Origin of the sequence: Robiginitalea sediminis, assembly GCF_002198115.1 — a bacterium.
In the GTDB taxonomy this organism is placed as follows: Bacteria; Bacteroidota; Bacteroidia; order Flavobacteriales; family Flavobacteriaceae; genus Robiginitalea; species Robiginitalea sediminis.
In genome coordinates, this window is sequence record NZ_NGNR01000001.1 from 731055 (window position 1) to 812267 (window position 81213).

Genomic DNA, 81213 nt, shown 5'->3' on the forward strand with positions numbered 1-81213 from the left:
TATTTCGGCCTTGTATTACTGTTTGTCATTAACCGCTCCAAGGTGAGTTCCCTTATCGGGAAATGGCTTACCCCGGTTATCCTGGCGGTACTCCTCCTGCTAATCGGGAGTATCACCCTGTACCACGGCGGTGCCCTGGGGCCTTCTACTTTCGAGAATTCGGTAAGTGCCGGAATCCTGGAAGGATACCAAACCTTCGATGCCATTGGCGCCGTGGTCATAGGTGGGGTTATCCTTATTTCCCTTAATCTGGAGGCCCCTGGCCTGGACTTTAAGGAGCGATTCCGAACCATTGCGGGGGCCGGCTTCCTGGCTGCCCTGGCCCTGATGCTCCTCTATGCTGGTTTGATCTATTCAGGAGCGCTCATGTTTGGGGAGGCCGAGGCAGGGATAACCCGGACCGGGTTGCTTCGGGCACTTTCCGTCCGGGCCCTAGGCCCTGGGGGGCAGGTTTTCCTGAGCATCCTGATCGGGCTTGCCTGTTTTACCACGGCAGTAGGGATAGTGACCGGGGCTTCGGACTTTATCAAGGATCGTTTCGGCGGTTCCCAAAAGGCCTATCTCGTGACGGCCATCCTGGGTTGCCTGGCCGGGGTGGTGATGGGCCAACTGCCGGTTGGCCTGATTATAGCGGTAGCCTTGCCCGTACTCATGCTGGTGTATCCCCTGACCATCGTGCTGATCTTTATGAATGTGATTCCACCGACGTGGGCCCCGGCTTTTGCCATGCGGGTGGTCTGCGGGGTTACCTTGCTTTTCAGCCTGCCGGACTTCCTGGGAAGCCTGGGCCTTTGGGAGGGAGGAAACCTCCCCCCGGCCCTATCGGCAATCCCCCTGGCGGGGTACCAGATGGGGTGGCTCCTGCCCGCGCTTGTGGCTTTTGGCCTGACGCATCTCTGGTTCGCGGTACGACCTAAAGCCAGCATGGAGCAAGGAACCTGACAAAAGGCATTTTTTGACAGGCGCAGAAAACGTATGTTTGGAGTGAAATTCAAATCCCATGGCTGAATACTACAACTACATCAAATCCCTGCACCTGATTTTTGTGATCACCTGGTTTGCAGGGCTCTTTTATATGCCCCGCCTTTTTATCTACCACATCGAGTCCAAGGACAAGCCCAAAGCGGCGGCCGATGCCCTGGCCTCCCAGTTCCGCATCATGGAACGGCGGCTGTGGAATATCATCACCTGGCCCTCTGCCGTGCTCTGTACCCTGACTGCCCTTATGCTGCTGCATATCATGCCGGATTGGCTGTACCAGCCATGGATGTGGGTCAAACTCGGGTTTGTGGTGCTCCTTATAGTCTACCACCTGGTCATGCACCTGATGTATCTGGAATTCCAGCGGGAGGCTTACAAATACACGTCCCAGTATATGCGCATCTGGAATGAAGGGGCAACTATGATTCTGTTTGCGGTAGTCTTCCTGGCCATCCTCAAGAATGCTATCGATTGGATCTACGGCCTGGTGGGGATGGTGGTCCTCGCGGCACTGATCATGCTAGGCATTAAGGTCTACAAGATGGTCCGCGAACGGGAAGAAGCCGATTCCTGACCCGCTTTTCATTCTAATTAAATTTTGCCCTTTTGGTAATCGGCACGCACCAAGGGTTTGGTGCGATTATTGCTATCTTTAGAAGGTAAACGCAGTCCCCTTGTTCAAGAAGATGTCATTGCGGTCGAGGATCTTTATCTCCATGATCCTCCTGGTGCTGATCGCTTCGGTGCTGATTGCCGGGGTTACTGTGTACCAATACCGGGAGCAGTCCCGGGACTATCACGACAACCGCCTGGAACGGAAGGAGGAGCAGATCCGCCAGGCCATTACCTTTACCCTTCAGCGCACCACGTATCCGGTAACCACCGAAAACCTGGCGCTCATTTTCAAGGACGAGATCTACCGGATTGCCATCATTGAAAATGCCAATTTCAACCTGTACGACCTGGATGGGCAGCTGCTCAAGAGCTCCCGGCCCAAGTTCGACAACGATTCGGTGTCACTCTGCCTGGAGCCCCATGTCCTCAATGCCCTGCGCGGCAGTATAGATAAGCGCTACGTAGAGGCCAGCGCCGCGGCGGGGGACCATTACCAGGCCTCGTATACCTACATCCTGGATGGGAAATTCAAGCCTATAGGCATCCTCCACCTGCCGTATTTCGAGGAGAATTCCTTTTACGATATGGAATTGCAGGAGTTCCTTTTCCGCCTGGGGGGCGTTTATCTGCTCATGCTCCTCAGCGCCATTGCCCTGGCCTACTTTATCTCCAAGTATATCACCCGGTCTTTAAAAACCATTTCGGAAAAACTCACCCAGACGCGTCTGGCCCGGACCAATGAAAAAATCTTTTTGGAGGACCCCAGCCAGGAAATCGCCGGGCTGATTGCGGCTTATAACGGGATGATAGATGAATTGGAGCTGAGCGCGGCCAAACTGGCCCGGGGCGAGCGGGAACAAGCCTGGCGCGAAATGGCCAAGCAGGTGGCCCATGAGATCAAAAACCCGTTAACCCCCATGCGGCTGAGCGTACAGAGTTTCGAGCGGAAATTCGACCCGGAGGACCCGGAGGTCCGTGCCAAGGTTACCGAGTTTGCCAAAACCCTCATCCAGCAGGTAGACACCCTGAGCAGTATTGCTTCGGCCTTCTCCAACTTTGCCAAGATGCCCGCCCAGCAGAATGAAACGCTCAATGTGCCCGAAATCGTAAAGCTGGCTCTGGACATTTTTAACGAGCCCTACATCCATTTCATGACCGATACCGAGGAACTCGTCGCCAAAATGGACCGTACCCAGCTCATCCGGGTGGTGACCAACCTGGTGAAGAATGCCATCCAGGCGGTTCCCGATGTGGAACACCCCCGCATCCTGGTTTCCGTAGCAGGGGAGCCCCAATGGGTAAAGATCATGGTGGCAGACAATGGGGTAGGCATTGCGGATGCCAACCGAGACAAGATTTTTGAGCCGAAATTCACGACCAAATCCAGCGGGATGGGCCTGGGCCTGGGCATGGTGAAAACCATAGTGGAGACCTACGGGGGTTCCATTACCTTTACCTCCCAGCAGGGCAAGGGGACGGTCTTTACTGTTCGCCTGCCGCGAATCCAAACCAAAGCATAACCGATGAAACTCAAAAACGTAAAAGTCAAGCTGAAAGGGGCCGTGGCCCAGGTGTTAATTGACCGCCCCAAGAAATTAAATGCCCTTAACCGGGAGACCATTTCGGAATTGCACCAGGTTTTTGCGGACCTGGACGCGGATTCGGAAGTGCGCGCCATTGTCCTCCGCGGCAGCGGCCCGAAGGCCTTTGTGGCAGGGGCCGACATCGCTGAATTTGCCTCGTTTTCCACCAAGGAAGGCAAGAAGCTCGCAGCCGTTGGCCAGGAGGAACTCTTCGACTTTGTGGAACAGCTCAGTACGCCAGTCATTGCCGCCATCAATGGGTACGCCTTGGGCGGCGGCCTGGAACTCGCCATGGCCTGCCACATCCGGGTGGCCAGCCATAATGCCCGCCTGGGCCTGCCTGAGGTATCCCTGGGCCTTATCCCTGGCTACGGGGGGACCCAGCGCCTGCCCCAGCTCATCGGGAAGGGGCGCGCCATGGAACTGATTTTTACAGCGGGGATGATCGAGGCGGAGCGCGCCCAGGAGTACGGTCTGGTCAACCATGTAACAGCCCTTGAGGACCTCGATGCCTATTGCCTGAAGATGGCGGAGCGCATTGCGAAAAACGCCCCAACCGCCATCGCGCATGCAATAAAAGCCATAAATGCGGGTTTAAGGAGTAGCGACGCCGGGTATAAGGCCGAAATTGAACATTTTGGCAAGTGCTTCGGGACAGACGACTTCAAGGAGGGCACCCAGGCTTTCCTGGAGAAGCGGAAGCCCGATTTTCCGGGTCGCTGACTTCAAAGGATCCATTATGAAACACGTGCTCCGGTTTTGCGGTGCTTTCTTCCTGGCGCTCGCCGTTCATGGGCAGGAGATGCCCGTGGACTATCAGTTCGGCGAAAAATATAACGATCGGTATAGGTATTCCAACCTCATGACCTTCTCAGAAGCGGGTTCCGGAAATATCCTTTTGGTGCGGGCGTATTACACCGGGCTTATCCTTAAGCCAAAAGGCTATTTTATAGAACGCTACAACAGCGATCTTGAACTGATAGATGAATACAATTACAAGTTCCGGGATGGGGAGTTTGTGGATGGGTTCACGGCAAACGGCCAACTATATCTTTTGTTCCTGGAGTATGATCCCGAACGGCTGAGCTACACCTATTCGGTCCATGGTAGCCCCATTGGAGGATTTGAGTTCAGCAGGCGGGAATTGGTGACCATCCCATCGGTCTATGTTGAGAACCCCCTGGATAAGAATTACTACAACCGGAATTTTAACTCGGGCTTTTCCACCACGGTCCTCTTCGACCGCGACAAACGGGCGTTCGCCATCAGCCTCCATTACAAGAAGGGCAAAGACAACCGCCACCGTATCCTGGTCTACAATTATAACCTCAGCCCCATTCTCGACACGGACTTCTCCGCGGAGATAGAGGAGAAGAACTACGCCTTTGAGGGGTTGCAGATGTCACCGGATTTTTCGGCAGCCTACCTCATCGGGAAGGCCTATTTCAAAAAGCGGCGGTTCAAGGCCGAGGAGCGCCGGTTTCAGTACGAACTTGTGAAGCTCTCTTCTGCGGGAGCCCTATCGGCCAGCTACGATGAGCCGGGCAAATTTGCCGAGGCTCTCAAGCCCATCTGGAAGGGAGATAAACTGGTATGCGCCGGGTTTTATGCAGACCGTAAGGACAACCGCTACAACGGGCTGCAGTATTTTGAGGTGGACCCTGAGACCCTCGAGGCAGGTCCCATCCGATACAACCCGTTTTCAGAGCAGTTTATGTTCGACAAATTCGGGACCGAGGAAGAGAAAGTGGTCAAGAACCTCATCTTTAAGGATGTGCGCTTTGACGCTTCGGGTGCCCTGCTTTTCAATGCGGAAGAGTATTTCGTGACCCGCAGTATTGAAATGAACGCCAGTGGGGGCCGTGTGCAGATCGAGCGCTTCCACCACAATGATATCGTGAGTGTAAAACTCGACCCTCAGGGGGGGCTGGTCTGGGCCCGGAATATCAACAAAACCGAGGTGACCCAGAACGATGGGGCGTACGCTTCCTACAGCGCGTATACCAAAAATGGCAATACATACTTCTTCATCAGTACGGCATCGGACAACCCCCAACTGCTCAACAATGAGCGCCTGATTTTCCGCCAGGGTCTGGGCCGGAACCGCAATGTCTTCCTGATTCGCCTGGACCCCGCGGGCAAGCTCAGTTACGAGAAAATTATAGACCAGGAAGAGGCCCGGCTGCCCCTGATGGTCTCCAAGCCCCTGGTTCTGGAGTCGGACGACACCCTCTACTTCTACGCCAAAAGGGGAACTAAGAAGCAGCTGGTCTCGGTGCATATCCAGGGATAGTCACTTCAAAAATAGGATAATATCCATATATTTGGATAAATTCCTATTTTCAATGTCCAAATCCAACCCAAGGCACCTGAAAGGAAGGGGGGCGCAAAGCCAGGTCCCGAACCGCTTTGAGGCCCATACCCACGAATGGCTTCCCGAATTCCTGGAACACTGCAGCAGGGAAGAAGAGGACCTGCAACCGACTACCCAGGTGACCCGCGTCTTTCCCAAAACCATTGTAAACAAGGTGGAGAGCCCGGATGTGCGCATGCCCTACAGCATGAACCCATACCAGGGCTGCGAACATGGCTGCGTTTACTGCTATGCCCGGAATACCCACGAATACTGGGGCTACGGGGCGGGGCTCGATTTCGAATCGAAAATCCTCGTAAAGGAACGGGCCCCGGAGCTCCTGGAGGCCTTTCTGAGGAAACCCAAATGGAAGGCCGTGCCCATTGTGCTATCCGGCAATACAGACTGCTACCAGCCTCTGGAGCGCAAATTCCGGCTTACCCGGGCCTGCCTTGAAGTGTTTCTGCGCTACCGGCACCCCGTTGGGATCATTACCAAAAATGCCCTGGTACTCCGCGACCTGGACCTGCTCCGGGAACTCCACCGCCATAACCTGGTTGCGGTGCACATTTCCCTGACCACCCTGCAGGAACCGCTGCGGGGCATGTTGGAACCGCGAACGGCCAGCGCGGCCAAAAGGTTAAAGACCATCGAGGCCCTTTCTGCAGAAGGCATCCCGGTAAGCGCCATGCTGGCCCCCATCATCCCGGGGTTAAACAGCCATGAACTCCTGGACCTCGCCAGGGCTGCTTCGGAGCGGGGGGCACGCTCCTTTGCCTACACCGTAGTACGGCTCAACGGGGCCATTGGTCCCTTGTTTGCCCAGTGGCTGGAACGCACCATGCCGGACCGGGCTGCCAGAATCCTGTCGCAGGTTAGGGCCTGCCACGGCGGTAACCTTCACTACAGTCGCTTTGGGGTGCGGATAAAGGGTGAGGGTCCGGTATCCGAACAAATCCGGCAGATGGCTGCGCTGGCCAGACAAAGGTTCTTTAAGGACAGAGCAATGCCCGAGTTAAACACTACCCAGCACGCCGCCTGGAAGACGGGCCAGTACGCCTTGTTTTAGAACAGTTTAGCCGAGTTCCCAGCCTTTACGGTAGGACCCTTGTACCCATTCGTTCCCAAGGTCGAAGTTGGTGACGCGCATATTTGCGCCGTCCCACATGATCTTTTTCCGGCCCGGGTATTCGAAGTACGGCCGTCCGTTGCGCTCGTTTATTCGCTGCACCTTGTGCTGGTATGCCCGAATGGCCAGGTTCCCCATAAGCACGGACTCGGTGAGTTTCCCGGCACGGGAGAAGGGTGAAGAGGGGGTGCCATTGCCCATACAGGCGTCTACCCAATTCTTCTGGTGGCCACCCGTACCGCCTTCAATCCGGGGCAGGGTAGGCTCAGGCGGGTTCATCAGCCCCATGAGTTCGGAGGGCAGCAACCGCGCATTGCGGGAGTAGGTATCGGCAACCAGGATGCCCCGGGTGCCATAAAAGATGCTTCCCCCGCCATTGTCCCCAATGGTTTCGCCGTCCTTGAGTTCATCCGGGAGGTCTGGTTTAAGCCCCCCGTCGTACCAGTTCAGCTCAATCTCGCCATGGGCAGGCGTGTCGAACTTCAACCTTACGATAGAGGAGGAGGGGCAGGAGGCGCTGTAGTCTGCTTCTACAAAATCTCCCACCCAGTTGGTGGTACAGCTGGCCTCGGCTTCGGTGGGGTACCCCAGGTCCAGGACGCTAAAGGGGGTTTCCATGATGTGGCAGCCCATATCGCCCAGGGCGCCGGTGCCAAAATCCCACCATCCGCGCCATTTAAAGGGGAGGTAGGCATCGTTGTAATCGCGCATGGCGGCCGGGCCCAGCCATAGGTCCCAGTCCACCTCCGGCGGCACCGGGTGCTTTTCGGTTGGCAGGGGGATGCCCTGTGGCCAGACCGGGCGGTTGGTCCAGCAATCTACCTTGTACACTTCACCCAGCAGGCCGGCATCGACCCATTCGCGGGCCTGACGGCTCCCGTCGCTGGAAGCCCCCTGGTTGCCCATCTGGGTCACAATGCCCATTTCTTCTGCTACGCGGGTCATAAGGCGCGCTTCCCTGATGTTGTGGGTAAGCGGCTTTTCCACGTAGGCGTGTTTTTTCTCCCGCATAAACGGGAGGGAGATGGCTGCGTGGGTGTGGTCCGGGGTGGCCACCATAATGGCATCGATATCCTTCAGATGGTTTTGAAAGACCTTGCGGAAATCCTTGTATCGCTTTACATCCGGGTAGGCCTTGTAGGTGTCCGCAGCCCGTCGGTCGTCTACATCGCAGAACGCTACGTACTTCACCTTCCCGGTGTCGTCCAGGCCGCGCATAACACCGGCGCCCCTTCCGCCCACACCAAAGGCGGCAATATAGAGGGTGTCGCTGGGGGCCACGTGTTTTTTGCCCAGTACGTAGGAAGGTACAATGGAGAAGGCTGCCGATGCGGCTGCCGTGCGTTGCATAAAGGTTCTTCTTTGCATGGATTTCCGGGTTTGGTTCGCCCAGGAAGATACGAATTCCCGGGAAGTAACGACAGGCCCGAAATGAGGGAAAACAACCGGATCGGGTCAGGCCCGTCCGTTCCATTCCGCATAGAAATGCTCCAGGTACTGCAGCATAAAAGCATGGCGTTCCCGGGCCAGTTCTTTCCCGGTTTGGGTATGCATCCGGTCCTTGAGGAGCAAGAGTTTCTCGTAGAAATGGTTCAGGGTGGGCCCCTCCGATTTTTTGTAGGCTTCTTTGGTCAGGTCCGTCTGGGGCGGGATATCCGGGTCGTGTAATGGACGGTTGCGAAAGCCGCCATAGTTAAAAGCCCGGGCAATCCCGATAGCCCCGATGGCATCCAGGCGGTCTGCATCCCGGACCACAAAGAGTTCGTCGGACTCGAAGGAGGGAGGTCCTTCCAGGCTGTTCTTAAAGGAAATGTGCCGGATAATGTCCACCACGTGTTGCCGTACCCGCCCGGGTACCGGCAGGGTTTTCAGAAAGGCCTCGGCCCTGGCCGGGCCAACGCTTTCGTCCCCGTTATGGAATTTGGCATCCGCAATATCGTGGAGCAGCGCTGCCAGGCTTACCACCAGCAGATCGACCTTTTCGTCCCGTGCAATCCGCAGGGTATTGTTAAACACCCGCTGGGTGTGGAACCAGTCGTGCCCCCCTTCGGCTCCTACGAATTGTTCTTTTACAAAAGCAATGGTCTTCTCTACAATCTCGCTATCGGTCATTCGGGGTAGTTTACGGCTTGTGTGATGGTTTTCTCCATGTCTGCCAGGGCAGCTTCGTCCATGTCGCGTACCCGGATGGGAGCGTGCACCAGGTATTTTACATGTACCCCAAGCCCGTTAGGAAAGGACCCGTACCGGAAGAGTTTCCAGGAATTGTTAATGGTCACAGGTACCACCCATGCCGAGGGGGCATGCTCCATGAGGACCTGCAGCCCATAGGTTTTAAAGGGCTTTGGCTGGCCGGTTTTGGACCGGGTGCCTTCCGGGAAAATGACGGCGCTGCGGCCATGGCGTTCAATATATGCCCCCAGGGCGCTTAGGGCTGCGTAGGCCTGTTTCCGGTCGCGCCTGTCGATAAGGGCAGAGCCCCCGTGCCGCAGGTTGTACGATACACTGGGGATCCCTTTCCCCAATTCCTTTTTACTGACGAATTTCGGGTGGTATTTCCGGAAATACCAGATAATAGGCGGAATATCGTACATACTCTGGTGGTTGGTCACCAGGATCAGCGGCCCGTGTTCCGGCAGGGGGGTGGTGTAGCGGATGGAGTATCGCGTCCCCAGCAGGTGGGTACATCTCATAATGCAGAGGTTTAGCAGACTCACACTCCTTTTATGGGCTTCATACCCCAGCAGGTTCAGGCATATCCATTGCACGGCATGGAATACCACCAGGACCAGCCCGAAACACAGGAGGTAGAGTGCCGTAAGCGGATATGCGAGCAGGCGTGCCATAGTGCAAAAATAAAAAACCGCTGCATCCAGCGGTTTTTTTAAAGGAAATGAAAACAGGAAACGGTTAACAGAACTCGTCGTAGGCCTGGATGAGGTTTTCGGCAATCATCTCGGCCGGCCGGCCTTCAATATGGTGGCGTTCAATCATGTGGACCAGTTCCCCGTCCTTAAACAGCCCCATGCTGGGGGAAGAAGGAGGGAAGGGGACCATGAGGTTGCGCGCCGCATCTACGGCTTCCCGGTCTACGCCGGCAAATACCGTGATAAGGCGATCCGGGGTTTTCCCGTTCCGCAGGCTCAGTTTGGCTGCCGGCCTCGCATTGGCTGCCGCACACCCGCAAACCGAGTTGACCACCACCAGGATGGTGCCGGGTTGATTTATGGCTGCTTCTACAGCTTCTGCCGTGAAGAGTTCCTCGAATCCGGCCATCGCCAGATCTTCACGCATAGGTTTTACCAATTCCGCAGGATACATAGCACTTCTTTTAATGGTTTGCGCAAAGGTATAAAAAGCGAAGGATACCACCATAGCCTGAGGCAGGACCCACCCCGCCCACAGATCGGGCCCAAAGCAGTATCTTTGGCAAAAATTTCAGGATGCTGAAGTGGTTCGGGGCCTTTCTTGGGTATATGTTTCTGCGCTTGCCGGGGGCTATTCTAGGGTTTTTGCTGGGGAGCCTGGCCGATGGGATGAACACCGGCAGCAAGACTGTGTTCCGGGATTTTTCGCGTCCCCATGTGTCCCCTGCCGATTTCGAGCTCAACCTGCTTTCGCTTTGTTCCATCGTTATTAAGGCAGACGGCAACGTAAGCCAGCAGGAGCTGGACTACGTCCGCCGGTATTTTTTAAGCACCTATGGAAAGGAGAAGGCCAATGCCATCTTCCGGACCTTTAACGAGGTAATCAAAAAACGCGAGATTTCCGCCCGGCGGATTTGCGCCTATCTCAATGAACGAACGCGCTATGAGGTACGGCTGCAGCTGGTGCATTTCCTGTTCGGGATTGCCGGGGCCGATGGTTCCGTGGGCAAGGCAGAGGTGGAAAAAATCCGCGAGATAGCCGGATACCTCCGCCTGGGGGCTTCCGATTTTGAGAGTATCAAGGCGATGTTTGTCCGTTCTGCGGATACGGCCTATACCATTTTGGAAATCCCGCGCAGCGCATCGGACGAAGAGGTGAAGAAGGCGTATCGCACCATGGCTAAAAAGTACCACCCGGACCGTGTGAATACGGAAGATGAGGCTATCAGGAAGGGTGCCGAGGAAAAATTCAAAGAGGTGCAAAAGGCCTACGAAACCATTCAAAGGGAACGGGGGCTTTAGTTTTTTACAAACGGATCGATCTATGGAGAATTTCGGGTTTTATGGCGAATTGGGACTGCTGCATGTCCTGGACCCCCAGGGCTACGACCACGTCCTCTTCCTTATTGCCCTGGCATTGCCTTTCGGGTGGGGGCAGTGGAAACGGGTATTCTGGCTGGCAACCCTCTTTACGGCAGCGCATTGCCTCTCCCTTGGGCTGGCCGCTTTTGAGGTAGTCCAGGTAGATTCAGGTATTGTGGAGTTCCTGATCCCGGTGACCATTTTCCTTACCGCCTTGTTCAACCTCTTTCTTACCGCCCCTTCGGCACAGCAGGATGCAGCGTTCCGGACACACCTGGTTTCCACGGGCCTTTTCGGGCTGATCCACGGCCTGGGGTTTTCCAATTACTTCAGGATGCTTATGTCCGGGGAAACGGAGAAAGCCGGCCCCCTTTTCGGATTTGCCATGGGGATTGAAGCAGCCCAGTTACTTGTGCTGGTGGTTGTTTTAACCTTATCCTACCTGGTACTGGACCGGTTGGGGGTTTCCCGAAAAGGGTTTATCCGGATAGGCAGCGCTGGGATTATGGCTGTTTCCCTTATGCTGATTTTCAGGGCCTGGCCCTTCTGATTTTCACTAAAAATTAACCGTCTACAGGTTGTAGGGCGTCCCGAAAGCCGGTATATTCGTGCTTGGACGGTTCGGAAAGGGAACCGGGATCAACGAATACCAAGTGAAGCAACGGAAACAGGAAAAATACGATAAGGCCTATCTGAGGATGGCCCACGAATGGGGCAAACTATCCTATTGCAAGCGCAAACAGGTCGGGGCCATTATCGTTAAGGACCGGATGATCATCTCAGACGGGTATAACGGAACCCCAACGGGCTTTGAGAATTATTGCGAGGACGATGCAGGGTACACCAAGTGGTATGTCCTCCACGCAGAGGCCAATGCCATTTCCAAGGTGGCTTCCAGCACCCAGTCCTGCCAGGGAGCCACGCTCTATATCACGCTTTCCCCCTGCCGGGAATGCAGTAAACTCATCCACCAGTCCGGCATCCGGCGGGTGGTGTACCAAAAGGCGTACAAGGACGGGTCCGGGCTGGAGTTCCTGGCGCGTGCCGGGGTGGAGCTCACCCATATGCCGGTAATCGATTCTTCCGTAGCCATAAGCGAAGACTAACTTGAAGAGAAGCTATTATATAGGTCCGGCCATCGTGGCCCTTGCCCTTGCCCTCGGAATTTTCATTGGGGGCAAGCTGCACTTTAACGATACCCCGGAGCGGCTCTTCACCACCAATTCCAAAAAGGACAAGCTCAACCGCCTTATCGACTACATCGACTACGAATATGTAGACGAAGTGGATACAGACAGCATTGTGGATATTACCGTCAATAATATCCTGGACAAACTGGACCCCCATTCGGTCTATATCCCGAAGTCTGAAATGAAGCGGGTCTCCGAGAACATGAAAGGGGATTTTGTGGGCATCGGAATCAATTTCTATAAATATCGCGACACGATTACCGTTACCCGGACCATCCGCGGCGGGCCAAGCGCCAGGGCAGGGCTTATGCCCGGGGACAAAATCCTGATGGCAGACAACGATACCCTCCACAGCAAGCAACTGGCCGATTCCGATATCGTATCCCGCCTGAAAGGGCAGGAAGGATCTTCCGTAACCCTCACCGTTTACAGACGTACCGAAGACCGCACCTTCAAAGTGGATCTGCGGCGCGACCATGTTCCCATCCGAAGCATAGACGCCTATTACATGCTTACCCCGGACATGGGCTATGTACGGATGAACCGTTTTGCGGAGTCTACGCACGATGAATTCCGGGAAGCCCTCAGGGATTTACTGGCCCGCGGGGCCGAAAAACTCACCCTGGACCTCAGGGACAACCCCGGGGGGTACCTGAATGTTGCGGAACATATAGCCGATGCATTCCTGCCCAAAGGAAAACTCATCCTCTTTACCCGGAATAAAAAGGGCCAGGTAGACTCTACCTATGCCACGGCCCGGGGCCGCTTTGAGAACCGCCCGGTCTATGTCCTCATTAACGAGCGTTCCGCATCGGCCTCCGAGATCATCGCCGGGGCCCTGCAGGACAACGATATCGGGACCATAGTGGGCCGCCGTTCCTTCGGAAAAGGCCTGGTGCAACGGGAAATGGACCTCGGAGATGGGTCGGCCGTCCGGCTCACCGTTTCCCGATATTACACTCCCACGGGCAGGTCCATCCAGCGCAATTACAGCAATGGGAGCGAGGACTATTACGAACAGTATACGAGGCGGTTCCACTCCGGGGAACTCAGCTCGGTAGACAGTATCCGGGTAGCCGATTCCCTGAAATTCAAAACCCCGGGGGGTAAAACCGTTTATGGGGGAGGGGGTATTATCCCGGATGTTTTTGTGCCCATAGGCAGCAACGAAGAGGAGGCCATTTCGGCCCTGGACAACAGGGGGTATTTCTCGAGTTTTGTTTTCAATTATCTGGAGGAGGACCGCACCCTCTTTGAAGGGTACGATGCGGCCCGCTTTTACCGGGAGTACCAGGTGGATGATATTCTGTTCGACCGCCTGGTGGGGTTCCTTACGCGGTTTAACCTGAATATGAACTACTACGATTACGAGGAGCGCCTGAAAGCGTACATCAAGGCGGGAATCGCCGAACAACTCTTCTCACCTGACCTGAAGGCGCAGATTCTGGCGCCTTACGACAACATGCTCATTAAAGTACTGGAGTTGGATGAGCCCCAGGTAACTGAAGACCCCGGACTTTAGTCGTCCTCTATTTTCTTCTGAATTTTTCGTGAAGTCTGAAAAATGATCAGTAGCACCAGGGCACAAAGGGCGGCCATGATGCCGATCAGCGCAATCATACTATCTCCCTGGAATGGGTTTTGCAGGTCCAGCATGGTGGCGTTATAGGCCATAAGCCCAAGGCATGCGAGGACGAGGATGGTAAGGAGGATTTTGTTCATGGCAAATGCGTTTGGTCTACCCGGCAAACAACCCCTGAATATTCGATGCGAACAGCTTAACGGCGATGGCCATAAGGACTATCCCGAATACTTTGCGGATGATGCTAAGCCCGCTGGGGCCCAGGAACCGCTCAATGCGGGTGGAGGTTTTAAGTACGATGTAGACAATGATAATATTGATGACAATGGCAATGGCAATATTGACCACCTGGTATTCGGCACGCAGCGAAAGCAGGGCGGTGAGGGTGCCTGCCCCGGCAATAAGGGGGAAGGCCAGGGGTACGATGGATGCCGAATGGGGCTCGTCGTCCTTGTAGAGGGTAATCCCCAGGATCATTTCAATGGCCAGGAAGAAGAGCACAAAGGAACCGGCCACGGCAAAGGAATTTACATCAATCCCAATTAGTTTAAGGATTTTATCCCCTAGGAAAAGGAAGGCAAGCATGATCCCGGCGGCCACGATGGAGGCCTTTTCCGATTGGATGTGGCCCACCTTGCTCCGAAGCGAAATCACAACAGGGATACCCCCCACGATGTCGATAACGGCAAAGAGGATCATGGTTGCGGAGGCAATCTCGCGGAAATTCAGTTCCATAATTCAGGAATTTCTGCCGCAAAGGTATGGCATCTACAGGATACGCAGGAGGCGGCCGGGCATAAAATCCGCTGCAATGCGATATCTTTGGACCCAAGAACCGCACCTATGTTCGAACTCGGGAAGACAGTTGTTTCGGAGGAAATCCTCGAGGAGGCTTTTGTATGTGATTTGAATGCCTGTAAGGGGGCATGCTGCGTAGACGGGAATGCCGGGGCACCCCTTGAGGCTTCCGAGACCGAAATCCTCGATACCCATTTCCAGGATATTAAACCCTTTTTGCGCCCGGAAGGGGTACAGGCTATTCAGGAGCAGGGCACCTTTATAAAAGGCTCGGACGGCGATTGGGAAACCCCCCTGGTAAACGGGAAGGAGTGCGCCTACACGATCTTCGAGGATGGCAAAGCCCTCTGCGGTATCGAGGCGGCTTACAATGCCGGAGCCATCGGTTGGAAAAAGCCGGTTTCCTGCCATCTCTACCCGGTTCGCGTCAGGCATTACACCTCCCTGACCGCCGTAAACTATCACCGCTGGCATATCTGCAGCCCTGCCTGCAGCCTGGGGGAAACCCTCAAAGTACCTGTGTACCGGTTTGTGCGCGAGGCCCTGATCCGGAAATTCGGGGAGGAGTGGTACCAGGAACTGGAAGAGGCGGCCAAGGCCTATCTCAAACCGTAGGAATCTGCAAACGCACCTGCGTGCCGGCCGGGTTGCCCTCTTCATCGAAAAGGTCTTCCATGGTCATCTGGTAGGTGTTCTGGTAGTCCTTTGAGAAGTTGGCCATCCGCTCTTTGGTGATTTCAAGGCCCAGGGATTTGCGCTTGAGCACGCGTCGTTCCTTTAGGGTGTGGGCCGCGTCCCTGCCAATCCCATTATCCGTGATGGTAATCTCGATATAGCCCGGGGCAGCTTGTCCTACATTCAGTCGGAGGATTTTGGCCCCCTCTTTTGAGGACAATCCATGCCAGAGTGCATTTTCAAGAAAAGGCTGGAGGATAAGCGAAGGGATGCGCACCAGTTCTGTGTTTATTTCAGGATCTACGTTTATCGAAAAGTCAATTTCATTATTGAAACGGATATTCTCGATATTCAGGTACAGTTCCACGGTTTCGAGTTCTTCGCTCAGGGGGATCTCCCGCATGGCAGAGGCTTCCAGGATTTTGCGCACCAGTTTGGAAAATTTATTCAGGTAGTGGACCGCATTCTTCTGTTCGTTGTTGATGATGTACAACTTAATGGAGTTTAGCGAATTGAACAGGAAATGCGGGTTCATCTGACTGCGGAGCATGCTTTGCTCGAGGGTAAGGACCTTTTTCTCGCTGTTGAGCTGGTACTGCCGGTAAAGGATATACAGGATCAGGATGAAGAGGGTCAGAAGCAGCGCGCCTACGAGCAGGGTAGTGCGGTTGCGGCGCAATTCCATTTTGATGATTTCATTCTCCGCCGAGATCAGTTCCACCTGGCTCTGCCTGCGTTCCTCTTGGGAGCGGGAAATGGATTCGAAGACGTACCGGCGGTTGAGGTCGTTGGAGATCATCCTCCGGGCACTTTGCGCCTTCTTGTAATATTCCAGGGCCTGCTGGTAGTTGCCTTCTGCCTCGTAGATATCGTGCAGAAAGGTATTCCCCTGGTGGATGTTGCTCTGTAGCCCTCTTTCCTCCGAAATCCTAAGCCCTTCAATAAGATTTGCCCTTGCGCCTGAAAAATCTTTGAGCCTGCTTTGGGCCCACCCCATCTGGATATAGACAGATGATAAAACTTCGGGGTCGTTTAATTTAAGGGCTTTGGGGAGGGCCTCCGTAAGGAGAACCATTGCCTCCCACTCCCGCTCCTCATGGGCAAGGACATGGGCCATGCCGTATTTGTTAACCACCTCGATCCGGTCCGACCCAACAACCTCATTGACTTCCAGAGATTTCTCATAGTGGTTCGTGGCATCTACCAGCAGCCCCAGTGCCTCGTAGCATTCGGCAAGGTTCTGGTGGTTGATGGCCTGACCTTCGAGGTTGCCGAGCTCGGTATCAAGATGAAGGGATTGTTCGAAATGGGTAATGGCCAGCTCGTATTGCTCCAGAAGGCGGTAGATGTTCCCAATCCCGTTGATGGCGATATTGATCTGGGTTTGCAGGACCCTGTCGGGTTCGGGAAAAGATTCGGCAAGGTTCTGGGCCGTTTGAAAGTTGTCCAGGGCAGCTTTTATTTCCTCGGAGCTCAAGAATAAGACTCCGAGTTGATTGTGGATCAGTACCTGTAATAACCGGTTTTCTGATGCCTTAGCCTGCTGAAGGGCTTTGTTGTAATATCCCTCCGCCTGCTCGGCCTCGGAGGTTTCCCGTAAGCGCGCGCCATACTTCAGGTATGCATAGGCCAGCCCTTCCCGGTAGGCCTTCAGTTCGCATTGGCGGATAAAATAGGACAGCAGGAGGGTATCCCCGGAATAGGGTTCCAGGGCTTCCTCAATTTTCCGGATATCTGTGGGTGCCTGGGCTACCAGGTCCCGCGCCACATCCTTGAAGGAATCCGCAATGGTGACCTGGGCCTCTAATACCAACGGACTGCACCATAGTGCCAGTACGAAAAAGGAGAAGAATACGCGGGCCATTAAGGAAAAGGGGCTTACATCAGGTCCAGAAAATCCGATTTCTTCTGACGGGAAACCGGAATCTTGTGATTCGATTTCAGGATGACATACCCGTCCGTTTTCAGGAATTCCCTGATTTTATTCAGGTTGATAATATACGAATTATGAATCCTGAAGAAGGTGTCCGAGGGCAGGATTTCACCCACTTCCTTTAATTTTTTGGTAAGGACAATCTTTTGGCCGTCGGCCAGGTACACCGTGCTGTAATTCCCGTCCGATTCGGCATAGAGGATATCATCATTATCCAGGAACATCAGTTTTCCGTCTGTATTGAGGGTAATCCTGCGGTTGGCGGATTTGGCATTCCTGCTTAGCAGGAGCCGCTCCAGCTTATCGGCGGTTATCTGCCGGGCCGCGTGTTTGCGGATTTTGGCGATGGTCTCGTTCAGGTCGTCCGAGTCTATGGGCTTTAGCAGGTAATCGATAGCCTCGTTCTTCAGGGCCTTGATGGCGTACTGGTTGTACGCCGTGGTAATAACCACAGCGATTTCCTTGTTTTGCATTTTCTGGATAAACTGGAACCCGTCCATGGCGGGCATTTCGATATCCAGGAAAACGCAGTCCGGTTGGTTTTTATCCAGATAGCCAAGCGCTTCAAAGGGGTCGGTGAACATGGCAACCACCGAGATCTCATTGGAGAAGTGGGTCAGTTCCCATTTCAGGCTTTGCAGCGCTTTCTCTTCATCGTCGACAATTACAGCCTCTAACATCGGGATATACAATGTAATACATCAAAGAAAATAAAAATATACGGGACCATACCGTTTACATGCCGAAGTTGTGCGCGTAGCCCGATTTCCGTTATGGATGGTATGGATTGGCCTAAAGCTGGCTTGGGATATACAGGGAGCAGAGGGGGCTTGCGCAACGCCTGAAAACCGTAAAGTGCTGAAATTAAACCAAGTGTATTCGTTTTCCTGGAAAAAAAGCGTTATGCCGATTATACAGGATTTCATGCCGATTATACAATTTGGCCTTGACCCCTACTACAGCGGGCATACTTTGGCTATGGATTTTATCCGTACCCAGTTATGAAACGATGTGTGTTTTATTTTCTCGCCTTACTCGTTGCCTTATGGGTAGCTATGGCTACCGGGGCTTTTGTGCCGGCGGGGACAGAAGGGTACAGGGCTACTCCGGAGGCGGCTCTCAACACCAATGGCGACCAGGAGTTGATTGCCCTTGAGGCCGTCGTCCAAAAGGAAAAGAATCGTCACTAATGCAGCGCAGGCGTAAACAATATCTCAGAGCGGGGCTTTTGCTTTCGGCAGTATTCGTACTGGTGGTGGCGGTTTCCTATACGCTGCCCGGAAGTCCTGCCTATTCCGGTGGTGCAGAAAAGGGCACGTACCGGGTTACCTCGGAGGTCGCAGGAGAAACCACCAGTATAGAAGGCTATGTCTTTTTTGAGATCAGCGAACCCGAGATAGGAGGCTACTCCTCTCCGGTTTTCAAGCTGCATTTTATCAGCCCGGAGGACAGCGACGGTCGGGGCATCGGTTTTATGATACCTTTAGGAGCAGACCGGACACCCATTGGGGTGGAAGAATACCGCGTAGCCAGTGCAGACAAGAGTTTTCTGAAGCCTTCCGAATCGGTTTATGGCTATGCAGACCTGGCGGGGTCCGAAGGGTCCCTTTTCCTTACGGAATCCGGTGGGATCTCCATCCGGCACGTTTCTGAACTGGAAGTAGCCGGGGATATGGATTTAATGTTAAAAGATCACAGTGGTCAGCAGATGCGTCTGGAAGGAAGCTTCCATGCCCGTTTGCTGCAATCGAGTTCAGGCCGCTTTCAGGCGACCTTTTGAAATAGTGTCAAACGTAAAGTACGGCCTCAAGCGTTTGTTATGAGAGTAACAGCTACGTTGGGCGTATTGTTATCCTGGCATTGCCCGGGCCAGTTTCTGGCCAGGGGTAAAGGTTCGATTTTAGGTTTCGGGGGAACTACCTAGATTGACATCCGGGAGACACATCCAATAGACTACGCCTAGGGGCCGTACGGTTTGACATTTTACAACCAGCAAACAGACCGAACAGTAGGTATTTCCATACTGTTCGGTTTTTTGTTTAATGTCTTCCAGGGAGCCAAAAATTCCGTTGTTTTTTTCAGCATCCGCATCGTCCGTACTGCGGCCCGTTAGCTTAGATTTCAACAGTTTGTGTTAAAAACTTTGAAGCGTGCGTGCCTGAACAGCCTTTATAAATTGAAGTTGTTTTTCAATCTTTGTTAGTCCCTGATCGCAGGAAATTTTTCACGTTACTTTAATACTTAAAATCACCAGAACTATGTCCGTTGCTGAAGAACCTATTTTGAAAGAAAACAAGGATCGATTCGTCCTTTTCCCAATTGAACGTCACGATATCTGGGATTGGTACAAGAAACAGGAAGCTTGTTTTTGGACAGCAGAGGAGATTGACCTTCAGCAGGACCTTACCGACTGGAACAATAAGCTCAACGACGACGAGCGCTATTTTATCAAACACATCCTGGCCTTTTTTGCCGCATCGGATGGTATCGTGAACGAAAACCTGGCCGAGAACTTCGTCAGCGAAGTGCAATACACCGAGGCAAAGTTCTTTTACGGGTTCCAGATTATGATGGAGAACATCCACTCGGAGACCTACTCTCTGTTAATCGATACCTATGTGAAGGACGAAAAGGAGAAAAATACCCTTTTTAAGGCCATTGAGAACTTCGAAGCCATCAAAAAGAAGGCAGATTGGGCCCTCAAGTGGGTGGAATCGCCCAGCTTTGCAGACCGCCTTATCGCTTTTGCGGCGGTGGAGGGTATCTTCTTTTCCGGGGCCTTTTGCTCCATCTTCTGGCTTAAGAAACGCGGCCTGATGCCCGGCCTTACTTTTTCCAATGAACTCATATCCCGCGATGAGGGGATGCATTGCGACTTTGCCGTCCACCTGCATAACCACCACCTGGTAAACAAGGTGCCCAAGGACCGCATTACCAAGATCCTCACCAATGCCCTCGATATTGAGCGCGAGTTTATCACAGAGTCCCTGCCCGTTAGCCTCATCGGCATGAACGCAAAGCTCATGACCCAATACCTGGAGTTCGTGACCGACCGCCTGCTGGTGGAACTGGGGTGCGAGAAGGTATACAACGCCACCAATCCCTTCGACTTCATGGATATGATCAACCTTCAGGGCAAGACCAACTTCTTCGAGAAGCGGGTGTCGGAATACCAGAAGGCCGGGGTAATGAATAAAGACCAACACTCCAGCGGGGAAAAAATCAGCTTCGACGCCGATTTCTGATCCGTTCGCAACCAACCCTCCTTTGCGCTCCGGGGCAGGCCCCTTCCGGGGTGCTTTTCAAAGGGAAGGTTCTACCACAACCAACGTATAATTCAATAGCAGCTAAAACATGTTCGTACTAAAAAGAGATGGGAGAAAGGAACCGGTAATGTTCGACAAGATCACCGCCCGTGTCCGTAAATTGTGTTACGGGTTAAACGACCTGGTCGATCCGGTAAAGGTGGCCATGCGCGTCATTGAGGGCCTGTACGATGGCGTTACCACTTCCGAATTGGACAACCTGGCGGCCGAAATTGCGGCTACCCTTACCACCAGCCACCCGGATTACGCCAAACTCGCCGCGCGGATTTCGGTTTCCAACCTGCACAAGAATACCAAGAAGTCCTTCTCTGAGACCATGAAGGACCTCTACGAGTATGTGAACCCGCGTACCGGGAAAAAGGCACCCCTCCTTTCCGATGAGGTTTGGAAGGTAGTGGAAGCCAATGCCGACGAGCTGGATTCCATGATCATCTACAACCGCGACTTTGGCTACGACTACTTCGGGTTCAAAACCCTCGAGCGCTCATACCTGCTGAAGATTAACGGGAATATCGCCGAGCGCCCCCAGCACATGCTGATGCGGGTAGCCGTAGGGATCCACCTGGACGATTTGGCATCGGTCCGGGAGACCTACGAACTCATGTCTAAAAAATACTTCACCCACGCCACCCCTACCCTGTTTAATTCCGGTACCCCGAAGCCCCAGATGTCTTCCTGCTTCCTGCTGACTATGCAAGAGGACAGTATAGACGGCATATACGATACCTTGAAGCAAACGGCCAAAATCTCCCAATCCGCAGGGGGTATTGGGCTGTCTGTCCACAATGTAAGGGCTACGGGATCCTATATAGCGGGCACTAATGGTACTTCCAACGGACTGGTGCCCATGCTGCGGGTTTTCAATGATACGGCCCGATATGTAGACCAGGGCGGAGGGAAGCGGAAAGGAAGTTTCGCGATTTACCTGGAACCCTGGCATGCCGACATCTTCGAATTCCTGGACTTGAAAAAGAACCACGGGAAGGAAGAAATGCGGGCGCGCGACCTGTTCTACGCCATGTGGATTCCGGACCTGTTTATGAAACGGGTGGAGGCCGATGAGATGTGGACCCTGATGTGCCCCAACGAGTGCCCGGGGCTCTATGACAACCACAGCGAGGCCTTCGAATCCCTCTACCTGAAATACGAAGAGGAGGGGAAAGGACGGAAGACCATCAAGGCCCGCGAACTCTGGGAGAAAATCCTTGAATCTCAGATCGAAACCGGGACGCCCTATATGCTCTACAAGGATGCAGCGAACCGGAAGAGCAACCAGAAGAACCTGGGGACCATCCGCTCCTCCAACCTCTGTACCGAAATCCTGGAATACACCTCCAAGGATGAGATTGCCGTTTGCAACCTCGCTTCCATCGCGCTGCCCATGTTTGTGAAAAACGGTACCTTCGACCACAAGGAGCTCTTTAAGGTAACCAAACGCGTGACCCGGAACCTCAACCGGGTGATAGACCGGAACTTCTACCCGGTAAAAGAGGCGGAAAACTCCAATATGCGGCACCGTCCGGTAGGTCTTGGGGTACAAGGCCTGGCCGACACTTTTATCATGCTCAGGCTTCCCTTTACCTCGGACGAGGCCAAGCAACTGAACCAGGAGATTTTCGAAACCCTTTATTTTGCCGCGGCCACCGCATCCATGGAGCTGGCCAAAGAAGAGGGCGCCTACTCATCTTTCAAAGGAAGCCCTATTTCAGAAGGGCTGTTCCAGCACAACCTTTGGGGCATTAAGGATGAAGAACTCTCCGGACGCTGGGACTGGGATAAACTCAGGAAGAGCATTAAGAAACACGGGGTACGCAACAGTTTGTTGGTAGCCCCGATGCCCACGGCCTCTACCTCCCAGATCCTTGGGAACAATGAGTGCTTCGAGCCCTATACCTCCAACATCTATACCCGCCGGGTCCTGTCCGGTGAGTTTATCGTCGTGAACAAGCATCTGCTGGAAGACCTGGTGCGCCTCGGGCTTTGGAACGAGGAGATGAAGCAGGAGCTGATGCGGGCAAACGGCTCTATCCAGAATATAGATGCCATTCCCGAAGATATTAAGGAACTGTATCGGACCGTATGGGAGCTCAGCATGAAAGACATCATCGATATGAGCCGCCACCGGGGGTATTTCATAGACCAGAGCCAGTCCCTGAACCTGTTTATGGAGAATGCCAATTACGCCAAGTTGACTTCCATGCATTTCTATGCCTGGAAAAGTGGCCTGAAGACAGGAATGTATTACCTGAGGACGAAATCTGCGGTAGATGCCATTAAGTTTACCCTGGACAATTCCAAGAAAAAGGAGCAGCCGGAAGCAGAAGTCGCCCAGAGTGCCGAAGTAGCTGCTGTGACTGCTGCCAGCTCTGCCCAGAACCTGAAGGTGGAGACGACCCCTGTACAGCAGGATGTGAACGTAGAACCCATGTCCCCGGAGGAGATGAAGCAACTCATTGCCCAGGCCAAGGCGGCGTCCGGCAAGCCGGATGATGACTGCCTGATGTGCGGCTCTTAAGTTTGGCCGTAACCCGGCCTTTACCCTCGTTGAGAGGATAGTGTTTATTTTCAATAGTGTTACCCCGGTACTTGCCTCAGGCGTGCCGGGGTAAATTTTTTTGGGATGGGAGTTGTAAAAACGGCAAAAACAAACTTTCCGGCTGAGCAGAGGGTGCCGGAAGCAGTTTGTTAGGATAAGGGCCTCAGTCTTTCAGAAAAGGCTGCGCAAGGGTGCGCATCACCACAAAAAGGACGAGGTAACAAGCCAAAATAATAAAATGGTTTTCCATTGCTCGAAGCCACTTTTCTTATATACGTGTGGCACCGGGCTTTTGGATTACCGAATCAGGAAGAAAATTCCTTCACAGCGTCATGTGGTGCGCTATTCCTCCTGGGGAAATGGGGGTAACAGACGAGAGCGATACCGGCGGTATAAGAGGTAGACGGCGAGGTTGGCCGCTGCGTATAGCAGCAAAACAAATAAGTAGGATTCCATGAGGTTTTAAGATTTGGGGCATAAAACAACGATGAAATGTATGTTTTATCCGCCCAATAACCTACTGATTTGCCGGCTTTTCGATGAAATGCTAAGGGTCAACCGCGCGGTAGGCCGCAATGACGGCTTGTTCCCCCGCTTTGTCGGGCTTGGAATTCCCGTGCTCCATCCCCAGGATTCCTCCGAACCCTTTGGCCTTGATCATACGGAACACGTTCTTATAGTTGATCTCCCCGGTGGTGGGTTCTTTCCGGCCCGGGTTGTCCCCGATCTGGAAATAGGCAATTTCATCCCAGAAGGCCTCAATATTCGGGATTAGGTTACCCTCCTGGATCTGCTGGTGGTAAATGTCGAAAAGGATTTTGCAGGATGGGGAGTCCACCGCTTTGCAAAGGGCGTAAGCCTGGTCGGAACGCGTCAGGAAGAGCCCGGGGTGGTCCCTGAAATTCAGGGGTTCCAGGACCATTACCAGGCCATGGGGTTCCAGGATAGCGGCGGCCTGTTTCAGGGCTTCGGTAACATGTGCTGTCTGCCGGCCTATTGACTGTCTCAGGTCCTGGTGGCCCGGTACCACTGTCATCCATTTGGAACCAACGCGTTGGGCCACGGCTACAGAGGCCCGGATCTCATCGAGGAAGCTTTCAAGTACTGACGGGTCGCCGGAAGCGAGGCCAGGCTCGTTCCAGGAGATGGTGTGGGCAACAAAAACACCCATTTCCAGACCGCGCTCTTGCATGACAGCGGCCATGGCTTCTTGTAATTCCACGGGTCTCCCGCCCATCCCGTTGTCTTCGAAGGCCTGGAAGCCCTGGTCCGCCATAAAGCGGAGCTGGTCCAAAGGGTCATCCCCTGCCAGGTGCCGGAACATCCCCAAGTGAGGGGCGAACTTCATCCCGAAAGGGGGTTGCTGTACTGCTGCATGGCCAAAGGACCAGGTGCCCGAGGCGGCAAAGGCAGCCGCCAGCCCTGAATTCCTGACAAAGGTCCTGCGTTTCAAGCCATTGGGGATTTAGATGGACCAGGCTTTTCCGCCTGTTAGTTCTTCAACGCTGGCACAAGGAACATACTGTCCCGGTACCGGAAGGTAGGCCAGTACTTCTTCCCCTATGGTCTCGGAGGTTTTATACGCCCAGATTACGGCACCCCTCAGGTTGTTGGCAAACATGCTCCGGGCAACGCCTTCGTCGAGGATTGCAGCCTCCCCGGCCTCTGCGGCCTGGAAATAAGCAGCCATAGCCTGGTTGGCCGCCTCTTCCTCCTCCGGGGATTTCTTGGCCAGGGCAGCGGCCAGGACGGGCTCCAGGTCTTCAGGCCCGAGGTCTGCCACGGCTTCTTTGCCGGAATCGGTCAGTGCCTTGTTCAAGAAGGACGTAAAGGCCATGCTCATAAGGGCCTGTTCTTCTTTTGAAGACACTTCGTTCATGTACAAATCCAGGAAACTGTGCACCTGAACGTCCGATGCCGAAGGGGTATCCGTCCGCGGAATAATCAGGTCTACCAGGGTCATTAGCGCGCCTCCCTGCTCCTCAGAAAAGAATACGGGGGTCCATTGGGGAGCCCCTTCTTGCTGGCAACTCTGTAACAGGCTCAGTATGGAAGGGGTGGCAACGGTAAGGCCCATGGCCCACCCCATTTGCTTTAATACTTTTCTACGCTCCATTATATGTTTCCTTTTTTAAGTTCTTCTATTGCGTGGTTGGCCGCCCTTGCGGTAAAGGCCATATAGGTGAGGGATGGGTTAACGCACGAGGCGGACGTCATAAAGGCCCCATCGGTTACGTACACATTCTTCACGGCGTGGATCTGGTTATAGCCATTCAACACCGAGGTTTTGGGGTCGCGGCCCATACGGGCAGTCCCCATTTCGTGGATGCCGAGGCCCGGGGCACTGTTCCCATCGAAGGGGGTAACATCCCGCAAGCCGGCTTTTTCGAGCATTTCTGCAGCCTGGTTCATCATATCCTTCCGCATGTTGAGCTCGTTTTCCTTGTACTCGGCATCGAAGGTGACTGTAGGTAGCCCCCATTTGTCCTTATTGTCGTAATCCAGGGTCATGCGGTTGTCCTCGTAGGGGAGCATTTCCCCGAAACCACCCATGCCAAAGGTCCATCCACCGGGTTTCAGGATGGCTTCCTTCAGGTCCTTTCCGTGGGAGAGCTCCGAAATCGATTCTTCCCAGTTACCGCGGCTGGCACCGCCCTGATATCCGTAGCCCCTTACAAATTCGCTGACATTGGTGCTGCCGCCGAGGTTCCGGAACCTGGGCAGGTAGATGCCATTGGGTTTGCGCCCTTTATAATACATGTCCTGGAACCCGTCAAATTTCCCGGAGGCCCCCACATTGAGGTGGTGGTCCATGATGTTGCGCCCCAGTTGGTCCGAGTCATTGCCCATACCTTCCGGAAAGCGATCCGATTTGGATTGCATCAGGATGGAAGTAGATGCGATGGCCGAGGCGCAGAGGAAAATAACCTTGGCCCTGAATTCATAGGCCTCGCCTGTAATCCGGTCTATGACCTTTACCCCGGTAGCTTTCTGGGTATCCGGGTCGTACGTGACCTCATGGACGATGCTGTCCGGGCGAAGGGTCAGGTTCCCGGTGCGCTCGGCAGCGGGGAGGGTAGAGGAGTTGCTGCTGAAGTATCCGCCAAAAGGGCATCCCCGGATACAGCGGTTGCGGTACTGGCAGCGGGTTCGTCCTTCAAATGGTTTGTCGCTGTTGATGTGTGCTACCCGGCCTGCCGTCATGATACGGTCTCCCTGGTAGGCTTCCATCAGTTGTTCCCGGATATGCTGCTCCAGACAATTGAGTTCCATCATGGGCTCGAAAATCCCGTCGGGGAGTTGAGGGAGGCCCAATGTTTCTCCGGTTACCCCTATATAGGACTCTACCTTGTCGTACCAGGGGGCAATGTCCTTGTATCTTACGGGCCAGTCTACGCCGAAACCGTCCATTTTGTTGGCTTCAAAATCGATATCGCTCCAGCGGTAGCTGTGGCGCCCCCACATGATGGACCGTCCTCCCACGTGGTAGCCGCGCATCCAGTCGAAGCGCTTGGTTTCGTTATAGGGGTGTTCCAGGTCGTCTACAAACCAGAAATTGTGTTGCGCGCGAACGGTATATCCCGTCCGTGCCTGCTTGTGCTGCTTGGCTGCTTCTTCCCGGGGCAATTCGCCATTGTGGGGAAAATCCCAGTCATCCAGGTTGGCAGTGGGGTAATCCTCAATATGCTTGACCATCCGGCCCCGTTCCAGCACGAGGGTTTTCAGGCCGCCTTCGCACAGCTCCTTCGCCGCCCATCCGCCGCTAATGCCACTCCCTACGACAATAGCATCGTAGGTATCCTGTTCTTCATTGTAGTAGAACTTACTCATCTAGTGAATTGTTTAGTTTCTAAAAGTATTAAATATTAAATTAATTTTCTACATTTAAACGGCTCCAAACCTACTGTTTTCGTACGGTTTCCGAAGGTTTCCCGCGGATAATGCAATGATACCTAAGCGCTTAACCAAAGACAGAATAAAGCGGGGAAAACCCTTGCCCGAATTATTTAAATGTAAAATAAACACCTGATCGTGAAAAGAAGAACCTTTATTCACCAGAGCGCTCGTGCCGGAGCTGCTTTTTCCATTCTTGGGATCGCGGCCTGCAAAGACAAATCCACAAAAACCCAGGAAGCTGAAGCACCGGCAGCGGCAATAGCTCCGTTTTTTAAGCTTTCACTGGCCCAATGGTCCATACACCGGATGATTTTTCAGGAAGGAACCGACCCGTACACCTTTGCAGAAAAGGCTAAGGGATGGGGGTTTGAAGGCCTGGAATACGTGAGCCAGTTGTATCGCTCTACCCTGGAACCGGCCGGGTACAGCCCGGAGGCCATGCAGGAATTTGTAGACAAGTGCAACAGCGAAGCACAAAAACACGGGATGACCAACCTGCTTATCATGATAGACGGGCAGGGCGACCTGGCCACTTCCGATGCCGAAGCCCGCAAGGCGGCCGTTGAGAACCACCATAAATGGGTAGACGCTGCTGCTGCGATGGGGTGCCACTCCATCCGGGTAAACCTGGCCGGAAGTACCGAACCTGAGGCCTGGATTCCGAACTCCATAGATGGCCTCACCCAGCTCGCCACCTATGCCGCGGATAAGAACATCAACATCCTGGTAGAAAACCACGGAGGCCTGTCCTCCAATGGGAAGCTGCTGGCCGAGGTCATGGCCGGGGTTGGGATGGACAACTGCGGGACCCTTCCGGACTTTGGCAATTTCTGTATCCGCCGCAACGACCCGGCAGATTACGGATCCGGGTGTGCGGAAATGTACGACATCTATCAGGGCGTTACCGAACTGATGCCCTATGCCAAGGCGGTAAGCGCCAAAGCCCACGACTTCGATGCGGCGGGTAATGAAACCCAGATCGACTATCAGAAGATGATGCAGATCGTGAAAGATGCCGGGTATACCGGCTATGTCGGCGTGGAATATGAAGGAAACGACCTGGGCGAGGAAGCGGGTATCCTGGCAACGCGCGACCTGCTCCTTAGCGTGGCCGGAAAGATGACCTAAGTTTTGGGGGAAATGAAGGCTTTTTTCCAACAGTTGTTTGATTATAACTTCTATTGCAACAAACAGCTTATAGCGGTATGCGGGTCGCTGGATGTGATCCCGGAGCGTACGGCATCGCTGTTTTCGCATATGCTCAATGCCCACCATATCTGGAATGCCCGCATCCTGGGCCAGGAGGCCCAATTCGGTGTCTGGGAACTGCAGGCGTTTGAGCGCTGGGAAGACCTGCATTACGAAAACCAGCGCACCACCTTCGAAATCATTACCAATGCAGACCAGCTGGAGGCGCGTATTTCCTATGAGAATATTGAGGGGCGCACCTATGCCAACAGCCTTAAGGACATCCTTTTCCAGGTCATCAACCACTCTACCCACCACCGGGCCCAAATCGCTGCCGACCTCAGAGCAAACGGGGCCGAACCCCCGGCGTCAGATTATATTTTTTACAAAAGATCCTGAAGCCCGATGACCGGTAAGACCAGAATACAGCTTTCGGTAATGATGTTCCTGGAATTTTTTGTCTGGGGCAGCTGGTTTGTCACCATGGGCACCTATATGGGATCTGCCCTCGGCTCCGGGGGGGATGAAATAGGAACAGCCTATATGACCCAGGCCTGGGGGGCCATTATTGCACCTTTTGTAGTGGGCCTCATTGCAGACCGGTATTTTGCCGCCCAGCGGCTGCTGGGACTGATTCACCTGGGCGGTGCAGCCCTGTTGTATTTTATAGGAACCTCCCAAAATTTCCAAGCCTTTTACCCATTATTGTTGGTTTATATGATCCTGTATATGCCAACCCTGGCCCTGGCAAACAGCGTCGCCTTTAACCAGATGGAGGACCCTTCCCGCCAGTTCGCCCGCGTCCGCCTCTGGGGGACCATCGGCTGGATAGCTGCCGGGATGCTTATCGGGTATGTACTCCAATGGGAGTCCCGGGAATTGCTGAGTTATACCTTTATCCTGGCCGGGGGTTCTTCCCTCCTGCTGGGGGTATTCAGTTTTACACTTCCCAACACCCCACCGGGGTCAAAAGGGGAACGCATTACTCTGGCCAAAGTGGTGGGCCTCGATGCCCTGCGCCTGCTAAAGGGGAGGAATTACCTGGTTTTCCTGCTATCGAGCGTGCTGATTTGTATTCCCCTGGCCTTCTACTACAGTTTTGCCAACCCCTTCCTCAATGAGGTGGGTATGGAAAATGCTGCGGGCAACATGACTTTTGGGCAGATTTCCGAGGTCTTGTTTATGTTACTGCTTCCCATTTTCCTCAACGGATTTGGCCTGAAGTGGACCCTGGTTGCCGGGATGCTGGCCTGGGGCCTGCGCTATACCCTTTTTGCCTATGGCGATGCCGGGTCGGGAATATGGATGCTTTTTACGGGGATTGTCCTCCACGGAATCTGTTACGATTTCTTCTTTGTCTCCGGGCAGATTTACACCGACGTTAAGGCGGGGGAAAAGATTCGCAGTGCAGCACAAGGCCTGATCACGCTTGCTACCTATGGGGTAGGGATGCTGATTGGCTATAAGGTCTCCGGGCTTATCGTAGATGCCTATGTTACCGAAGGGGGGCACGCCTGGAAGGAGATTTGGTTGTACCCGGCCGGGTTCTCCTATCTGGTGCTGTTGCTGTTCATCGGTTTCTTCCGCAACGAGAAAGTAAACTATCAGACTTAATTTATATCTTAACCCTTCAACTAAACAAACATCCACTATGAAAGACATCAACAAAAACAGGCTCTTCCTGGCCAGTTGCGTAGCTCTGGTCGTAACGGCCATGACCTTTGCCTTACGGGCAGGGATTATGGAGGAGCTCAATGTAGATTTCGGGTTTAACGACACCCAATTGGGCTGGATGAACTCCATGGCCTTTTACGGGTTTCCCGTGGCTATGATCATCGGCGGGCTGATCTACCCGAAAGTTGGACCCAAGCCTATCTTATGGGTGGCCTTTATCTGCCACCTCCTCGGGTTGGTCCTTACCATTATAGCCAAGAGCTTTGTACCCCTGCTGGTGTCCACTTTCTTTGTCGGGCTGGCCAACGGGGCAGTGGAAGCCGCCTGCAACCCGCTCATTGCGGATATGTATACGAAGGACCGGACGACCATGCTCAACCGGTTTCACGTGTGGTTCCCAGGGGGGATCGTGATCGGGGCCCTGCTGGGGCAGTTCCTGGGTAACCTGGGTTGGTCCTGGCAGTTGCAGATTGCCATCATGATAATCCCCACCCTGATTTACGGGTACCTGATCCTGGGGCAGAAATTCCCGAAGGCCGAAAACATCGAATCCGATCTCGGCATGAATATCAAATCGATGTTCAGCCCCCTTTTCATCTTTATGCTTATCTGTATGGGGCTTACAGCCACCACCGAACTCGGTACCGGGCAATTTATTGAGCGCCTGCTGGGCGAGGCCGGGGCACCCCCGCTGATCATCCTCGCTATTGTGACCGGCCTGATGGCTGTGGGGCGCTACTTTGCAGGGCCCATCATCCACAAGCTCAACCCTATCGGAGTACTGCTCATTTCCTCCATTATTGCCACCCTGGCCCTTTTCCTGTTGTCGCAGGCAACCGGCGGAATGGTATATGTTGCGGCCATCCTCTTCTCCCTTGGGGTGATGTATTTCTGGCCAACCATGGTGGGCTTTGTGAGCGAGTATACCCATAAGACAGGGGCTCTCGGGATGTCCATCATAGGAGGTTTCGGGATGCTCATAACCGGGGTGTCCCTCCCGATGATCGGGCGCATGTTGGATACAGAACGTGCCGATGCCCTGGAATCCGGGGTTAGCGAACAGGCAGCGGACCTTGTGGCCGGCCAGGCTACCCTGGGCAATATCATGTGGTTGCCGGTGATCCTTATCGTCCTCTTCGGCATCCTCTTTGCCATGCGAAACAAGCTTGAAGAAAAACGTATTACACACGATTAACACCATTAAAACAGATAGAGATCCATGCCGCAAAAAATCAGATTAGGAATATTAGGAGGCGGGGGCGATTCCCTTATCGGTGTCCTGCACCGGGTGGCCGCCCACATGTATGACAGTTATGAAATCGTAGGGGCCGTATTTAATCCAAACCTGGATGACAGCCTGGCTTTTGCCAGAGAACTGGGCATTGCCACAGATCGGATTTACCCGGACCTGGACGCCCTTATCGCAGGGGAGATGAAACTCCCAGAAGCAGAGCGGATGCAGGTGTGTTCCATCCAAACCCCCAACTTCCTCCATTTCCCCATGGCTAAGGCCCTGCTGGAAAATGGGTTCCACGTGATCTGCGAGAAACCGATGACGACCACCTACGAGGAGGCTAAAACGCTGCAAGCGCTGCATAAGTCTTCCGGGAAGGTATTTGCCGTGACGCATACCTATACGGGCTACCCGATGGTTCGCCAGATGCGGGAGATGATCAAAGCCGGGTTCCTCGGTAAAATCCATAAGGTAGATGCCCGGTATTACCAGGGTTGGATCAACCCCATCATCCACGACAAGGAAAAGCGCAGTTCCGTATGGAGGCTCGACCCGAAAAAGGCGGGCATCAGCTCCTGTATGGGCGATATCGGGGTCCACGCCTTCAATATGGTGGAATTTACCACGGGCCTGAAGGTGAAATCCCTGTTATGCGACTTTAATTACCTCTATGAAGACAACGTTATGGATGTGGATGGAACCGTCCTGATCCGTATGGACAAGCATGTTAAAGGGGTGATCCGGGCCAGCCAGGTCGCTACAGGGGAAGAGAATGGCCTGGCCATTACCATTTACGGGGAAAAGGCCGGTTTCCGTTGGGAACAGGAACGCCCCAACTTCCTTTATGTATTGAGCGATACCGAACCGCTGCAGGTCTATAAGCCCGGGCATGCCTACAATTCCGAGCTCTCTCTGGACGGGACGAAACTCCCCCCAGGGCACCCGGAAGGGATTTTCGACGCCATGGGTAATATCTATCGCGGAGCCGCAAGGGCCATCCGGGGGGAGAAATTCAACGACGGGGAGTTCCCAACCATGCTGGATGGGGTTCGGGGCCTTAACTTTATCGAGGCTACCGTGGCTTCCCACAAGGCTGGGAATACCTGGGTAGACCTGGATTGATCTACCTGGAAGAAAGAGAAAAACCCGGCCTGAGGCCGGGTTTTTTGGTTTCGGGAACTGCTGATTTTAAATAAGGTAAGCCCTATGATCATGGGGATTTAGCTGGCGAACGGTAAATACCGTAATGGGAGCGGGTTTTTGCGACAGCCTGATGGGATCCTGCAGGGAAGGGATTTATCTTGCTGGTGGGGGGGTGGCGCAGCCCCCCGGGGGGAGGCATCCCTGAAAAAAACTTTCATAGGCAAATGCAGCCCCAACTCCAACTCAGTCTTTCGCCTCGTACACCTTGTCGAAGACCTCGCAAACTACAATCATACTGTCCCGCGGGACGCGCCCAAAAGGTTCCAGCTCCCGGGTATAGTATTCCCAGTGTGCTTTTTTCCAGTAGTCCAGGCTGCCGTCGCCTTCCCCTTCCAGTTTGGCGTAAGACGAAGAGATGCTGAAAAAGGGTTTCAGCCGAACGGCTACCGTCCGGACGATGCATTTGGCCTCTCCTTCCCAATTGGTAAGCACCGTGAAGTCGCCGATCCTGGGCAAGGGCTCGTTGCGGCACTGAAGCCCGAGAAGGGAGGGGGAGGTTGCACGTTTCTTGCCGGCCAGAACCAGGTCCAGGCAGGTATTGGCAATTTCCGGGGTATCTCCGAAGTGTTCCACCCTGGGCTCAGGCACAAAGGCGTATTCCAGGTGGTGGTCCAGGTAGTCCCCCCAAAGGCGTTTTGCGGATTTGTTCTTCATAGTCTGCTTTGGGATTAACGAAAAGCCCCGGCTTTAAATTGTGCGGCCGCGTGGTTTGCGGCCCGGGCGGTAAAGGCCATATAGGTCAGGGAGGGGTTTACGCAGCTGGCCGAGGTCATAAATGCCCCGTCGGTCACATAAACATTTGGGGCGTCGTGGACCTGGTTGTTTGCATTAACCACCGAGGTTTTAGGGTCACGGCCCATGCAGGCGCCGCCCATTTCGTGTATCCCCAGCCCCGGGCCGGTTTCCCGTTCATAGGTTTGTATGTCTTTAAACCCGGCGGCTTCGAACATCCGCACGATCTGCCTGAGGATATCTTCCCGCATCCGGTATTCGTTCTCTTTGAATTCCACATCGAAATCGAGTTGGGGAAGGCCCCACTGGTCTACCTCGGTTGTACTGAGGCGTACCTGGTTGTCGTAGTACGGGAGCATTTCCCCGAAACCGGTGGCCCCAATGGTCCACCCACCCGGTCGCAGAAGGGCTTCTTTCAGGTCTGCCCCATATCCCATTTCGGCAATGGCGGCGGTCCAGTCTTCCCGGCTGGCCGATCCCTGGTAGCCAAAACCGCGGATGTAGTCCTTTTTCTCGCCGGAGGCGTCCAGGTTTACAAAGCGGGGGATGTAAAACCCATTGGGCCTGCGGCCTTTATAATACTTGTCCAGGTGCCCTTCTACCCGGGCTGTTGCCCCCAGCTGGTAGTGGTGATCCATGATATGCCGCCCCAGGCGGTCGTGGTTGTTGCCGATGCCATTGGGGAACCGGTCGCTTTTCGATTGCAATAGGATGCCCACGGAGGCCATGGCGGAGGCACAGAGGAAAATGACCCGGGCATGAAAGGTGTGTTTTTCGTGGGTTACCCGGTCTATGACCCGTACCCCGGAGGCCAGGCCGCTGGCGGGGTCATAAATGATTTCGTGCACTATGGAATCCGGGCGCAGGGTGAGGTTTCCGGTGCGTTCTGCCGCCGGCAAGGTGGCCGAATTACTGCTGAAATACCCTCCGAAGGGGCAGCCGCGCCAGCACCTGTTGCGGAATTGACAGGGGCTGCGCCCCTCGTGGGTGGCGCTGTGGTCGGTAATATGCGCGGCCCGGCCAATGGTCAGCAGCCGGCCGTCTTCGAATTTTTCCGAAAGGGCTTGCTGCAGGTCTTTTTCAGGGCAGTTAAGCCCCATGGGGGGCTGGAATTTACCGTCTGGCAGGTGGGGCAGGCCGATGGCTTCCCCGCTCACGCCAATATAGGTTTCCACCTTGTCGTACCAAGGGGCGATATCTGCATAGCGTACGGGCCAGTCCACTCCAATCCCGTCCTTCAGGTTGGCTTCAAAGTCCAGGTCGCTCCACCGGTAGCTTTGCCTTCCCCAGGTCAGGGACCTGCCCCCTACCTGATACCCCCGGATCCAGTCGAACCTCTTGGTTTCCTGATAGGGGTGTTCCAAATCGTTTACAAAGAAGTGGGCCACGTCCGGGCGCGGAGCCCACCCCACCCGGAGCTGTTTGTGGTATTGCTCCTGCTGTTCCCGGCTCATGCGGTTGCGGTTGGGCAGGTCCCAGTCGTCCAGGTTGGCTGTCGGGTAATCTTCCAGGTGCTTCACCATCCGCCCCCTTTCCAGAACCAGGGTTTTCAGGCCGGCTTCGCAGAGTTCTTTGGCGGCCCAGCCGCCACTAATGCCCGATCCCACCACAATGGCGTCGTAGGTATCCGTAGGTGTATCCATAACCGGCGTGTTTATTCAGGGGTTTTCCTATCTTTATAGGCGGTGCCGCAAAAAAATGCCTGCAGCAATAGCCGATCCTAAATATAGGGGTTTTTGGCCAATAAGGCAGGTGGAAGGCACCCTGGAAAACCTATTAGCAGACCTGTTATTCCTACAGGTATATTTCAGATCAAACGCCAAAACCAAAATGGGAATGAAAACAATTAAAGGCCCGGCTATTTTCCTGGCCCAATTCGTAGACAGCAAAGCGCCGTTCAACAGTCTGGAAGGCATGTGCCAGTGGGCTGCAGACCTCGGGTACAAAGGGATACAGATCCCCACCTGGGAGTCTTTCCTGATAGACCTGGACAAGGCCGCAGAAAGCCAGGACTACTGCGACGAACTAAAGGGAAAAATACAGTCTTACGGCTTGGAAATCACCGAACTTTCCACCCACCTGCAAGGGCAGTTGGTGGCCGTACACCCTGCCTACGACCTGATGTTCGACAACTTTGCGCCAGATGCCTACAAGAACAACCCCAAAGCCCGCACCGAGTGGGCTGTGGATGTGATGAAAAAGGCTGCCACGGCAAGCCGCCGGCTGGGACTGAATGCCCATGCTACGTTTTCCGGTGCCCTGCTCTGGCATACCTTCCACCCCTGGCCGCAACGCCCGCCCGGGTTGGTGGAAATGGGCTTTGAGGAACTGGCATGCCGCTGGAAACCCATCCTGGACCATTTCGATAAGGAAGGGGTGGATGTATGCTATGAAATCCACCCGGGGGAAGACCTCCACGACGGGGATACCTTCGAACGTTTCCTGGAAGCTACCGGCAAACACCCCAGGGTGAATATCCTCTACGACCCCAGCCATTTTGTCCTCCAGCAGCTGGATTATATCGAATACATAGACCATTACCACGAGTTTATCAAGGCATTCCACGTGAAGGATTCCGAGTTCAACCCCACAGGGAAGAAGGGTGCCTTTGGCGGATATAACGACTGGGGCGACCGTGCCGGCCGCTATCGCTCCCCCGGGGACGGCCAGATCGATTTCGGCACTATCTTTTCCAAACTCACGCAGTACGGGTGCGACGTTTGGGCGGTCCTCGAATGGGAGTGCTGCATCAAGAGCCCGGAACAAGGTGCCAGGGAAGGTGCTGTTTTTATCCAGGACCACATTATTGAGGCCACCGAGAAAACCTTCGACGATTTTGCCGGAGGCGCCATAGATAAAAACATGCTTCGTAAAATACTCGGACTAAACTCCTGATATGAGAACATTTTGGATAGCGCTGCCGCTGGCAGCATGCATAACCCTGCAATGGGGTTGCAAGGACGCGCCCAAAGAAGGCGAAAAGGCAAGTGAAATGACACAAATGGAACCTGAGGCGGAGGCCGTTTCCGACTGGATTTCCCTTTTTGACGGGTCTTCCTTCGAAGGCTGGAAAGGGTATAACCAGAACGGTATGCCCGGGGCCTGGACCATCGAGGACGGCGCCATGGTCTTTACCCCTCCTGCGGAACGCCCTGAAGGGGCCAACTATAATCTGGTGACCGAAGGGAGGTTCAGCAACTTTGTCCTCTCCCTGGAATGGCGCATTAGCGAAGGCGGTAACAGTGGGGTCTTCTGGGGGGTTGAAGAACTGGAACAGTATGGACAGCCCTACGTGACCGGACCCGAAATCCAGGTGCTCGACAATGAAAAACACCCAGACGCAAAGGCTGGTACCACCCACCAGGCCGGAGCCCTCTACGATATGGTGGCCCCTTCTGCGGATGTTACCAAACCGGTAGGCGAGTGGAACCTCATGGAGATAACGGTCAATTATGCCGCCCAGGAAGGCAAAGTAGTGCTCAACGGTACCGAAATTGTGCGTTTCCCCCTGGGCAACGAAGCCTGGGACACCATGGTGGCAGGTTCGAAGTTTGCCGGGTGGGAAGGTTTCGGAAAATACCCCACCGGTAAAATCGGCCTGCAGGACCACGGGGACGTGGTGGCGTATCGGAATATCAAACTCAAACCGCTATAAGACATGTATAAGTACCTAATAACCCTTTGCGTACTGGTGGCAGCCGTTTCCTGCAAACCCCAGGCCCCGGCCGATCCGGAGCCTGCCTCGGAGGAGGCGCCCGTGGGCATTGTCCATGAGGAATACCAGGGGGAAGAGCCCACCAAGCCCGAGGAAACCGAATTATATGAGCCGGTACCCCCAACCGTGGACCCCTTTGGGCAGGACGGCGCTCCCAGCGACGCTATTGTCCTTTTCGACGGGAGCGGTTTCAGCGAGTGGATCATGACCCGCGACAGCAGTGAAGTGGTCTGGCACCTGAACCCGGACGGCAGTATGACCGTTAAGGACAAAACGGGCGATATCCAAACCCGCCAAAATTTCGGAAGCGTACAACTGCATATTGAATGGCGCTCCCCGGCGGAAGTGCAAGGCGGAAACCAAAGCCGGGCCAACAGTGGAATATTCCTGAATGGGCTCTACGAGGTGCAGGTGCTGGATAACAATGACAACCCAACCTACGTGAACGGACAGGTCGCATCGGTGTATAAACAGCACATCCCCCTGGCGAAGGCTTCGGTTCCCACCGGGGAATGGAACACCTACGACATCATTTACCATATGCCCGAATTCAACGATGCCGGGGCGAAAATCAAATCCGGCACCCTCACCGTCATCCATAACGGGGTATTGGTGCAGGACCATGTGGAACTCAAGGGGACCACGCCGTATATAGGATGGCCCAAGAACCCGCCCCATGGGAAAGGGCCGCTGATCCTCCAGGACCACGGCGACAACAGCCGGGTAAGCTACCGGAATATCTGGGTGCGGGAACTCTAAGCGCTCTCGTTGTTTGGACTAATACATTCTGAAGTATGAGAAACTTTGTTTTTTTGGTAATCGCCGGTTTCCTGGGCATTTACGGAAATGCTCAGGACGTCATAACGGGGAGTATCCCAAACTGGGCTAACGGTTCGGGGCAAGTAGGGGTCATGTCTATGGGTCCACCGGAAGTTGTGGGCACCTTCGACGCCGATGGGAATATTGAAATCCCACTAAAAGCCGATGCGCTCAGCGAAATCAAGGCACAGTTGGAAGCTTCAGAGTCGGATTCCTCGAACGGATGGACGGCTTCAATCCCCACTGTTGGGGAGCGTTTCGCCTGTGGAGGACAGGGCGCAGAGCTGAATCTCTCAGGGTCGGAAGAGTTGATCACCGGGCTTGGCGGCGCCATGGGCTTTCTGCTTGTCAATATGGAAGAACGAAAGCGATATGGATATCTGCTTATTGCGAGTTCCCAGGAGTTTGCCGAAGGACTGCAGCCCTATAAATTTAAACCCGGCTATGCTTTGGGATGGTATTATGTGGACAACGAAGCGTCGGCTGTTGGCACTTGTACCTCAGAATCGTATGCGATGAACCAGGAAGACACGTATCGCAAATCCACCACATATCAGGTGAATCTCAAGAAGGGATGGAATATTGTGAAATATGAAATCGAGGAGGTGTTTACGGACAAAGAAGGCAACTCCTATCCTCAAAAGGAGTCCTATACCACCCTGGAATCTATGCCCGAAGGAGTAGGTTTCGTTTTTCTGGAAGACTAACGGGGACTTCATTCATCGGGTTTACATCTCGTAACAACCCCTATTTTGGGGCTTTGTATGCGGTTTGTGTCCCCTTCAATTTTACTACCTTTGGCCAAAGCGAAGACACAGCTATGATCCAATCGATGACGGGCTATGGGAAGCACATCGTGCAGCTCCCAGGGAAAAAGATTACGGTGGAGGTAAAATCCCTCAACAGCAAAAACCTGGACATCAACGCCCGTGTCCCGCAGACCTACCGCGAGAAGGAGCTGGATTTTCGAAACGCGATTGCCCGTAGCCTCAACCGCGGGAAAATCGATTTCAGCTTGTTTGTGGAATGGACGGGAGACCAGACCACCGCCGAGGTAAATGAAGGGGTAGTGCGAAAGTATATGGAGCAATTGCGGGGGATTGCAGCGGGCGAGCCCGCGCACCTGCTGGAGATGGCCCTGCGCCTGCCAGATGCCCTGAAAACCGAGCGGGAGGAGCTGGACCCGGAAGAGTATAAAGCCGTGGAAAAGGCCCTGGAGGAAGCCCTGAGGCACCTGCAGGCATTCCGGGAGGAAGAAGGCCAGGCCCTGGAATCGGAATTCACCAGCAGGCTGGCGGCCCTGAGGGCAAACCTGCAGGAGGTGGAGGCCCTGGACAAGGACCGCCTGAGCGCCGTCCGAGAGCGCCTGGAAAGGGCAGTGGCAGAACTGAAGGAGAATGTGGATGCCAACCGCTTTGAGCAGGAACTGATCTACTACCTCGAGAAATACGACATTACCGAAGAGAAGGTGCGACTCGGAAAGCACCTCGACCATTTTGAACAAACCATGGGCGCCCCGGAATCGAACGGCAAGAAGCTGGGCTTCATCACCCAGGAAATGGGGCGGGAGATCAACACCATGGGCTCCAAAGCCAACGATGCGGCTATGCAGCGGGTGGTAGTACAGATGAAAGACGACCTGGAGAAGATCAAGGAACAAATCCTCAATGTCCTTTGAGTATGGCAGAAGGGAAACTTATCGTTTTTTCGGCCCCCTCAGGAAGCGGGAAGACCACTATTGTGCGCCACCTGCTCAGTAAGCCGGAGCTGAACCTCGCTTTTTCTGTTTCGGCCACCTCGCGTCCGAGGCGCCCCCGGGAGAAGCATGGGGAGCATTATTATTTCATGACCATCTCGGAGTTCAAGCAGCATATCAAGAACGGCGATTTCCTGGAATGGGAGGAAGTATACCGGGACAATTTCTACGGAACCCTCAAAAGTGAGGTGGAGCGGCTCTGGGCCGAAGGGAAGCATGTGATTTTTGATATTGACGTGGCGGGCGGGTTGCGCATCAAGCGAAAATTCCCGGACCGCACCCTGGCGGTTTTCGTCAAGCCGCCCAGTGTGGATGAACTCAAGATCCGCCTGAAAAAAAGGAGTACGGAAAGCGAGGACAAGATCAATATGCGCATTGCCAAGGCCTCCGTAGAGTTGGCCACAGCCCCTCAATTCGATACCATCATCAGGAATTACGACCTGGACACGGCCCTGCAGGAGGCCTACAACCTGGTGGCCGAGTATGTTGCAGCTCCCCAGCCCGGGGAAGAAGGCCAACCCTCCTGAATCCGACCCGGGATGAAGCGCACTGGTCTTTTTTTCGGCACCTTTAACCCCATCCATATCGGGCACCTGGTTATCGCCAACCACATGGCCGAGTTTTCGGACCTGGAGGAAATCTGGATGGTAGTTACTCCCAAAAGCCCTTTTAAGACGAAGCAAAGCCTTTTGGATAACCACCACAGGCTACAGATGGTCCGGGAAGCAGTGGAACCCTACCCGAAGCTGAAGGCCAGCGACGTGGAGTTTTCCCTGCCCCAACCCAACTACACCATCGATACCCTCACCCACCTGTACGAGAAGTATGGGGACCAGCGGGAATTTGCCCTGATTATGGGCGAAGATAATTTAAAGGGCTTCCACAAATGGAAAAACTACGAAGCCATCCTGGAGCACCACCACCTCTACGTCTACCCACGGGTGTCGGACCATACCGTCCCGGAGGTATTTGAGGACCACCCGCACATCCACAGGATTGACGCCCCCATCATGGAGATTTCATCCACCTTTATCCGGAGGGAACACAAGGAGGGGAAGAACATCCGGCCCCTGCTCCCGGAGCGGGTCTGGACCTATCTGGATGAGATGAATTTCTACCGGTAGGGTAACACCCTATTCATCCATCAGGGTGGCCTTGCGCAACAAGTCCTTTCCCAGGAAACGCCCTTCCCTATTGGTGAACCAACTCCGGTTCTGGGGTATCCGTATGGTTCCTGCCTGGATCTCGCCCTCCAGTAAGATGTATTCCCCGTCGTTGGCGGCTTTGTCGTGGTAAAACTGGTAGGCCTGCAAGGCGTAGGTTTCCGGGTCCAGATAGAAATACCAGAGGTCGGAGCCGGTTTCCGGGTCGTACCGTACTTCCAGTACCAGAGCGCGTTTGCCGTGGAAATCCACTTCCTGTACAACCGGGCTGAGGATGGTGCCGGGGTCCTGGAGTTTCATCGGCAGGCCGTAGAGGTAAGAATAATAATCCCGCCACATCTGTGCCCGTTCGCAGGTGAGCCGTTCCTTTTCCGCGATGGCGGCGCTGAAGGTTTCCGAGCCCTGGAAGGAGAGGCTGCACACCCCTTGCTGGAGGCTGAGGGCCTTTTCCACCCCGTCCTGCACCATGATAATCCGGAAGGTGTCCCCGGGCTGGTCCATGGCAATGGTGCTTACCCGGGGCTGGCGCTCCGGGTATTCCGCCACCACGGTGAGGGTACCCTTAAAGCGCCCCCAGAGCCTTTCGGGGTCGTGGTAGTCGATGCTGCGCTCCAGGATTTCGGCGGCAGTGGGGGTCTGGGCCGACAAAGGCGTGGCAGGGCTAAGCAACTGCGTAAAAGCGAGCAATAACAAGGGTTTCGCGACCCATTCCGAGATCATGGCCAGGCAGGATTTTAGTGATTAGGTAAAGGTAGGGGTTAATCGGTAAGCGCCTGTATTTCTTCGCTAAAATGACCTGAGCCGCAGCAAGAAGTGTTAAAGTTTACGTTAGACAAGCTTCTAAACACTTGATAAACAATTAAAAAGAAGTTCAATGTAAACTTAATGTAAACAAAAAGTTACTTCAGCTTAACATAAACGTAAAATATATGTATATTTGTTACGTTAATGTAAAGGATTAACCCCATTAAACGGTTATATTATGAGAGTAGTTTTTGGCTTTATAGCTTTGATGATAGGATTTGGTCTGCAGGCTCAAACTTCTGAGCCGGTGGTGGAGAAGGAAGGGAAAAGTGTAAAGGCTACCTACTTCCATGAAAATGGTGAAGTGGCCCAAGTTGGGTATTTCCTGAATGGACAGCTGCATGGGGAGTGGAAAATGTACGATGTGCAGGGCCGCAAGATTGCCATGGGGCAGTACGTTGAAGGAAAGAAATCCGGTAAGTGGTTCTTCTGGAGTGGTGAAGGCCTGAAGGAAGTGGATTACAACAACAACCAAATCGCATCCGTTACCCAATGGAATAACGGGGAGGCTGTTGCCATTAACAGATAAAATTAAAAGTCTTTAAAAAGAAAGCCCCCGAACTTCGGGGGCTTTTTTTGTTAGTAGATGGCCGGGCGGGTGTGCTGGTTGTAGATTTCCAACAGGTTAATGGTGGCCGTTAACAGGTCTTTGGTCTCGGACAACAAGCTGAAGTACAGGGCCGTGTTCTTGGGGCTCGATTCGTCCAGTCGCGTCCGGGTAACCTGCTTTTCAATCTTTTCATTGATTTCGTCAAAGAGTTCCTGTTTATTCACGATCAATGGTGTAAGACCTTCAAAATGTTTGGTCTCAAAGATTTTCTGGATCTTGTTGAATAAATCCTCCACCTGCACGTCAATTTCCTTGAGGTCCTTGATTTGGTTAAATCGGAGCTTTTTGTGGTTGTTGTTCACGTGCTTGTAGCTGACCTTGGAAATGTACTCCAGGGATTGGGCCATATCCTCCAGGTAATTCAGGATGGAGATATAGAAATTACTGACCCCGATACTGGATTCGTCCAGGTTCCTAATAAAATAGAAGATGTTGCCTTTAAGCTCTTCGATCTCCGACTCCAGTTTGGCGATACCCCTTTTACTTTTTCGAAGCCTTTCAATATCGTGTTTGGCCAGGCCATCGACCGTAGAGGTATAGATTTTATTGGCCCGTTTCATAGTAAGGGCAACATTGTCGGCATTCTCATCAATCAGTTCCAGGATGGAACGGCTTTCGGCTTTCTGAAGTTTTTCCTCCCGTATGGTTTCCTGCATCTTGCGGTTGTGGGAGAGGTAGTTCCTACCGATCAACAGGAACGCCAGCACCAGCAGGATGCCTACGGCCCAGATACCCCCCAGGTGGATGATATAGGCGATAACCGCAGCACTGACAAAAGCACTGAATGCAGTAAAGAACCAACCGCCTATTACATTCAGTACTCCAGCTACCCGGTACACCGCGCTCTCGGGCCCCCAGGCGCGGTCTGCCAGGGAGGACCCCATGGCCACCATAAAGGTAACATAGGTGGTAGACAGCGGGAGTTTCATAGAGGTGGCGATAGAAATCAAAACACTGGCAACCATCAGGTTTACGGATGCCCGCACCAGGTCGAATGCCGGCAGGTCCTGCGCCCGGCTTTTCGGGATATAGACATATGGCTTGTCGAACTGGGTATCTATTCGTTTCTGAATAGCAGGTGGGATGATACTTATAAAGTTATCTGCCGCCTGAATCGTGTATTTGACTATCCGGCGCGAGAGGTAATTGGGGGCAAAGCGCTCTTCCCCCTCATCCTGTCGGGATAGGTCTACGCTGGTTTTAACCACAGCGCGGGCTTTGGAAGAAAACCAAAGGGTAATGACCATGATAAGGCCTGAGGCAAGAAGCAACAGGCTTGGCGTCTGTACCGTGGATGCCAGGCTTTCCATGGTATATTCCGTAGCCAGGCTGCCTGAGGTTTGCCAGTCCAGGAAGGACTGGTAGGCGGCAATCGGAACCCCGATAAAGTTAACCAGGTCATTACCGGCAAAGGCCATAGCCAGAGCAAAAGTCCCCAGGATAATGATCAGTTTGTAAATATTCCATTTCAGAAACCGCATAACCACCCAGGAAATGAACGTCCAGATTACGGCATTGGCCAGGAGAAACAAATTCGGGTTTTCTGAAACAGCAGTATTGAGAAACCCCTGGAACAAGGCAGCGCTTTTCAGCCCCTTCACCAGGATGAAATAGATAATAGCCGTTATGGCCAGGCCGCCGAAAATCGCGCCCATCCAGGAAGGTCGCCGTTCGAACCGGAAGGAGAGGAAGAGGCGGGAGACAAACTGTACCAGGGCGCCTATGGTAAAGGCGATAGCCACGGAAAGCAGGATCCCAAGGATGATCTCTGTGGCTTTCTCCGTATTGATATACTGCCCCAAGGCGAGCAATCCGGAATCGCTATCGAGGATTTTGATGATGGAGATGGCCACCGCCGCACCGAGTAATTCGAACACTATGGAGACAGTAGTGGAAGTGGGAAGCCCCATGGTATTGAAGAAGTCCAGCAGCAGGATATCTGTGATCATGACCGCCATAAATATGATCATGATCTCCGCAAATACGAAGTGTTCGGGATTGAAGATGCCCTTTCGCGCCACTTCCATCATCCCGCTGGAGGACATCGCCCCAAAAGCGATGCCGACACTTGCCACTACCATAATGGTGCGGAATGAGATGGCCTTGGAGCCGATGGCGGAGTTCAGGAAGTTGACCGCGTCGTTGCTGACCCCCACTACCAGGTCGGTAATGGCCAGGACAGCCAGGGCAACGATCATAAATACATAGAGATTATCAGCCATTAGCGTCATATAAACACAAAAATCAAACTATATCCGTACGGGGATGTTAAAATAAGGTTATGAATGGGATTCCCTAGCATGGGTTGAAAATTTAAATGCGAACATAACAAGAAAGTCCTGCCAACCCGGCAGGACTTTCCTTAGTTAGTGTTTAAAACCGGGCTTAGTTTCCGGTGGCCCAGCTAAAGTCTGCAGGGTCTACAGCAGTACCATTGAAGACATCGTCGTCTACGGTGGTCATGGCTGTACCATCTACAGAGATGTTACTTACCGGTCCGGCATCGCGCATATCCACGTTGGTGGCGTATCCGGAAAGGTTGATGTTGGTAAAAACAGCACCTGTGGTTTTCTTGAACTGCAGCGCAGTACCTCCGGTAGAGGATACAGCAGTGAAATCTACCAGGGTGGGAACGGCCACGGCGGCATCTACACCATCGGCCTCAATGGCGGTGGAGAAACCGTCGATGCTGTGCAATACATAGGTTTTGGTAAGTGTACCATTCCAGCCTTCGGTCCAGTCTACAGCGTCGTCTTCGTTGTTTTCCAGGTAGAAGTTGGAAGCACTAACCGTACCACCAAAGAATTCAACACCGTCGTCTGTACCATTGAGGATAGCCACATTGCTGATGGTAGTACCGGAACCAACGGCGTAGAGCGAAAGTCCGTTGTACTGAGACTCGGAGTTGATTTGGGCACCGGCATAATTGATGACCAGGTAGTTGATATTTCCGCTGTTATCGGCGTCATTGGTACCTCCATAAACGAAACCACCTACTTCGGCAATGGCGTCAACACCTTCTGAAGTAGTCGCATCTCCAAGGATTACAAGGCCTCCCCAATCGCCAGGTTGCTGGCCGGAAGAGGTCATGATGACCGGGTCCTCAGCAGTTCCCTGAATATCGATTTTGGAACCTTTCTTAACTACGATATAGGTTTCGGTTGCCTGACCGGCAGCAGCATCCGCGATGATCAGGGTACCAGCAGGAATAGTGAGGGTAGCACCGTTTTCCACGCTAAGGCTTCCTTTGAGGCGATAAATGATGCTGTCGTCCAGCATCATGTCGGTGTCGATAACGCCCTGGATGTCCTGTGATTCTACGGCAACATCGGTATCAACCCAAGCGAAAAGGGCAATGTCAACAGTGGCGTCGGCCAGGTAGGTCAGAGCCGGGTCTGCGTCGGCACCATCGATTTGAACGTTGGCAAGGGGTCCGCCATCGCGCATTTCCACAGAAGTTTCATACCCGGTCAGTGAAAGACCGGTAATAGTGGCACCAGACTCTTTTTTGAATTGGAGGGCGGTACCACCTTCGGTAGAAACAGCGGTGAAGTTCACCAGGCTGGGGTTCGCGTTAATACCATCGGCCTCTACGGCAGTGGAGAAGCCGTCGATGGTATGCAGAACGTAAGTGTTGGTGAGGGTACCATTCCATCCTTCAGTCCAGTCTACTGCGTCGTCCTCGTTATTTTCCAGGTAGAAATTGGAAGCGCTTACAGTACCGCCGAAGAATTCAACCCCGTCGTCTGTACCGTTGAGGATAGCTACGTTTTCGATCGTAGTACCAGAACCAACCGCGTAGAGAGAAAGGCCGTTATACTGGGACTCGGCGTTGATTTGGGCACCGGCGTAGTTTATAATCAGGTAGGAGATGGAACCGGAATCGTCTGCATCGTTAGTGCCACCGTATACGATACCACCTACTTCTGCAATGGCATCTACACCTTCGGTAGTGGAGGCATTACCGGCAATCACCAGGCCTCCCCAGTCTCCGGGAGTCTGGTTGGCAGAGGTCATAACTACAGGCGAAGCAGCTGTTCCCTGGATATCAATGGAACCACCTTTCTGGACAACGATGTATTTGTCCGTCCCGGAATCGGAAACTATGGTAGTCCCGGCAGGGATGGTCAGGGTTACCCCGGCTTCAACACTGAGGGTCCCTTTGAGGTTGTAGATTTCGGAAGGATCCAGGGTGCGGTCTTCGGTCAGGCTGCCTTGCAGGTCTGTGCCTTCCGGCTCAGGGCAGGCAGAACAGGAACCGCCACAATCGATACCGGTCTCGTCACCGTTTTGGATACCATCGGTACAGGAGGCAGTGGGCCCCGGGTTGTCCGGTCCGTCGGGTCCGTCGTCGTCGCTACAGGCTGCCACGAAGAGGGCCAGCATTGAAGCGATAAGTGCATTTCTAAAAAAAGTGGTCTTCATAATTTTGGGATTTAGAGAGTTCGCGTTATTTCACGGGTTAAAAACTGTAATTGAGACCCAAGCTGATCTGTGCTCCAGAAGTATAGCTACGGACAGTTTCTTCTGTCTCTATATTGGTGGTACTAGGGCGGACCAGCTGGGTCCTTTCAATTGTCGGTGTAAGAAGGTTGCGCCCTAACAACCTTATTCTCCAATGTTCTCCGATTTCCTTTGTCAAGACGGCGTCGAGTACTACAAAACCGTTTTCGACAATGGCATCGTTATAAAAGGTATCTGCCTGGCTCTGGATTTCCGGAGCTCCCAGGGAAAAGATTTTATCAGAAGCGTAGTTCGCGGTAAGCGTGGCAGTGAACGGGTTATCCCCTTCAATGGTATAGTTCAGGCTGGCGTTGAAGATCCAGTCGGAAGCGCCCTGCAGGCCTTCTTCGGTAAGACCCTTATAGCGGAAGGTCCGTACAAAGTTCCCATTCTCATCCCGCACCTCCTTGAGGTCCTGGGAATGCCACATCCGTGTTGCGTTGAAGACCATGCTAACCCCAGATCCTTCCCGGACGCCATCTGCATTTTCCGGGGCAGTGAGAAGATCTACCTTGGCTTCGGCCTCGAAACCGAAGACCTCGGCTTTGTCTCCTGAGTTAAAATACGAGAACACCCCGGCAGACCCCCGGTCCTGTACCCGGTTGATGGGGTCTGAAATATCCTTGTAAAAGGCAGCTACGGAAATCAATTCCCCGGAAGAGGGGAAATACTCCCACTTGAGGTCATAGTTGAGAGCACGTGATGCCTCCAAGTCGGGGTTCCCCCGTGTTACCTGGCCCACCTGGGATACATATTCGAAGGGTGCAATTTCCTTGAATTCGGGCAGGGTAATGGTATTGCTGATAGCAAACCTCAGGGCCTGCTTGTCGTTCAGGGCATAGCGGATATTCGCGCTGGGGTACAGGTTGCTGTACTCTTTGTTGGTTTCGCCAATACGTCCGGGGAAGTTCCCAACGTCGAACCCTACATCTATCTGGTCCTTCTGGAAACGCAATCCGGCATTGAAGTTCCATTTGTTGATGCGTACGTTAAAGTCCGCAAAGGCTGCCATGGATTCCAGTTGACCGTTGTAGAGATCGGGCTGCAGCAGGTTGAACTGCAACACACCGGAGTCGAAGTTGCCCGGTTGGAAAATGGCCCCGATATTGTCAATGGAGGAAGGGTTGATCGCATTGGTGGTGCGCTCTTCCACACCGACAAAAATGGATTCGAAATCCCGTTCTTTATTTCGGTAATTTACACCTACCTCGGCCCGGAAGGACTTGTCTTCTTCCTGAATGATGTCTATGATGTCTTTGAGATACCCGTTGTATTCCACATCCTCAATCACCTGGCTGGATTTCCGTTGCTGGAAACCGCCGGTGCGGCCCAATTGAACAAAACTCGGGTTTGCCGGGTCGAAGTTAACCTCATTACGGATCCTGTTGGGCTCGTCTGCATTTACCTGGTTGTAGCCCAAAGCCCATTGAATGGTGTTTTTCTGGGTAAGTTTATGGGAGCCCAGCAACTGCGAAATCAGGATCTGGGTTTGTTTTATATTCTGGTCCCTGACGAATTGGGCAAGGCCCTCGTCCAGGTCGGTTTCCTCAAAAATGAATCCCTCTCCATTGCGCCCTCCTTCATAGAGTTCCTCTGTAAAGGTGTTCAGGAAGATGGTAGAGCTCTTGAGTTTGTTGTTTTCATTGATAAAGTATACCAGATCGAGCAACCCGGAAGTTACCTCCCGCTTCCTCCAGTTGGTGGCGTCGGTAATGGTATCATCCACAAAGTTGGAGCGGTACTGGTAGAAAATCCCCTGACCGTAATCGTAAGAGCGGCTTTGAGAGCCTGTGAAAAGCACAGACAGGCGGTCTGCTATTTTCTTTCCCGCAACCAGATTCACGGAATAGTCCAGCGGGTTCTCTTCCTGACGCGTATTCCAACCCTGCTGGGTGATGAGTTCCTGGGTTGTGCGGCTGTTGCTATAAAAGCCCAGAGGTGCCCGGGCGCTGGCCGGGGAGCTCTTGAAGTTGTCATATACCCCGCTTTGAGCAACATTGGTATTGACACCACCCCGAACTCCTATACTGAGTTCCGAAGCGCCAACGAGTTCGCGGGATGCGATATTTACCGTTCCTGATGCCTGGTCCGCAGAGTTCTGAACGGAATAGGTTTTACCAATACTCACGTTTTGAATAACACGGGTCGGGAAAAGGCCCAGATCAATATTCTTCCGGTCAACATCGTCTGAAGGAACAGGTAGTCCATTCAGGGTGGTAGACAGGTATCGGTCCCCCAGACCCCGGACATAGATATCACCGGAAGCTTCACTGGCTGTTACCCCGGAGATTTTGGTCGTGGCTGTAGCAACATCGGTAACCCCGATCCTGCCCAATTGCTGAGAGCCAATACTTTCCCGGATTAAAACGGCCGATTTCTGATCCAGCAACAGGGCTACTTCAGAGTCTTTCCTGGCCACGGTGGTTACTACCACCTCATCCAGGGCAACCCCCTGGCTGGCAGACATCGGAACGTTAATTTCAGTGATTTTACCTGCTTCAATGGTAACATTTGGGATTTCAACAGTCTCATAACCCAGATAACTGAAAACGACAGTATAGGTCCCCGGATCCAGGTTGCCTATTTCATACAAGCCATCAAAATCTGTAGTGGTTCCTGTTGTGGTGCCTTTGATCAGAACGTTGGCAAAAGGCAGCGGATCGTCGTTGTATTCCCGATCCGTTACCTTCCCGGCGACGCTTCCTGTGGATTGCGCTGCCAGTGAAGTGCAAAAGATGGCCATCAGGCCAAAAAATAAATGTCTCATTAATAAAGAAATAACTATACTTAGTACCGCCGCAAAGAACGCCAGCCCTTGTAAGGTTGGGGTTAGCTTCGCATTAAACCTTTTTTGCGATATGGTTAGGTAAGTGTTAACAGATTAACCCAATGTTAACCCGTAGGAAACCCCCTTCGGGCACCGCTCAAAAAAGTGGTATCTTGCGGCTTTTACCACGCTTATGATGCACTGGGAGCAATTGTTATCCCTTAAAAGACAGGGAGATACCCATAAAAGGTTGCGCAAGGAACAGGATGAGGTACGCCTCGGGTTTGAGGTCGATTATGACCGGATTATCTTTTCCCCTTATTTCAGAAGCCTGCAGGATAAAACCCAGGTGATCCCGCTTTCCAAAACCGATTTTGTGCATACCCGCCTTACCCACAGCCTGGAGGTCTCCGTGGTGGGTCGTAGCCTGGGCCGTCTGGCCGGCGCTGCTATCCTGGAAAAGCACCCCTACCTGAAGCAGACCCACGGGTACGGGTTTAACGATTTCGGGGCCATTGTTGCCGCAGCGGCCCTGGCACACGATATTGGGAACCCGCCCTTTGGTCACAGTGGTGAAAAGGCCATCGGGACCTTCTTCAGCCACGGCCCCGGCCGGGAGTATGCCAGGGACCTTTCGGAAAAGGAATTCGAAGACCTGCTGCGCTTCGAGGGCAATGCCCATGGTTTCCACCTGCTTACGGCAGACCGGGAGGGTGTGCCGGGGGGGCTTCGCCTGAGTTACGCCACCCTCGGGGCCTTTATGAAGTATCCCAAAGAATCCCTGCCGTATAAACCTTCCGGGCATATCGCCGTTAAGAAGTACGGCTTTTTCCAGGCAGACCGGACCACCTTCGCGGAAATTGCCGGGGAGTTGGGCCTTATTCCCATGTCTTTTGGTTCGGAGGCCGGGTATTGCCGCCACCCGCTTACCTACCTGGTGGAGGCTGCGGATGACATCTGCTACACCATTATCGATTTTGAGGACGGGATCAACCTGGGGCTCATCCCGGAGGAATACGCCCTGGAGTTCCTCATTAAACTGGTTCAGGACCGCATCGATACGGCTAAATACAGGGCCATCCCATCGATGAGTGACCGCCTGGGCTATCTGCGGGCCATAGCCATAGGAACCCTGGTGCAGGATGCCGTACGGGTCTTTATGGAGGAAGAGGAGGCCATCCGCGCCGGGGAGTTCACCGTCGCCCTGCTGGATAAGAGCCGCTTCCAGGCCCAGATCGAAGACATCCTCAAGGTAAGCGTGGAACGTATCTACCGCTCTCAGGAGGTCGTAGAGAAGGAAGTTGCCGGCTACCGTATCCTCTCGGATATCCTCGAGGTGGTTGCAGCGGCTCTGGTGGCCCAGTTCAAAGGCAGCGGCTCTGCCTACGACAAGCTGGTCCTGCGCCTGCTGCCGGCCGCTACCCGGGAGCAATCCCACAATACGGTATACGAATGCCTCCTGGCGGCTGCATCTTATGTCTCATCTCTTTCGGACGGGGCTGCCGTGCATTTACATAATAAGATTACAGGGAAACAGCTTTGAGCAAACCGCAACTGCGTTGCGGCTCGCTTTTTATGTTCATTTTCTTTGCTTGCCCAAAGAAAACGAACCAAAAGAAAGGGCACTTTTTGGGAGGCAATTGAAATGCTTGCGCATTCCAACCGTGAGGCCAGGACTAATTTGCCTCCAAGGCTTCGCCAAATCTTAACGCCCTGGCCTCCCTTTGCTTCCAAAAAGGGATTGCTGGCTGCGCCGGCATTGGGTGAGTGCCTCGAAGCATGGTAGCGATAGCGGTGGCGCAAGCGGATATGCGATCTGCGAAGCAGATGGAAAGCATGGAGCGACCAGCGACAGCCGCGGTTTTGCGATAGCAAAAATCGCATCGAATGCTTCGAAAAAAGGCCTTTTTCTTTCCCTCTTTCTTTTGGGCCAGCAAAAGAAAGAGGAATAAAAGCGAACCGCGACGCCAGTCGCGGTGAGCCAAAAAAGAAACTCAGAACTTATAATTTATTCCAATCCCCAGCTGCTGTCGGAATTGGGTCCGGGGGGATCCCCCATTGAGGACAGTGCCGTCCGGGGCTACCTCCCTGTCGAAGAGGATGTCGTCGTCGTAGATCAGGTGGCCCATGAGGTTGGCACTGATGTACTCGTTCACTTTAAAATTGAACTTCAGCTGCCAGTCTACGTCCACGTTCCACACAATCCTGAGGTAGTCGGCAAACAGGGTGAGGTTGTGGTTCAGGGTAATGTTTTTGGCCAGGGGCAGTTCCCATTTATGGGTGACCAACAGGCCCATTTCCGCGAAGAGGTTCTGCCCTTCGGTAATCACGTTGCCGTCGGCGTCCAACACCGCTTTCTCCACCCCGAAGGCACCCCGGTCTGCCAGTTCCTGGTCCAGCACAAAAGTCCCCTTAAAGGTAACGGGGGACATGTAGAGGTTGAATTTTTTTTCTTCGATGATATAGGAGGTTCCTGCCCCGAAGAACAGGTATCCCGGGGCCATAAAGCGGGAGATGGCGCGGGAGCGGTCCGGGTATTTAAACCCGTCGGCGAACTGGGTGTTGAAATTCAGCTTTACTGAATAAAACCAATGGGTGAGGCTGTCGCGGCGGTACCCGATGGTGCTGCTCAGGCGGATGGCATCGTCGGTTTTTCGCCATTTCCGCCCTTCCTGGGCATTCCACCCAAAGCGCATCTCCAGGTCGTTATCCCACTGGAAGAGCCCGAACTTGTAGTTCCGGCCAAAGTACAGCCGTCCGTTGGCCGATACGGCGTTCTCGCCCCCGGCATTCCAGTTTACGAAGGCCACCTCGGAAAACTGCAAGTCCAATTCGTTGGTCGTGTCCCAGAAGGAGGGGACTTTAAACCGTTTGAAAGGTTTGGTGAGCGGCTTCGTATTTTTAAAGGATATCCGGGGGACCGTAAGCCGCACGCCCCTGGGAACAATACGGATGGGGTACTGAATATCGCGGATGACCATGGTATCTACCGGGATGGTGTCCGGTTCCAGCGCAGGGATACTGTCCTGTGCCCGTAGGGAGCCTGTGGTGCAAACCCACAGAAGGGCAGACCAGAAGATCCATTTTTTATTCATGGAGTAAGCCGTTTAAGAAATCAATCAGGGAATCCCGGTCCAAACCTTCCGCCCTGTACAATTCTTCGGTAGTCCCATGGGAAGGGAAGTGGTCCCGGATTCCCAACCGGTGTACCTTCCCCGCATACCCCATGCTGTGGAGGCTTTCCAGTATCGCGCTGCCGAAACCGCCTTCTAAGCATCCATCCTCCAGGGTTACCACCTGTCTGTAGGTCTGGGAAATTTCCTTCAGGGCCCCCAGATCCAGGGGTTTTACAAACCGCATGTCGTAATGGCCGAACGCTTCCGGCTGTTTGGTGTCAGGGAGGAGGGCGGCGATGCGCTGGCCCAAGGGCCCCAGGGTGAGGACCGCTACAGCATTCCCCGCTTTGAGCCTGCGAGCCTTCCCCATGGGGAAGGCCTCAAACTGGACTTCCCAGTCTTCCTGCATGCAGTAGCCGCGGGGGTATCGGATGGCCACAGGGCCCGAGGGTTCCTGTTGGGCGGAAAAGAGCATCTGGCGCAACTGCTGCCCGTCCATGGGTGCCATCAGGACGAGATTCGGGATGCACCTGAGGTAGGCGATGTCGAAAATCCCGTGGTGGGTGGCCCCGTCCTGGCCTACCAGGCCTGCCCGATCTATACAGAAGATCACCGGGAGGTTCTGGAGGGCCACATCGTGGATGAGCTGGTCGTACCCGCGCTGGAGGAAGGTGGAGTAAATGGCGCAATAGGGGACCAGCCCGTCTGCAGCCATGCCCGCGGCCAGGGTTACGGCGTGCTGTTCGGCAATGCCTACATCGAAAGCCCGTTCCGGATAGGCTTCCATGAGGTAGGTCAGGGAACTCCCGGTAGGCATGGCCGGGGTGATGCCCACAAGGCGCCGGTTAAGGTGCGCTAATTCCACCAGGGTCCGGCCAAATACTTCCTGGTACCTGGGTCCGTGCCCCGGGGTGTGCGCCTGGGGAAGCAGGTCCCCGGTTAGCTTGTCGAACAAGCCGGGGGCGTGGTAGACCACCTGGTTTTCCTCCGCTTTCCGGAGCCCCTTGCCCTTGGTCGTGACCACGTGCAGCAGCTTGGGCCCCTCCTGTTCGTGGGCCTCCCGGAGGGCCTGTAACAGGGCAGGGAGGTCGTGGCCATCTACCGGGCCGCTATACCTGAAATTAAGGTCTTCAAAGAGATTGCCCGTTTGGGTATTCCCGGCCCTGGCCTGACTCAGCAGGCCCTTGAGGGCCCCAACACTGGGGTCAATCCCAATGGAGTTGTCATTGAGGACCACCAGCAGGTCTGCCTGGGTTTCCCCGGCGTGGTTCAGGGCCTCGAAAGCCATCCCGGCACCAATGGAGGCATCCCCTATAACTGCGATGTGTTTCCGGCTGTGTTGCCCGCTGAGCCGGGCAGCAATGGCCATCCCCAGGACGGCGGAAATAGAGGTGGAGGAATGTCCGGTACCGAAGGGGTCATACGGGCTTTCTTCCCGTTTGGGGAACCCGGAAAGCCCGCCCCATTGGCGGTTGGTATGAAAATCCTTCCGCCTGCCGGTAAGGATTTTATGGCCGTAGGCCTGGTGGCCCACATCCCAGACCAAACGGTCATCCGGCGTATTGTACACGTAATGCAGGGCAAGGGTGAGCTCCACCACCCCAAGGCTGGCCCCGAGATGCCCTGCCTTTACCGAAAGGATATCGATAATGTATTCGCGAAGCTCCTTGGCAACTTCCGGGAGGGCTGCTTCGGGGAGGTTCCGGAGATCTGCTGGGGTATGGATGTGCGCCAGAAATTCCATAAGCGCGTTAAAGGTAGTGCAAATTGGAAGATTCCACCCCCAGGCTGAATAGGGAGAAATTGTATTTTTACGGCTGTGGAATTCGTGCTCGACGATAGTTTTTTTATGCGTAAGGCCCTCCAGGAAGCGGAGGTGGCCTACGAAAAAGGGGAAGTGCCTGTAGGGGCTGTGATTGTGGTACAGGACCGGGTTATTGCCCGCGCCCACAACCTTACCGAACAGTTGCGCGATGTTACCGCCCATGCCGAAATGCAGGCCATTACCGCAGCGGCACATTTCCTTGGGGGGAAGTACCTGACCAACTGCACCCTGTATGTAACCCTGGAACCCTGCCAGATGTGTGCCGGTGCCTTGTACTGGAGCCAGATCTCCCGGGTGGTTTTCGGGGCCTACGACCCCCAGCGAGGCTTTACCAAGGCCGGGGGCATGCTGCACCCGAAGACCCAGCTAGCGGGGGGTATCCTGGAGGAAGAAGCTTCTGAGATGCTCAAGCGTTTCTTTATTGAAAAGCGAAACCTCAACTAAAAAAAAACACCGCTCTATGGCGGTGTTTTCCTAACTCAAAATAAAATAACGTTATCCGATTACCTGCACATTTGCGGCAACCATTCCTTTACGACCTTCGGTCTCCTCATATTCTACTTTGTCTCCTTGGTTCAATTGCAACCCGCCAAGTGCGGTTGCATGTACGAAGATGTCCTTTCCGGTGGCATCATTTACAATGAACCCGAAACCTTTGGATTCATTGAAAAATTTAACTGTTCCAGTCATTAAAAAAAAGTAATAATTAATAGTAGGACGAATTTAAAATAAAAATCCACTGCTCCATAGGTGTTAGCAGATTATTTGATGGAATTTATTGATTTTCAGTAGAATTTTCCTTCTTCTCCCGCATTTTCCGGATGTTTTCATCCGTGAGCATATAGTCCTTCATTTTCTTTCCCCGGCTCTCCGTGATGAGGAATAGGGGCATGGCCAGCAGGAACAGCCCCACCACCCCAAAGCCGATATACTGGTTTCCCAGCACGCTCTCGGCGTCCATGATGGAGAACCCGTAGAGAATAGCGCCCAGGGAGGCCAGCACAATTCCTGCAACCACATATCTGGATACCTTCTTCATAACTACGGGGTAAAGGTTATCAGTTTGCGCCGGTAGGCGGTGAGCATTTTCGATTTGGATACAAAACCGGCGTACTTGCCGTCGCGGATCACGGGGAGGTTCCAGGCCCCGCTGTCCTGGAATTTTTTCATCACCTGCTTCATATTGTCCTGGCCGTAAAAGATCTGTTCCGGGGGGTTTTGCATAAAGGACCCCACGCGCACTTTGTCGTACATCTCCATATCGAACATGAATTCCCGGATATCGTCCAAAAGTACAATCCCCTGCAATTTTCCTTCCGCATCGACCACTGGAAAGATATTACGGGTGCTTTTGGCTACGGACTGGTGGAGCATTTCCCCCAGGGTCATGTCCTGGGATACCGTTTTGAATTCGGTTTCGATAACCTCATCCAGTTCCATCAGGGTAAGGACGGTCTGGTCCTTGTTATGCGTGAGCAGGGCTCCGATACGTGCGAGTTCCTTGGTATAGATGGTATGTTCCATGGTGTTTCGGGTGATGAGGTAGGACATGGCGGCCGTAATCATCAGGGGGACAAAGAGCTCATAGCCCCCGGTAATCTCTGCAATGAGGAAGATGGCCGTCAGCGGGGCGTGGATTACCCCGGCAATCAACCCTGCCATGCCCACCAGGGTAAAGTTCGATTCACTCACGGAAATACCGAGCCCCAGGTTGTTCAACACCTTGGCCATTACATTGCCCAGGGCGCTCCCCATGACCATGGTGGGGATGAAGATCCCACCCGCACCCCCAGCGGCAAACGTCGTGGTCATGGCGACCGCCTTAAAGAGGGTTATCCCGAAGAGCAACCCAATGACCACCCAGATATTATCCACATAGGCATCGAAGGGGGTTTCACCCAGCGCCCTGAGGTGGTCGCCCTCCAGCAGGTTGTTGATAAAACCGAAACCTTCCCCGTAGAGGGGTGGGATGAAGTAGAGCATCACCCCTATGGCCAACCCGCCTACCAACAACCGGTATTTCGGGCTTCGCAGCGGCTTGAACCACCGCATTATGGTAAAGTAAATCTTGGAAAAATAGATAGAGGCCACGGCGGTCCCCATCCCCAGGAGGATGTAATACACACTGTCTGTAACCTCGAAACTGTCCTGCAGGGCAAAGGTGAACAGGGTTTCGTCCCCCAGGAAGAAATAGGAGGTCAGCACCCCGGAAATGGAAGCCAGCAGCAGGGGTAGCATGGAAAGCATGGTCAGGTCCAGGCTAAAGACCTCCACGGCAAAGATGATGGCCGCAATGGGGGCCTGGAACACCGAGGCTATGGCGCCTGCGGAGGCGCAGGCGATGAGCAGGGAGCGGTCCTTGGAGCTGATGTGCAACAGGCGGGAGACATTGGAGCTGAGCGCTGCCCCGCTGGCTACCGCTGGCCCCAGCAATCCCACGGAACCCCCGAAACCTACGGTGAGGGGGGCAGTGACCAGGGGGGTCACGATCTTCCGGGCCGAGATGATCCCCTTTTTCCGGGACAGGGAAAAGAGGATGGACGAGATGGCGTGCTCCAGGCGCTCCTTGTGGACATACTTCACATAGAGGAACACCAGGGTAAGCCCTACAATGGGCAGGATGAAATAGAGTTCTGTGCTGAGGAAAAGCACCCCCTTCTCCAGGGCCGATTCTATAAAATACGTGGTGTTCTTGAGGGTAACCGATACCAGCCCCGCAAGCAGCCCGAGCCCCACACTAACGATGTGGGTAAAGGTCTTATGGGAAATATGCTTGTAGCGCCACTTGAGGAAACGGGTAAGCAGGCTGTTGGGTTGGTTTCCCATATCGGCAAGTCTATGTTTAAAGGTACAAAAATTGCCGGGCCCCCATCGTTAATCGGCCGAAGGCCGGAGTTGCAGGTGGAGCTCCTCGAGTTGTTCTTCATCGATGGGCGAGGGGGCATCGATCATCACATCGCGCCCGCTGTTGTTCTTCGGGAAGGCGATGAAGTCGCGGATCGATTCCTGCCCGCCCAGGATGGCTACCAGGCGGTCCAGCCCGAAGGCGATACCCCCGTGGGGGGGCGCCCCGTACTGGAAGGCATCCATCAGGAAGCCGAACTGCGCCCGGGCCTGCTCTTCGGTAAAGCCCAGGTGCCGGAACATAACGGCCTGGGTCTGTTTGTCGTGGATCCGGATGGACCCCCCGCCTATCTCATTTCCGTTCAGCACCAGGTCGTAGGCATTGGCCCGTACCGCAGCCGGGTCGGTTTCCAGCAGTTCCAGCTGCCCGGGTTTCGGCGCCGTAAAGGGGTGGTGCATGGCGTGGTAGCGCCCGCTTTCCTCGTCGAATTCCAGCAAGGGGAAATCCACCACCCAAAGGGGGGCGAACTCGTCTGCCTTGCGCAGCCCCAACCGTTCGGCCATCTCCATCCGAAGCATGCTCAGGCGGGTGCGGGTAGGTCCGGCATCCCCGGAGAGGATGCAAATCAGGTCCCCCGGGGCTGCCCCGGTGGCCCTGGCCCAGGCCTCCAGGTCGGAGGGCTCATAAAACTTGTCTACCGAGGATTTGTAGCTGCCGTCTTCGTTACATTTCACATACACCATCCCTCCGGCTCCCACCTGCGGCCGTTTGACCCAGTCTACCAGGGCATCAATTTCCTTCCGGGTAAAGGAGGCGGCTCCGGGGACGGCAATCCCCACCACCAGTTCGGCCTGGTTAAAGACACTGAAATCCCGGTGCTGGGCTACTGCGTTGAGTTCCCCGAATTCCATCCCAAAGCGGATGTCCGGTTTGTCAGACCCGTACCGGCTAATGGCCTCGTCGTAGGTCATGCGGGGGAAGGCACCGGTTTCCACCCCGTTGATTTCTTTGAGCAGGTGGCGGGTAAGGCCTTCGAAGGCCTCGAGGATATCGTCCTGTTCCACGAAGGCCATCTCACAATCGATTTGCGTGAATTCCGGCTGGCGGTCTGCGCGGAGGTCCTCATCCCGGAAGCACTTTACGATCTGGAAGTATTTGTCCAGCCCGCCTACCATGAGCAATTGCTTGAAGGTTTGGGGCGATTGGGGCAGGGCATAGAATTGCCCGTCGTGCAGACGGCTCGGCACCACAAAGTCGCGCGCGCCTTCTGGCGTGGACTTGATCAGGTAGGGGGTTTCCACTTCGATGAAGCCTTGCCCGGAAAGGTAGTTGCGCACCTGCATGGCTACCCGGGAGCGGAAGATGAGTTTTTCCTTTACCGGGTTGCGGCGGATATCCAGGTAGCGGTATTTCATCCGCAGCTCCTCCCCCCCGTCGGTTTGGTCTTCGATCGTAAAAGGCGGGGTTTGGGAAGGGTTCAGCACCTTCAGTTCCGACACCAGTACTTCAATGGCCCCGGTGGGGAGTTTGGGGTTTTTGGACGCCCGTTCAATAACCTCCCCTTCTGCCATCAGCACAAACTCCCGCCCGGCATTCCGGGCCTGCTCCAGCAGGGCTTCCGGGCTCCGCTCCTGGTCGAAAACCAATTGGGTAACCCCGTAGCGGTCCCTGAGGTCGATCCATACCACAAATCCCTTGTCCCGGATTTTCTGCACCCACCCGGCCAGGCGGACGCGGGTTCCGATATGCGATTCATTGAGTTCCCCACAGGTATGCGATCGGTACATGTCTTATGCGTTTTATGCCTGCAAAGGTACATTAGAAAGCGGGAAGCTCACAACGCAATTGCAAACTTCCCGCCTAATGGATTCGGTACGATTTCCTGCCTTTAAGCCGCCTGCCCCAGGGCTTCGCGCTGCGGTTGCGGTTTTTCGCGCCGCCGGCGCACGGCCCGTTTGATCCGGTAGGTGATGTTGAACAGCACCGGGACGATGATCAGGGTCAGGAAGGTGGCCACAATAAGGCCAAAGATCACGGTCCAGGCCAGGGGTCCCCAGAAGACCACGTTATCGCCCCCGATATAGATGCCCGGGTCGAAATTCGCAAATAGTCCCGGGAAATCAATGTTCAGGCCAATGGCCAGGGGGATCAGCCCCAGGACCGTGGTAATGGCCGTAAGCAATACGGGTCGCAGACGGGCCTTCCCTCCTTTTACGATGGCTTCAGTAACGTCGGACATGGGCAGTAGGTCCCGGTCGTCCAGCCCCAGGGCCACCTTCTTCCGGTCTATGAGGATCTGGGTATAATCCAGCAGGACCACCCCGTTGTTCACCACAATCCCCGCCAGGGAAATAATCCCCATCATGGTCATCATGATCACAAAGGGCCACCCGGTAAGGATCAGCCCGCCGAACACCCCGATAAGGCTCAGGAAGATGGCCGTCATAATGATGGCCGGCTTGGAAATCCCGCCAAACTGGAAGACCAGCAGCAGCATAATCAGGCCCAGCCCGGTAAAGAAGGCCCCCATTAGGAATTGCATCTGTTTGTTCTGCTCTTCTATCTGCCCGGTATAATCTATCTTAACCCCGGCCGGCATATCGCGGAAATCCGCCATGGCTTCCTGGATCTGGGACACAATGGCCCCTGCATCGGTAAAGCCGGGTTTCAGGCCGGAATAGACAGTAACCACGCGCTTGGCATCCTTGTGCTTGATAGCGCTGAAGCCCGAGGTGTTGCGCTGTCGGGCCACCGCGGAAACCGGAATTTCCTTGATCTGCCCGTTGGAGGCATCCCGGAAGATGATATTCTGGTTAAAGAGGGCGCTGGTGTTGTAACGCAGGTCCTCGTTAAACCGGACATTGATGTCGTAGTCTTCCCCATCCTTTTTGTAGATGCCGGCTTTGTCCCCGAAGAGGGACCGCCGCAGCTGCATCCCCACCTGGCCTACGGCCACGCCGAGTTCACCCGCTTTCTCGCGGTCTACGACCACTTCCATAGAAGGCTTGCTCTTATTGACGTCTATCTTGAGCTCCTCGATGCCTTCAATATTCTGCAGGTTGATAAAGGTGCGCATGCGCTCGGCCACCTGGATGAGGGTATCGTAGTTTTTCCCCTCCAGTTCTATGTTGATGGGGTACCCGGCCGGGGGGCCAATGGGGTCCTTCTCGACCGAGATTTCGACCCCCGGGTAAACCCCGGCCAGGGCATCCGAAATATCGGCGCGCAACTGCTCGGTGTCCTTCCCACCCCGGTACTTGAACTCCCGCATGGAGAGGGTGATTTTCCCGCGGTGCGGCATTTCGGCGGTAGAGCCCCCGTCGGTAAAAGGGTTTTCCGAGCCGCGACCCACCATGGAAACCGTAGATTCCAGCAGCATGTTCCGGTCTCCGCGCATATAGGCGTCGGAGTCTACAATGTCATATACCCGTCGCTCGATTTCCCGGGTGAGGGCATTGGTTTTTTCAATGGCCGTCCCCTGGGGGTATTCGATGTAGATGTAGATTTCATTCGGGGTGTTGTCCGGGAAGAACTCCACCTTGGTACGCTGGCTTCCCAGGGAGGCGCCGAACCCGATAAAGGCCAGGATCAGCAGCAGGAACATGACCCCGGAATACCAGTAGACGTTCTTCCCACGCAGGGCCCGCTGGAGCTGCTTCTCGTAGAAATTCTCCAACTTTTTGAGGGTCTTGTTCTGGAAGCGGTTGGCCGAGTTCTTGATGACGTATTTATAGAGCCAGAACATCCCGGCGGTAACGACCAGGAGAGTTCCCAGACCCCGCACAGGGCCGGCCACAAAGAAAACAAACAGGCCCAGGGGCACCAGGATAGCGGTGATGCGCAGGAGCTGTTTCCGGGTGAGTTCCTTCTGCCCGGTTTCCATAAAGCTGGACACCAGCATGGAGTTCATGAAAATGGCCACAAAGAGTGAAGATCCCAGCACTACCGAAAGGGTGATGGGGAAGAAGATCATGAATTCCCCCATGATGCCGGGCCACATCCCCAGCGGAACAAAGGCGGCAACCGTGGTGGCTGTGGAAATGATGATGGGGATGGCAATTTCACCAATCCCTTTTTTAGCCGCTTCAATACGGCCCATGCCTTCCTCGTCCATAAGGCGGTAGACGTTTTCCACGACCACTACCCCGTTGTCTACCAGCATCCCAAGGCCCATAACCAACCCAAAGAGGATCATGGTGTTGAGCGTATACCCAAGCGCCGAGAGGATCATAAAGGACATAAACATAGACATGGGGATGGCAAACCCCACAAAGAGGGCGTTGCGGAAGCCGAGGAAGAACATCAGTACGGTTACCACCAGCAGGATACCGAAAATGATATTGTTCACCAGGTCATCAACCTGGTTCAGGGTACGGCTGGAGGAATCGTTGGCTATTGAGACATTCAGGTCCCGCGGCAGGTATTGCTGCCGGGCATTATCCACGATATCCCGGATTTTGTCCGCCGCCGTGATGGCGTTCATGCCGGAGCGCTTCTTGATGTCCAGCATGACCACGCTTTCGCCTTTTTCCCGGGCGTAGGTGGTCTTGTCTTCCTCCCGGAAACGGACCTCGGCAATATCTTTCAGGTACACGGCATTCCCGTTCTCGGACTTCACCACGAAGTCCTCGAGTTGCCCGGGGTTTTCGATTTCCCCCAGGATGCGCACGGTACGCCTTTGGCCCCCGGCTTTCAGGTTTCCGGCAGACATGGTCATATTTCCGTTGGCTATGGCGCCCAGCACATCGTCGAAGCTCACCTTGGCGGCCATCATTTTGTAGATGTCCACGGCCACTTCAACCTCTTTTTCCTGCGCTCCCCGGATATCGACCTCCTTGATCTCTTCAAGGTCCTCGATTTCATCCTCCAGCATTTCCCCGTATGCCTTTAACTGGTCAATGGGGTAGTCTCCCGTGAGGTTCACATTCATGATGGGGAAGGACTCCGAGAGGACCAGGTCGAAGACATTCGGCTCTACCTTGGCCCCGTTGAAAATAGGCCAGTCCTCGCTGGCCTTTTCGGCATCCACCTCATCCTGTACCTTCAGCTTGGCCTCCTGTACACTGATGTTTTCGTCGAATTCCACCACAATCATGGAGTAGTCCTCCTGGGAGGTGGAGGTAAGTTCCACCAGGTTACTCACGTTTTTGAGCCGATCCTCCAGGGGGTCCGTTATAAGGCGTTCGATGTCTTCCGCCGTGTTCCCGGGGTAAGGGGTGCTGACGTAGATCTTGGTTTCCTGTACCTCCGGGAAGTCTTCCCGGGGCATGCCGAAATAGGCACTGATCCCCACCACGAAAAAGATGCCGATCATTACATAGATCACCGAAGGGTTGTCTATGGCCCAGGAAGCAAGCCTGAATTCCTTGTTTGCGTTTCGCTTTTGCTTGCTCATGCCTTATTGAGGATTTGGATTTCCTGCCCTTCGCGGATGCGGCGGGCGCCTTCGGTTACAATTTGTTCGCCCGGGGCCAGGCCGCTGAGGACCTCAACGCTGTTGCCCTGGGAGAGCCCGGTCTGGATGACGCGTTTTTCGGCCTTGGCCATGCCCTCTGCCGTTACGCCTGAGGCAATGTACACGTATTGTTCGCCCTCGGCATTTTCGGAGATCACCGTGGGGGGGATAACCAGGGCCTCGGTGTTGGTATAGTTGTTGATCCGGACCCGGGCGGTCAGGTTTGGCTTCACGTTGCCACTGGTATTGGGCACCGGGATTTCCGCCCGGAACGAACGGTTGGCCGGGTTGATGAAGTTCCCGGTTTGCCGGACTTTGGTCCGGATACTGTCGCCCAGTACTGGCAGGTATATCTGCACATCCTTACCAGTCTGCACACTACCAAGGTATCGCTCGGGCACATCTACTTCCACATACATATCCGAAAGGTTAACCAGGCGGAAGACGGCCATGCCGGCTGCCGGGTTCAGGGTACTGCCCTCTTCCTGCATCACCTCGTCTACAATCCCGTTGAACGTGGCCCGGATGGTGGATTTGGCCAATTGGGACTCGGCCTGCTTCACGGCACTCACGGCTGCTTCGTAGTTGGTCTTGGCCTGCAGGTACTGGATTTCAGATCCGATATTCTGTTCCCAGAGGCGCTTTTGGCGCTCGAAGGTCGTCTCGGCCAGGGCTGCCTGGGTTTTCAGCTGCTCCAGGCCGCTGGCCATCCCGCCATCGTCTATGCGGGCCAGGACCTGGCCTTTGCGGACGCGGTCGCCTTCCCGGACCAGGACCCGCTCCAGGGTCCCTGCCATTTCCGGGAAAAGCAGGACGTTTTGTTTGGTCTGCACATCTCCCTGCAGGTCCAGGTAATGCTCAAACGGCACGGTTTCCACCACCAGGGTGCTTACCAGGGGGATGTTTTCGGTACCGGCTATGGCGCTGAGGGCAGAATCCAGCTTGCCGATCTCCCGGCCCAGGCTGCTTTGCTGTTCGGTGAGCTCCTTTTTACGGGCCTTGAGGGCTTCCAGGTTCCCTGAGGCGATAAGCTCGTCTACCGATCCGGGGGCTTTTTCGCCGCAGCCGGCCAGCAGCAGAAGGGCTGCAGGAAGGACTAATGTAAATCGTTTCATGGTTGCTATTATATTCGTTGATTGATGGTAATGTGTCATTGTCAAGTGGGGTTACGGGTTCAGGATGTTCTCCAGTTCGGTCTTGCGGTTCACCACATTGACCATGGCCTGGAGGTATTCCTGCTGGGCCGTGTATAACTGGGTCTGTGCCTGGCGGAGTTCAAAACTCGTGGCCAGCCCTTCGCCGTATTTAATTTCATTTTTGGTTTCGATGCGCTCGGCCAGGGCCAGGTTCTGCTTGCTGGTCTGGTACGTTTCTATCGCCAGAGTATAGTCGGTCCGGGCCCGCTTTACCTGGAGCTCGAGTTGCTGCTCGGTTTCCTTGAGCTGGGTCTTGGCTTTTTCCAGGGCTATCTTGGCCCGCTGGGTACTGGCACTGCGGCCCAGGGAACTGAAGATGGGGATAGACAGGTCAAAGCCCAGGATGGAGGACTCGAAACTCTGCGTCTGGTCGTCGAAATACGAAAAGGGGTCGCTGAAACCTGTACGCCCGTAATTGATAAAGGCATTGAGGGTTGGCAGGGCGCGGCTTTTGGCCAGCTTCAGTTCATAATACCGCTGTTCGTTGAGGTTTTGCACCAGCTTGTAATCCACGTTGTTTTCCATCTGGAAGGGAGACTCCAGGAGTTCAAAACGGGTTTGCTGGGCAACCAGGTCGTCCAGGGTCTGGGTGAGTTCCGTGGGGTGTTCCAGGGGAAGCCCCATAAGGGTATTGAGCATCTGAAGGGTGATCTCCACCAGGCGCTCACTGTTGTTGTATTGGTTCTGGAGGGTGGCCAGGGTAATCTGCAGCTGCTCCACGGACTCCTCCTCGGCCAGCCCGTTTTCGTAGAGTTTCTGGGTTTCGTACAGGTTTTTTTCCACCGTGGCGATGTTTTTCTGCAAGATGGCCACGCTTTCCCGGGCCAGCAGGGTGTTCCCGTAAGCTTCCACCACGGTTTTCCGCACTTCCTGGTCCGTTTTCTCCTTGTTGTTCTGGCTGTAGCGCAAGAAGGCCTGGGTGGCCTGCACGCCTACAATGTAAGACCCGTCGAAGATCTGCTGGCGAAGGGTTGCCGTTGCCGAGGTGGTACGGGGTGGGCCAAAGACCACAGGTACGAAAGTACCGGGTTCCCCGTCGAAGAATTCCGCCGGAATCAGGGATACGGGCTGTTTGAGCTGGTCCTGGTAGGAGACGGCCGCACTGATCTGGGGCAGACCCGTGGCAATGGTTTCCCATTTCTGCTTCTGGGCATCCACCAGGTCGCGGTTGGCGTTGATGGCCGTGTAGTTGTGTTCCAGGGCGTAGGCCACGGCTTCGTCCAGGCTGAAGCGGGTGGGGGCCTCCTGGGAATATCCCAGGGTCAGTGCCGCCAGGGCGAGCCCTGCAAGGGTAATACGCATTTATTCGTGATTTGAGTTGATGATATTATTTAGTATGGTCCTTCCTTTAGGTGTTACAATACCCCGAAGGTGGTATTCCAGGTACATGTCCATCAGTTCGGTCTGGGTAAACCGCGCTTTGGGGAACAGACTCTCGTCCTTGATGCTGGTAACCCCCGTGAAATAAATCAGGGCGACAAATTCCACGTTCAGGTTTTCCCGGTAAATACCCATTTCAATGCCCCTGCGGATATTCTCTACCACGCAGTCCTTCATAATCTCATACTGCTTCTGGTGAAGCTTGTTGTAAATGGCAGGGTAGTATTTCTTGAGCTGGAACTGGGGGGAAGCTTTTTCGTTTTTCAGGTAGTGGTAGGCGAGCTTTTTGATCTCGTAGAGTTCCTCGATGGGATTCTTGCCCAGGTCGCAAATACAGTCTATTCCATGGGATATCGTATGGAACAGGCCCATGGTGCACTGGTCTACCAAATCGGTCTTGTTCTCGAAGTGGGCATAAATGGTCTTCTTGGAGATCCCCATATGTTCGGAGAGGTCATCCATGGTGACGCTTTTGAAGCCCAGGTTGAGAAAAAGCTCGGTTGCCGTTTCCAGGATTTTTGTTTTCATGGGCGTCAAAATTAGCATGGAAACTTTAAAAACAAAAAAAGTTTCCTAAGTTTTACGATTTTTTAACACTGCCACAATACCTCCTGGGACAAGTAGCGGATAATACCGGCATCCAATCATTTTTGACTGGAACCTTGGGGGTGTGACCCGGGAGCAGAGAAGGGGCTTGTATCAGCACGCGGGTTTGGCGTACATTTGGGGCATGATCGATTCTATTGCTGCTTACAGGGAACAGTTCCTGGAATACCTCGGGGCAATTGCTCCTAAGGACCCACCGGATGGGTTGTACGAACCGGTTCGTTACATCCTGGAGATGGGGGGGAAACGGATGCGCCCGGTCCTGGTGCTGCTCAGCGCCGACCTGTTTGGGGCGTCCCCCAAGGAAGCCCTCCCGGCCGCAGCCGCGGTGGAGGTGTTCCACAATTTTTCCCTCATCCACGACGACATTATGGATGCCGCCCCGTTAAGACGCGGGAAACCAACCGTGCATAAGCGGTGGGACCTCAATACCGGCATCCTTTCCGGCGATGCCATGCTCATCCTGGCGTACCAACAGCTGGAGGCCTATGGGGATCCCCAGTTCGGGCAGCTGATTCGGTTGTTTTCCCGCACTGCCCTGGAGGTTTGTGAAGGTCAGCAGTACGACATGGATTTCGAGAACCGGGACGATGTGGCCCTGGCGGAATACCAGCGGATGATCGAATTAAAAACGGCAGTCCTCCTGGGCTGTGCCCTGCAGATGGGAGCTATCGTAGGCGGGGCCGAAGCCCCCGAACAGGCTGCGGTTTACCGTTTCGGGATAGCCCTGGGAATGGCCTTCCAACTCCAGGACGATTACTTGGATGCCTTTGGCGACCCGGAGCGTTTCGGCAAACAGGTGGGGGGAGACATCATCGAAAATAAAAAGACCTACCTCTACCTGAAAGCCCTGGAAGAGGCCAACCCGGACCAGCAGCGCGAACTCACAGATCTTTATTCCATCACCCCTTCGCAGCCGGGGGATAAGGTGAAACGGGTATTGCAATTATTCCGCAGTACAGGGGCAGACGAAAAAACCCGGGAGCGCATTGCGGCCTATACTGACCAGGCTTTTCAAGACCTGGAAGCCCTCAGTGGCAACCCAAAGGCCAAGGCGGCCTTGCACGAGTTCGGGTCCTGGCTCCTTAAGAGGGACTTTTAAACAGGGCCCGCCAGGAAGCCCTCAGGAAGGGCCCCATCGGGCACGAGGTGATGATCCGCAGGTCACCCATTAAGGAGGATTCCTCATTCAGAAATGTAAGCAGCAGGGGGATGGGAAGCCGTTCGAGCTGGGCCGAAAAGATGCGCTGGCCCAAGTGGTTTTCATGAGCAAGGGCATCGAGCAAAAGCCTGTCGTAGAGCCGGAAGCGTCCGGGTTGTCGCAAGACTGGCACCTTCCCGCGTTTGATCCTGTCCAATAGCCGCGGGATGTTGCGGCTTGTATTGCTGAAGGTATACCCTGTACTGGGTTTGGCCCAGCCGCCTGCAATCCCGATATGGCAGATATGGGCGCTGTTGGCTTTAGTGAAGTCATTGATCGTCATGGGGATGCTCCCCTTTTCCGTTTCCAGAATGTCATACCCGGTACTCCCAAGCGTTCCGGAAATATACGCTTCCAGGGCGGCTTCATAAGCGTCATCCTCGAGCAGGTCCTCCGAGAACAGGGTGTATTCCACCAGGGCTTCGGTTGGGCTGAAGGGGAGGACGTACATAAAACGGGTGAGACCTTCCTGGGCGATGTCAAAATCCATAAAGGTGGGGGCCTGAGGGTCAAAAACGGGGTTCTCGGAACGGATAAACCAGCCCTTGAAATGCTGCTGAAGGACCGGGTGGGGTTGCATCAGGTCTGGCGGCGGGGGCAGCAGGACGCTACTGAATACCATCGGGGCCCGGAAGCTCCCCTGGGAGGTATGCACCACCGCGTGGTTTCCCGTCTCTTCCAGGGTTTCTGCCCGGGCATAAATCCGATCGATATGGGGGCACCCGGCTATCCGATTCCCGAATTCCCGGTAAAAATCCTCACCCCTCAGCATTTTGTAGCGGTAGGGCGCCAGGTGGGCCTTACGGCGGAAGCCGGGGCCGCCTACGGTTACATGGTCCCAGCTTCTGAAAAGGATAGGGTCGAAGCGGCCTTCGCCTTTTTCCCAGAAACACCAGGTCCGGTCATTGGTCTTTTCCTTTTCCTGCTCAATCAGGGCAATGCGCTTGCTGCGGAACCAGGGGTCGGAACCCATGGCTTCTGCCAGCATCAGCCCGGATGCGCCACCGCCAATGATAATGTAGTCGTATGCTTTCATGCCAGTGCCCCAGGTCGGGGAAGTGCTAAAGGTACGAATTCGGGTGGTGGAAACGACCTAGTCTACCTGGTACCGGAGGCCTATAAAAGCCCTGATACCCTGGTTGGGCCCGTAAACATAGGAAGGGTCGAAGGTCAGGGCATAAGGGTTATCCGGGGTTGCCACCGGGTCTCCCGAGGCATTGAAGGTCACGTTACGGTCAAAAGGGTCGCTGGCCCGGGCTATGATAAAGGGATTACCCCGGTTGGGGGTCCAGTCCAGCAGGTTTTTCACCCCCCCGTAGAGCTGGAAGCCCCCCAGGCCCTTGTAGGTGAGCTGGATATTCTGCAGGCTCCAGACGGGACTGAATTCCCGCCGGGGGTCCAGTTCACCGAGCAGGGGGAGCCGCATGGGCCCGTACAGGTTGCCAGTATAGTCCACGGCCAGCCTTAGGGCTCGGATTTCATACCCCACACTCCAGGTCCCCATAAAGTTTTCGGTCAGGATTTGCCGTTGTCTTTGGCCATTCTGCGTATTGCTGACATCCTGAAGGGTTGCCCCGAGGCTCACCCTCAGCCCGCTGGCATGGGCCATCTCCAGGTTGGCACTCAGCCCCATGGAAACGGCTTTGCCATCCAGGTTCCGGTACCGGATTTCATCCGGGTTGCTGTCGTAGTCCGGGATAATGGCGTTGGTAAAGCGGGTGTAAAACGCCGAGGCGTCCAGGGCAAAGAAGTGCCCGCTGCGGGTGTAGAATTTCTGAAGGTAGTTCAGGTTGGCGTTCCAGGAGCGCTCGGGTTGCAGGTCCTCCTCGATGATCACGTCCCGGGCCCCGGTAAGGGCGGCATGGTCTTCGGTAAAGAGGTTAACCACCCGGAAGCCGGTACCTGCGTTAAGGCGAAGTACCCCGAATTCAGAGGTTTTCCAGCGGTATGCCACCCTGGGGGTCACCACGGACCCGTGGCGCCGGTCGTAATCGTATCGGAGGCCCGACAGGAGGGAATGACGGGGGCTGAACTTCCACTCGTCCTGGACAAAAATGCCGGGTAGCCAGACCTGGTCCGGATTGTTTTCCCCCCCATTGGCCGTTGCCGGGGTGTTGTCGTCGTAATACGTGTAGCGCAGGGCCAGGCCCGCCAGCAAATCGTGCCTGCCTGCGGTTTTGTCCCAGGTGAGCTGCCCGAAGCCGATGCGTTGCTGGGCCAGGTACGGGGTATCCCCGTATACGGAATTCTGGTCGTGGTCGTTGTAGCTCACCGCCAGCATAAGGGGTTCCTCCGTGGGCAGCTGGTACCGGGCCAGCACTTCCCACCTTCGGGTGTAAATACTTTCCCCATAGACCTGGTCCCCGCCCCGGTTGGCAGGTGTCCACTGCATTTCTCCCCCCCACCGGTCTTCGTAAAAGAACCGGCCGGCCCATTGTAAAACGCGGTTTTGCGGACGTTTTACCTGCCATTTCTGGAAGATGGAAATCCGTTCCTGTAGGGTCACATCCGTAAAATTGTCCCCGTTGTTGTCTATGGGGACATCGTAATTGAAGTAATTGACACCCAATAGGAGGTCTGATTTGGGACTTACCCGGATCTTTCCCCCGGCATCGAGGTTGTATTCGCCCCATCCGGTTACAAAGCCGTCCGAGAAGAACTCCGGTGCCCCGAGAGGGGCTTTGGTGATCACGTTGATGAGCCCGCCAACGGCCTCGCTCCCATACAGGCTGGAAGCGGGTCCCTTTACAATTTCCACCTGTTCAATGAGGCTGTTCGGGATACCGCTGAGGCCATAGACCGTGCCCAGACCGCTCACAATGGGCATCCCATCGATAAGTACCAGGGTGTAGGGCCCCTCCAGGCCGTTGATATGGATATCCCCTGTATTGCAGACGTTGCAGTTTATCTGGGGCCGTACCCCATTTACGTTTTGCAACCCCTCGAAAATATTGGCGGTGGGGTTCCGCTTAAAAAAAGTAGGGCTGTAGACCTCTACAGGGACCGGGGTATCCGTCCGGTTTACCGCTTTCATGGTGCCGGTTACCACCGTTTCGCTGAGTTGTTCCACGGCGGGCTCCAGGTGTAGGTCCAGGCGGGCGGTCTCACCCGGCTGCAACCGAAACTCCGAAATTCCGGGGCGGTACCCCATGGCTGTAACCCGAAGCGTATGCGTTCCCGGGGGGAGGCTCTCCAGCAGATAGTTGCCTTCCAAATCTGTGGTAGTTCCCGCCTGCTGTCCTATTACAGTTACATGGGCGAGGGGTAGGGGTAGCCCGGTCTCGTCCAGGATGGTCCCGGAAACTGCAGTCTGCTGTGCCAGTGCGACCAGCGGGAGCAGGAATATGATGAGGCTACGCCATAATTGCATTAGACTGTAAAATAAATTTAGACAAAGCTAAAAATATGTTTTTATAAATAAAAATGTATTTTTGATACCACTACAACAGGTCATGACGCAATCCGAAGAAAATTACCTGAAAGGGATCTACCACCTGAGCCATGCCGGGCAGCAATCCGTTGCAACTAATGCCATTGCCGAACACATGGAAACCAAGCCCTCTTCGGTAACCGATATGCTCAAACGCCTTGCAGAGAAGGGGCTGGTAGACTACCAGCGGTACAAAGGGGTCTCCCTGACTGAATCCGGTGCCCAAAGTGCCCTGAAGGTGATCCGGAAACACCGGCTATGGGAGGTTTTCCTGGTGGAGAAACTCGACTTTTCCTGGGATGAGGTCCACGAGGTGGCCGAGCAGCTGGAGCACATTAAGAGCGAACAGCTCATAGACCGTTTGGATGCCCATTTGGACTATCCGGATTTTGACCCCCATGGGGACCCGATCCCGGATAAGGACGGAAAATTCAAGGCCAGGGAAAAGCGTTTGCTCTCCTCTCTGCGCCCGGGGGATACCGGAGTCTGTATAGGGGTCAAGGATTCATCATCCCCTTTCCTGCGTTTCCTGGACAAATACGGGATCGCCCTTGGCAGTGAGATATCGGTGACGGCCAAAGAAGAATTCGACGACTCCATGGCCATCCGTCTGGGCGGGCAGGACCTGCAGATTTCCCATCAGATTGCCTCCAACCTCTTTGTAAAACCCAACCGCTGATTATGGACGCTGTTATAAACTACCTGGAATCCATCAACCCCATCCTGGCCGCCCTTTATGCCACCCTGTTCACCTGGGGCCTTACGGCTGCCGGGGCCGGGCTGGTATTTTTCTTCAAGACCATGAACCGGGCCGTGCTGGACGGGATGCTCGGGTTTACCGGGGGGGTAATGGTCGCTGCCAGTTTCTGGAGCCTGCTGGCCCCGGGAATCGAGATGAGCCCCGGGGAGGGCTTTGTCAAAGTGATCCCCTCCGCAGTGGGCTTCCTGCTTGGGGCCTTGTTTATTTTTGGCCTGGACAAAATTCTGCCCCACCTCCACATCAACTTTAAGGAAAGCGAAGGGTTACAAACCCCTTGGCGGCGGACAACCCTGCTTACCCTGGCCATTACCCTTCACAACATCCCGGAAGGGTTGGCCGTAGGGGTCCTCTTCGGAGGAGTGGCCGCCGGGTTCGAAGGAGCTTCCATTGGCGGGGCGGCAGCCCTTGCCCTGGGGATCGGGCTTCAGAACTTTCCCGAGGGGTTTGCTGTGGCCATGCCGCTCAGGCGCTTTGGCCTGAGCCGCAGGAAAAGCTGGATGTACGGGCAGGCTTCGGCTATCGTGGAACCCATTGCTGGGGTCCTGGGGGCATGGGCGGTGCTCACCTTCCAGCCCATCCTTCCCTATGCCCTAGCCTTTGCGGCCGGCGCCATGATTTTCGTGGTGGTGGAGGAGGTTATCCCGGAAACCCAGCTCGACAAGTTTACCGATATCGCCACCCTGGGCTTTATTGGCGGGTTTATCATCATGATGACCCTGGATGTGGGCCTGGGATAAAAAAAAACCGGCCAGCCGGCCGGTTTCATGTTATTACTGCCCACCCTGGCTCCAGGGGGGTACCACCCCGTTAGACCTTGCATAGGCGATTAACTGCCCTTTGTGTTCCCCGTTGTGTTCCAGGATAATCAGCAGGGAAGACAGGCGGTTTGGCTTGGCAAAGCCTAGGTCCACTTCATCGCCAAAGGTTCCGGCTTCTACCATGGCCATTTTTTCCTTGATAAAGGCACTGGATTGTTTGAAGGTATCAATTATGGCCTCTTTGCCCTGGATGGACTCCATGGTCATGATATCCACCCCTTCCGGCAGGGTATAGCCCATCTTCATGGCGATGTAATAGTTGGCGGCAGCCGTGTGCAGGATGGTTTCGCCCACGGAACGAACGCCTTCGGCCGGCCTCCAGTTCATCTGGTCTTCACTGAAGGCTTCTGCCAGGGCTACGATATTCCCCTGGGTTTGTTCGAGCATACCGCTGATGCTGGGCACCACCACGGCTTCCTGAGACCAGGCACCAAAGGTGACGAGTCCCAAACACAATACGAGTACTTTTTTCATTTTCTGAGGTTTTAAGGTTGTAGTCGATACGGAGTCGGTCGGGGGAATCATTTAAAAATAACATTTAATTCCCAACATTTCCCCCTGGGGCTCCAGGATCGGGCCATCCATGGACGTATTTGTCCGGAATTAGGGGTAGAAAACGTATTTTTAGGAATTGTAAAACGAATCCCTATGCGCAACGTTCTCATCGCCTTGATCGCCTTTGTGGCAGCACTACCCCTTCAGGGTCAGAAGACCCCCTTCGAATATCTGGATGTGTTCCAGCTCCAGTACGCCTCGGACCCGCAGATAAACCCTGATGGTTCCCAGATCGTGTACCGGAGGATGCGTTTCGACATCCAGAAGGACCGCGCCACAGGAGACCTATGGACCATCAATGCCGATGGGACTTCCCACCAGAAACTTACTCCCCTGGAGGGCAGTGAGTCCTCCCCGCGCTGGTCGCCCTCCGGAGATCGCCTTGCCTTTGTCCGGGGTACCGAGGAGGGATCGGAAGTCTATATGTACTGGAGGGCTACCGGGAGGGTGGCACGCCTTTCGCAATTACCGGAGAGCCCTGCATCCCTCAGTTGGTCTGCAGACGGACGCCACCTGGCCTTTACCATGATGGTGCCCAAGGCGCCCCCGGTCCTGGCCAAAATGCCCAAGGCACCCAAGGGTGCGAAGTGGGCAGGAGAGGCCCGGGTTACCGACCGGTTGTATCACGAGGCAGACGGGCGCGGGTACATTCCCACCGGGTTCAGCCATATCTTTGTGATGCCTTCGGAAGGTGGGGCCTACCGACAGATTTCATCCGGCGATTTCCACCACCGGGGCAGCCTTTCCTGGTCCGCAGACGGCTCGGAAATCTACTTTTCGGGCAACCGCAACGAAGACTGGGAATACGACTTCCGTAACAGGGAAGTATATGCCGTCTCCACCCGGGATGGCAGCTACCGGCAACTGACCACCAGCCCGGGGCCGGATTCCGGGCCCGCGGTATCCCCGGATGGCAGCCTGGTAGCCTATACTGGCTATACCGACAAAACCCAGACCTACCAGGTCACCGAACTCCGCCTGATGCGCCCCGACGGTTCCGAGAAACGCGTCCTGACGCCGGACCTGGACCGCAGCGTTTCCGACATTGCCTGGGATTCCCGCGGCAAAGGCCTTTATTTCACGTACGACAACAATGGGAATACTAAGATCGGGTACGTGAGCCTGGACGGTAAGGTTACCGAGCTGGCCGGCAACGTGGGGGGAACTTCTATTGGGAGGCCCTACGGAGGAGGTTCTTTCAGCGTATCACAGAACGGGAAACTGTCCTATACCACAACCCGGCCCGAGCATCCTTCGGACCTGGCCGTTGTAGACAAGGCCGGGCAGGGGGCGCGCCGCATTACCCGCCTAAGTGCAGGACTTCTGGATTACCGCGAATTGGGGCAGGTGGAGGAACTCTGGTACGAATCCACTTTCGACGGCCGACGGATACAGGGGTGGGTGGTTTATCCGCCCGGGTATGACCCGTCCCGGAAATACCCCTTCCTGGTGGAAAACCACGGTGGGCCCATTTCAAACTATGGGGACCGGTTTTCCGCCGAGATGCAATTGTATGCCTCGGCCGGGTATATTGTGTTTTACCCCAACCCCAGGGGCAGTACCAGTTACGGGGAGGAATTCGGAAACCTGCTGTACCACAACTATCCCGGAGAAGACTACCAGGACGTTATGGACGGGGTGGATGCCTGTATCCGAAAAGGGATTGCCCACGAAGACCAGCTTTTTGTGACCGGCGGCAGTGCCGGGGGGATAATGACCGCTTGGATGGTTGGCAAGAACAACCGCTTTGAGGCCGCCGTGGTGGCCAAACCCGTAGTAAACTGGATCAGTAAAACCCTGGTGGCAGACAATTATTTCTACTACGCCGATACCCGGTTCCCGGGACAACCGTGGGAGAATTTTGAGGCGTACTGGAGTTTTTCCCCCCTCTCCCTGGTGGCCAATATCCAGACCCCGACCATGGTCATGGTGGGGATGGACGATTTGCGCACCCCCCCGAGCGAGGCCAAGCAGTTGTACCATGCCCTGAAACTCCGGAAAATCGAAACCGCTTTGGTGGAAATCCCCGGGGCCAGCCATGGCATCGCCAGCCGGCCCAGCAACCTGATCAGCAAGATTGCCCACACCGTGGCCTGGCTGGACAAGTACCGCACCGATAAAAACGGCGAATAATGCGCAGAAAACGGCATTGGTTCTGGAACCTGGTCCTGCTGCTGAGTGTGGCGTTGTGCCTGGTGGCCCTCCTGGCCCATTCCCGGAACTGGAAACGTCTGAAAGCCGATCGGCTCCAGGTCCTTTCCGGTATTTATGTCGCCGACCTGCCTGTAGATGGGATTGGCTCCCTGGAATGGGTGGCGCGCCTTCCTCAGATGGAGCGGGAACACGGGTTTTCGGCCTGGGCCATGGAGAAGGGAAAATTCGTGGATTCCCTCCGGCCCGAGCGGCCCGTTCTGGTACTTGTCGACGATTTGCGTCGCCCGAAAATCCACCTGGTTTACCGGGATTCCCTGGAACTCTACCTCAATCTGAAGGACTCTACCGAAACGGCAGCGCTGTACCAATGGTTGCAGGATAGGATCGGCCCGGAAACCACATCCCAATGATGAGGGGAAGTATTATTTTTGCCCCCAAACGGAACCCACTATGAGAGTCCTTTGCCTCCTCATCCTGCTATTGGCACCCCTGTTGTCCGCAGCTCAGAACACCTTGGAAATCCAGGTAGAGGGGGTGGACTCCTCCGAAGGCCTCATCCAGGTGGCGGTCTACAACAGCGAGGCTACTTTTCTGGACGAAGGGGAGGTATACTTCACAGACAGCGTTAAGGCGGTAAAGGGGACCACGAAAGTGTCTATTTCAGACTTGCCGGCCGGGGAGTACGCCCTGGCCATATTCCACGACCGCAACTCCAATGAACGGTTGGATACCAATTGGATCGGGGTGCCCAAGGAGCCCTACGGGTTTTCCAATGCCCGAACGCGCACCTTTGGCCCTCCCAGGTACAGGGATTGCGTTTTGAAGCTGCAAAAGGATATGATCATCCAGGTCCCCCTGGAGTAAGGCTTCCGGTTAGGCCCCTTTCCGGGTGGTAATCACAATGACCCCGGCTGCGCCCCGGCTGCCGTAAAAGGAGGCTTCAGCCCCGCTGAGGCCTTTAACACTTTCCACGTCCACCGGGTTAACCACGTCCTTTACCTGCCGGTACGAATTGCCCATGATAAGCCCGTCTACGACGTACAGGGGCTCCCCAACGCGCCCGGACTGCAGGGCGTTGTTGCTTTTCACAAAGACGGGCACCCCATTTTCCAGGGCCACCCCGGGCAAGCGCCGGATCCGAGTAAGCAGGGGGATTACGTTGCTGTTTTTCCGGTCGAGTTGCTCTTGCACGGATACCCCGTCGGCACTGGTGGTTTTGGAGCTGCCACAGGAGAGCAGCGTGAGGCCGGCCAGGAGCAGAAGGCCGGGGATGCGTAGTGTTTTCATGCCGGGTTCGATTTTTATGAAAGATACGCAAACCCCTCTAAAGCTCCCGGTTTCGCATTAACTTTAACGCTGTACAAATCAAATCCTATGGAAACCATCCTACTGGCCCAGTTCTTTGCCGTACTCTTTGGGTTTTCCGGGGTCATCCTGGGGGCCTTTGGGGCCCATCGCTTAAAAGGGAAGCTTACTGAAGAACGCCTGCAAAATTTCGAGACAGCCGTGCGTTACCAGTTTCTCCATGCCCTGTTGCTGCTTGTTGTGGCCTTTAACCTCAGTTTTACCACCCCGGTGGAAACCTGGGTGGTGAGGGTACTTATCCTGGGGGTCCTGCTCTTTTCAGGTTCCATCTACGGCCTGGTCTACAGCGGGCACAAGGGGCGGAAATGGAAGGTGCTTATCCCCCTAACACCCCTGGGAGGGCTGCTGATGGCCATTGGGTGGCTCCTGTTGGGGTATGTATTTTTTGCCCCCTTATTCTGATTAGTGGCAGTCGCAGTCGTCCGGACCGCAGCCCTTCGAAGGCTTGGAAGGGAAAAAGAATTTACGGGCCAGGTAGAAGACGGCTGCCCCAAGGGCCAGGTAGGCGATGATGTGTTGCCAGACTTCCATGGTTATGCCAGGATTTGATAGGCCGCTAACGCCGTCAGATAGGCAAAGGTGCTCATAAAGGCCAGTTGCAACAGCGGCCATTTCCAGCTGTTCGTTTCCCGTTTCACAATGGCCAGGGTACTCATACACTGCATGGCAAAGGCATAGAACAACAGGAGCGACACCCCGGAGGCCAGGTTAAAAAGAGGTTCTCCCTTTTCTTCGTTGATCTCCGCCGCCATCCGGTTTTTAATGGTCTCTTCCTCGTCGCTGCCCACACTGTAAATAGTGGCCAGGGTGCCTACAAAGACTTCCCGGGCTGCGAAGGAGGTAATTACGGCAATCCCAATCTTCCAATCGTATCCCAGGGGTTGTACCAGGGGCTCTATAAACTTGCCCATATTCCCGATGATGGAATGCTCCAGGCGGTAGCTGGCAATCTCCTGGCTCAGGGCACGGGCCTCGAGGTCCCCCCGCCTTGCTTCGAGAGAATCCGCTATGCGGGAAGCATCTGTGGTTTCCGCCTCGAGGGCAGACTCGTAGGCTTCCAGGTTGCTAGCGATATAGTTTTTGCTGTACTGCGTGTACCCTTGTCCGGCCACCCGGTCCGAAACAATGGTTTCCGCATTGTTGTAATCCTCCGTGAAGCCGGTAGAGCCCAGGAACCAGAGGACTATGGAAATAGCCAGGATGATCTTACCCGCCCCGTATACAAAGCTCTTGGTCTTTTCCACCACGGTGTAGAAGACATTCTTCCAAAGCGGAAGTTTATAGTTGGGCATCTCCACCATAAAGAAGCGACGGGTGGGGATCTTTAGGATGCGGTTCAGGGCCCAGGCAGAAACCATGGCCGCCATAAAGCCCAACAGGTAGAGCATCATAAGGGCAAGGGCCTGGAAGCTGAGCCCCAGGAAACGCCCCTGGGGGATTACCAGGGAAATGATGATGAGGTATACCGGAAGGCGGGCCGAACACGTCATAAACGGGGTTACCAGGATGGTGATGAGCCGCTCTTTCCAGCTTTCGATGTTCCGGGTGGCCATGACCGCCGGGATGGCGCAGGCCGTGCCGGAGATAAGGGGCACCACACTCTTGCCGCTCAGGCCGAAGGGGCGCATCAGGCGGTCCATCAGGAAAACCACCCGGCTCATGTACCCGGATTCCTCCAGGATGGAGATAAAGAGAAACAGGAAGGCAATCTGCGGAATGAAAATCACAATCCCGCCTATCCCCGCAATGATCCCTTCCGCAATCAGGTTGGTGAGGATGCCCTCGGGAAGCGCCCCTTTCACCCATTCGCTGGCCGAGGCAAAAAAGGCGTCGATAGCATCCATGGGGACGCTGCTCCAGTCGAAAATGGCCTGGAAGATGGTAAGAAGGATCACAAAAAAGATCAGGTATCCGAATATGCGGTGGGTCAGGACCCTGTCTATGGAGGCGCGCAGCCCGCGTGCAGCCTTCAGGTCTACGGCATAGCTTTCCTTCAGGATTTCATTTATAAACTGGTAACGTTTGATGGTCTCCTTGTGCTGCAGTTTTTTGAGTTCCTGCCGGGATTTGATCTCAAAACTCTTTTCCCCTCCCGGGAGTTTTTTCTGCAGGGGGGTAAAGTTTACATCCTGGGTAATGACCACCCAGAGTTTGTACAGGTCCTCGTTGGGGAACGCCTTGCCCAGCCGCTGGAAATACTCCGGGTCTATAGTCTTTATATCGATGGTGGGCTGGCAGGAAAGGCAGCGGTACTCCTCAATGATCTGCTTGAGGGTTTCGATCCCGGTATTTTTCCGGGTACTCACCAGGGCTATGCGCGTTTGCAGTTTTTTCTCCAGGGCAGCCACGTCCAGGCTGATGCCTTTGCGCTTCATGCGGTCTGCCATATTGATCACCAGTACGGCCGGGAGCCGCAGGTCCTTGATCTGGGTAAAGAGCAGCAGGTTGCGCTTGAGGTTCTCCACATCGCTGACCACCACTACCAGGTCCGGGAAATCCGGGGCATTGCGGTTGAGCAGCAACTCCACGGCCACACTCTCGTCCAGGGAGGTGGTGTTGAGGCTGTAGGTGCCCGGGAGGTCTACGATATGCGCTTTCTTCCCTCTGGAGAGCCGGCAGATGCCCTGCTTTTTCTCCACGGTTATGCCCGGGTAGTTGCCCACTTTCTGGTTCAGTCCCGTAAGGCGGTTGAAAACCGAGGTCTTCCCGGTATTGGGATTTCCGATTAAGGCAACCTTGATATCCTTACTCATGCCCTTGGATGGGTTCAATTTCGATTTGGAGGGCAACTGTCCGCCGGATGGCGATATGCGAACCGCTTACGTTGATGTAGAGGGGGTCGCGCAGGGGCGCTTCCTGAATGAGTTCCACTTCGTTGCCGGGGAGGCAGCCCAATTCCAGGAGCTTGATGGGCAGGATGTCCTGGTCGAAGGACTTGATAATACCCCGCTCCCCGCGTTTCAGATGGGCGACAGTGAACCTCAATTCTTATTTAGATTGATTATAAGCAATGACAAAAATAAGCGAAAAACCCGATTCGGCAGGCCCAAATCCCAAAAACTTGACTCAATCCAGGGCGGCGGCCTTCAGGATGGCGAGGTCCTCCAGCAACCGGTCCATATCTTCCCGGTTGGTGCCGTCATAGGTGCCCCGGATACGCCTCTGCTGGTCTACCAGGATAAAGTTCTCGGTGTGGATCATATCGAAGGGCCCTCCGTCCCCATCGGTTTTCACGGCCATGTAAGACCGGCGTGCCAGGTCGTAGATCTGTTTTTTATCCCCGGTAACCAGGTTCCACTTCGCATCGACCACCCCCTTTTCCAGGGCGTAGGCCTTCAGGCGGGGTACCGAGTCGATCCCCGGCGTCACCGAATGGGACAATAGAAGCACCTCCGGGTCATCCAGGATCTGGCTTTGAATATAGGCCATATTCTGGGTCATGGTAGGGCAGATGGTAGGGCAGGTTGTAAAGAAGAAATCGGCAATGTAAATCTTGCCGGCATAGTCCTGTTGGGTAATGGTGTCGCCGTTCTGGTTGACCAGTGAAAAATCCGCCACCGTGTGGTATTTCTTCACATGGCTGATCTCGGCGTCTACCAGTTCCGGGTTAAAGTCTGCCGGCTGATATATGGGGAGGGTTTTTTTAGGCTGGAGCGCCCTGTAAAACAGCACGATAATAACGGCCGAAATCAGGAGCATGGTCAGGCCAAAAATCTTGTATTTCGCGAAAAAAGACCGCACGGCTCAGGGTTTTTGCAAAGGTACGCAACCGCACCCATCCCTTCAACCCAATGGGGCCTTGCGCTGCTAAATCTTTCTTAAAGATGGTACCCGGGGTCGAATAGTTTTTTAAAAGCGGGCCTAATGATGTAGTTTTGTGCGTTTTCAAAACAGCCCAGCGCCTATGTCGCCCATCCTTATTCAGGCCCTACAATTCCTTTTGAGCTTGTCCCTGCTCATCGTCCTGCACGAGCTCGGGCATTTTGTACCCGCCAAACTCTTCAAGACCCGGGTAGAGAAATTCTACCTGTTTTTCGATATAAAGTATTCCCTCTTCAAAAAGAAGATCGGGGAAACCGTGTACGGTATCGGGTGGCTGCCCCTGGGGGGTTATGTGAAGATTGCCGGGATGATAGACGAGAGCATGGACACCGAGCAGATGTCCGGCCCGCCCGAACCATGGGAATTCCGATCCAAGCCGGCCTGGCAGCGGCTTATCATCATGCTGGGAGGGGTTACCGTGAACTTCCTGGTTGCCCTGCTGATCTACATCTTTGCCTCCTGGTTCTACGGCGATGCCTACATATCGACCTCCAGCATCAAAGGGGGCTATCAGGTAACCAACCCTGTCCTTCTGGAAATGGGGGTCAGAACCGGAGACAACCTGGTCGCCATAGACGGGGAGCGCTATGACAATTACGACGATTTACGGCGGAACCTGATTACGGCCGAACAGATCACCATTGAGCGGGACGGGCAGGAGCAGACCCTCACCCTTCCCGAGGACTTCCTCGGCCAGCTCTCCACGGGGGAAGATATCAGCCTTTTTGAACTGCGGCTGCCCTTTATTGTCCATTCGGTACCGGACTCTTCCCAGAATGCCGGGGCCGGCCTGAAAAAGGGCGATTGGGTCCGCCGGGTTGGCGGCCAGCAGGTGGCCTATTTCGATCAGATGGCCGAGGTCCTGAAACAATACCGCGGCCAAAGTGTACCGGTACAGGTGGAGCGCGACGGCGCTCCGGTAGACCTGGAATTGCAGGTGAACAGCGAAGGCAAGATCGGAGTCTTTAACGGGGGGTCCATAGCGCGGTATACAGAACTGGGCTATTTCGATACCGTTATTAAAGAATACGGCTTCTTTGAGAGCTTTGCGGTGGGGACGCGCAAGTTCGGTTCCCAGATTGCGGGCTACTGGCTGCAACTGAAGAAGATTTTTACCCCGAGTACCGGTGCCTACAAAGGCGTTGGCGGGTTTAAGGCCATCTTCGACATCTTCCCGGATTTCTGGAGCTGGCAGGGCTTTTGGAATATTACGGCCTTTTTGTCCATCATGCTGGCCGTACTGAACCTGCTGCCCATCCCGGCCCTGGACGGGGGGCATGTCATGTTCCTCCTGTACGAGATGATCTCGGGGCGCAAGCCCAGCGACAAGTTTATGGAATACGCGCAGATGGTGGGCTTTTTCCTGCTGATTGCCCTTATCCTCTTCGCCAACGGGAACGATATTTACAAGGCCCTGACGAATTAAAACTTCCCCGATTTTTTATTGGGGTATTATTGAGAAACTCTTATATTTGCGTCCTCAAAATACGGTTTTAAAACCTTGTTTTGAGACCTATTCCTCCTTAGCTCAGTTGGTTAGAGCATCTGACTGTTAATCAGAGGGTCCTTGGTTCGAGCCCAAGAGGGGGAGCTGCAACATAGGCCGGTATTCACCGGCCTTTTTTATTTCTCTTGGTCTCGAGCCAACGCGCCATCTCGCGCCTCACTATCAAAGGTCCACCGGACCTTT

Annotated in this window: 73 protein-coding genes and 1 tRNA gene (1 of these 74 cut by a window edge); 39 read left to right on the forward strand and 35 right to left on the reverse strand. The window is 54.5% G+C overall.

What is annotated here, in order from left to right; genetic code table 11:
• From CA832_RS03260 to CA832_RS03285, 6 genes are all read left to right on the forward strand, one after another.
• Positions 1-942: the 3' portion of a branched-chain amino acid transport system II carrier protein gene (locus CA832_RS03260; RefSeq protein ID WP_088340739.1), read on the forward strand. 363 nt of this gene lie to the left of the window's left edge; the window shows 942 of its 1305 coding nt (coding positions 364-1305); the start codon falls outside the window, past its left edge; it ends in the stop codon at positions 940-942.
• A gap of 58 nt (positions 943-1000) precedes the next feature.
• Complete coding sequence (locus tag CA832_RS03265) at positions 1001-1555, forward strand: CopD family protein (protein WP_088340119.1); 555 nt, start codon at positions 1001-1003, stop codon at positions 1553-1555.
• 142 nt (positions 1556-1697) lie between these two features.
• A complete protein-coding gene (locus CA832_RS03270) occupies positions 1698-3116 on the forward strand; it encodes a sensor histidine kinase (protein ID WP_088340120.1) in 1419 nt (472 codons plus the stop codon).
• A 3-nt stretch (positions 3117-3119) separates the two neighbouring features.
• Entirely contained in the window at positions 3120-3902 is a 783-nt protein-coding gene (locus tag CA832_RS03275; RefSeq protein WP_088340121.1) for an enoyl-CoA hydratase/isomerase family protein, read from the forward strand.
• A gap of 16 nt (positions 3903-3918) precedes the next feature.
• The gene (locus CA832_RS03280) at positions 3919-5472 is read left to right on the forward strand and encodes a hypothetical protein (RefSeq protein ID WP_088340122.1); all 1554 of its coding nucleotides are present in this window, start codon (positions 3919-3921) and stop codon (positions 5470-5472) included.
• A 52-nt stretch (positions 5473-5524) separates the two neighbouring features.
• Positions 5525-6601, forward strand: coding sequence for a PA0069 family radical SAM protein (locus CA832_RS03285; protein WP_088340123.1), 1077 nt, complete (start codon positions 5525-5527; stop codon positions 6599-6601).
• Between the two features lie 6 nt (positions 6602-6607).
• Here the strand turns inward: CA832_RS03285 and CA832_RS03290 are convergent, their stop codons facing one another.
• From CA832_RS03290 to CA832_RS03305, 4 genes are all read right to left on the reverse strand, one after another.
• Positions 6608-8029 (reverse strand): Gfo/Idh/MocA family protein, encoded by a 1422-nt coding sequence (locus CA832_RS03290; RefSeq protein WP_088340124.1) that lies wholly within the window; start codon positions 8027-8029, stop codon positions 6608-6610.
• An 87-nt stretch (positions 8030-8116) separates the two neighbouring features.
• Complete coding sequence (locus CA832_RS03295) at positions 8117-8773, reverse strand: HD domain-containing protein (RefSeq protein WP_088340125.1); 657 nt, start codon at positions 8771-8773, stop codon at positions 8117-8119.
• Complete coding sequence (locus tag CA832_RS03300) at positions 8770-9507, reverse strand: lysophospholipid acyltransferase family protein (protein WP_088340126.1); 738 nt, start codon at positions 9505-9507, stop codon at positions 8770-8772. Before CA832_RS03300 ends, CA832_RS03295 begins: the two co-directional genes overlap by 4 nt.
• Before the next feature lie 64 nt (positions 9508-9571).
• Entirely contained in the window at positions 9572-9982 is a 411-nt protein-coding gene (locus tag CA832_RS03305) for a BrxA/BrxB family bacilliredoxin (RefSeq protein WP_088340740.1), read from the reverse strand.
• 122 nt (positions 9983-10104) lie between these two features.
• Between CA832_RS03305 and CA832_RS03310 the strand changes: the two genes are divergently transcribed.
• The 4 genes from CA832_RS03310 (at position 10105) to CA832_RS03325 (ending at position 13602) form a co-directional block, all read left to right on the forward strand.
• Positions 10105-10830: a TerB family tellurite resistance protein gene (locus CA832_RS03310; protein WP_088340127.1), complete on the forward strand. Its 726-nt coding sequence runs from the start codon at positions 10105-10107 to the stop codon at positions 10828-10830.
• 22 nt (positions 10831-10852) lie between these two features.
• Positions 10853-11440, forward strand: coding sequence for a HupE/UreJ family protein (locus CA832_RS03315; RefSeq protein ID WP_088340128.1), 588 nt, complete (start codon positions 10853-10855; stop codon positions 11438-11440).
• Positions 11441-11543: 103 nt separating this feature from the next.
• Entirely contained in the window at positions 11544-11996 is a 453-nt protein-coding gene (locus CA832_RS03320; protein ID WP_088340741.1) for a deoxycytidylate deaminase, read from the forward strand.
• Between the two features lies 1 nt (position 11997).
• Positions 11998-13602: a S41 family peptidase gene (locus CA832_RS03325; RefSeq protein ID WP_088340129.1), complete on the forward strand. Its 1605-nt coding sequence runs from the start codon at positions 11998-12000 to the stop codon at positions 13600-13602.
• Here CA832_RS03325 and CA832_RS03330 read toward each other — a convergent pair.
• Both CA832_RS03330 and CA832_RS03335 read right to left on the reverse strand, forming a co-directional pair.
• Positions 13599-13802 carry a hypothetical protein gene (locus CA832_RS03330; RefSeq protein ID WP_088340130.1) on the reverse strand — a complete coding sequence of 68 codons (204 nt, stop codon included), beginning with the start codon at positions 13800-13802 and terminating at the stop codon, positions 13599-13601. The two genes, CA832_RS03325 and CA832_RS03330, sit on opposite strands and share 4 nt — an antisense overlap.
• 16 nt (positions 13803-13818) lie before the next feature.
• Complete coding sequence (locus CA832_RS03335; protein WP_088340131.1) at positions 13819-14397, reverse strand: MarC family protein; 579 nt, start codon at positions 14395-14397, stop codon at positions 13819-13821.
• A gap of 108 nt (positions 14398-14505) precedes the next feature.
• Between CA832_RS03335 and CA832_RS03340 the strand changes: the two genes are divergently transcribed.
• A complete protein-coding gene (locus CA832_RS03340; protein ID WP_088340132.1) occupies positions 14506-15075 on the forward strand; it encodes a DUF3109 family protein in 570 nt (189 codons plus the stop codon).
• Here the strand turns inward: CA832_RS03340 and CA832_RS03345 are convergent.
• Positions 15065-16999 (reverse strand): tetratricopeptide repeat protein, encoded by a 1935-nt coding sequence (locus CA832_RS03345; RefSeq protein WP_088340133.1) that lies wholly within the window; start codon positions 16997-16999, stop codon positions 15065-15067. The genes CA832_RS03340 and CA832_RS03345 overlap by 11 nt on opposite strands.
• Positions 17000-17013: 14 nt before the next feature.
• Positions 17014-17748: a LytR/AlgR family response regulator transcription factor gene (locus CA832_RS03350; RefSeq protein ID WP_088340134.1), complete on the reverse strand. Its 735-nt coding sequence runs from the start codon at positions 17746-17748 to the stop codon at positions 17014-17016.
• Positions 17749-18069: 321 nt separating this feature from the next.
• Between CA832_RS03350 and CA832_RS03360 the strand changes: the two genes are divergently transcribed.
• From CA832_RS03360 to CA832_RS03380, 4 genes are all read left to right on the forward strand, one after another.
• A complete protein-coding gene (locus CA832_RS03360) occupies positions 18070-18258 on the forward strand; it encodes a hypothetical protein (protein WP_088340136.1) in 189 nt (62 codons plus the stop codon).
• Positions 18258-18848, forward strand: a complete 591-nt coding sequence (locus CA832_RS03365; protein ID WP_143542325.1) for a hypothetical protein — start codon at positions 18258-18260, stop codon at positions 18846-18848. The genes CA832_RS03360 and CA832_RS03365 overlap by 1 nt, the downstream gene beginning before the upstream one ends.
• A 478-nt stretch (positions 18849-19326) precedes the next feature.
• Positions 19327-20313, forward strand: a complete 987-nt coding sequence (locus CA832_RS03375; RefSeq protein WP_088340139.1) for a ribonucleotide-diphosphate reductase subunit beta — start codon at positions 19327-19329, stop codon at positions 20311-20313.
• A gap of 109 nt (positions 20314-20422) precedes the next feature.
• Positions 20423-22909, forward strand: a complete 2487-nt coding sequence (locus CA832_RS03380; RefSeq protein WP_088340140.1) for a ribonucleoside-diphosphate reductase subunit alpha — start codon at positions 20423-20425, stop codon at positions 22907-22909.
• A gap of 568 nt (positions 22910-23477) precedes the next feature.
• On the opposite strand, the gene CA832_RS03385 is transcribed toward CA832_RS03380, so the two are convergent.
• Genes CA832_RS03385 through CA832_RS03395 form a run of 3 tightly spaced genes read right to left on the reverse strand, consistent with a single transcriptional unit; the run spans position 23478 to position 26761 of the window.
• The gene (locus CA832_RS03385; protein WP_088340141.1) at positions 23478-24383 is read right to left on the reverse strand and encodes a hydroxypyruvate isomerase family protein; all 906 of its coding nucleotides are present in this window, start codon (positions 24381-24383) and stop codon (positions 23478-23480) included.
• 12 nt (positions 24384-24395) lie between these two features.
• A complete protein-coding gene (locus tag CA832_RS03390) occupies positions 24396-25046 on the reverse strand; it encodes a gluconate 2-dehydrogenase subunit 3 family protein (protein WP_198944434.1) in 651 nt (216 codons plus the stop codon).
• Positions 25046-26761, reverse strand: a complete 1716-nt coding sequence (locus CA832_RS03395) for a GMC oxidoreductase (RefSeq protein WP_088340143.1) — start codon at positions 26759-26761, stop codon at positions 25046-25048. Before CA832_RS03395 ends, CA832_RS03390 begins: the two co-directional genes overlap by 1 nt.
• 201 nt (positions 26762-26962) lie before the next feature.
• Here CA832_RS03395 and CA832_RS03400 point away from each other — a divergent pair, with 201 nt between their 5' ends.
• Genes CA832_RS03400 through CA832_RS03420 form a run of 5 tightly spaced genes read left to right on the forward strand, consistent with a single transcriptional unit; the run spans position 26963 to position 32045 of the window.
• Entirely contained in the window at positions 26963-27955 is a 993-nt protein-coding gene (locus CA832_RS03400; RefSeq protein ID WP_088340144.1) for a sugar phosphate isomerase/epimerase family protein, read from the forward strand.
• 12 nt (positions 27956-27967) lie between these two features.
• On the forward strand, positions 27968-28414 hold the full coding sequence (locus tag CA832_RS03405) for a DinB family protein (RefSeq protein ID WP_088340145.1): 447 nt from the start codon (positions 27968-27970) through the stop codon (positions 28412-28414).
• 6 nt (positions 28415-28420) lie between these two features.
• A complete protein-coding gene (locus tag CA832_RS03410) occupies positions 28421-29629 on the forward strand; it encodes a nucleoside permease (protein ID WP_088340146.1) in 1209 nt (402 codons plus the stop codon).
• Positions 29630-29666: 37 nt separating this feature from the next.
• A complete protein-coding gene (locus CA832_RS03415; RefSeq protein WP_088340147.1) occupies positions 29667-30884 on the forward strand; it encodes an MFS transporter in 1218 nt (405 codons plus the stop codon).
• A 24-nt stretch (positions 30885-30908) separates the two neighbouring features.
• Positions 30909-32045 (forward strand): Gfo/Idh/MocA family protein, encoded by a 1137-nt coding sequence (locus tag CA832_RS03420; RefSeq protein ID WP_088340148.1) that lies wholly within the window; start codon positions 30909-30911, stop codon positions 32043-32045.
• Between the two features lie 264 nt (positions 32046-32309).
• On the opposite strand, the gene CA832_RS03425 is transcribed toward CA832_RS03420, so the two are convergent.
• Together CA832_RS03425 and CA832_RS03430 are read right to left on the reverse strand one after the other, a co-directional pair.
• Positions 32310-32780: an ASCH domain-containing protein gene (locus CA832_RS03425; RefSeq protein WP_088340149.1), complete on the reverse strand. Its 471-nt coding sequence runs from the start codon at positions 32778-32780 to the stop codon at positions 32310-32312.
• 14 nt (positions 32781-32794) lie between these two features.
• Entirely contained in the window at positions 32795-34501 is a 1707-nt protein-coding gene (locus CA832_RS03430) for a GMC oxidoreductase (protein ID WP_198944435.1), read from the reverse strand.
• 193 nt (positions 34502-34694) lie between these two features.
• Here CA832_RS03430 and CA832_RS03435 point away from each other — a divergent pair, with 193 nt between their 5' ends.
• The 7 genes from CA832_RS03435 (at position 34695) to nadD (ending at position 40272) form a co-directional block, all read left to right on the forward strand.
• A complete protein-coding gene (locus CA832_RS03435; RefSeq protein WP_088340742.1) occupies positions 34695-35753 on the forward strand; it encodes a sugar phosphate isomerase/epimerase family protein in 1059 nt (352 codons plus the stop codon).
• Between the two features lies 1 nt (position 35754).
• The gene (locus tag CA832_RS03440) at positions 35755-36513 is read left to right on the forward strand and encodes a 3-keto-disaccharide hydrolase (protein WP_088340151.1); all 759 of its coding nucleotides are present in this window, start codon (positions 35755-35757) and stop codon (positions 36511-36513) included.
• A 3-nt stretch (positions 36514-36516) separates the two neighbouring features.
• A complete protein-coding gene (locus CA832_RS03445) occupies positions 36517-37332 on the forward strand; it encodes a 3-keto-disaccharide hydrolase (protein WP_088340152.1) in 816 nt (271 codons plus the stop codon).
• A gap of 35 nt (positions 37333-37367) precedes the next feature.
• Positions 37368-38099, forward strand: coding sequence for a hypothetical protein (locus tag CA832_RS03450; protein ID WP_088340153.1), 732 nt, complete (start codon positions 37368-37370; stop codon positions 38097-38099).
• A gap of 113 nt (positions 38100-38212) precedes the next feature.
• Positions 38213-39070, forward strand: coding sequence for a YicC/YloC family endoribonuclease (locus tag CA832_RS03455; protein WP_088340154.1), 858 nt, complete (start codon positions 38213-38215; stop codon positions 39068-39070).
• 2 nt (positions 39071-39072) lie between these two features.
• Positions 39073-39675 carry a guanylate kinase gene (gene gmk, locus CA832_RS03460; protein WP_088340155.1) on the forward strand — a complete coding sequence of 201 codons (603 nt, stop codon included), beginning with the start codon at positions 39073-39075 and terminating at the stop codon, positions 39673-39675.
• Positions 39676-39687: 12 nt separating this feature from the next.
• Positions 39688-40272 (forward strand): nicotinate (nicotinamide) nucleotide adenylyltransferase, encoded by a 585-nt coding sequence (nadD, locus tag CA832_RS03465; RefSeq protein ID WP_088340156.1) that lies wholly within the window; start codon positions 39688-39690, stop codon positions 40270-40272.
• 9 nt (positions 40273-40281) lie between these two features.
• Here nadD and CA832_RS03470 read toward each other — a convergent pair whose 3' ends face one another.
• On the reverse strand, positions 40282-41031 hold the full coding sequence (locus CA832_RS03470) for a DUF6503 family protein (RefSeq protein WP_143542326.1): 750 nt from the start codon (positions 41029-41031) through the stop codon (positions 40282-40284).
• Between the two features lie 262 nt (positions 41032-41293).
• On the opposite strand from CA832_RS03470, the gene CA832_RS03475 reads away from it, so the two are divergent.
• Positions 41294-41644 carry a toxin-antitoxin system YwqK family antitoxin gene (locus CA832_RS03475; protein ID WP_088340158.1) on the forward strand — a complete coding sequence of 117 codons (351 nt, stop codon included), beginning with the start codon at positions 41294-41296 and terminating at the stop codon, positions 41642-41644.
• Positions 41645-41694: 50 nt separating this feature from the next.
• Here CA832_RS03475 and CA832_RS03480 read toward each other — a convergent pair whose 3' ends face one another.
• The 3 genes from CA832_RS03480 to CA832_RS03490 form a co-directional block, all read right to left on the reverse strand.
• Positions 41695-43947: an inorganic phosphate transporter gene (locus tag CA832_RS03480; protein ID WP_088340159.1), complete on the reverse strand. Its 2253-nt coding sequence runs from the start codon at positions 43945-43947 to the stop codon at positions 41695-41697.
• A 163-nt stretch (positions 43948-44110) separates the two neighbouring features.
• On the reverse strand, positions 44111-46150 hold the full coding sequence (locus CA832_RS03485; RefSeq protein ID WP_233131720.1) for a hypothetical protein: 2040 nt from the start codon (positions 46148-46150) through the stop codon (positions 44111-44113).
• Positions 46151-46187: 37 nt separating this feature from the next.
• Positions 46188-48995, reverse strand: a complete 2808-nt coding sequence (locus tag CA832_RS03490; protein ID WP_088340160.1) for a TonB-dependent receptor — start codon at positions 48993-48995, stop codon at positions 46188-46190.
• 196 nt (positions 48996-49191) lie between these two features.
• On the opposite strand from CA832_RS03490, the gene dgt reads away from it, so the two are divergent.
• Positions 49192-50538, forward strand: a complete 1347-nt coding sequence (gene dgt, locus CA832_RS03495; RefSeq protein WP_088340744.1) for a dGTP triphosphohydrolase — start codon at positions 49192-49194, stop codon at positions 50536-50538.
• 451 nt (positions 50539-50989) lie between these two features.
• Here dgt and CA832_RS03505 read toward each other — a convergent pair whose 3' ends face one another.
• A complete protein-coding gene (locus CA832_RS03505) occupies positions 50990-52090 on the reverse strand; it encodes a DUF3078 domain-containing protein (protein ID WP_088340162.1) in 1101 nt (366 codons plus the stop codon).
• Positions 52083-53855, reverse strand: coding sequence for a 1-deoxy-D-xylulose-5-phosphate synthase (locus CA832_RS03510; RefSeq protein WP_088340163.1), 1773 nt, complete (start codon positions 53853-53855; stop codon positions 52083-52085). Before CA832_RS03510 ends, CA832_RS03505 begins: the two co-directional genes overlap by 8 nt.
• Before the next feature lie 75 nt (positions 53856-53930).
• On the opposite strand from CA832_RS03510, the gene CA832_RS03515 reads away from it, so the two are divergent.
• Positions 53931-54380, forward strand: a complete 450-nt coding sequence (locus tag CA832_RS03515) for a nucleoside deaminase (protein ID WP_233131721.1) — start codon at positions 53931-53933, stop codon at positions 54378-54380.
• A gap of 51 nt (positions 54381-54431) precedes the next feature.
• Here the strand turns inward: CA832_RS03515 and CA832_RS03520 are convergent, their stop codons facing one another.
• The 8 genes from CA832_RS03520 to CA832_RS03555 all read right to left on the reverse strand — a co-directional run bounded on the left by CA832_RS03520 (position 54432) and on the right by CA832_RS03555 (position 65340).
• Positions 54432-54626, reverse strand: coding sequence for a cold-shock protein (locus CA832_RS03520; RefSeq protein ID WP_088340164.1), 195 nt, complete (start codon positions 54624-54626; stop codon positions 54432-54434).
• Between the two features lie 85 nt (positions 54627-54711).
• Entirely contained in the window at positions 54712-54975 is a 264-nt protein-coding gene (locus CA832_RS03525) for a hypothetical protein (RefSeq protein WP_088340165.1), read from the reverse strand.
• A 2-nt stretch (positions 54976-54977) separates the two neighbouring features.
• Positions 54978-56762 (reverse strand): chloride channel protein, encoded by a 1785-nt coding sequence (locus tag CA832_RS03530; RefSeq protein WP_088340166.1) that lies wholly within the window; start codon positions 56760-56762, stop codon positions 54978-54980.
• Between the two features lie 48 nt (positions 56763-56810).
• Positions 56811-58568: an aspartate--tRNA ligase gene (aspS, locus tag CA832_RS03535; RefSeq protein WP_088340167.1), complete on the reverse strand. Its 1758-nt coding sequence runs from the start codon at positions 58566-58568 to the stop codon at positions 56811-56813.
• Positions 58569-58669: 101 nt separating this feature from the next.
• The gene (locus CA832_RS03540) at positions 58670-62176 is read right to left on the reverse strand and encodes an efflux RND transporter permease subunit (protein WP_088340168.1); all 3507 of its coding nucleotides are present in this window, start codon (positions 62174-62176) and stop codon (positions 58670-58672) included.
• The gene (locus CA832_RS03545; RefSeq protein WP_088340169.1) at positions 62173-63351 is read right to left on the reverse strand and encodes an efflux RND transporter periplasmic adaptor subunit; all 1179 of its coding nucleotides are present in this window, start codon (positions 63349-63351) and stop codon (positions 62173-62175) included. The genes CA832_RS03540 and CA832_RS03545 overlap by 4 nt, the downstream gene beginning before the upstream one ends.
• Before the next feature lie 51 nt (positions 63352-63402).
• Positions 63403-64734: a TolC family protein gene (locus CA832_RS03550; protein ID WP_088340170.1), complete on the reverse strand. Its 1332-nt coding sequence runs from the start codon at positions 64732-64734 to the stop codon at positions 63403-63405.
• Positions 64735-65340, reverse strand: a complete 606-nt coding sequence (locus CA832_RS03555) for a TetR/AcrR family transcriptional regulator (RefSeq protein ID WP_088340171.1) — start codon at positions 65338-65340, stop codon at positions 64735-64737.
• Positions 65341-65542: 202 nt separating this feature from the next.
• Between CA832_RS03555 and CA832_RS03560 the strand changes: the two genes are divergently transcribed.
• Positions 65543-66520 (forward strand): polyprenyl synthetase family protein, encoded by a 978-nt coding sequence (locus CA832_RS03560; RefSeq protein WP_088340172.1) that lies wholly within the window; start codon positions 65543-65545, stop codon positions 66518-66520.
• On the opposite strand, the gene CA832_RS03565 is transcribed toward CA832_RS03560, so the two are convergent.
• Positions 66504-67655 (reverse strand): lycopene cyclase family protein, encoded by a 1152-nt coding sequence (locus tag CA832_RS03565; RefSeq protein WP_088340173.1) that lies wholly within the window; start codon positions 67653-67655, stop codon positions 66504-66506. The genes CA832_RS03560 and CA832_RS03565 overlap by 17 nt on opposite strands.
• Before the next feature lie 57 nt (positions 67656-67712).
• Positions 67713-69989, reverse strand: a complete 2277-nt coding sequence (locus CA832_RS03570) for a TonB-dependent receptor (RefSeq protein ID WP_088340174.1) — start codon at positions 69987-69989, stop codon at positions 67713-67715.
• 82 nt (positions 69990-70071) lie between these two features.
• Here CA832_RS03570 and CA832_RS03575 point away from each other — a divergent pair, with 82 nt between their 5' ends.
• Positions 70072-70728, forward strand: a complete 657-nt coding sequence (locus tag CA832_RS03575) for a metal-dependent transcriptional regulator (RefSeq protein WP_088340175.1) — start codon at positions 70072-70074, stop codon at positions 70726-70728.
• Between the two features lie 2 nt (positions 70729-70730).
• Positions 70731-71546: a ZIP family metal transporter gene (locus CA832_RS03580; RefSeq protein ID WP_198944436.1), complete on the forward strand. Its 816-nt coding sequence runs from the start codon at positions 70731-70733 to the stop codon at positions 71544-71546.
• 33 nt (positions 71547-71579) lie between these two features.
• Here CA832_RS03580 and CA832_RS03585 read toward each other — a convergent pair whose 3' ends face one another.
• On the reverse strand, positions 71580-72101 hold the full coding sequence (locus tag CA832_RS03585; protein WP_088340177.1) for a DinB family protein: 522 nt from the start codon (positions 72099-72101) through the stop codon (positions 71580-71582).
• A gap of 174 nt (positions 72102-72275) precedes the next feature.
• Here CA832_RS03585 and CA832_RS03590 point away from each other — a divergent pair, with 174 nt between their 5' ends.
• Genes CA832_RS03590 through CA832_RS03600 form a run of 3 tightly spaced genes read left to right on the forward strand, consistent with a single transcriptional unit; the run spans position 72276 to position 75200 of the window.
• On the forward strand, positions 72276-74315 hold the full coding sequence (locus CA832_RS03590) for a S9 family peptidase (protein WP_088340178.1): 2040 nt from the start codon (positions 72276-72278) through the stop codon (positions 74313-74315).
• Complete coding sequence (locus CA832_RS03595) at positions 74315-74746, forward strand: hypothetical protein (RefSeq protein ID WP_088340179.1); 432 nt, start codon at positions 74315-74317, stop codon at positions 74744-74746. The genes CA832_RS03590 and CA832_RS03595 overlap by 1 nt, the downstream gene beginning before the upstream one ends.
• A gap of 40 nt (positions 74747-74786) precedes the next feature.
• On the forward strand, positions 74787-75200 hold the full coding sequence (locus CA832_RS03600) for a DUF2141 domain-containing protein (protein ID WP_088340180.1): 414 nt from the start codon (positions 74787-74789) through the stop codon (positions 75198-75200).
• A gap of 9 nt (positions 75201-75209) precedes the next feature.
• Here CA832_RS03600 and CA832_RS03605 read toward each other — a convergent pair whose 3' ends face one another.
• Positions 75210-75623, reverse strand: a complete 414-nt coding sequence (locus CA832_RS03605; protein ID WP_088340181.1) for a TonB-dependent receptor — start codon at positions 75621-75623, stop codon at positions 75210-75212.
• A gap of 87 nt (positions 75624-75710) precedes the next feature.
• Between CA832_RS03605 and CA832_RS03610 the strand changes: the two genes are divergently transcribed.
• Complete coding sequence (locus CA832_RS03610) at positions 75711-76103, forward strand: DUF423 domain-containing protein (RefSeq protein WP_088340182.1); 393 nt, start codon at positions 75711-75713, stop codon at positions 76101-76103.
• Here the strand turns inward: CA832_RS03610 and CA832_RS03615 are convergent, their stop codons facing one another.
• The 4 genes from CA832_RS03615 to CA832_RS03630 form a co-directional block, all read right to left on the reverse strand.
• The gene (locus CA832_RS03615) at positions 76104-76232 is read right to left on the reverse strand and encodes a FeoB-associated Cys-rich membrane protein (RefSeq protein WP_088340183.1); all 129 of its coding nucleotides are present in this window, start codon (positions 76230-76232) and stop codon (positions 76104-76106) included. It lies immediately after the preceding gene.
• Between the two features lie 2 nt (positions 76233-76234).
• Positions 76235-78454, reverse strand: coding sequence for a ferrous iron transport protein B (gene feoB, locus CA832_RS03620; RefSeq protein ID WP_088340184.1), 2220 nt, complete (start codon positions 78452-78454; stop codon positions 76235-76237).
• Positions 78447-78686, reverse strand: coding sequence for a FeoA family protein (locus tag CA832_RS03625; protein WP_088340185.1), 240 nt, complete (start codon positions 78684-78686; stop codon positions 78447-78449). Before CA832_RS03625 ends, feoB begins: the two co-directional genes overlap by 8 nt.
• A gap of 81 nt (positions 78687-78767) precedes the next feature.
• Positions 78768-79442, reverse strand: a complete 675-nt coding sequence (locus CA832_RS03630) for an SCO family protein (protein WP_088340186.1) — start codon at positions 79440-79442, stop codon at positions 78768-78770.
• Positions 79443-79605: 163 nt separating this feature from the next.
• Here CA832_RS03630 and rseP point away from each other — a divergent pair, with 163 nt between their 5' ends.
• Both rseP and CA832_RS03640 read left to right on the forward strand, forming a co-directional pair.
• A complete protein-coding gene (gene rseP / locus CA832_RS03635; RefSeq protein WP_088340187.1) occupies positions 79606-80949 on the forward strand; it encodes an RIP metalloprotease RseP in 1344 nt (447 codons plus the stop codon).
• A gap of 91 nt (positions 80950-81040) precedes the next feature.
• Positions 81041-81114, forward strand: a tRNA-Asn gene (locus CA832_RS03640).
• The last annotated feature ends 99 nt before the right edge of the window (positions 81115-81213 follow it).

Excerpts from the sequence above, each read along its gene's own strand:
- CA832_RS03350 (WP_088340134.1), bottom strand. The coding sequence starts at position 17,748 with ATGTTAGAGGCTGTAATTGTCGACGATGAAGAGAAAGCGCTGCAAAGC.
- CA832_RS03330 (WP_088340130.1), bottom strand. The coding sequence starts at position 13,802 with ATGAACAAAATCCTCCTTACCATCCTCGTCCTCGCATGCCTTGGGCTT.
- CA832_RS03310 (WP_088340127.1), top strand. The coding sequence starts at position 10,105 with ATGCTGAAGTGGTTCGGGGCCTTTCTTGGGTATATGTTTCTGCGCTTG.
- CA832_RS03290 (WP_088340124.1), bottom strand. The coding sequence starts at position 8,029 with ATGCAAAGAAGAACCTTTATGCAACGCACGGCAGCCGCATCGGCAGCC.
- CA832_RS03530 (WP_088340166.1), bottom strand. The coding sequence starts at position 56,762 with ATGGGAAACCAACCCAACAGCCTGCTTACCCGTTTCCTCAAGTGGCGC.
- CA832_RS03285 (WP_088340123.1), top strand. The coding sequence starts at position 5,525 with ATGTCCAAATCCAACCCAAGGCACCTGAAAGGAAGGGGGGCGCAAAGC.
- CA832_RS03555 (WP_088340171.1), bottom strand. The coding sequence starts at position 65,340 with ATGAAAACAAAAATCCTGGAAACGGCAACCGAGCTTTTTCTCAACCTG.
- CA832_RS03470 (WP_143542326.1), bottom strand. The coding sequence starts at position 41,031 with ATGATCTCGGAATGGGTCGCGAAACCCTTGTTATTGCTCGCTTTTACG.
- CA832_RS03520 (WP_088340164.1), bottom strand. The coding sequence starts at position 54,626 with ATGACTGGAACAGTTAAATTTTTCAATGAATCCAAAGGTTTCGGGTTC.
- CA832_RS03570 (WP_088340174.1), bottom strand. The coding sequence starts at position 69,989 with ATGCAATTATGGCGTAGCCTCATCATATTCCTGCTCCCGCTGGTCGCA.
- CA832_RS03345 (WP_088340133.1), bottom strand. The coding sequence starts at position 16,999 with ATGGCCCGCGTATTCTTCTCCTTTTTCGTACTGGCACTATGGTGCAGT.
- CA832_RS03550 (WP_088340170.1), bottom strand. The coding sequence starts at position 64,734 with ATGCGTATTACCCTTGCAGGGCTCGCCCTGGCGGCACTGACCCTGGGA.
- CA832_RS03395 (WP_088340143.1), bottom strand. The coding sequence starts at position 26,761 with ATGAGTAAGTTCTACTACAATGAAGAACAGGATACCTACGATGCTATT.
- CA832_RS03505 (WP_088340162.1), bottom strand. The coding sequence starts at position 52,090 with ATGAATAAAAAATGGATCTTCTGGTCTGCCCTTCTGTGGGTTTGCACC.
- CA832_RS03580 (WP_198944436.1), top strand. The coding sequence starts at position 70,731 with ATGGACGCTGTTATAAACTACCTGGAATCCATCAACCCCATCCTGGCC.
- CA832_RS03450 (WP_088340153.1), top strand. The coding sequence starts at position 37,368 with ATGAGAAACTTTGTTTTTTTGGTAATCGCCGGTTTCCTGGGCATTTAC.
- CA832_RS03590 (WP_088340178.1), top strand. The coding sequence starts at position 72,276 with ATGCGCAACGTTCTCATCGCCTTGATCGCCTTTGTGGCAGCACTACCC.
- CA832_RS03275 (WP_088340121.1), top strand. The coding sequence starts at position 3,120 with ATGAAACTCAAAAACGTAAAAGTCAAGCTGAAAGGGGCCGTGGCCCAG.
- CA832_RS03280 (WP_088340122.1), top strand. The coding sequence starts at position 3,919 with ATGAAACACGTGCTCCGGTTTTGCGGTGCTTTCTTCCTGGCGCTCGCC.
- CA832_RS03360 (WP_088340136.1), top strand. The coding sequence starts at position 18,070 with ATGAAACGATGTGTGTTTTATTTTCTCGCCTTACTCGTTGCCTTATGG.
- CA832_RS03295 (WP_088340125.1), bottom strand. The coding sequence starts at position 8,773 with ATGACCGATAGCGAGATTGTAGAGAAGACCATTGCTTTTGTAAAAGAA.
- CA832_RS03605 (WP_088340181.1), bottom strand. The coding sequence starts at position 75,623 with ATGAAAACACTACGCATCCCCGGCCTTCTGCTCCTGGCCGGCCTCACG.
- dgt (WP_088340744.1), top strand. The coding sequence starts at position 49,192 with ATGCACTGGGAGCAATTGTTATCCCTTAAAAGACAGGGAGATACCCAT.
- CA832_RS03315 (WP_088340128.1), top strand. The coding sequence starts at position 10,853 with ATGGAGAATTTCGGGTTTTATGGCGAATTGGGACTGCTGCATGTCCTG.
- CA832_RS03265 (WP_088340119.1), top strand. The coding sequence starts at position 1,001 with ATGGCTGAATACTACAACTACATCAAATCCCTGCACCTGATTTTTGTG.
- CA832_RS03410 (WP_088340146.1), top strand. The coding sequence starts at position 28,421 with ATGACCGGTAAGACCAGAATACAGCTTTCGGTAATGATGTTCCTGGAA.
- CA832_RS03365 (WP_143542325.1), top strand. The coding sequence starts at position 18,258 with ATGCAGCGCAGGCGTAAACAATATCTCAGAGCGGGGCTTTTGCTTTCG.
- CA832_RS03420 (WP_088340148.1), top strand. The coding sequence starts at position 30,909 with ATGCCGCAAAAAATCAGATTAGGAATATTAGGAGGCGGGGGCGATTCC.
- CA832_RS03380 (WP_088340140.1), top strand. The coding sequence starts at position 20,423 with ATGTTCGTACTAAAAAGAGATGGGAGAAAGGAACCGGTAATGTTCGAC.
- CA832_RS03455 (WP_088340154.1), top strand. The coding sequence starts at position 38,213 with ATGATCCAATCGATGACGGGCTATGGGAAGCACATCGTGCAGCTCCCA.
- CA832_RS03305 (WP_088340740.1), bottom strand. The coding sequence starts at position 9,982 with ATGTATCCTGCGGAATTGGTAAAACCTATGCGTGAAGATCTGGCGATG.
- CA832_RS03425 (WP_088340149.1), bottom strand. The coding sequence starts at position 32,780 with ATGAAGAACAAATCCGCAAAACGCCTTTGGGGGGACTACCTGGACCAC.
- CA832_RS03390 (WP_198944434.1), bottom strand. The coding sequence starts at position 25,046 with ATGGAGCGTAGAAAAGTATTAAAGCAAATGGGGTGGGCCATGGGCCTT.
- CA832_RS03595 (WP_088340179.1), top strand. The coding sequence starts at position 74,315 with ATGCGCAGAAAACGGCATTGGTTCTGGAACCTGGTCCTGCTGCTGAGT.
- CA832_RS03545 (WP_088340169.1), bottom strand. The coding sequence starts at position 63,351 with ATGAAACGATTTACATTAGTCCTTCCTGCAGCCCTTCTGCTGCTGGCC.
- CA832_RS03270 (WP_088340120.1), top strand. The coding sequence starts at position 1,698 with ATGATCCTCCTGGTGCTGATCGCTTCGGTGCTGATTGCCGGGGTTACT.
- CA832_RS03340 (WP_088340132.1), top strand. The coding sequence starts at position 14,506 with ATGTTCGAACTCGGGAAGACAGTTGTTTCGGAGGAAATCCTCGAGGAG.
- CA832_RS03560 (WP_088340172.1), top strand. The coding sequence starts at position 65,543 with ATGATCGATTCTATTGCTGCTTACAGGGAACAGTTCCTGGAATACCTC.
- CA832_RS03405 (WP_088340145.1), top strand. The coding sequence starts at position 27,968 with ATGAAGGCTTTTTTCCAACAGTTGTTTGATTATAACTTCTATTGCAAC.
- CA832_RS03435 (WP_088340742.1), top strand. The coding sequence starts at position 34,695 with ATGAAAACAATTAAAGGCCCGGCTATTTTCCTGGCCCAATTCGTAGAC.
- CA832_RS03440 (WP_088340151.1), top strand. The coding sequence starts at position 35,755 with ATGAGAACATTTTGGATAGCGCTGCCGCTGGCAGCATGCATAACCCTG.
- CA832_RS03525 (WP_088340165.1), bottom strand. The coding sequence starts at position 54,975 with ATGAAGAAGGTATCCAGATATGTGGTTGCAGGAATTGTGCTGGCCTCC.
- CA832_RS03480 (WP_088340159.1), bottom strand. The coding sequence starts at position 43,947 with ATGGCTGATAATCTCTATGTATTTATGATCGTTGCCCTGGCTGTCCTG.
- CA832_RS03565 (WP_088340173.1), bottom strand. The coding sequence starts at position 67,655 with ATGAAAGCATACGACTACATTATCATTGGCGGTGGCGCATCCGGGCTG.
- CA832_RS03445 (WP_088340152.1), top strand. The coding sequence starts at position 36,517 with ATGTATAAGTACCTAATAACCCTTTGCGTACTGGTGGCAGCCGTTTCC.
- aspS (WP_088340167.1), bottom strand. The coding sequence starts at position 58,568 with ATGTACCGATCGCATACCTGTGGGGAACTCAATGAATCGCATATCGGA.
- CA832_RS03300 (WP_088340126.1), bottom strand. The coding sequence starts at position 9,507 with ATGGCACGCCTGCTCGCATATCCGCTTACGGCACTCTACCTCCTGTGT.
- CA832_RS03375 (WP_088340139.1), top strand. The coding sequence starts at position 19,327 with ATGTCCGTTGCTGAAGAACCTATTTTGAAAGAAAACAAGGATCGATTC.
- CA832_RS03610 (WP_088340182.1), top strand. The coding sequence starts at position 75,711 with ATGGAAACCATCCTACTGGCCCAGTTCTTTGCCGTACTCTTTGGGTTT.
- CA832_RS03490 (WP_088340160.1), bottom strand. The coding sequence starts at position 48,995 with ATGAGACATTTATTTTTTGGCCTGATGGCCATCTTTTGCACTTCACTG.
- nadD (WP_088340156.1), top strand. The coding sequence starts at position 39,688 with ATGAAGCGCACTGGTCTTTTTTTCGGCACCTTTAACCCCATCCATATC.
- CA832_RS03430 (WP_198944435.1), bottom strand. The coding sequence starts at position 34,501 with ATGGATACACCTACGGATACCTACGACGCCATTGTGGTGGGATCGGGC.
- CA832_RS03600 (WP_088340180.1), top strand. The coding sequence starts at position 74,787 with ATGAGAGTCCTTTGCCTCCTCATCCTGCTATTGGCACCCCTGTTGTCC.
- CA832_RS03485 (WP_233131720.1), bottom strand. The coding sequence starts at position 46,150 with ATGAAGACCACTTTTTTTAGAAATGCACTTATCGCTTCAATGCTGGCC.
- CA832_RS03585 (WP_088340177.1), bottom strand. The coding sequence starts at position 72,101 with ATGAAAAAAGTACTCGTATTGTGTTTGGGACTCGTCACCTTTGGTGCC.
- gmk (WP_088340155.1), top strand. The coding sequence starts at position 39,073 with ATGGCAGAAGGGAAACTTATCGTTTTTTCGGCCCCCTCAGGAAGCGGG.
- CA832_RS03540 (WP_088340168.1), bottom strand. The coding sequence starts at position 62,176 with ATGAGCAAGCAAAAGCGAAACGCAAACAAGGAATTCAGGCTTGCTTCC.
- CA832_RS03475 (WP_088340158.1), top strand. The coding sequence starts at position 41,294 with ATGAGAGTAGTTTTTGGCTTTATAGCTTTGATGATAGGATTTGGTCTG.
- CA832_RS03615 (WP_088340183.1), bottom strand. The coding sequence starts at position 76,232 with ATGGAAGTCTGGCAACACATCATCGCCTACCTGGCCCTTGGGGCAGCC.
- CA832_RS03415 (WP_088340147.1), top strand. The coding sequence starts at position 29,667 with ATGAAAGACATCAACAAAAACAGGCTCTTCCTGGCCAGTTGCGTAGCT.
- CA832_RS03335 (WP_088340131.1), bottom strand. The coding sequence starts at position 14,397 with ATGGAACTGAATTTCCGCGAGATTGCCTCCGCAACCATGATCCTCTTT.
- CA832_RS03510 (WP_088340163.1), bottom strand. The coding sequence starts at position 53,855 with ATGGAATTTCTGGCGCACATCCATACCCCAGCAGATCTCCGGAACCTC.
- feoB (WP_088340184.1), bottom strand. The coding sequence starts at position 78,454 with ATGAGTAAGGATATCAAGGTTGCCTTAATCGGAAATCCCAATACCGGG.
- CA832_RS03575 (WP_088340175.1), top strand. The coding sequence starts at position 70,072 with ATGACGCAATCCGAAGAAAATTACCTGAAAGGGATCTACCACCTGAGC.
- rseP (WP_088340187.1), top strand. The coding sequence starts at position 79,606 with ATGTCGCCCATCCTTATTCAGGCCCTACAATTCCTTTTGAGCTTGTCC.